The organism is Sphingobium sp. LMC3-1-1.1, from assembly GCF_040676285.1.
In the GTDB taxonomy this organism is placed as follows: Bacteria; Pseudomonadota; Alphaproteobacteria; order Sphingomonadales; family Sphingomonadaceae; genus Sphingobium.
Window position 1 is genome coordinate 1 of record NZ_JBEGHQ010000089.1, and the last position, 114631, is coordinate 114631.

At 64.6% G+C, this 114631-nt stretch carries 101 protein-coding genes and 1 rRNA gene (1 of these 102 cut by a window edge); 52 read left to right on the plus strand and 50 right to left on the minus strand.

The window, feature by feature from the left end; genetic code table 11:
* The 5 genes from MRBLMC3_RS22185 to MRBLMC3_RS22205 all read right to left on the minus strand — a co-directional run.
* Positions 1–297 (minus strand): 16S ribosomal RNA (locus MRBLMC3_RS22185); the annotation flags it as partial.
* A 455-nt stretch (positions 298–752) separates the two neighbouring features.
* Positions 753–3152, minus strand: a complete 2400-nt coding sequence (locus MRBLMC3_RS22190; protein ID WP_363832434.1) for a hypothetical protein — start codon at positions 3150–3152, stop codon at positions 753–755.
* Positions 3153–3292: 140 nt separating this feature from the next.
* On the minus strand, positions 3293–4009 hold the full coding sequence (locus tag MRBLMC3_RS22195) for an HAD family hydrolase (protein ID WP_363832437.1): 717 nt from the start codon (positions 4007–4009) through the stop codon (positions 3293–3295).
* 94 nt (positions 4010–4103) lie between these two features.
* Positions 4104–4760, minus strand: coding sequence for a glutathione S-transferase (locus tag MRBLMC3_RS22200; RefSeq protein WP_363832439.1), 657 nt, complete (start codon positions 4758–4760; stop codon positions 4104–4106).
* 12 nt (positions 4761–4772) lie between these two features.
* The gene (locus tag MRBLMC3_RS22205) at positions 4773–5069 is read right to left on the minus strand and encodes a putative quinol monooxygenase (protein ID WP_363832441.1); all 297 of its coding nucleotides are present in this window, start codon (positions 5067–5069) and stop codon (positions 4773–4775) included.
* Between the two features lie 161 nt (positions 5070–5230).
* Here MRBLMC3_RS22205 and MRBLMC3_RS22210 point away from each other — a divergent pair, with 161 nt between their 5' ends.
* Genes MRBLMC3_RS22210 through MRBLMC3_RS22235 form a run of 6 tightly spaced genes read left to right on the plus strand, consistent with a single transcriptional unit; the run spans position 5231 to position 12032 of the window.
* Positions 5231–5569, plus strand: a complete 339-nt coding sequence (locus tag MRBLMC3_RS22210; RefSeq protein ID WP_363736856.1) for a hypothetical protein — start codon at positions 5231–5233, stop codon at positions 5567–5569.
* A 59-nt stretch (positions 5570–5628) separates the two neighbouring features.
* A complete protein-coding gene (locus tag MRBLMC3_RS22215; RefSeq protein WP_363736854.1) occupies positions 5629–6897 on the plus strand; it encodes a TolC family protein in 1269 nt (422 codons plus the stop codon).
* Positions 6897–8018: an efflux RND transporter periplasmic adaptor subunit gene (locus MRBLMC3_RS22220; protein WP_363832444.1), complete on the plus strand. Its 1122-nt coding sequence runs from the start codon at positions 6897–6899 to the stop codon at positions 8016–8018. The genes MRBLMC3_RS22215 and MRBLMC3_RS22220 overlap by 1 nt, the downstream gene beginning before the upstream one ends.
* Positions 8019–8021: 3 nt before the next feature.
* Positions 8022–11234 carry an efflux RND transporter permease subunit gene (locus MRBLMC3_RS22225; protein ID WP_363832447.1) on the plus strand — a complete coding sequence of 1071 codons (3213 nt, stop codon included), beginning with the start codon at positions 8022–8024 and terminating at the stop codon, positions 11232–11234.
* A gap of 47 nt (positions 11235–11281) precedes the next feature.
* Entirely contained in the window at positions 11282–11503 is a 222-nt protein-coding gene (locus MRBLMC3_RS22230) for a hypothetical protein (RefSeq protein ID WP_363832449.1), read from the plus strand.
* A gap of 52 nt (positions 11504–11555) precedes the next feature.
* On the plus strand, positions 11556–12032 hold the full coding sequence (locus MRBLMC3_RS22235; protein WP_363832452.1) for a YaiI/YqxD family protein: 477 nt from the start codon (positions 11556–11558) through the stop codon (positions 12030–12032).
* A 104-nt stretch (positions 12033–12136) separates the two neighbouring features.
* Here MRBLMC3_RS22235 and MRBLMC3_RS22240 read toward each other — a convergent pair whose 3' ends face one another.
* Entirely contained in the window at positions 12137–13189 is a 1053-nt protein-coding gene (locus MRBLMC3_RS22240) for an aromatic ring-hydroxylating dioxygenase subunit alpha (RefSeq protein WP_363752615.1), read from the minus strand.
* A gap of 111 nt (positions 13190–13300) precedes the next feature.
* On the opposite strand from MRBLMC3_RS22240, the gene MRBLMC3_RS22245 reads away from it, so the two are divergent.
* Positions 13301–14233 carry a LysR family transcriptional regulator gene (locus MRBLMC3_RS22245; RefSeq protein ID WP_363832454.1) on the plus strand — a complete coding sequence of 311 codons (933 nt, stop codon included), beginning with the start codon at positions 13301–13303 and terminating at the stop codon, positions 14231–14233.
* Here MRBLMC3_RS22245 and MRBLMC3_RS22250 read toward each other — a convergent pair.
* The gene (locus MRBLMC3_RS22250; protein ID WP_363832456.1) at positions 14227–15807 is read right to left on the minus strand and encodes an ABC-F family ATP-binding cassette domain-containing protein; all 1581 of its coding nucleotides are present in this window, start codon (positions 15805–15807) and stop codon (positions 14227–14229) included. The two genes, MRBLMC3_RS22245 and MRBLMC3_RS22250, sit on opposite strands and share 7 nt — an antisense overlap.
* Before the next feature lie 246 nt (positions 15808–16053).
* On the minus strand, positions 16054–17142 hold the full coding sequence (locus MRBLMC3_RS22255) for a helix-turn-helix transcriptional regulator (protein WP_363736846.1): 1089 nt from the start codon (positions 17140–17142) through the stop codon (positions 16054–16056).
* A gap of 85 nt (positions 17143–17227) precedes the next feature.
* On the opposite strand from MRBLMC3_RS22255, the gene cysD reads away from it, so the two are divergent.
* From cysD to MRBLMC3_RS22270, 3 genes are read left to right on the plus strand one after another with little or no spacing between them, the layout of a single operon-like run.
* Positions 17228–18139 (plus strand): sulfate adenylyltransferase subunit CysD, encoded by a 912-nt coding sequence (gene cysD / locus MRBLMC3_RS22260; protein WP_363736908.1) that lies wholly within the window; start codon positions 17228–17230, stop codon positions 18137–18139.
* Positions 18139–20046, plus strand: a complete 1908-nt coding sequence (gene cysN, locus MRBLMC3_RS22265) for a sulfate adenylyltransferase subunit CysN (RefSeq protein ID WP_133654853.1) — start codon at positions 18139–18141, stop codon at positions 20044–20046. Before cysD ends, cysN begins: the two co-directional genes overlap by 1 nt.
* 2 nt (positions 20047–20048) lie before the next feature.
* Entirely contained in the window at positions 20049–20798 is a 750-nt protein-coding gene (locus MRBLMC3_RS22270) for a 3'(2'),5'-bisphosphate nucleotidase CysQ (protein WP_363832702.1), read from the plus strand.
* A 40-nt stretch (positions 20799–20838) separates the two neighbouring features.
* Here the strand turns inward: MRBLMC3_RS22270 and MRBLMC3_RS22275 are convergent, their stop codons facing one another.
* Both MRBLMC3_RS22275 and MRBLMC3_RS22280 read right to left on the minus strand, forming a co-directional pair.
* The gene (locus MRBLMC3_RS22275; RefSeq protein WP_363832459.1) at positions 20839–21483 is read right to left on the minus strand and encodes a class I SAM-dependent methyltransferase; all 645 of its coding nucleotides are present in this window, start codon (positions 21481–21483) and stop codon (positions 20839–20841) included.
* 187 nt (positions 21484–21670) lie between these two features.
* Entirely contained in the window at positions 21671–22591 is a 921-nt protein-coding gene (locus tag MRBLMC3_RS22280; protein WP_363736843.1) for a LysR family transcriptional regulator, read from the minus strand.
* A gap of 98 nt (positions 22592–22689) precedes the next feature.
* On the opposite strand from MRBLMC3_RS22280, the gene MRBLMC3_RS22285 reads away from it, so the two are divergent.
* Entirely contained in the window at positions 22690–24189 is a 1500-nt protein-coding gene (locus MRBLMC3_RS22285) for a CoA-acylating methylmalonate-semialdehyde dehydrogenase (protein WP_363832461.1), read from the plus strand.
* A gap of 214 nt (positions 24190–24403) precedes the next feature.
* Here MRBLMC3_RS22285 and MRBLMC3_RS22290 read toward each other — a convergent pair whose 3' ends face one another.
* The 3 genes from MRBLMC3_RS22290 to MRBLMC3_RS22300 form a co-directional block, all read right to left on the minus strand.
* Positions 24404–25486: a PepSY-associated TM helix domain-containing protein gene (locus tag MRBLMC3_RS22290; protein ID WP_363832464.1), complete on the minus strand. Its 1083-nt coding sequence runs from the start codon at positions 25484–25486 to the stop codon at positions 24404–24406.
* The gene (locus tag MRBLMC3_RS22295) at positions 25486–27636 is read right to left on the minus strand and encodes a TonB-dependent receptor (protein ID WP_363832467.1); all 2151 of its coding nucleotides are present in this window, start codon (positions 27634–27636) and stop codon (positions 25486–25488) included. The genes MRBLMC3_RS22290 and MRBLMC3_RS22295 overlap by 1 nt, the downstream gene beginning before the upstream one ends.
* A 115-nt stretch (positions 27637–27751) precedes the next feature.
* On the minus strand, positions 27752–28114 hold the full coding sequence (locus MRBLMC3_RS22300) for a hypothetical protein (protein WP_133654858.1): 363 nt from the start codon (positions 28112–28114) through the stop codon (positions 27752–27754).
* A 111-nt stretch (positions 28115–28225) separates the two neighbouring features.
* Here MRBLMC3_RS22300 and MRBLMC3_RS22305 point away from each other — a divergent pair, with 111 nt between their 5' ends.
* From MRBLMC3_RS22305 to fixJ, 3 genes are read left to right on the plus strand one after another with little or no spacing between them, the layout of a single operon-like run.
* Entirely contained in the window at positions 28226–29041 is an 816-nt protein-coding gene (locus MRBLMC3_RS22305) for a universal stress protein (protein ID WP_363832468.1), read from the plus strand.
* Between the two features lie 20 nt (positions 29042–29061).
* The gene (locus tag MRBLMC3_RS22310) at positions 29062–30219 is read left to right on the plus strand and encodes a sensor histidine kinase (RefSeq protein ID WP_363832470.1); all 1158 of its coding nucleotides are present in this window, start codon (positions 29062–29064) and stop codon (positions 30217–30219) included.
* Between the two features lie 3 nt (positions 30220–30222).
* Positions 30223–30846, plus strand: a complete 624-nt coding sequence (fixJ, locus tag MRBLMC3_RS22315; RefSeq protein ID WP_363736833.1) for a response regulator FixJ — start codon at positions 30223–30225, stop codon at positions 30844–30846.
* 41 nt (positions 30847–30887) lie between these two features.
* On the opposite strand, the gene MRBLMC3_RS22320 is transcribed toward fixJ, so the two are convergent.
* The 4 genes from MRBLMC3_RS22320 to MRBLMC3_RS22335 are packed head-to-tail and all read right to left on the minus strand — an operon-like array spanning position 30888 to position 34154.
* Positions 30888–31679, minus strand: coding sequence for a DUF2182 domain-containing protein (locus MRBLMC3_RS22320; protein WP_363832473.1), 792 nt, complete (start codon positions 31677–31679; stop codon positions 30888–30890).
* Positions 31680–31681: 2 nt separating this feature from the next.
* Positions 31682–32314 (minus strand): DUF1326 domain-containing protein, encoded by a 633-nt coding sequence (locus MRBLMC3_RS22325; protein WP_363736831.1) that lies wholly within the window; start codon positions 32312–32314, stop codon positions 31682–31684.
* A 39-nt stretch (positions 32315–32353) separates the two neighbouring features.
* Complete coding sequence (locus tag MRBLMC3_RS22330) at positions 32354–33502, minus strand: sterol desaturase family protein (protein WP_363832475.1); 1149 nt, start codon at positions 33500–33502, stop codon at positions 32354–32356.
* A 52-nt stretch (positions 33503–33554) separates the two neighbouring features.
* On the minus strand, positions 33555–34154 hold the full coding sequence (locus tag MRBLMC3_RS22335) for a TetR/AcrR family transcriptional regulator (RefSeq protein WP_363736829.1): 600 nt from the start codon (positions 34152–34154) through the stop codon (positions 33555–33557).
* 110 nt (positions 34155–34264) lie between these two features.
* Here MRBLMC3_RS22335 and MRBLMC3_RS22340 point away from each other — a divergent pair, with 110 nt between their 5' ends.
* From MRBLMC3_RS22340 to MRBLMC3_RS22410, 15 genes are all read left to right on the plus strand, one after another.
* Positions 34265–37291: a DUF2339 domain-containing protein gene (locus tag MRBLMC3_RS22340; protein ID WP_363832478.1), complete on the plus strand. Its 3027-nt coding sequence runs from the start codon at positions 34265–34267 to the stop codon at positions 37289–37291.
* Between the two features lie 24 nt (positions 37292–37315).
* On the plus strand, positions 37316–40711 hold the full coding sequence (locus MRBLMC3_RS22345; protein ID WP_363832481.1) for an acyl-[ACP]--phospholipid O-acyltransferase: 3396 nt from the start codon (positions 37316–37318) through the stop codon (positions 40709–40711).
* A 45-nt stretch (positions 40712–40756) separates the two neighbouring features.
* Complete coding sequence (locus MRBLMC3_RS22350; protein ID WP_363832704.1) at positions 40757–41602, plus strand: oxygenase MpaB family protein; 846 nt, start codon at positions 40757–40759, stop codon at positions 41600–41602.
* A 200-nt stretch (positions 41603–41802) separates the two neighbouring features.
* Entirely contained in the window at positions 41803–42984 is a 1182-nt protein-coding gene (locus MRBLMC3_RS22355) for an amino acid aminotransferase (RefSeq protein ID WP_363736821.1), read from the plus strand.
* Between the two features lie 271 nt (positions 42985–43255).
* Positions 43256–44161 carry a Flp pilus assembly protein CpaB gene (gene cpaB, locus MRBLMC3_RS22360; protein ID WP_363832483.1) on the plus strand — a complete coding sequence of 302 codons (906 nt, stop codon included), beginning with the start codon at positions 43256–43258 and terminating at the stop codon, positions 44159–44161.
* Positions 44162–44181: 20 nt separating this feature from the next.
* Positions 44182–45339 carry a type II and III secretion system protein family protein gene (locus tag MRBLMC3_RS22365; RefSeq protein WP_363736903.1) on the plus strand — a complete coding sequence of 386 codons (1158 nt, stop codon included), beginning with the start codon at positions 44182–44184 and terminating at the stop codon, positions 45337–45339.
* A gap of 1 nt (position 45340) precedes the next feature.
* Positions 45341–46492, plus strand: a complete 1152-nt coding sequence (locus MRBLMC3_RS22370) for an AAA family ATPase (protein WP_363736817.1) — start codon at positions 45341–45343, stop codon at positions 46490–46492.
* Positions 46489–47817 (plus strand): CpaF family protein, encoded by a 1329-nt coding sequence (locus tag MRBLMC3_RS22375; RefSeq protein WP_363832486.1) that lies wholly within the window; start codon positions 46489–46491, stop codon positions 47815–47817. The genes MRBLMC3_RS22370 and MRBLMC3_RS22375 overlap by 4 nt, the downstream gene beginning before the upstream one ends.
* Entirely contained in the window at positions 47811–48704 is an 894-nt protein-coding gene (locus MRBLMC3_RS22380) for a type II secretion system F family protein (protein ID WP_363832489.1), read from the plus strand. Before MRBLMC3_RS22375 ends, MRBLMC3_RS22380 begins: the two co-directional genes overlap by 7 nt.
* Positions 48704–49567 (plus strand): type II secretion system F family protein, encoded by an 864-nt coding sequence (locus MRBLMC3_RS22385; protein ID WP_363832492.1) that lies wholly within the window; start codon positions 48704–48706, stop codon positions 49565–49567. Before MRBLMC3_RS22380 ends, MRBLMC3_RS22385 begins: the two co-directional genes overlap by 1 nt.
* An 8-nt stretch (positions 49568–49575) precedes the next feature.
* Positions 49576–50184 carry a tetratricopeptide repeat protein gene (locus tag MRBLMC3_RS22390; protein ID WP_363832706.1) on the plus strand — a complete coding sequence of 203 codons (609 nt, stop codon included), beginning with the start codon at positions 49576–49578 and terminating at the stop codon, positions 50182–50184.
* Positions 50181–50396, plus strand: coding sequence for a hypothetical protein (locus MRBLMC3_RS22395; protein ID WP_363832494.1), 216 nt, complete (start codon positions 50181–50183; stop codon positions 50394–50396). The genes MRBLMC3_RS22390 and MRBLMC3_RS22395 overlap by 4 nt, the downstream gene beginning before the upstream one ends.
* Complete coding sequence (locus MRBLMC3_RS22400) at positions 50393–52258, plus strand: TadG family pilus assembly protein (RefSeq protein WP_363832497.1); 1866 nt, start codon at positions 50393–50395, stop codon at positions 52256–52258. Before MRBLMC3_RS22395 ends, MRBLMC3_RS22400 begins: the two co-directional genes overlap by 4 nt.
* Before the next feature lie 71 nt (positions 52259–52329).
* The gene (locus MRBLMC3_RS22405; RefSeq protein WP_066562160.1) at positions 52330–52512 is read left to right on the plus strand and encodes a Flp family type IVb pilin; all 183 of its coding nucleotides are present in this window, start codon (positions 52330–52332) and stop codon (positions 52510–52512) included.
* A 5-nt stretch (positions 52513–52517) separates the two neighbouring features.
* A complete protein-coding gene (locus MRBLMC3_RS22410; RefSeq protein ID WP_363832500.1) occupies positions 52518–52940 on the plus strand; it encodes a TadE/TadG family type IV pilus assembly protein in 423 nt (140 codons plus the stop codon).
* A gap of 322 nt (positions 52941–53262) precedes the next feature.
* On the opposite strand, the gene MRBLMC3_RS22415 is transcribed toward MRBLMC3_RS22410, so the two are convergent.
* From MRBLMC3_RS22415 to MRBLMC3_RS22440, 6 genes are all read right to left on the minus strand, one after another.
* Complete coding sequence (locus tag MRBLMC3_RS22415; protein ID WP_363832503.1) at positions 53263–53448, minus strand: hypothetical protein; 186 nt, start codon at positions 53446–53448, stop codon at positions 53263–53265.
* A 316-nt stretch (positions 53449–53764) separates the two neighbouring features.
* A complete protein-coding gene (locus MRBLMC3_RS22420) occupies positions 53765–54763 on the minus strand; it encodes a ParB/RepB/Spo0J family partition protein (protein ID WP_363832506.1) in 999 nt (332 codons plus the stop codon).
* Positions 54764–54941: 178 nt separating this feature from the next.
* Entirely contained in the window at positions 54942–56159 is a 1218-nt protein-coding gene (locus tag MRBLMC3_RS22425; RefSeq protein ID WP_363832509.1) for an autotransporter outer membrane beta-barrel domain-containing protein, read from the minus strand.
* Positions 56160–56354: 195 nt separating this feature from the next.
* Positions 56355–57371, minus strand: coding sequence for a hypothetical protein (locus MRBLMC3_RS22430; RefSeq protein WP_363832512.1), 1017 nt, complete (start codon positions 57369–57371; stop codon positions 56355–56357).
* Positions 57372–58288: 917 nt separating this feature from the next.
* Positions 58289–58849 (minus strand): 2OG-Fe(II) oxygenase, encoded by a 561-nt coding sequence (locus MRBLMC3_RS22435; protein ID WP_363832514.1) that lies wholly within the window; start codon positions 58847–58849, stop codon positions 58289–58291.
* A gap of 48 nt (positions 58850–58897) precedes the next feature.
* Positions 58898–60592: a ShlB/FhaC/HecB family hemolysin secretion/activation protein gene (locus MRBLMC3_RS22440; protein ID WP_363832517.1), complete on the minus strand. Its 1695-nt coding sequence runs from the start codon at positions 60590–60592 to the stop codon at positions 58898–58900.
* A 449-nt stretch (positions 60593–61041) separates the two neighbouring features.
* On the opposite strand from MRBLMC3_RS22440, the gene MRBLMC3_RS22445 reads away from it, so the two are divergent.
* The 3 genes from MRBLMC3_RS22445 (at position 61042) to MRBLMC3_RS22455 (ending at position 64878) form a co-directional block, all read left to right on the plus strand.
* Positions 61042–61317 (plus strand): HU family DNA-binding protein, encoded by a 276-nt coding sequence (locus MRBLMC3_RS22445; RefSeq protein WP_363736793.1) that lies wholly within the window; start codon positions 61042–61044, stop codon positions 61315–61317.
* A gap of 700 nt (positions 61318–62017) precedes the next feature.
* On the plus strand, positions 62018–62842 hold the full coding sequence (locus MRBLMC3_RS22450) for a MucR family transcriptional regulator (RefSeq protein ID WP_363832520.1): 825 nt from the start codon (positions 62018–62020) through the stop codon (positions 62840–62842).
* 1505 nt (positions 62843–64347) lie between these two features.
* Positions 64348–64878: a hypothetical protein gene (locus tag MRBLMC3_RS22455; protein ID WP_363832523.1), complete on the plus strand. Its 531-nt coding sequence runs from the start codon at positions 64348–64350 to the stop codon at positions 64876–64878.
* Between the two features lie 640 nt (positions 64879–65518).
* On the opposite strand, the gene MRBLMC3_RS22460 is transcribed toward MRBLMC3_RS22455, so the two are convergent.
* The 14 genes from MRBLMC3_RS22460 to MRBLMC3_RS22525 form a co-directional block, all read right to left on the minus strand.
* On the minus strand, positions 65519–66706 hold the full coding sequence (locus MRBLMC3_RS22460) for a replication initiator protein A (RefSeq protein WP_363832526.1): 1188 nt from the start codon (positions 66704–66706) through the stop codon (positions 65519–65521).
* A gap of 310 nt (positions 66707–67016) precedes the next feature.
* Positions 67017–68108 (minus strand): ParB/RepB/Spo0J family partition protein, encoded by a 1092-nt coding sequence (locus MRBLMC3_RS22465; protein ID WP_363832529.1) that lies wholly within the window; start codon positions 68106–68108, stop codon positions 67017–67019.
* Between the two features lie 53 nt (positions 68109–68161).
* On the minus strand, positions 68162–69358 hold the full coding sequence (locus tag MRBLMC3_RS22470) for an AAA family ATPase (RefSeq protein ID WP_013054122.1): 1197 nt from the start codon (positions 69356–69358) through the stop codon (positions 68162–68164).
* Between the two features lie 254 nt (positions 69359–69612).
* On the minus strand, positions 69613–70233 hold the full coding sequence (locus MRBLMC3_RS22475; protein ID WP_363832532.1) for a hypothetical protein: 621 nt from the start codon (positions 70231–70233) through the stop codon (positions 69613–69615).
* Between the two features lie 494 nt (positions 70234–70727).
* Positions 70728–71420, minus strand: coding sequence for an ABC transporter ATP-binding protein (locus MRBLMC3_RS22480; RefSeq protein WP_363832535.1), 693 nt, complete (start codon positions 71418–71420; stop codon positions 70728–70730).
* Positions 71417–72667, minus strand: coding sequence for an ABC transporter permease (locus tag MRBLMC3_RS22485; protein WP_363832537.1), 1251 nt, complete (start codon positions 72665–72667; stop codon positions 71417–71419). Before MRBLMC3_RS22485 ends, MRBLMC3_RS22480 begins: the two co-directional genes overlap by 4 nt.
* On the minus strand, positions 72664–73662 hold the full coding sequence (locus MRBLMC3_RS22490; RefSeq protein ID WP_363832540.1) for an efflux RND transporter periplasmic adaptor subunit: 999 nt from the start codon (positions 73660–73662) through the stop codon (positions 72664–72666). The genes MRBLMC3_RS22485 and MRBLMC3_RS22490 overlap by 4 nt, the downstream gene beginning before the upstream one ends.
* A gap of 58 nt (positions 73663–73720) precedes the next feature.
* Entirely contained in the window at positions 73721–74215 is a 495-nt protein-coding gene (locus MRBLMC3_RS22495; protein ID WP_363736781.1) for an Hsp20/alpha crystallin family protein, read from the minus strand.
* The gene (locus MRBLMC3_RS22500; protein ID WP_363832543.1) at positions 74212–74520 is read right to left on the minus strand and encodes a hypothetical protein; all 309 of its coding nucleotides are present in this window, start codon (positions 74518–74520) and stop codon (positions 74212–74214) included. Before MRBLMC3_RS22500 ends, MRBLMC3_RS22495 begins: the two co-directional genes overlap by 4 nt.
* Positions 74521–74589: 69 nt before the next feature.
* On the minus strand, positions 74590–75594 hold the full coding sequence (locus MRBLMC3_RS22505; RefSeq protein ID WP_363832545.1) for a zinc-dependent alcohol dehydrogenase family protein: 1005 nt from the start codon (positions 75592–75594) through the stop codon (positions 74590–74592).
* Positions 75591–75752, minus strand: coding sequence for a hypothetical protein (locus tag MRBLMC3_RS22510; protein WP_363832548.1), 162 nt, complete (start codon positions 75750–75752; stop codon positions 75591–75593). The genes MRBLMC3_RS22505 and MRBLMC3_RS22510 overlap by 4 nt, the downstream gene beginning before the upstream one ends.
* Complete coding sequence (locus MRBLMC3_RS22515; protein ID WP_363832550.1) at positions 75749–76216, minus strand: hypothetical protein; 468 nt, start codon at positions 76214–76216, stop codon at positions 75749–75751. The genes MRBLMC3_RS22510 and MRBLMC3_RS22515 overlap by 4 nt, the downstream gene beginning before the upstream one ends.
* Complete coding sequence (locus MRBLMC3_RS22520) at positions 76210–76440, minus strand: hypothetical protein (RefSeq protein WP_363832553.1); 231 nt, start codon at positions 76438–76440, stop codon at positions 76210–76212. The genes MRBLMC3_RS22515 and MRBLMC3_RS22520 overlap by 7 nt, the downstream gene beginning before the upstream one ends.
* Entirely contained in the window at positions 76430–79105 is a 2676-nt protein-coding gene (locus tag MRBLMC3_RS22525) for a bifunctional acetate--CoA ligase family protein/GNAT family N-acetyltransferase (RefSeq protein ID WP_363832554.1), read from the minus strand. Before MRBLMC3_RS22525 ends, MRBLMC3_RS22520 begins: the two co-directional genes overlap by 11 nt.
* A gap of 186 nt (positions 79106–79291) precedes the next feature.
* On the opposite strand from MRBLMC3_RS22525, the gene MRBLMC3_RS22530 reads away from it, so the two are divergent.
* The 10 genes from MRBLMC3_RS22530 (at position 79292) to MRBLMC3_RS22575 (ending at position 88033) form a co-directional block, all read left to right on the plus strand.
* Positions 79292–80044: a HAMP domain-containing sensor histidine kinase gene (locus MRBLMC3_RS22530; protein ID WP_363832557.1), complete on the plus strand. Its 753-nt coding sequence runs from the start codon at positions 79292–79294 to the stop codon at positions 80042–80044.
* Positions 80016–80672 carry a BON domain-containing protein gene (locus tag MRBLMC3_RS22535; protein ID WP_363736775.1) on the plus strand — a complete coding sequence of 219 codons (657 nt, stop codon included), beginning with the start codon at positions 80016–80018 and terminating at the stop codon, positions 80670–80672. The genes MRBLMC3_RS22530 and MRBLMC3_RS22535 overlap by 29 nt, the downstream gene beginning before the upstream one ends.
* A gap of 237 nt (positions 80673–80909) precedes the next feature.
* Entirely contained in the window at positions 80910–81710 is an 801-nt protein-coding gene (locus tag MRBLMC3_RS22540; RefSeq protein ID WP_363832560.1) for a universal stress protein, read from the plus strand.
* 259 nt (positions 81711–81969) lie between these two features.
* Entirely contained in the window at positions 81970–83868 is a 1899-nt protein-coding gene (locus MRBLMC3_RS22545) for a PAS domain S-box protein (RefSeq protein WP_363736773.1), read from the plus strand.
* Entirely contained in the window at positions 83834–84472 is a 639-nt protein-coding gene (locus MRBLMC3_RS22550) for a response regulator transcription factor (protein ID WP_363832562.1), read from the plus strand. The genes MRBLMC3_RS22545 and MRBLMC3_RS22550 overlap by 35 nt, the downstream gene beginning before the upstream one ends.
* Before the next feature lie 101 nt (positions 84473–84573).
* Positions 84574–84927: a response regulator transcription factor gene (locus tag MRBLMC3_RS22555; protein WP_414714681.1), complete on the plus strand. Its 354-nt coding sequence runs from the start codon at positions 84574–84576 to the stop codon at positions 84925–84927.
* Positions 84928–84938: 11 nt separating this feature from the next.
* Positions 84939–85208, plus strand: coding sequence for a response regulator transcription factor (locus tag MRBLMC3_RS22560; protein ID WP_363736767.1), 270 nt, complete (start codon positions 84939–84941; stop codon positions 85206–85208).
* A gap of 154 nt (positions 85209–85362) precedes the next feature.
* Entirely contained in the window at positions 85363–86709 is a 1347-nt protein-coding gene (locus MRBLMC3_RS22565) for an erythromycin esterase family protein (RefSeq protein WP_363832567.1), read from the plus strand.
* Positions 86710–86711: 2 nt separating this feature from the next.
* Entirely contained in the window at positions 86712–87368 is a 657-nt protein-coding gene (locus MRBLMC3_RS22570; protein WP_363832568.1) for a dienelactone hydrolase family protein, read from the plus strand.
* Positions 87365–88033, plus strand: coding sequence for a phosphoribosyltransferase (locus MRBLMC3_RS22575; RefSeq protein WP_363736762.1), 669 nt, complete (start codon positions 87365–87367; stop codon positions 88031–88033). Before MRBLMC3_RS22570 ends, MRBLMC3_RS22575 begins: the two co-directional genes overlap by 4 nt.
* Before the next feature lie 15 nt (positions 88034–88048).
* Here MRBLMC3_RS22575 and MRBLMC3_RS22580 read toward each other — a convergent pair whose 3' ends face one another.
* The 6 genes from MRBLMC3_RS22580 to MRBLMC3_RS22605 all read right to left on the minus strand — a co-directional run bounded on the left by MRBLMC3_RS22580 (position 88049) and on the right by MRBLMC3_RS22605 (position 93367).
* Positions 88049–88177, minus strand: coding sequence for a hypothetical protein (locus MRBLMC3_RS22580; RefSeq protein ID WP_363736761.1), 129 nt, complete (start codon positions 88175–88177; stop codon positions 88049–88051).
* A 13-nt stretch (positions 88178–88190) separates the two neighbouring features.
* On the minus strand, positions 88191–88547 hold the full coding sequence (locus tag MRBLMC3_RS22585; RefSeq protein WP_363832571.1) for a hypothetical protein: 357 nt from the start codon (positions 88545–88547) through the stop codon (positions 88191–88193).
* 167 nt (positions 88548–88714) lie between these two features.
* Positions 88715–89599 (minus strand): ribose-phosphate diphosphokinase, encoded by an 885-nt coding sequence (locus MRBLMC3_RS22590; RefSeq protein WP_363832573.1) that lies wholly within the window; start codon positions 89597–89599, stop codon positions 88715–88717.
* Positions 89596–91083: a thymidine phosphorylase family protein gene (locus MRBLMC3_RS22595; RefSeq protein WP_363736758.1), complete on the minus strand. Its 1488-nt coding sequence runs from the start codon at positions 91081–91083 to the stop codon at positions 89596–89598. The genes MRBLMC3_RS22590 and MRBLMC3_RS22595 overlap by 4 nt, the downstream gene beginning before the upstream one ends.
* Before the next feature lie 5 nt (positions 91084–91088).
* A complete protein-coding gene (locus MRBLMC3_RS22600) occupies positions 91089–91760 on the minus strand; it encodes an NAD(P)H-dependent oxidoreductase (RefSeq protein WP_363832576.1) in 672 nt (223 codons plus the stop codon).
* Positions 91761–91771: 11 nt separating this feature from the next.
* Positions 91772–93367 carry an MBL fold metallo-hydrolase gene (locus MRBLMC3_RS22605; protein WP_363832579.1) on the minus strand — a complete coding sequence of 532 codons (1596 nt, stop codon included), beginning with the start codon at positions 93365–93367 and terminating at the stop codon, positions 91772–91774.
* A 143-nt stretch (positions 93368–93510) separates the two neighbouring features.
* Here MRBLMC3_RS22605 and ppsA point away from each other — a divergent pair, with 143 nt between their 5' ends.
* The 5 genes from ppsA to MRBLMC3_RS22630 all read left to right on the plus strand — a co-directional run bounded on the left by ppsA (position 93511) and on the right by MRBLMC3_RS22630 (position 100535).
* Positions 93511–95946, plus strand: coding sequence for a phosphoenolpyruvate synthase (gene ppsA / locus MRBLMC3_RS22610; RefSeq protein WP_414714680.1), 2436 nt, complete (start codon positions 93511–93513; stop codon positions 95944–95946).
* A 1-nt stretch (position 95947) separates the two neighbouring features.
* Positions 95948–98476, plus strand: coding sequence for a cation-translocating P-type ATPase (locus MRBLMC3_RS22615; protein WP_363832585.1), 2529 nt, complete (start codon positions 95948–95950; stop codon positions 98474–98476).
* 364 nt (positions 98477–98840) lie between these two features.
* Positions 98841–99047, plus strand: coding sequence for a cold-shock protein (locus MRBLMC3_RS22620; protein ID WP_363736748.1), 207 nt, complete (start codon positions 98841–98843; stop codon positions 99045–99047).
* A gap of 459 nt (positions 99048–99506) precedes the next feature.
* A complete protein-coding gene (locus tag MRBLMC3_RS22625) occupies positions 99507–99716 on the plus strand; it encodes a hypothetical protein (RefSeq protein ID WP_133654887.1) in 210 nt (69 codons plus the stop codon).
* A gap of 123 nt (positions 99717–99839) precedes the next feature.
* The gene (locus MRBLMC3_RS22630) at positions 99840–100535 is read left to right on the plus strand and encodes a spermidine synthase (protein WP_363832588.1); all 696 of its coding nucleotides are present in this window, start codon (positions 99840–99842) and stop codon (positions 100533–100535) included.
* 384 nt (positions 100536–100919) lie between these two features.
* Here the strand turns inward: MRBLMC3_RS22630 and MRBLMC3_RS22635 are convergent, their stop codons facing one another.
* From MRBLMC3_RS22635 to rhmD, 7 genes are all read right to left on the minus strand, one after another.
* Entirely contained in the window at positions 100920–101111 is a 192-nt protein-coding gene (locus MRBLMC3_RS22635; protein WP_363832591.1) for a hypothetical protein, read from the minus strand.
* A gap of 125 nt (positions 101112–101236) precedes the next feature.
* Positions 101237–101605, minus strand: coding sequence for a DUF6481 family protein (locus MRBLMC3_RS22640; protein ID WP_363736740.1), 369 nt, complete (start codon positions 101603–101605; stop codon positions 101237–101239).
* Positions 101606–101795: 190 nt separating this feature from the next.
* On the minus strand, positions 101796–102884 hold the full coding sequence (gene rhaT, locus MRBLMC3_RS22645; protein WP_363832594.1) for an L-rhamnose/proton symporter RhaT: 1089 nt from the start codon (positions 102882–102884) through the stop codon (positions 101796–101798).
* Positions 102884–103792, minus strand: a complete 909-nt coding sequence (locus MRBLMC3_RS22650; protein WP_363832597.1) for an amidohydrolase family protein — start codon at positions 103790–103792, stop codon at positions 102884–102886. Before MRBLMC3_RS22650 ends, rhaT begins: the two co-directional genes overlap by 1 nt.
* Before the next feature lie 63 nt (positions 103793–103855).
* Positions 103856–104605 (minus strand): SDR family NAD(P)-dependent oxidoreductase, encoded by a 750-nt coding sequence (locus MRBLMC3_RS22655; RefSeq protein ID WP_363736734.1) that lies wholly within the window; start codon positions 104603–104605, stop codon positions 103856–103858.
* Complete coding sequence (locus MRBLMC3_RS22660) at positions 104602–105459, minus strand: fumarylacetoacetate hydrolase family protein (protein WP_363832600.1); 858 nt, start codon at positions 105457–105459, stop codon at positions 104602–104604. Before MRBLMC3_RS22660 ends, MRBLMC3_RS22655 begins: the two co-directional genes overlap by 4 nt.
* Positions 105460–105468: 9 nt before the next feature.
* A complete protein-coding gene (gene rhmD / locus MRBLMC3_RS22665; RefSeq protein ID WP_363832602.1) occupies positions 105469–106698 on the minus strand; it encodes an L-rhamnonate dehydratase in 1230 nt (409 codons plus the stop codon).
* A 51-nt stretch (positions 106699–106749) separates the two neighbouring features.
* Between rhmD and MRBLMC3_RS22670 the strand changes: the two genes are divergently transcribed.
* The 5 genes from MRBLMC3_RS22670 to MRBLMC3_RS22690 all read left to right on the plus strand — a co-directional run.
* A complete protein-coding gene (locus MRBLMC3_RS22670; RefSeq protein ID WP_363736728.1) occupies positions 106750–107544 on the plus strand; it encodes an IclR family transcriptional regulator in 795 nt (264 codons plus the stop codon).
* Positions 107544–108308 carry an SDR family NAD(P)-dependent oxidoreductase gene (locus MRBLMC3_RS22675; RefSeq protein ID WP_363832709.1) on the plus strand — a complete coding sequence of 255 codons (765 nt, stop codon included), beginning with the start codon at positions 107544–107546 and terminating at the stop codon, positions 108306–108308. The genes MRBLMC3_RS22670 and MRBLMC3_RS22675 overlap by 1 nt, the downstream gene beginning before the upstream one ends.
* Complete coding sequence (gene lldD / locus MRBLMC3_RS22680) at positions 108305–109489, plus strand: FMN-dependent L-lactate dehydrogenase LldD (protein ID WP_363736727.1); 1185 nt, start codon at positions 108305–108307, stop codon at positions 109487–109489. Before MRBLMC3_RS22675 ends, lldD begins: the two co-directional genes overlap by 4 nt.
* 240 nt (positions 109490–109729) lie before the next feature.
* Positions 109730–112471, plus strand: coding sequence for a TonB-dependent receptor plug domain-containing protein (locus tag MRBLMC3_RS22685; protein ID WP_363752706.1), 2742 nt, complete (start codon positions 109730–109732; stop codon positions 112469–112471).
* Between the two features lie 21 nt (positions 112472–112492).
* On the plus strand, positions 112493–114631 hold the 5' portion of the coding sequence (locus tag MRBLMC3_RS22690) for a glycosyl hydrolase (RefSeq protein ID WP_363832605.1). Its footprint extends 1197 nt past the window's final position; 2139 of the gene's 3336 nt are visible here — the first part of the coding sequence; it begins with the start codon at positions 112493–112495; its stop codon lies off the right edge, out of view.

Below are 114631 nucleotides of genomic sequence, written 5' to 3' on the forward strand. Positions count from 1 at the left end.
TGTCTCAGTCCCAGTGTGGCTGATCATCCTCTCAGACCAGCTAAGGATCGTCGCCTTGGTGAGCCTTTACCTCACCAACTAGCTAATCCTACGCGGGCTCATCCCTGGGCGATAAATCTTTGGACTTACGTCATCATCCGGTATTAGCGTCAGTTTCCCGACGTTATTCCGAACCCAAGGGCAGATTCCCACGCGTTACGCACCCGTGCGCCACTAGCCCCGAAAGGCTCGTTCGACTTGCATGTATTAGGCATGCCGCCAGCGTTCGTTCTGAGCCAGGATCAAACTCTCAAGTTTGATGTCCGATCCTATCCCAGGAGGAATAATCCCAAGATAGAACCGCTCATTTCTAGGAGCCATTCCTGCACAAATCTTACATGGTGTGTAAGGACATTGTGAGTAATGGCTTGCTTTAACCGAATTTCCGACGCCCAGAAGCCGTCAGAACCCGGAGCCGCCGCCCACATGTCCCTTCATCAATCTACAATGTCAAAGAACCGACAACCAAATATCAGAAGCGGACAACCATGGATCCTCGAAAAATCTTCCGAGGATTTGGCCATCCTTGATATTGGCGACCGTGCGCAGCGAAAACCGGAGGGCATCACCGCGTCGGTGGAGTGGCATCTAGGCGCGTCGAATGAGTCGGTCAACAGGAAAAATAGGATTTCCGAAAATTTCCTCCGGTCGCGGGAAAAGGCGGGTTTCCGCTCGACCGCCCTCCCGGAGGTTCGGCTTCCTTTGAGCGGAGATCAGCTCGCGTTGAGTATGACTGCCTGGTCCCGTGCATCGCGCAGCCGGATGTAGAACCTGCCGTCCCGCGTCGCCGGCACCTGCAGGCTGGATCCGGTGAAACCCTGCGCCACGACCGTGGGTTTCTGGAAGCCCGGCGTACCGTCCACCGCATCGATCAGGAACAGGTCGCGCCCCTTGATCGTGCAATAGCGCGCCTCGCAACTGACGCCGTCGATATGCGGCAGGCGGGCCAGCGTTACCAGGGGCTGCCAGTCGCTGGCCCCCTCGCCGCGCAGCAGACGGAACCGGAGCGGCCCCGCCGCGGGCGCCAGCGTCGCCGGATCGAGCGTCGCGACCATGACCTCCGGGCCGGAGAGCCTGAGGCCGTTGGGGCCACTCAGCCTGACGGCATTCGCGCCATCCGCCGATGCGATCTCCAGCACGTCATCCTGCCGAAAGGCCCCGCCCTCCTCAGCCCGTACCGAAAAGACCAGCCGTCCATCGTCGGGCAACAGGCCCTCGCCCTGAAGCTGCAGCCGGCGTCCCTCCACCGTCCCCGCCGAAACGGTCCGGCTGAGCAGGGTCAGTCGGGGCCGCGCCGCCTCTACCGCTGCGGCAAGATCCACGGTGCGGCCGTCCTTCAGCCGCACCCGCGCGGTGGCCTTGTCGCCGGCCTTGAGCGCAGCGCCATCCCCCTTCGCGACCAGCCGCAGCCGATCCACCGACCCATCCCGCGTCAGCCCATCGGGCACCAGCGCCATGCCCGCCAGATCGACGCCCGCGACCTGATCCAGCCGCTGACCGGAAAGGACCGCCTCATGGTCCCCCGCATGCAGGCTGAGCGCGTCCAGCCTGCTCGCCTGCGCATAGGCCTTCAGTGACAGCGCCGTTGGCGTGGCCATGCCCTGATATTTGACCTCCAGCCTGATGTCGCCGGGCCTGCGCTCGGCCAGGGGAAGCGTCAGCAGCAGGGTGTCGTTTCCCTGCACCTTCCACGCCAGCGACTGGGGTGCGCCGTCACCCTGCCGCAACGTCACGCCCTCGACGCAGGCAGGCGCCTCGCCGGTCAGGCCCAGCTCATTGTCGCGGCCGACCACCAGCGTCGGTTCCTCGCCAGCCACCTTCCAGGGTGCATCGCCGGGCAGTTGCAGCGAGAAATCCGGGCCGTCGAACCGCTCGAACCCCCAATAGCCGGAAAGATGCCCCTTCACCGTGCCCCGGAACGCGGCGGGAAGCGGGCCGTTGCCCTTGACGACATAGCCGCCCCGGTCCGCCCGCGCCTCCACCGGCAGGTCGATCGTCTCGCCGCTCGCCGCCGTCAGCTTCACGGTCATGTCGCGCGCATAGGCGGTCGAATAGATGAGCGGCGCGCCTTCGACAGGAAGCACCACGCCGGGGCGCGCGGCGCAGATCGGCCCGTTGGCCGCGCTCCGCAGGCGGGGCGGACTGTCCGCCTCTATCGCGGGCATGCCGACGACCAACACGGATTTGGGCTTCTGGAAGGAAGGCGCCTTGTTGAGCAGCAGCGCGGCGGCATCGTCCCGCCGGACGCTCAGCGTCGGCAGATAGTCGAACTCCGGATTGCTGAACGCGCCGAAAATCCGCGCCAGGTCGCGCACCACGCCGATATAGGGACTGTAGAAACCATAGCCCGCCTCCCGCGTGGAACTGAGTTGCAGCGCCAGATCGGTGGGCGCGCCGGTCAGCGTCTCCGCAATGGAACTGCTGTGCACGTCGGCCAGCACCAGTTGTTCGCGATTTTCCAGCAGGCAATTGGCCTGAAGCTCGACCACCTTGGACAGACATTCGTCATTGAGTTTCATCGACAGGCTGCGCGCCAGCGCTGGCGCGACCGATCGCAGAAATTCGGGATGGGTGTTTTCCTGCGCCCGGATCGCCGCCATGAAGGCGTCCAGCCGCGACCGGTCGAGCGATGCCTGGTTCAGTTCCTGCGTCGCCCGGACGAACTCCCCCGGCTTGCCGCGTACCGCATCTTCGATCGTGCCTAGCGCGCCGCCCGTTTCCGGAACCAGAAAGAGCGTCATCTGCCGCGCGCCCTTGGGCACGGTCAGGCTGAGGCTGTTGTCCTTCGCCTTCTTCTTCCAGGTTTCGGCGGACCTGATCCAATCCTTGGGTGGCGGGTTGGTGGCGCCCCGCAGGAAGGTCGAGAGCAGCAGGAATCTCGTGCCCTGATCCTCCGGCAGGTCGGCCCTGATCGACAGCTGGTCGCCTTCGGCCAGGCTGGGCACCTGCGCGATGGGCAGCACGTCCTTGCCCCGCATGACGGTGATGCGCAGACCCGGGCCGCCAAGCTCGAACGGCGCGGGATCGGCCGCCTGCACCGTTGCGGCCGACAGCGCGATGGCGGCGGCACCGCAGGTCCAGGACAGGATCTTCCATCGGTCGGGCAGCGGCATAGGGTTTCGACATCTTCCTGTCAGCGATCCGGACCCCGCTGTCCCACATCGGCTTTCCAATTCCAAGAGGGGCCAATTCCAAGAAGGCGGAGAGAGGCAACCGGTTTTGCGGCGAAGGGTCAGGATCGCGGGACGAACGGCTATTCCCTCGGTTCGTCCAGGATCAGCGCGGCCAGATCGTGCAGGCTGGGCAGCACCGCCGCGACCAATCCCCTCTCCGCATCGGTGGGCGGCAGCAGGTCGGGGACCATCACCGTCGCGATGCCGGCCGCCGCCGCCGAACGCACGCCGGCATAGCTGTCCTCCACCGCCACCGCATCGGTCACCGCCACGCCCAGGCGCCTGGCCGCCAGCAGATAGGGTTCCGGATGCGGCTTTGGCCGATCGACATCGTTGCGCGTCACGACAATGTCGAAATAGTCGAGCAAGCCCGCCTTCTCCAGCCGGCGGCAGGCATGGGGCGCCTCCGTGGAGGTCGCTATGGCCATGGGGATACCGGCGGAGGCCAGCCTGGCCAATGTCGGCTCGACACCGGGACGCATCGGCACGGCCGCCTCCAGCGCCGCCTCGAACAGCAGGTCGCTGTCGGCATAGAACTGCTCCAGCGGAAAGTCCGCGCCGAAATGCTCCGCCAGCATGACCTGGTTCGCATCGCGGTGAATGCCGACCATGGCAAGCTGCAACGCCTCGGAAAAGGGCCAGCCCAGGGCGGCGGCGGCCTCCGCCATCGTGCGACGATGTTCCGCCTCCGTATCCAGCAGCGTGCCGTCCATGTCGAAAATCACCGCGCGCACCGGATCGGGCAGGCGGCGATTGAGGATGGCGGGTTCACTGCTGGCAAGGGTCGACGCGGTCATGCCATCCATGTGGCGTTTCTGCCGCGCTTTTGCGAGTGCATAGGCCGCACCCGCAGATGCAGGGATTGCGGGCCCGGACGCTCCGGCGCAGTCGTCAGTCTGACTGGCCGCCGGTTTCGATCGCCTGGCGATCATCCTGGGGCGGCGACCACGGCGCCACGCGCAGCATGATCGCGTCGAACAGGTCCGAAGCCAGATAATCGGACAGCCATTTCTTCAGGCAGGGGAGCGGCTGCATCTCGAACCAGCCGGGATCGACGGCGGCGAACTGCCGCACGAACGGAATGACGGCAGCGTCGGCCAGCCCGCGCCGGGCGCCGCACAGATGCGGCGATCCGGTCAGCCTGTCGTCGAGGGCGTGTAGAAAGGCGAGCCCGCCGGCGCGGTGCGTTTCGGCAGCGCCCTCGGCATCGACTCCATGCCGCCCCGGATATTTGTAGCGGTCCAGATCCTGTTTGAACGGCCCGTCATTGGCGGCGATGAGCGCGGGATCATCGCGGTCGAGCCAGCCTTCCGGATCATGCCGCGCCAGCGCCCAGCGCATGATGTCGATGCTCTGGTCGATCACCTTGCCGTCGGCGGCGACCAATACGGGCACGGTTCCCTTGGGCGAGGCGGCGAGCATCGCCTCCGGCTTTGCCGACAGCCTGACCTCGCGCAGTTCGACCTGCGTGGCGCTGATCGCCAGCGCCAGCCTGGCCCGCATCGCATAGGGGCAGCGGCGGAAGCTGTAGAGGATGGGGACTGTCATGCCGCCTCCACTTCAGGCAATGGCGACGGCGTCGAGCACGAAGGCGCTGCGCTCCGCGAGATCGCCGATCTGGGCGAGATAGGCCTGGAAATGCGGGCTTGCGCGATGGGCGGCGATCGCGGCGTCATCGACATAGAGTTCATCGAGGATGAAGCGAGCGGGATCGGCCTGATCCTGCCACAGATCATAGCGCAGATTGCCCGGCTCCGCCCGACTGGGCGCCAGCATGGAATCGAGCAGGGCACGCACCGCCGCCTCCCTGCCGGCTCTGGCGGTCAGGACGGCGACGATCTTAACGGGTCCGGACATGGGCAGGATTCCTTTTGCTGATGAGCGGGCGCTGCGGGAGCGCGCCGCCGCCTTGCATGTCCTCATGCCTGATCGGGCGCGCCGATCAAGCGGGCTGCGATCGGGCAACAGGCATTTCTTTCCTTGCAACCAGCCGGAAAATCCGCGTTAAGGACGAGTCGATGAACCGGCTGTTCGCCCTGTTGGCATGTCTTGCCCTGACGCTGTCCTTTGCGACGGCATCGGTCGCGCACGCCATGGAGCCGATCGGCTGCATCGATGGGGTGTCGCCCTCGGCGGCCGAAAGCCCTGATGGCGACGATGAGGGGCAGGCGTCCGGCGACGCGGACCGTGCCTATCCCCACCATCATGGCGGCTGTCATGGCCATCATGTCGCGGCCGCTTTTGCCGCATCGGAAATCGCGCCCGCAATGGCCCAGCGGACGGCCAGGCTGCGCTGGACCTCTTCGCCCCATGGCGCCGCCCCCACGCGAGCCGAATTGCGGCCGCCTATCGCCTGACCCTGCCGCCCGGCCTGCGCATCGCGCAGGCGGTCAACAGTTGTCAGGAGTTACCGAACATGAACCCCTTGCTGGCGGCATGGCTTGCCGCCGCCTCATCCCTGTCCGCAGCGCAGGCACAAGTGCCGTCCGCGCCGGCGGCCAAGGCGCAACCAGGCCTGACGCTCAGCCAGGCCCTCGACCTGGCCGGCGCCGCATCGCCCGCACTGGACGCCGCCGCCGCCGGCGTCGACGCATCCAGGGCCGCACAGGCCGCGGCGGGCCTGCGGCCAAACCCGGTCGTCACGCTCGAAGCTGAAAATGTGGCCGGCACCGGGCCCTATTCCGGCACGCAGAGCCTGGAGGCGACATCCTCTGTGGCCATTCCGCTGGAACTGGGCGGCAAGCGGTCGGCGCGGCTCGCCGTCGCAGGCGCGCAGCGCGATCGCGCCCTGATCGAACAGGCGATGGCGGCGGCCGACCTTCGATGGGCGGTGACGCGCGCCTATGCGGAAGCGGTGGCATCCGAACGGCGCACGGGCAATGCGCGCGACCAGCTTCGGATTGCCGAAGAAGGCCTGCGCGCCGCGGATGCCCGCGTGCGCGCCGGGCGCGCCTCCCCCATCGAGGTGCAGCGCGCCGGGCTGACGCGGATCAATGCGCAGGCCGCGCTTGCCAGGGCGGAGCGATCCGCCGAAGTGGCGCGCTTCACCCTGGCCCAGCGGATCGGGCAGGCCATCCCCGGCCCGCTGGACGGAAGCTGGTTCGATCGCATCGATTCGATCCAGGGTCCGTTGGCGCCCATGGATCCGGCGCAGACGCTGGCGCTGGCAGCCGCAGACGCCGATCTGGCGGCCAGCAGCGCGCAGGTGCGGCTTGCCCGCAGCCAGCGCATTCCCGACCTGACGGTGGGCGCGGGCGCCCGCCGGCTGGAAGCGACCCATGACAATGCCGCGCTGTTCAGCCTGTCCCTCCCCCTCCCCGTCTTCAACGGCGGCAGGGCGGCCGTTGGCCAGGCCATGGCGGAACAGCGCCGCGCCGAAGCCAGGCGGCGCATCGCCGCGCAGGAGGTCGCCCAGGCGATAGCCAGCGCGCAGGCGGAGGCCGCGAACGCCGCCATCGGCGCGGCGACGGCGACCGGACCGGCGCTGGCAGCCGCCGAGGAAGCCGCCCGCATCGCGCGCATCGGCTATCGCGAGGGCAAGTTCGGCCAGCTCGACCTGCTCGATGCCGAACGCACGCTCACCGAAACCAGGGCAGCCGCCATAGCGGCGCTGCTCGCCTATCATGACGCACAGGCGCAGCTGGAGCGATTGACCGCTCGCGCGCCGGACCAGGGAGACAATTGATGAACATCCTCCAGCAGACCGTAGCGGCCGCCATCCTGCTGTCCTCCCTCGCCGCCTGCGAAGCGCCCGCGCCGGAGAGCCATGCCGAGGGGGAGGCGCATGCTGGCGAGGAAGGACTGATCCACCTCACCGCGCAGCAGATCGCCGCCGCGGGCATCGAGCTGGCCCGCCCGACGACTGGCGGCGGCGCGATCACCTTGCCCGCCACGATAGAGGGCGACCCCCAGGGAACGCAGGTCGTGTCCGCCGCCATCGGCGGACGCGTGGTGTCGCTCACGCGCAATCTGGGCGAGGAGGTGAAGAGGGGCGACACTCTGGCGGTGATCGAAAGCCGCGAGGCCGCATCGCTGAAGGCAGAGGTCGAGGCGGCGCAGGCGCGTCTGGCGCTCGCCCGGTCCAACCTGCAGCGGGAACAGCGCCTGTTCGCCGAACGGGTTTCGCCCGAACAGGATCTGATCGCGGCCCGCACCGCCGCGACGGAAGCGGGGATCGCGCTGCGCCTCGCGCGGCAGCAGGTCGCGGCGGCAGGGGGCGGAGGAGGCGGCCTCAACCGGCTGGGCATCGTCGCACCGATCAGCGGCCAGGTCATCGCCCGCACCGTCACCCTGGGGCAGATGGTGGCCGCCGATGCGGAGCTTTATCGCGTCGCCAATCTCTCGCGGCTGGCGGTTCGCCTGTCGCTTTCCCCTGCCGATGCGGGCCGCATCCGGCCGGGCGCGAGCGTGGACATCAGCGCGCCGGGACGCAGGACGGGCGCGCGCGTCAGCTTCGTTTCCCCAGTGCTCGACGAAACGACGCGCCTCGTCCCCGTTCTCGCCATCATCGACAATCGCGACGGCCAATGGCGCGTCGGCGAACCGGTTACCGCCGCCATCGCGGTGACGGGCGGCAGCGGCGGAATGACGATTCCCGCCAGTGCGATCCAGATGGTCGAGGGACGCTCGACGGTCTTCGTCCGCGTGGCGCAGGGATTCCGGGCGGTGCCGGTCACGGTCGGCCAGCCCAATGGCGATGCCGCCACCATCCTGTCGGGCCTCACCGGCCGCGAACAGATCGCCGTCGCCAACAGCTTCACTCTCAAGGCCGAGCTCGGAAAGAGCGAAGCCACGCACGAGGATTGATCCATGATCGGGCGTATCGTGACCTTTTCGGTCGAGCGGCGCTGGCTTGTGCTGCTCGTCACCCTCATCGCGGCCGTGATCGGCGCCTGGGCGCTCAGCCGCCTGCCCATCGACGCCGTCCCCGACATCACCAACAACCAGGTGCAGGTGAACATCCGCGCGCCCGCGCTGTCGCCCGAACAGGTCGAAAAGCAGGTCGCCTTTCCCATAGAGACCGCGCTGGCGGGCGTGCCGGGCCTTGAACATACCCGTTCGCTGAGCCGCAACGGCTTTGCTCAGGTGACGGCCGTCTTCACCGAATCCACCGATATCTATTTCGCCAGGGCCCAGGTCGCCGAACGGCTGCGCGGCGCGGAAGAGAGCCTGCCCGCTGGCGTCACGCCCGAAATGGGGCCGATCGCCACGGGGCTGGGCGAAGTCTATATGTGGACCGTCCATCTGGCCCACCGCAAGGACGACCGGCATGCGCCCGGCGAACCCGGCATCCAGCCCGACGGCAGCTATATCACGCCGGAGGGCGAGCGGCTGGTCGGCGCGTCCGATCAGGCGACCTATCTGCGCACGGTGCAGGACTGGATCGTCGCTCCCCTGCTCAAGAACACGCCGGGTCTTGCCGGCATCGACGCCATTGGCGGCCATGTGAAGCAATATCAGGTGGCGCCCGATGTCCAGCGGCTCGCGGCGCTCAAGCTCAGCCTCGGCGACCTGGCGACGGCGCTGGAGGAAAACAACAGCGCCGTCGGCGCGGGCGTCATCGACCGCAACGGGGAAGGCCTGACCGTCCGGTCCGATGCCCGCCTTCGCAATGCCGCCGATCTTGCCCGCACCGTCATCGCCACGCGGGAGGGTGTTCCCATCCTGCTCGATCAGGTCGCGACGGTGCGGACCGGCCAGGCGCTGCGCATGGGTTCCGCATCCGAAAATGGCCGGGAAGTCGTCGTCGGCACCGCGGTGATGCGGATCGGGGAGAACAGCCGCGCCGTCGCCTCCGCGGTCGCCCGGCGCCTTGAAGAGATCAACGCCTCACTGCCGACCGATGTCATCGTCCAGCCTGTCCTGGACCGCACGGCCCTGGTCCACGCAACGATCGGCACCGTGGCGAAGAACCTGTCCGAAGGGGCGCTGCTGGTCATCGTCGTGCTGTTTGCCCTGCTCGGAAACTTCCGCGCCGCGCTGATCGCCGCGCTCGTCATCCCCGTCACCATGCTGCTCACCAGCTTCGGCATGCTGCGCGGCGGCGTATCGGCCAACCTCATGAGCCTGGGCGCGCTCGACTTCGGGCTCATCGTCGACGGTGCCGTCATCATTGTGGAAAACGCCCTGCGACGGATCGCCGGGCATCAGCATGACAGGGGCCGGCCGCTCACCCCCGACGAACGGCTTTGCGCGGTGACCGCCGCCGCGCGCGAGATGATACGCCCCTCCGTCTATGGGCAGGCGATCATCATCCTCGTCTATATCCCGCTCCTCACCCTGGACGGGGTGGAGGGCAAGACGTTCACGCCGATGGCGATGACGGTCATCCTCGCGCTCGCCTTCGCCTTCATCCTCTCGCTGACCTTCGTCCCCGCGATGCTGGCCCTGCTGCTGTCGAAACCCGTGGAGGAGAAGGAGGGGCGGATCATGTCCTGGCTGAACGCCCGCTATCAGCCGGGGCTGGAGACGGCGATGCGCCGGCCGGGCCGGACGATCGGCATCGGGATTGCGGCATTCCTTGCCGCCATCGCCGGCTTCTCGATGCTGGGACAGGAATTCCTGCCCCAGCTCGACGAGGGCGACATCCTCGTCCAGGCGGTCCGCGTGCCGGGCACTTCGGTCGACCAGAGCCAGGCGATGCAGTTCGAGGTCGAACGCGCGATCGCGCGGGAGCCGGAGGTCCGCTTCGTCTTTTCCAAGACCGGCACGGCCGAGCTTGCCTCCGACCCCATGCCGCCCAATGCGACCGACACATTCGTCATCCTGAAGCCCCGCGCGCAATGGCCCGACCCGCGCCTTCCCAAGGCGGAGCTGGTCGAACGGCTGGAGCAGCGGCTGTCGATGCTGCCCGGCAACGCCTATGAGATCACCCAGCCGATCCAGATGCGCTTCAACGAACTGATCGCGGGCGTCCGGGGCGACATCGCCGTCAAGGTCTTCGGCGACGATGCCGACCAGATGAGCGGCACGGCCGACCGCATCGCCGCCGTGCTGCGCCGGACGAAGGGCGCCACCGACGTGCGGGTGGAACAGACCGAAGGGCTGCCCATCCTCGACGTGCAGCCCGATCGCGACGCCATGGCGCGACTGGGCATCAGCGCGCGGGCGTTGCAGGACATATTGGCCGCCGCCGTGGGCGGGCGCGACGCCGGCATGATCTTCGAGGGCGACCGACGCTTTGCCGTCACGATCCGGCTGGGGGAGGAGGCGCGCAGCAATGTCGAGACGCTGGGCCAGCTTCCGGTGCCGACGCCGTCGGGCGCTTTCGTGCCGCTGGCCAGCGTCGCCCGCATCGCCCTGGTCGACGGGCCAAACCAGATCAGCCGCGAAAACGGCAAGCGGCGGGTCGTCGTGCAGGCCAATGTGCGTGGCCGGGACGTGTCCAGCGTGGTCGCCGACGTGCGGGCGGGGATCGCAAGGGAGGTGCGGCTGCCGGCCGGCACCTATCTCCAATGGGGCGGCCAGTTCGAAAATCTGGCATCGGCGCGGGACCGGCTGCTGCTGGTCGTGCCGGCCTGCTTCGCGCTCATTGTCCTGCTGCTCTACGGCGCGCTCGGCAGCGTGCGGGACGCCGCGATCGTCTTCACCGGCATCCCCCTCGCCCTGGTCGGCGGCGTGCTGGCGCTGGCGCTGCGCGGCATGCCCTTTTCCATCTCGGCGGCCGCGGGCTTCATCGCCCTGTCGGGCATCGCCGTGCTCAACGGACTGGTGATGGTGACGTCGATCCAGGATCTGGTGGCGCGCGGCGTGGATCGCGCCAAGGCGGCTCAGGCGGGCGCGCTGGCGCGATTGAGGCCGGTGGTGATGACGGCATTGGTCGCATCGCTCGGCTTCATGCCGATGGCGCTTGCGACCGGCGCCGGGGCGGAAGTGCAGAAGCCGCTGGCCACGGTGGTCATAGGCGGCCTTGTTTCCGCGACCTTGCTGACCCTGTTCCTGCTGCCGACCCTCTATGCCCGCTTCGGCAGGCGCGGGTCGACCAGCGACGCTGGCGGGGCAGCGGGGACGGCCGTCCCCTGAGAGGATGGCGGGCCGCGGCGACAGATTTCATATCGCAGGCGGAATCCTTGGCACTTGCGAGCTCCCGCACCGTTCCCTGCCGCAAGGAGGATGCCGTGCCGGACGAGATTGTTTCCATCGGGCTGCTGACAGCCAGGGATCTTGAGATCCTCGGCCAGGGATTCCGGCGGCACTTTCCCGTGCGGGATGACGAGCTGTTCAAGGATCTGCTCGCCAGGCTGGACGAACTGCCTGCCCGGCCAGAGCCGCCCACCGATGACCGGCGATGACGGTGATCCGGCCTTGCACGATCGCCATGCGGCAGTGCATGGAGCGTCAGCCATGCGCCAGACCCCGACGCCCAACATCCTTGTCGATGCCGACGCCTGCCCGGTGAAGGAGGAAATCTACAAGGTCGCCTGGCGCCACGCCGTGCCGGTCGTGGTCGTCAGCAACAGTCTGATCCGGGTGCCCGCGCATCCCCTCGTCTCCCGCGTCATCGTCAGCGACGGGTTCGACGCGGCGGACGACTGGATCGTCGAGCATGGCGATGCGGGATCGATCATCATCACCGCCGACATCCTGCTGGCCGACCGATGCCTGAAGGCGGGATGTGGCGCCGTGATCGCGCCGACCGGCAAGCCCTTCACCCATGGGTCGATCGGCAATGCCGTGGCCGTGCGGGCGATAAAGGCCGATCTGCGCGCCGGCATGCTGACCGACGGCATCGGCGGCCCCGCGCCGTTCGCCAGGGCCGATCGGTCGCGCTTCCTGTCGGCCCTGGACGAAGCGATCGTGCGCCTGAAACGGCGATCCTGATAACGCGGGCGGGAGGGGAGCCCCGATCGCCTGGAAATCGCCAAGGATCTGCTGTTGCCGCGATTTCCTGACCGGCGATCGATTCCGATCGCCTGGAAATCGCTCTATGCCTCCGCCGCGATGGCGCGTTCGATCATCATGCGCGAACGAACGCCGCCGGCATCGATATTGAGCTTGAGCAGCTTGCGGTCCGGCCGGCGCAGCAGATTCTCCTGCTGCTGCTCCAGCATGGCCAGATCCTCGCTGAAGATCTTGCGCTGACCCTCGCGGATGGAGGCCGTGACGGCGGGATCGTCCACCGCGAACTGGCGGGCAAAGCCCCAGAAATACCAATGGCTATGTTCGGTCTCCGGCGTGATGAAATCGACCACCACGGCGGCGGCCTTGGCCGAAGGATCGGCGTCAGGTCCGCCGCGCCCCTCCAGGGCGACGCCGACCTTGATCATGACATGGCTGGGCAGGCTGAAGCGACAGATCTGCCAGCGGTCGACCAGCCCGTCGTCGGGAAGGCCTGCACTGCGCAGCGCCATGCGCCAGAAGGGCGGCGCCTGCACGGCGGACATGACGCGGGTGGTGACGACCTCATCCCCCTCGACGCGGGTGGTGACCGGCGCCTCGTCAATCTCGGGCTGGCCGATGCTGCCCGCATGGACATAATTTTCATGGGTCAGGTCCATGAGGTTGTCGATCATCAGCCGATAATCGCAGGCGACATGATAGAGGCCACCGCCAAAGGCCCAGCCCGCATCCTCCGCCCAGGGCAGCGGGTGCAGCTTCGCCTCGTCCGCCCGCTCCGCCTCACCGGGCCAGACCCAGATGAAACCGTGGCGCTCGATCGCCGGGTAGGAGCGGATGGGCGGGAAATTCTTCACGCGCTGTCCCGGCATCGACGCCGCATGACCCGTGCAGGCCATGGCCAGGCCGTGATAGCCGCAGACGAGATCCCCGTCCCGCACGAAGCCCAGCGACAGCGGAGCGCCGCGATGCGGGCAGAAATCCTCCAGCGCCGCCACCTTGCCGTCCTTGCCGCGATAAAGGACCATGGGTTCGCCGCAGATCGTCCGGCCAAGCGGCTTTTCCGCCAGTTCGTCGGGGGTGCAGGCAATGTACCAGGCGTCGCTCGGCCAGGGCTTCGGGGTGGGGGCGGATCGCGGCATGTCTCTCTCCAGGGATCGTCCGCCCTTTCGCGCGGCGGCGGCTTGCACTGTAGGGCGACGGCCGATTATAAGCATCCCGCATAATTCTTATAGAAACTATATCATTCCCTGATGGAAAAGCTCGATCTCAACCTGCTCCGCGTGCTGGAGGCGCTGTTCACCCAGCGCAGCGTGTCGGGCGCGGCGCGGGCGCTGGGCGTCACGCAACCGGGCGTCAGCCTGGCACTGCGAAGGCTGCGCGCGCATTTCGGGGACGAACTTTTCGTGCGGCAGGGCGCTGCGATGGAGCCGACATTGGTGGCCCAGCGGTTGATCGACCCCGTCATGACGGTGATGGCGTCGGTCCGGTCGGACATCGTGACCGCCGCCCCGTTCGACCCCGCCCGGTCGGAACGCTGCTTCACCATCGGCCTTTCCGATCTGGGCGAACTGACCTTCCTGCCCGACCTCATGACCGCCCTGCGGGAACGGGCGCCGGGGGTCACGGTGCGTTCGGTCACCCTGGCGCCGCCCGATCTGCGCCGCGCCCTGGCGGACGGGTCGGTCGATCTGGCGCTCGGCTTCTTCCTGGGGCTGGAGGGGGACAATCTCTTCACCCAGACGCTGTTCGAACAGGGCTTCGTCTGCCTGGTGCGCGCCGGGTGGCGGGACGGCGCGACCACCATGTCGCTGGAGGATTATCTGTCGGCCGACCACGCGATGATCGAACAGGAAGGCCGCAGCCAGGAAGTGCTGGAGCGGCGAATCCGCGCATTGGGGCTGCGCCGGCGGACGCTGTTGCGCTCGCCGCATTTCCTGACCGTGCCGCTGCTGATCGCCCGTTCCGACATGATCGCGACGGTGCCCTATGGCGTGGCCCGCATCTTCTCCCGCCTTGCCGGCCTGCGGTTCCTCCCCCTTCCCTTCGACGCGCCCCGCATTCCGATCCAGCAGCTATGGCATCGGCGCAGCCATCATGACCCCGGCACCATCTGGCTGCGGCGCCTGATCGCGGATCTGTTCGGCGGCCGCGATCCCATGCTGGACGACGACCCGGTTCACTGACGGCCAACATCCACCGTCCGCTGAATGCCGATCGCGTCGAGAAATCGGCGATCATGGCTGACGACCATCAGCGCGCCGTCGAAGCTTTCAAGCGCCCGCTCCAGCACCTCGATCGAGGCGATATCGAGATGATTGGTCGGCTCGTCCAGGATCAGCAACCAGGGCGGCTGGGGTCCCGAAAGAGCGACGGCCAAACCGGCGCGCAGGCGCTCGCCGCCCGACAGGCTGCCCACGATTCGCTGCGCCTCGCGGTTACGGAAGGCAAAACGGGCACAGGCCGCATGGATCGCCTCCTCGTCCAGCGTCGGGTGCCGGCGACGCATGTTGCCGATGATCGTGTCCCCTTCATCCAGCAGGTCGCCATGCTGATCCAGCATGGCGATCCGGTCGGATCGTCGCCGGACCATGCCGATGGCCGGCGCGAGCGCTCCGGTCACCAGGCGCAGCAGGGTCGATTTGCCCGTTCCGTTCGCACCCGCCAGGGCCACCCGCTCCGGCCCATGAATGGCCATCGTCCAGGGGCCGAGGCGACGTCCGCCCAGATCGACGCTGGCGCCCTCCATCGCCAGCAACTCAGCTTGCGAGGGGATGCCGGTGGCGGGCAGGTCGATGGCGAGCGGCGTCAATATTTCCACCCGGGCGCGAGCGGCATCGCTGGCATGAACCGCCTCGTCTATCTGCCGTTCGGCCAGGCGCCGCGCATGGCCGCCGCTATTCTCCGCCCGTTCCGCCCGCGCGCCCAGCAGGATCTTCGGTTCCGATCCCCTCTCGGCAAAGGCGCGGCCGGCCCTGTCGCGCCGGTCCTTCGCCTCCCGCGCGGCCTGCGCGGCGAGACGGGTGGCGCGCAGTGCGACGTCGGCGCGATCACGCTCGGCCTGCGCCCGCGCCTGATCGGCGTCGCGCGCGGCGGCAAAGGCGGACCAGCCGCCGCCGACGATGCGGATGCCGATGGGGCTGAGTTCGACGATGCGGTCCATGCGTTCCAGCAGCGCCCGGTCATGGCTCGCGACCAGCACGCCGCCCGGCCAGGTCGCGACCAGCCGCTCGATCGCGGCGCGGCCTTCCCGGTCGAGATTGTTGGTCGGCTCGTCGAGCAGCAGGAGATCGGGGCGCTCGATCGCGAGGCGCGCTATCCCGATGCGCGTCCGCTCGCCCCCCGACAGGCTGCCCATCGGCCGTTCGATGTCCACGCCGGCCAGCCCGATATCGGCAAGGGCAGCGTCGACCGCAGCGGGCAGCATCCAGTCGACCGCGTCGAAATCCGTTTCGGTCCCCTCGCCCCGCTCGATGCGCGCATGGATCGCCAGCGCCTCGGCAACGCCCAGCGCCTCGCCGATCAATTGGTCGCTGCGCCAGTTCTGGGCCAGCATGGCGGCCGTGCCGCCGCGATGAACGCTGCCGGACGAGGGCACCTGCACGCCCGCCGCAATGCGCAGCAATGTCGACTTGCCCGACCCGTTGCGCCCGACAAACCCGATGCGCTCGGCGCCGATCGACAGGGTCAGGTCATGGAAAAGCGTCCGCCCTTCAGGCGTGGCGGCGGACAGGCTGGATAATGTGAGAAAAGCGGACATGGACACCATGACGAACAGGGACAACAGGGCAAGGGGCGCTGGTCATCCGGTCATCCATGGTCGTAAGTCCTTCCTGTCGGGTCATCCGCTCGCTCGCCACTGCATCCCGGTCCATGGAGAGATCAGGCTCTGGCGGCCGCGGAAATCCTGGCCTGAACGAAGCACCATGTCCACCGCAATCTTCGCGCGCTTCTTCCCGGATGGCGGAATCTGCCAGCGGCCGCGCCGCGAATGGACCGGCCACCCTCAGGCCAGCGCCAGCACACCCGTCAGGATATTGCGCACCAGCTCCGCCTGCCCCCGCGCCCCGGTCTTGGCATAGATCTTCTTCGAATAGTTGCGCGCCGTCTCCACCGTCAGCCCCAGGTCGGCGGCGGCCTCGCTGATCGACATGCCCTGCGCGATCGCCCAGGCCAGCCGCGCCTCGCTGGGCGACAATCCGAACAGGTCGACCAGCTGGTCGCAACGGTCCGCCTGCGACCATCGGTCGCCGCTGATATAGGCGATGGCGACGGGTGCCGACGGCACGGACAGCGAGCGATCCTGGATCGGCCGGACCAGCATGTCCATCAACGGATCGCGGCTCAGGTTGATAGCCCTCGGCCGCGCCTCGCGATCGGCGGCAAAGGTCTTGACCAGCGCGGTCATTTCCCGGTCGATCGCCGGAGACGCCGGCATCAGCCGGTCGTAACGCCCCCTGCGCAGCAGTCGCGAACGCTGGAAAAGCTGCTCCAGATGCGGCGTCATGTCGACGATGCGGCACTGGGCGTCCAGCGTCAGCCAGCCGAAGTTCAGCCGCCCGAACGCCTCCGAATTCACCGAAGACCGGAATTTTTCCCGCTCCAGCGCGACGAAGCTGCGCAGCGCGATGCGCAGATGCGGCACCAGCGCGGTCATCAGCGCGCCCACGCCCGACCCCAGCTCCCTCCCCCCCGCGCAGCTCAGCCAGGCATCCATGCCGCTCGGCTCGGTCACGCGCACCGAACGCATGTTGGTGATGCCCAGCGGTTGCAGGAATTCCGCCCGATAGCCCTGCTGCACCGCGTCGCCGGGATCCAGCAGTTCGTCCAGCGTATAGACCCGCGCCTCCCGCATCCGGCGATAGGGCAGGGGATCGCGCCCATATTTCTGGTTGAACAGCCGGTCGAGGTGCAGCGGCGTCGGCGGCCCGGCATACAGCTCGACGATCCGCTCCTCATCTACCGGGCGGAAGGCGAGGCTGGCATAGGCCGCCCCAGATCGCGCCCGCAACCTGTCGAGGAACCCGTGCCAAAGGGGTTGCTCGAACATACCCTCATGGAGAGCCGCCAATAATCCGCCATCGTCCAGTCGCATGGCTAATATGTATATCCTCCCATATGGGAGGTCCAGTACCTCACCGCTTCTGCCATCAGGCTGTCACAACACAAGGCGGTGAATGATGATCGATTCGAAGAGGCTGACGCATCTGGAGCGTCTGGAGGCGGAAAGCATCCATATCCTGCGGGAAGTCGTGGCAGAGGCCGAGAAGCCGGTGATGCTCTATTCGGTGGGCAAGGATTCGGCCGTGATGCTGCATCTGGCGCGCAAGGCATTCTACCCCTCGCCGCCGCCCTTCCCGCTGCTGCACGTCGACACCACCTGGAAATTCAAGGCGATGTACGAACTGCGCGACCGCATGGCGCGGGAATCGGGCATGGAGTTGCTCGTCTATCACAATCCCGAAGCGCAGGAACGCGGCATAAACCCGTTCGACCATGGCCCGCTGCACACCGACATGTGGAAGACGGAGGGGCTGAAGCAGGCGCTCAACCTCTACGGCTTCGACGCGGCCTTCGGCGGCGCCCGCCGCGATGAGGAGAAGAGCCGGGCGAAGGAACGCATCTTCTCCTTCCGCACGTCGTCGCACGGCTGGGATCCGAAGAACCAGCGCCCGGAACTGTGGAACCTCTACAACGCCCGCAAGAACAAGGGCGAGAGCATCCGCGTCTTCCCGATCAGCAACTGGACCGAGCTGGACATCTGGCAATATATCCACCTGAACGACGTCCCCATCGTGCCGCTCTATTTCGCGGAGGAGCGCCCCACGGTGGAGCGCGACGGCATGCTGCTGATGGTGGATGACGAACGCTTCCCCCTGAAGCCCGGCGAGGAGCCGGTGATGCGGTCGATCCGCTTCCGCACCCTGGGCTGCTACCCGCTGACCGGCGCGGTCGAGAGCGAAGCGAAGACCCTGCCGGAGGTGATCCAGGAAACGCTGCTCACCACCACCTCCGAACGCCAGGGCCGCGCCATCGACAAGGATGCCGGCGGCGCGGGCATGGAAAAGAAGAAGCAGGAAGGGTATTTCTGATGTCGGACGCCGATGTGATCTACAAGACCGACGCCCTCATCGCGGAGGATATCGACCAGTATCTGGAGGTGCACCAGCACAAGACGATGCTGCGCTTCATCACCTGCGGGTCGGTGGACGACGGCAAGTCGACGCTGATCGGCCGCCTGCTCTATGACAGCAAGATGATCTTCGAGGATCAGCTCGCCGCGCTGGAGGCCGACAGCAAGCGCGTGGGCACCCAGGGGCAGGAGATCGACTTCGCCCTGCTGGTCGACGGCCTCGCCGCCGAACGCGAACAGGGCATCACCATCGACGTCGCCTATCGCTTCTTCGCGACGGAAAAGCGCAAGTTCATCGTCGCCGACACGCCCGGCCATGAACAATATACGCGCAACATGGTGACGGGCGCATCCACCGCCGACCTCGCCGTCATCCTGATCGACGCGCGCAAGGGCGTGCTGACGCAGACCCGCCGCCACAGCTATCTTGCCCATCTGATCGGCATCCGGAACATTGTGCTGGCGGTGAACAAGATGGATCTGGTCGACTATGACCAGGCGGTGTTCGACGGCATCGTCAAGGACTATACCGAATTTGCCCAGTCGATCGGCATCAAGGCCTTTACCGCCATGCCCATTTCCGGCTTCAGGGGCGACAATATCACCGGCCCTTCGGCCAACACGCCCTGGTACAAGGGACCGGCGCTGATCGAGCATCTGGAAACGGTGGAGGTCGACCAGGTCTCCGATCAGGAAAAGCCCTTCCGCATGGCGGTCCAGTGGGTCAACCGCCCCAATCTCGACTTCCGCGGCTTTTCCGGCCAGATCGCCACCGGCACGGTCAGGCCGGGCGACGCGATCCGCGTCCTGCCTTCGGGCAAGACCAGCACGATCAGCCGCATCGTCACGCTTGACGGCGACCTGGATGTCGCGGTCGCCGGGCAGTCGGTCACTCTGTGCTTTGCCGATGAAGTCGACTGCTCGCGCGGCGACGTGATCGCGGCGTCGGACAATCCGCCGCAGGCCGCCGACCAGTTCGAGGCGACGATCGTCTGGATGGCGGACGAGGAAATGCTGCCGGGCCGCCCCTATTGGCTGAAGCTCGGCACGCAGACCGTCACCGCCACGATCCAGCAACCCAAATATCAGGTCAACGTCAACACGATGGAGCATCTGGCGGCGAAGACGCTGGACCTCAACGCCATCGGCATCGCCAATCTGTCGACCGACAGGCAGATCGTGTTCGAACCCTATGAAACCAACCGCACGCTGGGCGGCTTCATCCTGATCGACAAGATCACCAATGCCACCGTGGCGGCGGGGATGCTGCACTTCTCGCTGCGGCGGGCGCAGAACGTCCACTGGCAGGCGACCGACGTCACCCGCGAATTCCACGCCAACCTCAAGAATCAGAAGCCGGCCGTGCTGTGGTTCACCGGGCTGTCGGGCGCGGGCAAGTCGACCATCGCCAACCTCGTCGAAAAGAAGCTGGCGCGCATGAACCGCCACACCTTCCTGCTGGACGGCGACAATGTGCGCCACGGCCTCAACAAGGATCTGGGCTTCACCGACGCCGACCGGGTGGAAAATATCCGCCGCGTGGGCGAGGTGGCGAAGCTCATGACCGATGCGGGCCTGATCGTCATCACCGCCTTCATCTCCCCCTTCCGGGCGGAGCGGGACATGGTGCGCCAGATGATGAAGCCCGGCGAGTTCATCGAGGTGCATATCGACACACCGCTGGCCGACGCGGAGGCGCGCGACGTCAAGGGCCTCTACAGGAAGGCGCGTTCGGGCGAACTCAAGAACTTCACGGGCATCGACAGCCCCTATGAAGCGCCGGAGGATCCGGAAATCCGGATCGACACCACGGCCATGACCGCAGAGGAAGCGGCCGAAGCCATCATCGCGAGGCTGATCCCATGAGCATGTCCGACGCTGATCTTGCCGCGCATCTGGCCGACATTGCGGGGCGCCTGCTGCTCACGGTGCGCGACAGCGGCCTGCTCGGCGCCAAGGCGCTGGGCAAGGCGGGCGACCAGACCGCCAACCAGTTCCTGGTCCACGCCCTGCGCGAACAGCGTCCCGATGACGGCCTGCTGTCGGAGGAGATGAAGTGCGACGGCTCCCGCCTCGAAAAGTCGCGCGTCTGGATCGTCGATCCGGTCGACGGCACGCGCGAATATGGGGAGGAACGCGCCGACTGGGCGGTGCATGTCGGCCTGTCGGTGGACGGCGTGGCGACGGTGGGCGCGGTCGCGCTGCCCGGACTGGACGGCGGCGTCGTGCTGCGCACCGACCAGCCCCGCCCCGTTCCGCCCGCGCCGGAAAAGCTGCGCATGGTGGTCAGCCGCACCCGCCCGGCCGCCGAAGCGGTCGCCGTCGCGGAAAGGCTGGGCGCGGAGCTCGTCCCCATGGGCAGCGCGGGCGCAAAGGCGATGGCGGTGATCCTGGGGCAGGCCGACATCTATCTGCATTCGGGCGGCCAATATGAATGGGACAGTTGCGCCCCGGTCGCCGTGGCGCTCGCCCACGGCCTGCATTGCAGCCGCATCGACGGATCGCCGCTGGTCTATAATCAGGAGGACGTCTATCTGCCCGACCTGCTGATCTGCCGGAAGGAGCATGCGCAGGGGGTGCTGGACCTCATCGCCGCTCTAACTCCCACCGGCGACTGAAGCCCCGGACGCGGAAAGAGCAAAATCGTCCCTTCCCCCTTCAAGGGGAGGGAAGGAGGGAGCGCGGCCGCGTCGCCCAATAGAGATGGCAGGGTGGCAGATTGCGCCATTCGAAACCCGTCTCGACCGTCTCGAAACGCCGCTCCAGCAGGGGGAGCACGGCCTTGCGCATCTGATAGGCCAGGAACCGCCCGTCAGGCGCCAAAGCCCCGGCGCTCGCCTTCATCAGCCGTTCCGCCCGATCCGGCGCCAGCGTGGAGAAGGGCAGGCCCGACAGGATGCAGTCCGCCCGGCCCAGCCCGTGACCGGTCATGATGCCGCGTACGGCATCGGCCGAACCGGCGACCGCGACCAGCCGCCCGTCCGGCGTCACCCTGCGCAGATGATCGATGAAGCCCGCGCTGGTATCGATCGCCAGCAGCCGCGCATGGGCGGGCAGGCGATCCAGCAGGGCACGGGTGAAGATGCCCGTACCCGGTCCATATTCGACGACGCATTCCATCCGGCTCCAGTCGATCGGGGCCAGCATCCTTTCAACAAGGCCATGCGAAGCGGGAAAGGCAGAGCCGACCGCCAGCGGATTTTTGAAGAACTCGCGAAAGGCGAGAGCCAGATGGTCCGTGCCGCGGCCCTGCGCTTCACCCCATGCGCCCCGCGCCATCCGATGTTCGAACGATATCGCCACGACTGCTCCACTCTCCCATGCCGTGATGCCGCAATCAGCGCGTTGCAGCCTGCCTGGAAAACCCGCGGGATCGGGACCGGGTTCCTGGAAAATCGCCTTAACTGGATCAGGATCTGCCACGCCCGGCACGCACCGGAAGCGCGAAAGGCCGCCATTTGCAGGCCGTCAGCGCTGATATCGATCCGTCCTACAGCCGGTCCCGCACTGTCCGCATGACCTCGTCCAGGAAATCGGCGGCCGCGCGCACGCGAGGCAGCCTCTGCAGATCGGCATGCATGACCAGCCAATAGCTGCGCCAGACCTCCATCGACCCCGGCATCGACCCCGGCATCGACTCCGGCGTCGACTCGGGGAAAAGCTGGACCAGCCGCTCATCCTCCGCCGCCGCGAAGCGGTGCAGCACGCCCAGCCCCATGCCCGCCGCCACCGCCGCATGCTGCGCCGCACTGGAACTGGCGCGAAAGACGATGGACGCGCCGGGCAGCAACTGGTCGAGGGCGATCATCTCGGCAAAGCCGGCCAGCTCCTCGATATAGGAAACGAAGACATGGCGGCTGAGGTCGGCGCGGGTCGCCGGGGCCCCTTCCCGCTCCAGATAGGCCTTGGACGCGTAAAGGCCGAGGCGATAATCGGCCAGCTTGCGCGTCACGAAGCGGCCCCGGGGCGGCGGCTTCAGCATCACGGCGATTTCCGCCTCGCGCCGCGACAGGCTCGCCACCTTGCTTTCGGATGCCAGCTCCAGCGTCAGGCGCGGGTGGCGCGCGCGCAGGGCCGCCACATTGGGGGCGATCAGATGGCTGGCAATGGCTTCCGGCGTGGCGAGCCGCACCGTCCCCTCCACTTCCCGGTCGCGCCCGGCGACGCTGCTCATCGCGGCGAGCAGCTCGCTCTCTATCCGCTCGGCATGGGAAACCAGTGCGAAGGCGGCGGGCGTAGGCGTCACCCCGCGCGGGCTGCGATCGAACAGCCGGGCGCCCAGCGTCGCCTCCATATTGGTCAGGCGCCGGGCAACCGTGCTATGGTCAACGCCGACCCTGCGGGCAGCGGCCAGCATGTTGCCCTCCCGCATCACGGCCAGGAACAGGCGCAGCTCATCGGAATTTAGCATGGGCAAATCCGCACAACAAATGTGTCGACATACCCGTATATCCGCAAAGCTGGCGGGTCTATAGCAAAGCCATCCACCCGCAGGAGAGGAACCGGAAAATGCGTTCGATTACTCATTTCATTCATGGACAATCCGCCCCGCTCCCCGGCGCCCGCTTGTCCGACGTGCTCGATCCCGCCACCGGTACCGTCCAGGCGCAGGTCGAACTCGCCACCGCCGCCCATCTCCAGAAGGCGGTGGATTCCGCCCTCGCCGCCCAGCCCGAATGGGCCGCCGTCAATCCCCAGCGCCGCGCCCGCGTGATGTTCCGCTTCAAGGAACTGATCGAACAGAATATGGACGAACTGGCCGTCCTCCTCTCCTCCGAACATGGCAAGGTGGTGGCCGACGCCAGGGGCGACATCCAGCGCGGCCTGGAAGTCGTCGAGTTCGCCTGCGGCATCCCCCATCTGCTCAAGGGCGAATATACCCAGGGCGCCGGCCCCGGCATCGACGTCTATTCCATGCGCCAGCCGCTGGGCATCGCAGCGGGCATCACGCCCTTCAACTTCCCCGCCATGATCCCCCTCTGGATGAGCGCCATGGCCATCGCCTGCGGCAACGCCTTCATCCTGAAGCCGTCGGAACGCGACCCTTCCGTCCCGGTGCGCCTTGCCGAACTCGCCATAGAGGCCGGCATGCCCGCCGGGATCCTGAACGTCGTCCATGGCGACAAGGAAATGGTCGACGCCATCCTCGACCATCCGGCGATCAAGGCGGTCAGCTTCGTCGGATCTTCCGACATCGCCAACTATGTCTATGCCCGCGGCGCGCAGAACGGCAAGCGGGTCCAGGCGATGGGCGGCGCCAAGAATCACGGCATCATCCTGCCCGACGCGGACATGGACCAGGCGGTCGCCGATATCGTCGGCGCGGCCTATGGTTCGGCGGGCGAACGCTGCATGGCGCTGCCCGTTGTGGTGCCGGTGGGCGAAGCCACGGCGGACGCCTTCCGCGCCAAGCTGCTGAACGCCATCGAAACACTGCGCCCCGGCATCCCGACCGATCCCGACGCGCAATATGGCCCCCTCGTCACCGGCGTGCACAAGGCCCGCGTCGAAAGCTATATCCAGATGGCCGCCGACGAAGGTGCGGAAATCGTGGTCGACGGGCGCGGCTTCTCGCTCCAGGGCTATGAGCAGGGCTTCTACCTCGCCCCGACGCTGATCGACCGGGTGACGCCGCAGATGAAGAGCTATCAGGACGAAATTTTCGGCCCTGTCCTTCAAATCCTGCGCGCCCACAGCTTCGAGGAGGCGCTCAGCTATCCCTCGCAGCATCAATATGGCAATGGCGTCGCCATCTTCACCCGCAACGGCGACTATGCCCGCAAGTTCGCCGCCGATGTGGAGGTCGGCATGGTCGGCATCAACGTGCCGATCCCGGTGCCGGTCGCCTATCACAGCTTCGGCGGCTGGAAACGTTCCGGGTTCGGTGACCTCGACCAATATGGCATGGACGGCGTGCGCTTCTACACCCGCACCAAGAAGATCACCCAACGCTGGCCCGACGGCGGTGCGGTGATCGACCAGAGCTTCGTCATCCCGACGATGAGATAGGCCTCCGCCCGGCCGGGGAACGGAAGCGACCGCTCGCCCGTTCCCCGTCACCTTCGCCCCGTCGCCGGACGCTGCCCAATTCTACGCGGAAAGCCTGGCGCATCTGGTGGGATCGGGCATCCCCTTCATGCGGCCGACCAGGGATCTGGACATCTTCTGCAAGCCCGGCGGTGTTCCGGTCTATAATTGTCCCTTCGGAACGGTTCGACCGTCCCTATGTCCTGATCGCGATCTGACGCGGCCGTGCAGGCCGGGCGGGACGCCTGAACCAGAACGTCCAGACAGTCAGCGAGCCGAGCAGCGTCAGCGCCAAACCCGACAGCGTCATGAGCAGCCGGAAGGGCAAGCCACCGACTTTCGCCGCATGGAGCGGGTAAAGCAGATTATAGCCCTTCACCGCTGTGGGCAGCGTCGAGGCGTCGCGCGCGGCAACCAGCATGCCGTTGTCGGCCGCGAACCAGAGGGTGGTGCGGCCATTGGGCAGCCATTCCTGCGGCCGCCGCATGCGAAGCGTGACGAGACCGCCCTTCTTGCGCGGCAGGCTGAGGCTGCGCACTTCCGCATCGGGGAAGCGCGCCTTGGCCGTCATGATCATGCCCGCCCAGTCCAGCCTTCCGGCAAGCCCGGCATTGCGGGGCGGGGGCGGAGCCAGCGCCTTGTCGATCTGCGCAGGCGCTCCCGGCCCGAACAGCAACGCCGCCATGGGACGGAACACCAGGACGGCACCCGTCACCAGCGACAGCAGCAACAAGGGCGCGACGATGATGCCCAGGTCGCGGTGATGCCGCACGATCGCGGGGCGGCTCATCCGTGCCGGCCATAGGCGCCATTCGAAGGTCCGCCGCGTCCGCCACCAGAGGATGAAGCCGGTCAACACGAAGAACAGCCCGCAAAGCGCGGCAATACCGATCACCCAATCGCCCGTTTCGCCGGAAAAGAGATGGTGGTGGAAATCGAACAGCCACAGTTCGGGCCGCTCCCACTGGCTGCTCCACCGCATCACCACGGCACCCTGCTGGTCCGCATAGGCGCCGCGACCATTGTCGAACAGCAGTTTGAGCAGCCCGAAATCGTCGGACGCATAGGTGATCGACTGCGGCCGCATCGCCGGATCGGCCATGAGGCGCTGCGTCACCTCGGCCAGTTGGCGCACGTCCTCCACCCGCGGATCGCCGGCATGGGGCGCCAGCGTCCAGGCATTTTTATGCACCAGCAACGCGCCGCTCAGGCCCAGAAGCGCGAGCAGCAACCCGATCAGCCCGCCGGTCCAGCGGTGGAGGGTGTCGATCAGTTTCACTAGAAGCGATAATCCCAGGACAGGGTGAAATTGCGGCCGCGGCCCGCGAAATAATGGGCATTGTCACTGGGACGGACGGTCTGGCTGTAATAATCGATGGTGAATGTGTCGAAGATATTCTGCGCCGCCAGCGTCAATGCCCCCAAACGCGTCTGATAGCGCAGCGACAGGTCGGTCACGTCATAGCCGTCGAACCTGTAGAGCGGCGGATAAGCGCCCGGCGTCCGTTCGAACTGGCGCGACAGGAAGAATTGCGTCTGGATGCGCGCCGAAACGGGTCCATGCACATAGCTGGCCGCCACGTTCAGGCGGTCGGGCGAGATGTTCGCCCCGTCCAGATCGCGGTCAACCTTGTCGATCCCGTCGTCCGAACCGTCGGTGCGGCCGATCAGATGGGCATAGCCGGTCGAGAGGGTCAGTCCCGGCAGCGGCGTCCGGGCCGAGAGGTTCAGTTCCAGCCCCTGTATCTCGACCCGCTGGCGCTGGACCTCGAACACGCCGCCGCTCTGCACCAGCAGCGACCCGTTCTTGCTGGTCGACCAGAAATAGGCCGCGCTGGCATCGATCGGGCCGCGCTTCACTTCAAAGCCGATCTCCCGGTTGTTCGACACGATCGGGCTGATGTTCACATAATCGTCTATGTCGACGCCGGGCGCGGCGACGGCACGGGCGATCCGGCCGACATCGGGCACGGTATAACCCTCGGCATAGCTGGCATAGGCGCGGATGCCGGTCCAGGGTTCCAGGATCACGCCACCATTGACCAGCGTATCGCTGAAGGTCGGCCTGCCCCCTGCGACATCGACGCCGCCGCCATAGGTCCAGAGGGTGTGATAGTCATCGATGCTGATGCGCACATCCTCATGACGGACGCCGCCCGCCACGCGCAGTTTCTTGTCGAACAATGCCAGGTTGAACTGCGCAAAGGGCGCGAGGCTGCGATAATCGGTCGGCGGCACCCAACTCCGGCCCGTCGCGATCAGCCGCTGCTCGGTCAGGTCATAGAGCGCGTCGAAGCCGATGGTCGCGGTCAGCGCCTCAAATCCCGGCATGGCGCGTTCATAGCTGATCTTGCCGCCATATTTGCGGCTGCGATTCTGCGACTGGTCGAACAGGGTGCCGACCGGCGCAATGCGCGGATCCTGAAAACTGGCGATCGGCGCAACCTCCCCGCCATAGGTGTCGCGCGAGCGGTTGAAGAAAAGTTGGGCGATGAAGTTGCCGTCCCACAGGGCGCTGTCGGTCAGCGTAAGCGCAGCGCTTTCCGTGCGGTTGGTGGCCGGAACGCCGGGCGGCGTGCCGCGCACCGAACTTGTCGGGCGGTCGATGCGATAATTGCCGTCCACCGCGACGTAATCGCCCTCCCCCTTCAACTGGAAGCGGCTCATGGTCAGGTCCAATCGCGCACTGTCGCTCAGCGCGTAGCCGAAGCGGCCGAACAGCGACCAGCTCCGGCTGTCCTGCGTCTCTCCCTGCGTCAGGTCGGTGCCGACGCGATTGCCATGCCCGTCATAGAATGCGCCGCGCTTCTCATAGGCTGCGCCCACCATCGCGTCCCATCGCCCGGAGCGCCAGCCGACCAGCCCCGCCACCTTGCCGCCGATGCCGTCACCGTGAAAGCCGGTGTCGGCATTGCCCTGCACCAGCACCCGGCCGGTCAATCCGTCGTTCCGGGGCGGCGCAACGGTCACCTGATTGACGATCCCGCCCGTGCCGCCGATCCCTTGCAGCGCGTTGGAACCATAGATCACCTCCACCCGATCAATGAAGAACGGGTCGATGGTGAAGCCATCGCGCGCGCCGTCCCGCAACGGCGCCGTCTGCGGTATGCCGTTGATCGCGTAGAGCGGCGATCGGCCGCGCAGCGTCTCACCCGCGCCAGACAGCTTTTGCCGCGTCGGCGAAAAGGAAGGGGTCAGCGCCGACACCGCATCGACAATGGACCCGCCGATCGCAACCTGCTGGTTGAGCGTTTCCTGGTCGATCACGTCGACGGTCAACGGCAGGGCGTTGGCCGGCAGGATCGTGCGCGCGGCGGTCACGATGATCGGGCCGCCATCCTCTGCGGCGGGTCGGGACTGGGCCAGCGCGGAGGGACTCAACAGAGCAAGCGTACTGGTCACAAGCAGGACAGACGAACGAATAGGCATGCATCACCCCTTAAAGCCGCCGTCCCGCTAGCCAAAAGAAGGGGATGTTGCAAGTCATTAGCAGTATTAACGAGCAAATGCTTTGCCGCCTTTGCACCGACGCGCCTTCCGATCATCAGGCCGGACAGAAACCCTTCACCACAAAGGGCAGGCTCTCCCCGTCTGGATCGGTCAGGGTCAGACAGGTCCCGAGTTGGATGGCCTGCGCTTCCAGCCGGTAGATCTTCTCGTCATCCGCCTCTCCCGGCTTGCAGGACAGCGCCCAGCCCTGCCGGGTGTGCAGCAGCGTGCCGTGCCGGTCCGGCTCATTGGGCCAGAAGCGCCGCGCCGTCGCCAGTTCGGGATTGACGCGATATTCCCGTTCATCGATCAGCCCGCCCGTGCTGAGCGGCAGGCGCAGCACATAGCTTCGCGCCGCCGATCCGTTGGGAAAACCCGCCGTCCGGGCAAGTTCGAGGCGTATGGTGGTCCAACTCATGGGAATGGCATCGGATTCCGCAGCGAAAAGAGATATAAGGATTATTCCTGATGGCGACCGCGCCACGGCAGCCCTAGCCAGATGGAAGATACGCTTGCCGGGAGACAGACGATGAAATCGGTCCTGCTGCACATTCATGAAGATCTTGGCGCGGAAAGCCGCCTCCAGGCGGCCTGCGATCTCGCCCGCGCATCCAATGCGCATATTCACTGCGTGCAGGTGACGGCCATGCCCAATTTCGTCGCGGCCGACATGTATGGCGGCGCCTCCATGGCCCCGGCGATGATGGCGGAACTGTACGACATCGACGAAAAGGCGCGAATGCGCGTGGAGGATCGGCTCCGGCGCGAGGATGTAAGCTGGGACTGGCGCCATGTGGAGGGCGATGTCGTCCATGGCCTGCTGTCCGCCGCAACGCTGACCGACGGCATCATCGTCACCCTGCCGTCGGGACCGCGCCGGGAATATGCCGACCCGCTGCACCTGGCGGCCGATCTGGCGCTCGCCGGAAGGGTTCCGGTGATCGCCGTGCCGCAGGAGGCGAAAAGCTTTCCCGTCACGGGCCGCGCGCTGATAGCGTGGGACGGTTCGCAGGAGGCCTCCACCGCGCTGCGCCTCTCCGTCCCGCTGCTGAAACTGGCGGAGGAAGTGCATGTCGTTACGGTGGAGGAAGCCGGCAAATATCCCTTCCCGGCCACGGACGCGCCCGAATATCTGGCGCGCCACGGCATCAAATGCCAATTGCACACATGGCCGCAGGACGGCCGCACCATAGAGGCGTCGTTGAAGGCGGCCATCGGCGTGCTGAAGCCTGAATGGATGGTGATGGGCGCCTTCGGTCACAGCCGGTTGCGCGAGATGGTGTTTGGCGGCGTCACCCGCGCCATGCTGCGCGAAGTCCATGTTCCGCTCTTGCTGGCGCATTGAATGCGCGGCATGGTGGGCGCATGGCGGTAGCGGACGATGAAACCGATGGCCTGACCCAGCGCGAGCACAGCCTCGAACAGGCGCTGCTCGGCTCCATATTGGCGACGGTGCCCGATGCGCTGATCGTCATCGACGTGCGCGGGCAGATCGTGTCGTTCAGCGCGGCGGCGCAACGCATGTTCCAATATGCCGAAAGCGACGTTCTGGGCGAGAATATCTCGATGCTCATGCCCTCCCCCGACCGGGAGAGGCATGACGGCTATATCGACCATTATCTGAAAACGGGGGAAAGGCGGATCATCGGCATCGGCCGGCTGACGAGCGCGCGGCGCCGGGACGGCTCGACCTTTCCCATCGAACTGTCCGTGGGAGAGGTCCAGGATGAGGGGCGACCGCTTTTCACCGGCTTCATCCGCGACCTCACCGAAAGCCAGCAGGCCGAGCGGCGGGTGGCGGACCTGCAGGCGGAACTGGCCCATGCCTCCCGCGTGACGGCGATGGGCACATTGGCGTCGGCGCTGGCGCATGAACTCAACCAGCCGCTGACCGCGATCGCCAATTATCTGGAGGCGGGACGCGACATGCTCGACGCCGACGCGCCTGTGGACCGGGAATTGCTGCGTGAGGCTATGGCCGAAAGCGCCAGCCAGGCCCTGCGCGCCGGAGAAATCATCCGGTCGCTGCGCGAATTCATCCGGCGCGGCGAAACCATCCGCCAGCCCGAAGCGCTGCGCGGGCTGCTGGCGGAGGGGGCGGCACTGGCCTTCATCGGCGTCGACAGCCGGGGCCTGGACATGGACATCAGCGTCGACCCGCGCGTCGACAAGGTGCTGGTCAACCGGGTGCAATTGCAGCAGGTCATCATCAACCTCACGAAGAATGCGGTGGAGGCGATGGCCGGCAGCCCTGCGCGCATCCTGCGCCTCTCCGCCATCCCGGCCCCTTCCCCGACCGATGCCGGCCGGGTCGAAGTGATCGTCGCCGACAGCGGACCGGGACTGGCGCCGGAAATGTCGCGCACGCTCTTCACCCCCTTCACCACCACCAAGCCGTCCGGCATGGGCGTCGGCCTTTCGATCAGCCAGACCATTGTCGAGGGCCATGGTGGCCGGATCTGGGCCGAACCGTCGCAATGGGGCGGCACGGCCTTTCACTTCACCCTGGACGCAGCGGACTAGAGCATGAACGAAGCATTCCCGATCTATGTGGTGGACGATGACGAGGCGATCCGGCGGTCACTGTCCTTCATGCTGAGGACGAGCGGCTTCGCCGTGAAGCTGTTCGAAGGGGGCTCGCACTTTCTGAAGGAGGCCGCCGCGCTGGAGCCGGGGTGCGTGCTGCTGGACGTGCGGATGCCGGATATTGACGGGCTGGCGGTGCAGCGCGAATTGCGGGCGCGGGGAATCATGCTGCCCGTGGTGATCATGACCGGTCATGGCGACGTCGACATGGCGGTGACGGCGATGAAGGCGGGCGCCAGCGACTTCATCGAAAAACCGTTCGAGAAGGCAGCGCTGCTGGCCTGCGTCGATGCAGCGCGCCGGACGGCCGTGGCGGACCGCGGCGCAAGCGCAAGGGCGGAAGATGCGCGGGCACGGCTCAACATCCTGACCGATCGCGAGCGCGAGGTGCTGGACGGGCTGGTCGAAGGGCTGCCGAACAAGACCATCGCTTATGATCTGGGCATCAGCCCGCGCACGGTGGAAATCCACCGCGCCAACCTGATGCAGAAGCTGGAGGTGAAGAGCCTGGCCGAAGCATTGAGGATCGCCTTCCATGCCGCCGCGGAGAAGGACGAGGCATAATCCGGTTGCGGATTGTCCGTCGCCTGCGCGACCGAGGGCACTCAACCCAGCAATATCGCCCAGCCCAACAGGATACAGCCCGCGCCCGCCAGGATCGACATCGCGCGACCCCATGGCAACAGCTTCTCCAGCGCGACCAGCAGCGTCAGCACGGCTATCCAGGCCAGATTCATGATTCCGCCGACAAACAGCAGCGCCATCAGCATCCAGCAGCATCCCACGCACCAGGCGCCATGACGCGCACCCAGGCGCAGCGCGCCGGTCCATCCCGGCCGATAGTGGCGGCTGAGGAATATCGCGGGATTGCGGCACTCGCGCAGGCAGGCGTCCTTCCATGGGCTGATCTGATAGACGCCAGCCGCGATCAGCAGAGCGGCGGCCAGCGAAGGGCTGGACGTCGCCATCGCCATGGAGGACAGCAGCGCCGCCGTGGCCAGACGCCATTGCGCCAGAGTGGCGACCAGGGAGAAAAAGCCCCAGATCAACAGATAGCCCAGGGTGAAACTTTCCGTGGCGGGCCGTGTCGCGGCGGGCACCGCGCGAGCATAGAGCAGGATCATGGGCGCGGCGGAAGGCAGCATCATCGCAACCATCATCACCCACCACATGGCGAAGGTCATGAGGAACTGCGCCGCCGTCCATGGCATATCGCCGGGCATCATCATTGCCAGCATGGGGTCTTCCGCCAGTCCAGCCGGAAGCCATGACGCGCCGGGGGCCATGCCCATGCCCGCACCCGAAAGCAGCCAGCCCCAGGCCAGCACGATCATCACCGCCAGGGCGGCAAGGGAAATCAGGTGATGCCGGGCGAGCACCGTACGGAATGCCGACACCGTCAGCCCCTGACCACGCCGTGACTGTCGAGGTGCAGATAGGCGAACTGTCCGTAGCTCGCCGCATGGTCCAGCCGCATTGGCGCAATGGCGCGGCTGGTCCCGGAGCCGACCTCCGCCACTTCATATTCGAAGCCGTCGGGCAATTGAATCCGCGCCCGGATTTCCGATCCGTCCACCGGGCTGCGGATCGGTTCGCCGTCCATCTCCAGATGGCCCGGAATCCGCAGGCGGCCCTTGCGTCCTTCCACATCGACCTCGAAGTCGACGGGGACGAAATTGGGTTCATGCATGGTCGTGATGGTGGAGGCGAAGACAGCGAAGACCGTCGCCATCGGTGCGGTGTCGCCGCCGGTCATGATCGTCAGCAGGGCATCGCGCTGCGCCTGCGTCGCCCGTTCATCGACGAAGGCGGCGCATTCGCCCTGGCCTTCATGGATCGGCCCAGGCCAGCGGAAGACGGCAGCGATGTTCAGGCCGGCCAGGTCGATATTGCCATGCCGGCCCTCATCGATGGCGAAGCCGAAGGCGGCCTGGCAATGCCCCTTGTCCGGCAGGCCGCCGAACTGACAGTTGCAGCCATATTCGCAGTTGCAATTGGCGAACTCGCGCCCCCTGAGCATCCAGTAGACCATGGTCCGACTCCCTCACAGCCCGCAACGATCATAGCAGATTCACGCAGCCGCGTCGCGTTTTCGGCGGAAGGGATAGAGGAATTGCGCGCGATATCCCTGGGGCACCTGTTCGGGCACGCCATAGCCCGTCGGCCATGCGCCGTCAGGCAGATGATGGGTGCCGAACAAACGGTCGAGAAAGGGGAAGTGGATCGCGAAATTCTTGTCGACCGCAACTTCTTCTATCGCATGGTGCCAATGGTGGAAGCGCGGGGTCGCGACGATCGCGCCCAGGCGATTGAAATCACCGCGCAGATTGGCGTGGAGGAGCGAGGAGTAGATATAGACGAAACCGATATAGGCCTGCATCACCAATGGCGAAAAACCGAAAGTGAGCAACGGCAGGGACGTCACGCCGCGCAGCGCGATGATCTCGAAGAAATGCATGCGCGCGCCCGCCAGCCAGTCCATGGATTTGGCCGAATGATGGACGGCGTGGAAACCCCAGAGAAAGGGGACGCGGTGGAAGGCGCGATGAAACCAATATTGGACGAAATCGGTCAGCAGCACCACTTCCAGGAACTGCAACGGCCAGGGCTGGCTGGCGATCATGCCGCGTATGCCTGCCAGGCCGGCCGTGTTGGCGTTGATAAGGCCGGATGGCGCCAGCGCAAGGAAGGTGATGAGCTGCACCATCATCGAACTGATCAGATAATAGAACAGGTCCTCCCGCCATTCCTGGCGAAACAGGCGCTGCTGGGCCCTGTGCGGAAAGAGGCGCTCGATCGGGGCGAACATCAGCCCGGTCGCCACCATGTTGACGGCGAAGAAATCCAGCCCGAAGAACACGCCCCAGTCATGGGTCTCCTGCGGCTGGACTTCCGCCCCTCCCAACAGGGTGGCGAACAGCGCGGCAAGGAGCGCGGTCGCGCCGATGGCTTTGCGTGTACGCAAAAGCAGGCTGAGCAACGCCAGCGCATAGCCGCCGATCAGAAGCGCGTGGACCAGAGGACGCAGCCCGCCCCACGCATGCAGCGCCGCCAGTTCGGGCGTCGAAAACCAGTCTGGCCAGCGTAGCGCCATAACCAGGCAAAGCCCGGTGAGGCTGAGCAGCAGCGCGAAGAAGCCCGAGAACCAACCGCTGCCAAGGCGCCGCACCGCGAGCGGCGATTGCAGGTCGCGTTCCAGGCTGTCGAACCAGTTTGCCACGATATGTCCCCTCTTGCCGCCCACCCGCCCATAGGGAGCGCCCACCGATATGTTAGAGCCTTGCCCCCGCCGCCCTCAAGCTTTCCTTGACGCGCGCCGTGGCCATTTCGAGGGGGGCAGTCTCACCCAACAGGGCAAAGCTGCCGTTGAGGGCGAAGGTGCAATGGCCGTGCACCGTGGCCACCAGCGATCGCGCGAGCCGCGGCGCGCCATCCCTGGCGCTCGGCGGCAGGACGGCGGCGACTTCGCGCACGACGACTTCCGTCAGCCCCGCCCGCTGCCGCGCATAATCCTCCGGCATGGCGACGCCAGGCGGCAGGCGATGGTCGTAGATCGCCATCCAGATATTCGTGTTTTCCGAGGCGAACTGGAAATAGCCCTCCACCAGCGCCGCGATCCGGTCCTGCGGCTGGCCGGCAAGGCGCTTTTCCAGGAAGGCGGCCCATTGGTCGAAGGTGCGCGTGTTGATGGCGACGACCAACCGGTCATAGCTGCCAAAGACGTTGTAGAGCGTGCCCACCGAATAGCCGATGCGCTTGGCCACCTCTCGCGAGGAAAAACGGGCGAAACCGGCCTCCGCCATGTGCCGGTGGCCTTCTTCAAGGATGAGCGCCTCCAGTTCCTCGCGGCTATGATCGGATCGTCTGCCCATGCGAACAACGGATAAGAGAACAATTAGACGCTGTCTAATTATTTTATTGAACAGTGTTGAATTTTTGGGTAGCCCTCATGCCATAGGCGGGGTTTACAGGGATTCGACTCATGCTCGTGACACTGGTTCTGCTGGTTTTCGGAATAGTGCTGTTCGACATGCGCGGACGGTTGAAGGCAACCGAGAAAAGGCTGGCACTATTGGAAGAGGTTATGGGAAATGCCTCTTCCCCCATGCGCCACGACCATCCCCGCGAGGATGAGGATGACGAGCCCGCGCAAGGGACGTCCGCACCCGCCCGCGTGGTGGAGCGGGATATCACGCCTCCTGCGCCAGCGGTCATATTGAGCCGTCGTTCCGGCGAAGACGGAACGCCCTCCACCCAAGCCGCCACCACGGATGCGATCGAGGAGACGGGTTCTCTCGCCCCGGAACATGATCGGATCGAAGCGCAAGCCATCGCCCCTGAACGCGCCCGGCCTGCCCGCGCCACCTTCAGTTTCGAGGAACTGTTCGGCCGCCAACTGCCGATATGGGCGGGCGGAGTGACGCTTGCCGTCGCGGGCGTGCTGCTCGTCAAATATTCCATCGATGCGGGATTGCTCTCACCGCTGGTGCGCGTGCTGTTGGGACTGTTGTTCGGCGGAGCGCTGATCGGCGGGGCCGAGGCAGCGTTGCGGCTGGAGGAACAGGTGCGCGACGCCCGGGTGCGGCAGGCGCTGGGGGGCGCAGGGCTGGCGACACTCTACGCAGCGATCCTGGCGGCGCACATGCTGTACGGTTTGGTGGGGCCAGGCGTCGCCTTTGCGGGGCTGGCGGGCGTCACCGGGCTGGCCATGGCGCTGTCGCTGCGCTTCGGCGCACCCAGCGCGCTTCTGGGACTGGTCGGCGGACTGGCGGCGCCCGCTTTGGTCAAGGCGGGGCAACCCAATATACCGTTGCTGAGCTGCTATCTCGCCCTGGCGGTAGGCGGTCTTTGCATGCTGTCGCGCACCCAGCGCTGGATGTGGTTGGGCATAAGTGCGCTGGTGGGCGGAGCCGGCTGGGGCGTTGTCATGCTAGCCATGGGCGCGCTGGATTGGGCATCATCGCTGTCGATCGGCTTGCTGGTGCTGATGCTGGGCGTGGCTTTGCCCGTCCTCGCCTTTCCCGGAACGCGGGCGGCGCTGCTGCGCACGGGCGCGGCATTGGCAGCGGCGGCGCAGATGGCGGCGCTGGTTGCGACGGGCGGCTTCGGCCTGTTGCAATGGGGACTGTTCGGACTCTTGTCGATCGCCCTGGTCTGGCTGGGACGGGAGGCGGCATTGCGGCCGCTGGCGGCGGTCGGGGTGAGCGTCGGGCTGCTTCTGACGGCGGTGTGGCCGGCGCCGGAAACAGGGCATTTCGCATTGGTGATGCTGGGCTTGACGGCGATTTACGGCGGTACGGCCCTGCTTCGGGTCTGGCGCAGTGGGCTTGTCGAGGCAGGGCAGATCGCAGGGTTGGCGCTGGGCGGCTTTGCCGTGGCGCTGGGACAGCTCTGGCGGGCCGGGCTGGATGGGGAATTTGCCCTGCTTGCGCTGGCCGCAGCCGGATTGCCGGGCGTGGCCATGGCAATGGGCTGGCGTTGCGAAACGCGACACAGGGACGCGCGCTTCGTAACGCTGGCGAGCGCGGCAGCGTTGCTGCTGGCTGTGGCGGGCGGACTGGGACTGCCGCAATGGATGCTGTCGATCGTGATCGCGGCCCTTGCCGTTGGCCTGCTGGCGCTGGCGGAGCTGGCGAAGGATAGACGGGTCGAATGGAGCGGCTGGAGCGGCTGGAGCTTCGCCTTCATCGCCCTGGTGGTTCTGGCCGGATCAGACGAGGTCGCCAGGCTGTGGGGCGATGGGGCGGATGTTCCGGGCTGGCAGGGCGTCCTCCGCTGGACGGCGGGCGCGGCGATGGCGACTCTCTTCGCCTGGCGCGCACGCTTTGCCGAGGGACGGATGGTGGCGCAGGGCGTGGCGGTGCTGCTCGCCTATGGGACGGTCGCGCAAGCCGTGCCGGCGCTCTGGCTGCCGGTGGCAGCTGCCCTGGGACTGGCTGTGTTGGCGCAAGGGGTGCGCAAGCTGTCGCTCCGGTCGACCATGCCCGCCCTGGGAGTCGCCTTGACGGTGGTGATGCTTTGGGCCGGCTGGCCTCTGGCCCTGTGGCTCGGCCGGGCTTTGCTGTCACTGGTGGGCGAACCCGTGCTGGTGAGCGATCTGCCTCCGATTGGCGAGGCGATGCGGCGGCTGGCCCTGCCTGCTGCGGCGACGGGATTTGCCCTATGGCGGAACGGTTCGATCATGGGTCCGATCGGGCAGCGGATCGGCTGTGCCGTCGTGGGAGCGCTGGGCGGCATTGCGGCGCATATCGCGTTCAAGCAGATCTTCGGCCTGGCGAGCCTTGGGGACGTGACGCGCCTCGCTCTGGCGGAGCGGACAGTTTGGGAGGGGATACTCATCATATCGGGGTTCGTCGCATGGCGAGGTGGGATCGCCCTGCCGCATTCCATGCCACCAAAGAACGACACGCGCCTTTCTGCGGCGCGGGCCAATGGGACGATTTCAGGGCGATTGGTAGGGACTATCCTCGTCGGCGCGGGATTGGGCCACTTGGTGGTTTATTCGCTGCTGCTGCACAATCCCCTCTGGTTTCCGCAGGTGGTGGGAAGCTGGCCCTTGTTCAATCTGCTGCCTGTCCTGCTGGCCCTTGCCTTCGTGGCGCTCGAGGTCGCCGACGACTGGTTGCCGCGCGTTGCGGATGGGGTCCGCATGGGTTTGATCTCGCTGGTCGGCCTGGCGATGCTGCGGCAGCTTTTCGTCGGGCCTCTGCTGACCGTGCCGGGAGTCAGCGCGACGGAGGATATTCTCCGGTCGGTGCTCGCCCTGGCGCTGGCGATCGGCTTCCTGCTCTGGGGCATCCGCAGGCAGGCGCGAGACTGGCGGATCGCTTCGCTGCTGCTGATGCTGCTTGCCGTGGCCAAGGTGTTCCTGTTCGATGCTTCGGGATTGACGGGGCTGCTGCGGATCGCATCGTTCCTGGCCCTTGGCTTCAGCCTGATCGGCATAGGGTGGCTCTATAATCGCCTGTTGCGCGAGCCGGTTAACAACTCCGCGACTATTGCTGCATAATGCGTGAAGGACGGGGGTAAGAAAATGTCCGCACCTGATCTGTCATTGCTGGGTAAGCGCCGTTTCGCGCCATTGTTCGTGGTTCAGTTCCTGGGCGCCTTCAACGATAATCTGTTGAAGTTCGCGCTGTTGTTCCTCGCCAATTTCGGCCTGTACCGGGCCGAGCCGGACAAGGCGGAGATGCTGGCGACCATCGCCACGGGCCTGTTCATCCTGCCCTATTTCCTCTTTTCCGCGCTGGCCGGCCAATTGGCCGACGCCTGGGACAAGGCGAAACTGGTGCGAGCGGTGAAGGCGGCGGAAATCATCATCATGACCCTCGCCGTCACGGGCTTCTGGCTGGAATCGGTGCCGCTGCTGCTGTCCTGCCTGTTCCTGATGGGACTGCATTCGACCATCTTCGGGCCCGTCAAATTCTCCATCCTGCCACAGCATCTGCATACCGATGAGATCATGGGCGGCACCGGCCTGATCGAGGCGGGAACATTCCTCGCGATATTGAGCGGACAGTTGCTGGCCGGCGTGATCCCGCCCTGGGAAGCGGGATTGGTGGCGGTGGGGCTGGCGACGCTGGGCTTCCTGGCCAGCCTTGCGATTCCCTCGGCACCGACCGTGGTGCCTGGCCTGCGGATCGAGCGGAACATCTTCAAGAGCACCTGGCATATATTGAAGGCGGCGCGGCACGGGCGCGGCGTGTGGCTGTCGATCCTGGGCATCAGCTGGTTCTTCGCCGTGGGCGCGGTGTTGCTAGCCGAGTTCGCTCCGCTGGTGAGCGGCGTGCTGAAGGCGAAGCAGGAGGTCGCGACCTTTTTCCTGCTGATCTTCTCGATCAGCGTGGCGCTGGGGTCGATGCTGGTGAACCGGCTGCTCGGCGGGCAGGTGTCTGCGCGCTTCGTGCCGGTGTCCGCGCTGACGCTGGCCGGATTCATGATCGACCTGTGGCTGTCGACCAGTTCCTATGCGCCCGCGCATTCGGGCGCGGGCATCACGCAATTCGTGGCATCGCCGGGAAGCTGGCGGATCATGGCCGACCTCACCGGCATCGCCTTTTCAGGCGGCATGTTCATCGTGCCGCTCTATGCGATCCTTCAGACGCATAGCCCGCGCGAAGAACGATCGCGCACCATTGCGGCCAACAATATCGTCAATGCGGCGGTCACGGTGGCGGTCGTCACGGCGGTGACGGCGATGCTGGCGCGGGGCGAGAGCGTGCCCGGCGTGATCGGGGTGATGGGCTTTGCAACCCTGGCAGTGGCGCTGATCAGCTGCTGGCTGCTGCCGGAAACGGTGATCAAGGCCATAGTGCGCGGGATGCTGCGGCTATGCTATCGGGTGCAGGTGGTGGGAGCCGAGAATATGCCCGGCGCGGGCGAACCGGCCGTCGTCGTGGTCAACCATGTGTCCTTCCTCGACGGCCTGCTGCTGGCCGCCTTCCTGCCGGGCAAGCCGACCTTTGCGGTGCACACGCGGATTGCCAGGGCGTGGTGGGTAAAGCCGTTCCTCTCGCTGTTCGACGCCTTTCCAGTCGATCCGACCAATCCGCTGTCGGCCAAGGCGATGGTGAAGGCTGTGCGCGAAGGACGGACGCTGGTGATCTTTCCGGAGGGGAGGATCACCGTCACCGGGGCCTTGATGAAAGTGTTCGACGGCCCCGGCATGGTCGCGGACAAGGCCGATGCGCCGATCATTCCAGTGCGGATCGACGGCGCGCAATTCACGCCCTTCTCGCGCCTCAGAGGCAAGGTCCGGCTGCGGCGCTTTCCCAGGATCACGCTTACCGTTCTGCCGCCGCGCCGTTTCGCCATAGAGGGCGAAATGACGGCGCGGGCACGGCGCGCGATCGCCGGTCGGCGGCTCTATGACGAGATGAGCCAGATGATGTTCGCGACGTCCGACACGGACAGGACCTTGTTCGAAGCGCTGCTGGAGGCGAGCCACGTGCATGGGCGCGGATCCCCCATCGTCGAGGATGTGAAGCGCGATCCGCTGACCTACGGGCGGCTCATGACCGGATCGCTTGTGCTGGGCCGTATCCTGGCACGATCGACGCGACAGGGCGAGGCGGTCGGCGTGCTGTTGCCCAATGTGGCGGGGGTAGCCGTGGCCTTCTTCGCCTTGCAGGCCGGCGGACGGGTGCCGGCGATGCTGAACTTCACCGCCGGGCTGGCCAATCTGAAAGCCGCCTGCATGGCGGCCGGCATTCGGACGGTGATGACGGCACGAACATTTGTCGAGCAGGGCAAGCTGGGCGACATCGTCGCGGGGCTGGAGGCTGAAGGGATCACCTTCCTCTGGCTGGAGGATGTGGCGGCAGGCATCGGCCCCGGCGCAAAGCTGCGCGGCCTGATCGCCAGCCGTTTCGCCGGGCGGGCGCACAGGCGGCTCAAGGTTTCGCCGGACGATGCGGCGGTGATCCTCTTCACCAGCGGATCGGAGGGCCTGCCCAAGGGCGTCGTGCTGACGCATCGCAATCTTTTGTCCAACTGCCGGCAATTGGCGGCCAGGATCGACTTCAACTCCGCCGATGTGGTGTTGAATGCCCTGCCGGTGTTCCACAGTTTCGGCCTGACCGGGGGCACTTTGCTGCCGATCTTCCACGGGGTTAAGACGCTGCTTTATCCCAGCCCGCTGCATTACCGGATCGTCCCGGCGCTCGCCTATGACGCCAATGCGACCATCCTGTTCGGCACTGACACCTTCCTGTCGGGCTATGCGCGAATGGCGCATGGCTATGACTTCTATTCGCTGCGCTACATCTTTGCCGGCGCCGAACGGGTGCGGGACGAGACGCGCAAAATCTATGCCGAGAAATTCGGATTGCGCATCCTGGAGGGCTATGGCGCGACGGAGGCGGGGCCGGTGATCGCCGTCAACACGCCGATGCATTTCCGCGCCGGGTCTGTCGGCCGGCTGCTGCCGGGGATCGAAGCGCAGCTGGACGATGTGCCGGGGATCGAGGAAGGCGGCCGGCTTTCGATCCGGGGGCCGAACATCATGGCGGGCTATATGAAGGCGGATGCGCCGGGCGTGCTGCAACCGCCGGAGGAGGGCTGGCACGATACCGGCGACATCGTGACCATCGACGACCAGGGATTCGTGACGATCCGGGGACGAGCGAAGCGCTTTGCCAAGATCGGGGGCGAGATGATCTCCCTGCCTGCTGTGGAGGGCTATGCCTCGGCCATATGGCCGGACGCGGATCATGCGGTGGTGACGCGGCCCGATGCGCGCAAGGGGGAGCAACTGGTGCTGTTCACCACTGCGCAGGACGCGAAGGCGGCGGCATTGCAGGCGTGGGGCAAGGCGAATGGTGTGGCGGAGCTGGCGTTGCCGCGCGATATCAGGGTGCTGGACGCGCTGCCACTGCTCGGAACCGGGAAGACGGACTATGCGTCCATGACGCAGATGGCGGCCGGGTAGGAAGAGATCCATCCCTGTCGACGACGCGTGGGGAGAAATCGGATGGTGGAACGGCCTTCGCGATTGATGCGGCGCCTGCTGGTCGGGAAGGTGCGGGGCGTGTTTCACGACAGCGCGGCGGGTCAGGCCCCGGTAGTCGCGTCGGACCAGGCGCTCTATCCCCCGGGCGCTGTGATCCGGCGGGTGCATGGCGATGTCACCAGCATGATGATCGGCGGCGTCAGCGCATTGCTGCTCCAGATGCTGCATCCCGCGGCGCTCGCGGGCATATGGGACCACAGCCGGTTTCGCGATGACATGCTGGGCCGATTGAGGCGGACGGCGCGCTTCATTGCCGTGACCACCTATGCCGAACGGGCGGAAGCGGAGGCAGAGATCCTGCGGGTGCGCAGGGTGCATGAGCATGTGCGCGGAACGCTCCCCGACGGGACGGCTTATGCCGCAGGCGATCCGTGGCTGCTTGCCTGGGTGCATGTTTGCGAGGCGACGAGCTTTCTCGACGCTTGGATGGCCTATGGCGAACCGTTCATGCCGCTGGCGGAACAGGATCGCTATTTCGCGGAGGCCGCGCTCGTGGCGCGGGCTTTGGGCGCCGATCCGGTGCCAGAGAGCCGGGCGGAGGCCAGAGCATTGATGACGCGCTTCCGCAGCGAACTTGCCGTGACGCCGCGCACGCGGGAGGTGGCCCGGATCGTGCTGCGGCAGCCGGCACCCTCCCTGGGGTTGATGCCGGCGCAGGCGATGATGATGCAGGCGGCCGTGACGCTGCTCCCCGGATGGGCGAGGCGGATGCATGGTTTTTCCATGCCTGCTCTTGCACGGCCGCTGGTTCGGGCCAGCGCCTTCGCGCTGGCGGGGACGATGCGATGGGCGTTCAAAGCGGAGAGGTAACGTTTCAGATTTTCGCGCCTGGTGATCAAGATATTTCATTTTGAAGGAATAATGGCGACAAACTGAAACCCGTTTTCTCTTCGAAGCTGCGATAAGATGCGCATGGCATATGTGATGGACCGCTCCGCAGACCTTCTGCACCGGACAATCCAGGGTTGTGGCCAGGGTTGTGGCCAGGATTATGCAGGGGCTGAAATAGCATGTTGATGCAGGAATCGGTGGCGGACCGCGAAATTTTCAGCCGTCTGGCGATCCAGCCTCCTGACGCGCTGCTGGGCCTGATCGGCCTGTATCGCGCGGACAGGCGGCCGGGGAAGATTGATCTGGGCGTCGGCGTGTTCCGGGATGATGCCGGTCGGACGCCGGTAATGCGTGCGGTGAAGGCGGGTGAGGCGAAGCTGCTGCGGGACCAGGAGAGTAAATCCTATCTGGGCGCCGAGGGTGACATCCGCTTTGTCGAATTGCTCGCGGAGGTGGCTTTCGGAGCCGGCGCGGATCGGCCGGTCGGGATCCAGACGCCCGGCGGCACCGGGGCTTTGCGGCTGGGCGCGGAACTGATCGCGCGCAGCAGACCCGACGCGACGGTATGGATCGGGACGCCGACCTGGCCCAATCATGCGCCGATCTTTCGGGAGGCGGGGATGATGACCCGCACGCACCGTTTCTACGACGTGGCGAGCGCCGCGATCGATTTCGACGGCATGATAGAGGATCTGCGCGAAGCCAAGGCGGGCGACGTGCTGTTGCTGCACGGCTGCTGCCATAACCCGACCGGAGCGGACCTCAACAGCGCGCAATGGCAGGAAATTGGCCTGCTTTGCGCGCGCCGGGCGCTGGTGCCGTTCATCGACCTCGCCTATCAGGGACTGGGCGATGGGCTGGAGGCCGATGCGGCGGGAATGCGCGGCCTGCTCGACATGTTGCCGGAGGCGCTGGTCGCCTATAGCTGCGACAAGAATTTCGGGCTGTATCGGGAGCGTGTAGGCGCGCTGTGGGTGCAATCCGGTGCGGCGGAACTGGTGCGCAGCAACATGCTGGCGCTGGCGCGGTCGCTCTGGTCGATGCCGCCGGATCATGGCGCGGCGGTGACGAGACTGGTGCTGGAGGATGACGCGCTGCGCGCCGATTGGGTGTCGGAACTCGATGCAATGCGGGCGCGCATCAACGAACTGCGCTCGGTGCTGGCGGCAAGTCATCCCCGGTTGGCGGCCATAGGCGATCAGCGTGGCATGTTTGCGCTATTGCCCCTGACGCCAGAGGCCGTTGATGCACTGCGCCGTGACCATGGCATCTACATGGCCGGCAATGGACGCATCAATATTGCCGGCCTCACGCTGGAAACCGTTCCTGCTTTCGTTGCGGCCCTTGCATCCTATCTGTAATCGACGGCCAGAGCGGATCGAGGAGTTCGTCAGTCGATAGCAGTTGAGGATATAGTTTAGCCCGTTTTGGACTTAATATATCCCCATCGGCTACCTCTTGCGTGATCCAAGCCCGCAAAACGCTGATTTGCAATCCGCCGACCGCATATCCCCGCGCCAATACTTTTCACCGTAACGGTTGCTTCTTTCATGCCCTGACAACAGCACTAGGGCTATGAATTTTCCAGTTGAAGCGTTTTGCGTTCACGCAAGGTGCTGCTGGGGGAAAGCAATGCGTCTGGGTTCCAAGGCCAAGCTGACGATCGCCGTCGGGCTGACTGCCGCTGCGGCTTTTCTGGCGCTGGGCGTTCGGGAATTGCGCAATAGCTCCGCCGCAGCGGCGCAGGGTCCGGCCGCGCCCATCAGGGCGGCTGCGCCTGTCCTGATGGTGCAGGCGGCCCGCCCGATCCGGACCGGTGAAACGATCACGGCGGCGATGATCCGCAACGCGGCGGGCGATCCGGCGCGCTATCCCTATGCGGCGACATCGACTGAGGTGGTGGGCAAGGTCGCGACGCGGGACATAGGCTTGCATGCGCTGATCGCCCGCGATGCGGTCGGGATGGAGAGCAAGCTTGCCACCCGCGTACCGATGGGGATGCGCGCCGTCAGCATCGACACCACGGCGGAGATTGCCGTGGCCGGTCTGATCCGGCCTGGCGATCGGGTCGATGTGCAGGTCGTCTATCCCGGTGCCGACGCGATCAGCGGGGCGCGCGGATCGGGACGCAGCCGGGCGCAGGCCTTGCTCCAGATGGTGCAGATACTGGCCGTTGGCGAGGTGGTGGTGGGAACGCAGCAGTCATCGGGGGCCGATGGTGCCGAGGGCGCTCTCTCCTCCCCTCCCCCACCCGCGCGGACCGTGACGCTCGCCCTGACGCCGGAACAGGTGTCCCTCCTTTCGCTGGCGAAGAATACGGGGGCGCTGACGCTGTCGCTGCGCAATCCGGCGGACAGCGCGCAGGTCGCGGTTGCCGTGGCGGCTTCGAGGGGTCCCGATCCAACAGCGGTGCAGGCGCCCCCGCCCATAGTGGCTGCACCCGCGCCCCGCGCGACAGCGCGTCCGGCGCCTCACGCCATCGAACTCGTCATGGGCAACCGGCGCGAGACCATCTATTCCGGGAGCGCCGCCAAGTGAGGATTTTGGGCTGTTGCGGGTTGGCGGCGATCGCGCTAGGCCTGCCCATGCAGGGCGCCGCGCAGACGGCGTTGCAAGTGAAGGAGCAGCGCACCCTCTCCTACCCCCGCGCCATCGGGCGGGTCGAGGTCGACCGGGAGGGTGTCTTATCGATCACCGCGCCCTCTTCGCGCTCGCTGCGGCTCACGGCGATCGGCGAAGGCGCGGCGACCGTCAGCGTCTATGGCGGCGATGGCGGGTTGATGGCGCGGGAGCCGGTCAGCGTCACGCCCGATGCGGCGGCGAGTGCGCCGATTGTCCGGGCGGGCGAGCAGGTGGTGGCGGTGGACGTACAGTTCGCGGCCGTCTCTGCGACGACGCTCAAGGCGCTCGGCTTCAACTTCTCCAAGCTTTCAGGCGATATCCAGGGGGCTATCGTTTCGCCCAGCAGTCTGGGGAGCGCTTCGTTCAATCCCGATGGGCTGGCGCTGGAGGCGAGCGCGCCGATCCAGAACGCCTTCAACCTGTTCCTTTCGGCGCCCAATCGAGGGATCGGGGCGGTGTTGAGTGCCCTGTCCTCCAATGGACTGTCGCAACTATTGGCGCAGCCGACCTTGCTCGTACGCTCCGGCGAGCAGGCGAGTTTCCTGGCGGGCGGTGAATTTCCGGTGCCGGTTCCGCAGGTTTCGGGATCGGGCAATAGTTTGTCCATCCAGTATAAGGAATTTGGCGTGCGGTTGTCGGTGACGCCCTTCGTGTTGTCGAAGGACCATATCGTGCTGAAGATCGCGCCGGAAGTCAGCGAACTCGACTATAATAATGGCGTGCAGTTGCAGGGCTATGTCGTGCCGGGACTGCGGCGGCGGTCGGCCGAGACGACGGTCGAACTGGGCAGCGGGCAGAGCTTCGTGATCGCGGGGCTCAGCTATTCCAGCCAGACGGTGACGACGGAAAAGACGCCCTTCCTGGGCGATATCCCCGTGCTCGGGGCCTTCTTCAAGCGGCAACAGAACCAGAAGGAGAAGCAGGAGCTGATCATCGTCGCCACGCCCCGGCTGGTGGGGCCGGTGAAGCCGGAGGAGTTGCCGCCCCTGCCCGGCGCGGCAACAGCAGGGATCGACCCCGGCATAGGCGACATGATCCTGGCGACGGACGGGCTGGACCAGACCAATATGCCCTTCGGCGTCGTGAGGCGCTGAGATGGCCAGGATCCTTCTGCTGTCGGTCGACCGCATGCTGGCACAGCGCATCGAGGACGCTGCGGGCGGGCGCGTACCAGTCGAACTGGTGCAATCGGTGGAACGAGAGGCGCTGGATGGGCCGGGGCTGATCATTATCGACCGTGCCGCCATCCCGCCCGATCGCGCCCTGTCGGTTGCGATCGGCGCCGTGGTGTCGAGCGCGGAGGGTCGGCCCGTGCTGCTCGCCACCGACGAGATGGAGGCCGAGCCCTTGCTGCGCGCCATTCGGGCCGGCGTGCATGATGTTGTTCCGCGCAACGGAGAAAAAGGGGAGATCGCCCCCATATTGGCGCGTCTTTTGAATGAGGCGGCGGTGGATCAGGGTAGCCGGGGGCGGTTGACGCTGCTGCTGGGTGCGGATCGCGATGCGTGCGCGATGGTGGCGACGGACATGGCCATTGCCATGGCGGGACAGGGATCGACGCTGCTGATCGACTGCACCCTGCCGACGAGCGCGGCGGCGACCTATCTGGACCTGGGCGTCGACTATGGGCTGGCTTCCGCGATCAGCGATATGGACCGGCTGGACGCCAGCCTGCTCGCCAGCACGGTGGCGCGGCATGGACCCAGCGGATTGATGCTGTTGACCTTCGACGGGGGGACTGGCGCCGAACCTGCGGGACTGACACCGGGCGACCTGGCGGCGCTCATCCGGCTGCTGCGGGGCTGTTGCAGCCATGTCGTGCTGAATGCGGGAAGCCTGCGCCATGGCGGGCTGCTGCGCGAGGTGGTGGCGGAGGCGAGCCAGGTGGAACTGCTGTGCGGCCAGTCGATCCGGGAGATCGAGGCGTGTCGCCGATTGCTGGACAGGATTGGGACGGAACGCGAGCGGATAGAGGCAATGCGGCTGCTGGTGTGGGATCATCTGCCCGGCGTGCTGCTCGACGCGCGGCGCATGGCGGATGCGCTGGGCGTCGGCGCGGCGATGGCGCTGCCCATCGACCGGGCGCGGATCCGCAATGCGCTGAACGCGGGCCGGCCATTGGCGATGGAGGCGGATGGCGGGACCTATATGGCGACGATCCGACGGGTTTGCGGGGTGACGTCGAAGGCCGGCGGGATCGACCGGCTGCGGGGGGCGATGCTGCGTATCGTCCAGCGTGCATCATGAGCCTGCTGACCGGCGAAGAGGCCTTCATTCCTGCGCGGGAGGTGCGGATCATGCCCGTCGCGCAGCCCGCGGCACAGCGGATGAGCGACATCTATCAGCTTGCCAAGGCGCAGACCTGCGCCCAGTTGATCGAGCAACTGGAAGCGCGCGGGGACACGGCTGAGACCTTGGGTCCGAGAGCGCTGCGCGAGGAGATCGAGCAGATCATCGCCAGCCGCAGCCGCCGGGGGCAAATGGCGCTCAACAGCGCGGAGCGGCTGCTGCTGATCGAGGATGTGGAGGACGAGGTGGCGGGCATGGGTCCGCTTGCGCCGCTGCTGCGCGATGCGGGCGTGGACGACATCATCGTCAACGGCCCGGGACATATCTATGCCGAGCGGGGCGGGTTGCTGGAGAAGGTCGAGACGCGGTTTCGCGACGACGCCCACCTCATGAACGTCATCCAGCGGATCGTCGGACCGATCGGCCGCCGGGTAGATGAGGCCAGTCCCTATGTCGACGCGCGCCTGGCTGACGGGTCGCGGGTGAATATCGTCATTCCGCCGGTGGCGCTGGACGGGCCGACGCTGTCGATCCGCAAGTTCCGGTTGCAGAGCATGACGATCGAGGACTGCGTCGCCAATCAGGTGATGAGTGCGGACATGGCGGAATATCTGAGCGCGGCGGTACGGTCCCGGCTGAATATCCTGATCTGTGGCGGGACCGGCGCGGGCAAGACGACTTTGCTGAACATGCTGTCGTCCTTCATCGGGGATCGCGAGCGACTGATCACCATCGAGGACGCCGCCGAACTGCAGTTGCGGCAGAGCCATGTGGTGCGGCTGGAGACACGGCCGCCGACAGTCGACGGCAGCCGGGAAGTGAGCAGCCGCGAACTGGTACGCAATGCGCTGCGGATGCGGCCCGACCGGATCATCCTGGGCGAGGTGCGCGGGGTCGAGGCGGTCGAGATGTTGCAGGCCATGTCGACCGGGCATGACGGGTCGATGGCAACGCTGCACGGCAATAGCCCCAGGGACGCCTTTGCCCGGCTGGAGATGCTGCTGGGCTTTGCCGGGGTACAGAGCGATGTGCGGGCGATCCGGCGCTTCATCGCCAACAGCGTGCATGTGGTGGTGCAGCTGCAGCGGCTTTCCAACGGCAGCCGACGGGTCATGTCGGTCAGCGAGGTGACGGGGCTGGAGGGCGACGCCTATTCGCTCAACGAACTTTTCGCCTTTCAGGAGCAGCCGGCCCTGTCGGGACTGGGCGAGTTCCGGACATTGTCGCTGCGGCCCCATTTCCTGCCAAGGCTGCGTGATTACAGGAGCGGCCGATCGTGCTGAGCGGGGCCGCCTACCTTCTGCTGTCGCTGCTGATCATAGCCGGGATTGGCTGGCAACTGCTGGCCGAACAAGCGCGGCAGCGGGCAGTGATCGACCGCCGGTTGGGACCGGCCTTGTCCGCCGCGCCGCCACGCGCCGCGGCGCTGACGGTGCCCGACCGGATAGCGCCCCTGCTGGCGCGGGCCCAGATCGAGTTCACGACGCGGGCGGTGGGGATGGCGGGCGGCCTGCTGCTTCTGATCGCGCTGTCCGCGCTGCTTGCGGCGGGGCCGGTGGCTGCGCTGGCGGTGATGGCGGGCGTGCCGACGGCGCTGCTCGGTTGGGTGCGCCGGCGGGCGCAGCGGCGCGTCGAAGCACTGATCGAGGCGCTGCCCTATTATATCGACGCCGTGCGACAGATGCAGGCGGTCGGCAATTCCCTGGCGCAGGCGCTGGAACGGGCGCTGGCCGATGCGCCCGCCGTGGTGCAAAGCTATATCGCGCCGGTCGCAAGACGGCTGGAACTGGGCGCATCGGTGGCCGACGCCATGCAGATGCTCGCGGAGCGGCTGCGCGTTCCTGAAATATCGATGCTCGCCGCCGCGATCCGCACGAACATGCGTTATGGCGGGTCGATTTCCACGGTACTGCTGAACCTGGCCAACATCCTGCGCGAGCGCATCCGCATCAAGCGCGAGCTGAAAGCCGCCATCTCCGAGGCGAAGATCAGCGGACGGGTGCTGATCGTCATGCCGCTGGTGGCAATGGCCGCGCTGGTGGCGATGAACCCGGATTATATCGACTTCTTCCTGCGCGATCCGCGCGGGCATCGGCTGGCCATCGTCGCCATGGTCCTGCAGGGGCTGGGCATGCTGGTGATGCGGCGGGTGATGAGGCTCACCTTCTGATGGGCGCGCTGTTGCTTTTCTGCGCGGCACTGGGCGTCCTGTGCGCCGTAATGGGCATGCGGATGCTGCTGGCCGACCAGCGGCTGGAAGCGCGGCTGGGCATGGCAGGGGATCGGCCCGGCTTTCGCCTCCCCGCGGCCTTCACCGCGCGCGGACGGGACCGATCGGAGATCGCTGACAAGCTGATGCTGGCAGGGTTTCAGGATGCAAGGGCTGCGGACCGTTTCGTCTGGGCGCGCATGGCGACGACCGTCGGCGCGGGGCTGGCAGCGATGCTGGCTTCGCGGATTGGCTGGGGCGGCTTGTTTGCCCAACCCCTGCTGATCGTCATTGCCACCGGCCTCGCCTATGTCGGGGCAAAGCAGGCGATCCACCTGCTCGCGGCGCGGCGAGCGCGGGCGATCATGGCGGAATTTCCCTTCCTGCTCGACCTGATGCTGATGATGCTGGAAAGCGGCATTTCGCTCGACCAGTGCTTTCGCTCCATCGCCCGCGACGAAGCCATTGCGGTGCCGCACCATGCACGGCTGGTGGCGATGCTGGTGGCCGATCTCGACCGGGGCATGCGCTATGATCAGGCGCTGGATCGCTGGGCAGCGCGGGTGGCGGTGAATGGGGCAAGGGAACTGGCCGCCCTCTTCCGTCAGGCTCTGTTCCAGGGGGTCGAACTGGCCCCTGCCCTGCGCGAATTCGTGCGGGAATTTACCCAGCGCCGCGTCGCCCGCGCGCGGGAGGCGATGGGCGGCATCACCGTGCGCATGGTGGTGCTGATGATCCTGTTCTTCATGCCCGCCCTGTTCGTGGTGCTGGGCGGGCCGCCGGTGGTGGCGATCTTCGATACTTTGCGTGGAGTGTCGCAATGAGGCGTTTCATGCTGGCCGCAATGCTGATGGCGGCGGTGCCCGTGCAGGCGCAGGAAACGCCAGACACGCGGGGACTTTATCTGCAACTCATCCATCAGGCGCGGGCGGACGGTCGGCCGCGGGCGGCACTGGCCTATCTCGACGATTTCGAGCGCCGCTATCCCGGCGATACGGAGGCCCGGCTGCTGCGGGTCAACAGCCTGATCGACCTGGGACAGATCGATGCGGCGGAGGCGGTGTCCTTGCCGCCTGAAACCACCGGCGGCGACGTCAGCGCGGTGCGCGGACATCTGCTGGCGGCGCGGAGTCGATGGGGCGAAGCGGCGGCCTGCTATGAACAGGCGAGCCGGTCGAGCCCGGCCGATCCGCTGCTGCGCAACGCACTGGGCTATGCGCTGTTGCGGTCCGGGCGGGTCGGCGCGGCGATAGAGGCGTTGCGTGGGGCAAGTGATCTGGCGCCGCAAATGGCGGTGGTCCGCAACAATCTGCTGCTGGCGCTGATGGTGGGCGGGCGACGCGATGAGGCGGAGGCTGCATTGCGTCGGTCCGGCGACGGCGCGCTGCGGCAAGAACTGGCAGCGGAAGCGGCACGGATCGGCAAGGGGGTTGAGAAATGATGGCGCTGTTACTGATGATGTCCACGACAACGCCAACATCCGCGACAACGCCGGTGCCGGCTGGCGAAGCACGGCAGGTCGTCGAGGCGCAGCTGAAGGCACCGGCACGCGAGGATGCCCTGCTGTCGGCGGAGGAGGCCGCGCTCATCCGGCAGCGATATCTGGAGTCGATTGGGCGGCAACTCGATCGGGCGGCGGATGCGGCGCGATGATCCCGTGGAGTTGGTCGATCAGAGCCACCATCCGATCCGAGTTATCGCGATTTTCTGGTCTCTTTCCGACGCCTTTGTGGGAGCAGCTATCCTGTTGGGCGCAGGTTCGCTCGCTGCTTGGCGACCAATCCGCCGCCGTCGCGCCAATGGTCGCTGCGCTGGGGGCGGTGTTGATCGGCGCGGTCGGATTCGCGCTGGATGCAGGGCTTTATTATGTGAGCGAGCGCGATCTGCGCGCCGCGACCGATGCGGCCGCGTTGGCTGCGGCGCAGAACCCGGCTCAGGCAGCGGCACGCGCGCGGGATAGCCTCAGCCGCAACGGATATGACCCCGCCATTCTCCGCTCGGTCGAATTGGGCCGCTATTGCGCCGATGCCGCGCTTGGTGCCGCGCAACGCTTCGACGCCAGCATGGCGCTTTGCCCCGGCAATGGGCGGGTCAACGCCGTGCGCATCCGCACCGGCAAGCCGGCGCGACAGTTCCTGATGCGCGTGCTGGGTCCGGCCAATCCCCTGCCCGACCTGTCCGCCACTGCCACGGCAGCGCGCATCGACGAGGCCGGCATCGGCATCAGCTCCGGCGTACTGACCGTCACCAATGCGCTGGTGAACAGCGTCAATGACCTGCTGGGCGCGCTGCTGGGCCTCAAGCTGCGCCTCTCCACAGCCGATGTGGAGGCGCTGATGGCGAGCGATATCGATGCCGGCCTTTTCTTCGACGCGCTGGCGCGGCGGGTCGGGGAAAGCGGCACCTATGGCGCGCTCACGGCCCGCACCGTGGGGCTTGGCGACCTGCTGGCCGCCGCGGCCAGTGCCGCAGACGACAGCGCCACCGCCGCCGCCCTCACCCTGCTCGCCGGGCAGGTCGGCAATGGCTATGCGGTACCGCTTAACGGCTTGTTCGGCCTTGGCGTGTGGAAGAACATGCCGGTCGGCGGCGCAGACGAAAAACCCGCTCTGCGCGCCGGCATCAATGCCTATCAACTCTTTTCCTACGCCGTTCAGGCGGGCAACGGCGCGGTGGACCTGTCGGACGCGGTCGGCACCGTCGCGCCGGGCAGCAGCGTCCTGCTGGCGGCAATGGCGACAGGGCCGATGGACCGGCCACGCTTTTCCTTTGGCCCAGTGGGCGAAACCCATGTTTCCACCTCCGCATTACGGCTGCAACTGGATGTCGGGATCAGGAATGTCAGCCTGCTCGGCGCTTCGTTGATCTCCGTCAACCTGCCGGTCACCATCGACATCGCGGCGGCCCAAGGGCAGGTCAGCGCCATCGATTGCCCCGATACGGCCGAACAGGCGCGCGACACGCGGGTGACGGTCCAGGCCAACAGCGGCCTCGTCAACGCCTATATCGGCGCGTTGCCGGCCGGTGCCATGACGCGGCCGATGCCGCCCCTTTCGGTCGCCGATCTGCGCCCGGTCCGGATCGTCAATGTCCTGGGTCTCATCACGGTGGACAGCCGCGCCGTGGCGCAGCCGGTCATGGGCGCGAGCGGCGCGATCATCTTCGGTCCCGGCGGACAGGGCAGCATAGGCCGCCCCGGATCGCCCGGTACGCCTGCCAGCATCGGCAATGAGGCGCAGGTCGGGCCGCTGCTGACCTCACTGGTGGGCAGCCTTGGCGGACAGGACGGATTGCAGATCAATCTGTTGGGCGCATGTCTGCCGCTTGTCTGCGACACGACCAGGGCGCTGGCACGATCACAATTGTTGAGCGCGGTAGTTAATCCGGTCGCCGGGCTGGTCGGCACCACCATCGATCCTCTGGTCACCAACCTGCTTGCAGCGCTGGGCATCCAGCTTGGCCATGCCACGCTCTGGGCGACCGGCGCGCGCTGCGGAGTGCCGGTGCTGGTGTGAGTCTTACGGCGGCGCGCGGTTCCCCCCGTCGCGCGCAGCCGGTCATTTGCCGAGGGGATAGGAGGACTAGGATGAACAAGTTTCTGGGTTCGCTGATCGCGAAACTGGCGCGGGATGAAAAGGGCCTGACGGCGGTCGAATATGCCGTTCTGGGCGCCGTGGTGGTCGCGGCCATCGTTGCGGTGGGCACCAATTTCCGCACGCAGCTCGGCGCCGCCTTCACGACGATGTTCAACAGCATCCCATCAAGCTGATCGCCATGCGAAAACGACAGCTGCGGACATGCGAGCAGGGGCTGGCGGCGCTGGAATTTGCACTGCTGGCTCCTGCCTTGCTCATGCTAGTCTTCGCGGTCGTGCTTTATTCCTTTTATTTCGCCGCCCTGATGGGCGTGCGCCATGCAGCGATCGAGGGCGCCCGCGCCGCTGTTGCCGGCCTTTCCACAGCGGAGCGTACGGCGCTGGCGCAGGATCGGGCACAGGCGATGATCAGCGGATACGGCACCTTGCTCGCGGCAGGGGGCGGGCCGGTCGTCACGGCCGTGCCGGATGCGACCGGCACCTTCCGGGTGCGTGTGAGCTACAATATGAGCGGCAGTCCGATGATGCGCTATGCAGCCTTTGTGCCCATGCCCTCTCCCACTGTCAGCGCCAGCGTCATCGTCACGAACGGAAGCTATTGAAGGGCGGGCTCTAACCTGTGTTAGCGGCCTTGCTCTTTGGCCCGCCGATCAGGAACCAGCGCTGCCGCGCGACGATTGCATGGGGTCACGCTCACGAACAAAGGAGTCTCCCATGCCCGTCATCGACAGGATCGTCGCCGCCGTCACTCCGCCGGAATCGGAAGAGGACCGCGCCCGTGGAAGAGAGAAAGCGCGGGCGGCCGCGACGGCGGGAGACTGGCTCGCTACGACAGCAGCCTTTAGGCGCAGGTCGGACCGGCTTGGGGCAGGTCCGGCAGAACCGGCCTGCCCCACAACATCCGTCACAAAGATTACCGGGCGTTCAGTCCGCCGGCGGCCGGGGCGGCGCCGCGCTCTTGAAGTGCACGGGCGGGCCAGGGACATTGGGATTTCCCTCGACGGCGTTCGCGTCCGAAGCCCAGGATGCAAGGATCGCGCGTTTCACCTCAGGCTCCATCTGGGGGTGATCGACCTTTTCAAAGGGTCCATGAAAATGGGAGAGGGACATGGGCTTGCCTCCTTTCTTCCAATCCTCTCTACCTTTCGGCGGTAGCCGCCAAACGACAAATTAAAGAAGGAAAAGCACTGTTCAAGAGCGCGGCACGCCTTCAGCTTTCTTGGCGCTGCCAAAAGAAGAAGGCGGGAATAGCGGGCTGCGTCGGCCGCGACATGCCCCGTTGGCCTGGCGCCGGATGACGGCGCAGAAGCTGACAAAGGCCGTCTGCCCAAGTCCAAGTGATCATCCCACCAGGAGGCAGGAAAGCGCACCTGGGGGACAGATATTGCGTATACGCAACGCCGGTCATCGTGCCGAAAGCGGATCGCTATACTATGGCGGAACCGCCGCGGGCCGCGACGATTGTCTCGCGCAGCCGTGCCAATAGTTCGTCCAGATCCGCATCATGAGCGATGCTGAGGTCGATTGTCAGGCACCCACTTCGACCGGGCCTGGCGCAGCCGATGCGCGATCCACCCGCGACAATCGTCATGTCGCGCGCTTCCTCCACGGGTTGCGGCATGGCCGCCTTGCGCAAGCGGGCAAGAACCGTCGCGGGCGAAATCATGCGGCCGCCTTCACGCGCCAGCGCCCCTTGCTGCCCTCCAATATACTGGGCTTCGGCAATCATGCGTGCCCGCTGGTCAGGACGGCGCAACAGCGGCGTCAGTATTTCCGAATAACGCACCCGAAGTTCATCCTTGGTGGCGAATGCGTCAACCACTTCCACGGGCAATTGCGCCAGGGCAAGCAGCCGGCTCAGCTGGCTGTTGGACAGGCTGAGCGCTTCGGCCATACGGGACTGCACCCCGCCGTAGAAGCGCTCGACCGCATGCTGATAGCTGCGCGCCCGGTCCAGTTCGCTGATATCCGACCGCTCGCGATTTTCGATGTCGGCCAGGCGGAAGGCTTCCTCGTCCGACAGGTCGACCACCAGAGCCGACAGCCGAATTTCCGGCCGCCCATTATGGTTGAGCCAGTCCACCGCGAAACGGCGGCGGCTGCCGACCAGAAGCTGATAGGTCCGGTCCGAACCCGGTGGATTGAGACGCACGAGGACGGGGATGCGATTACCCCCCTCGCTGGCGATGGAATCGATGAGCGACCGGCAGCCGTCCGCCGTCAGTCCCGGCTGGTCGCGCGGATTGCCGTCCCAGACTGAACATTCGTCCGGCTGGATCAAAATCGTGCCCCGCGATCCCGGCGCCCTGTCCGCGAACGGAGCAAGCCGCTGGTCGAGGCGGCTGAGCTCCTCCTCATCGGCCGCGCCCTTGTCGGCTGGTTCTTGGGCCAGGGTCGCCAGAATGTCGCGTATGAAGCGTGCCATGATTCACTTCCTTTGCGTGAGCTGGCCTACGCAATAGCGATATAGGCACGGTTGTGGGCCGGAATCGGGTTCGTTTCGGATCAATCACGCATTGCGTTGAAACGGATGCAGATCACGCGCTCCAAGCTTTTCCTGCCACATCATGACCAGTGGAAAGCCCGTTCCCACTTGTTCCGCTCTAGAAGCGCCGCCCCACGGTCAGCGTCGCCGCGTGGACATGGCGGTCGGAACTGAACTCGCCCGCATAGCCGAGACGGATCGTGGTGCGATTATTCCATGTTGCGCTGACCCCGGCATTCACCAATCCTGCATCTCGCGCCAGCCGCGTGGGAAGCAGCGTAAAAATCGGCAGGTCACGAGTGGCGAAACGCGCCTCGATCCGACTGTCGGGATGGCTGCGCAGCTCGCGCTGCCATTGTGCCTCGACCGAGGGCCTGAGCGTCCAGCCGCCTTGCATCACCGTGGCGGAGATGCGCCCGCCCAACCCGCTACGAAGCGATTTCGTGCGGAAGGCAGCAACCTCCAGAGCGGCGGGTCCGCCATTTTCGACGAAGCCACTGACATCCGCATAACGATAGTGCAAACCGGCAAAGGGCTGTATCCGGACAGCGCCGGATCGCAGCATCACCCCGGCCTCGCCCGAAGCGCCCCAGCCGTCGCCATCGACCGGCGCCACCATTTGTCCGGTGAAACCCGCCCAGCCGACTTGGCGCCTGAGCTTGTATTCCGAGAGCGTATAAACAGCCGTCGCATCGGCATAGAAGTGGCCGTCACTATAGCTGGCATAAGAGCCGATCTGGCTGTTGAACTGGCTGATGCGCGGGCGCTGCGCCGGACCAAGTCGTGCGTCGATGCCGTCGATGCCCAGGGTTGCGCCGACGATCAGGCCGGCGACGGGCTTCACATCGACGGCGAAGCGCAGCGACCGACTGTCGGACTCCGCTACGGGGCGATCGATACGCGCCTTATAGCTCGCCTGCTTTATCCCGCCGCTCAACATCATGGTAATGGTTCGGTCGCCGCGCACCGGAATATCGGCCGGCGCGTCGATGGCGACGCTGCGCCGCTCGGCCAGCCAGGAGCGGATATCCCGGTCGGCGGCGTCCATGGACTGGATCGACAGGCGGGGCAGCAGGGAATAGCTGCGCGGCGAAAGCTGACCCAGCGCATCGGCCCGCGCCGCAGCCGTGGGCAGGGCATCGATCGACGCAAGCATGGCTGAGCGGTCGCTGCCGGGCGCGACCGTCGCGGCGTCCAGCGTCATCCCGACTGCGGCTTCGCCTGGCGTTACGGCATAGGGCGTATAGGGACCGGCCATGGCGGGTTGGCCATAAAGCATCAGTAATGCCGCAGCGCCTTCGATAAGGCGCCGAACGGAGAAGAGGCGGGTGAGCAAGATGAGATTTCCCTTTTTGACGAAGTCATTTTTTGCGTGAACGCAAAGTCCACCGAGCTGCGTTCGAATGGGTTTGAGGAGGCAGTGCGCCCACTGCCTCCTCGCCCCCGCCCTACCCCGGGGGCTATTTGGGGGAGAGCATCGTCGGCGCGCGGTCCGTCATGCATGAGGACCATGGCGGACCGCGACGCCGCATCAGTTACTGCCCCCGAGCAACCCACCGAGCAGGCCGGTCACCGGCGCCGTGGCAGAACCCGATCCTGTCACCGGCGCGACGACGCCGTTCAACAGGCCGGTGACGGGTGCCAGGGCATTGCCGGCAGTTCCCTCCCCTGCCCCCAGCAAGCCGTTGACCACGCCGGTCACGGGAGCGAGCGGGGTAGCGCTTCCTGTTCCGGGCAGCGCGGGAGCCAGGCTGTTGACAGTGTCGAGCAACGGCGCGGCGACGCTATCGGCTGTGCTGGTGACGGTTGCGACCACTGGGGCAACGCCACCGACAACTTGATCGACCGTGCTTTGCGCCTGCGGCCCCAGAAGCCCCCCCGCCAGATTGCCGACCGGTTGCAATCCCGCCTGCACCCCGGCTGCAGTAGTGGGGACAGCGACGTCGACCAGATTGCCTTGGGTGAGGACATCGACCGTCGCCAGCTGCCCGGCAACCGCGCCGCCATCCGACGGCAGGAGATTGACACCAACCAACGTGCCTGCAGTGGAAGCACCCGTCAGCACATTGCCACCGACATTCGCGCCGACCAGCGGTGCGTTCAGCCCAGTAGCGGGGTCGCCGCCGACACCGCCCAGAGCGCCGGTCAGGCCGCCCACCGCGGTTTCCACCAGCCCCGTCACCGGGGAGAGGACGCCATTACCGCCCACCAGCGGGCCGGCAATGGGCGAGAGCGCCCCGTTGACCGTGTCCAGCACGGGCGTGGTGAGCTGGCTGACGGTCGAGGTGACAGCCGCAACCGTCGGGGAAAGGCCATCGGTAAGCTGAGTCACGGCCTCCCCGGCTGGCGCGCCAAGCAGGCTTCCGGCGAGCGTGCCCACCGGCGCAAGCCCCTGCTGAACGCCCTGGGACGTGGTCGGCAGGGTGACTTGCGCAACGGTGCCGTCGCCCGTCAGCAGATCGACCGTGGCCAGGTTGCCAGTCGCCGGAGTCTCGCCGGGAAGGACATTGACGCCGATCAGCGACCCCGGGCCGGTTGGGCCAACCACCGGCAGATTGCCGATGGATGCCCCGATGATTGATCCACTGCCGGTCGGGCTGGTGGGACCAGAAGATCCCGTTGGACCACCAGGTCCAGTGGGCCCACCAGGGCCGCTCGGTCCGGTCGGACCGGACGGGCCGGTGGGGCCTTCTGGACCTGTGGGACTGGTGGGACCTGTGGGACCGCCAGGGCCAGAGGGTCCGCCGGGACCGGTTGGTCCGCTTGGGCCAGATGGATTGGTCGGACCTGTCGGGCCGCTGGGACCAGTGGGAGACGGACCGCCGCCCGCCCCCACGTCGAAGCCCACGCCGTCGGCGCAGGCGCTGAGCAAAAGAAGAGGTATCGCCGTGGCGCACAGCAAATAATGCCGTCCCGAACGGACCGATCCATAACGTGGCATTGCAAGACTCCCTGTTTTCCTGCGAGCAGATCGCAACGGGAGCAAGTTAAGCGGGGCAGTCCTTATCGCCGCGTCAAGAAGAAACCAGTCTGGTTATAACAGTTCACACTGCCCGAATGCGCCCCGATCCACCGCGCAAAAGCATGCTGCCGCATGCGCAAAGCCTTCGTAAACATGAGTCAATCGCTGAATTTTAGCGCTTTTATGGGCTTCCAAAAAAGCCCTTCGCCCGCAAGGGTGGGGTTGAGGCAAGCAAATCTCCTTCCCTGGCTTTTCTTCCGATATGGTTCATTCTTCCTGCAGGGCGAGGATCGATCATAGAGCGGGTTTCGATCTGATTGAATCAGTTCGCCGCTCTGGTTTCCTTGTTTGCCGCGATTTCTTGACCAGCGATCGGTTCCGATCGTTTGGAAATCGCTCTAGGGGTCGTAAATGCGTCGGTCGCACGCATCCCGCCCGCGCCAGATCATCGCCTACGGTTCTTCGCTTGGGGACAAAATGCTGATCGAACCGTCAGCGACGACTCATCGCCATCTGCGCCCTTCGATCCAACTCACCAGGCTGCGACGCACGCCCTTGGTTACGGGCAGGACGCGATGCTGGAGGAAGGATGGAAAGATCAGCATGCTGCCGCGTGGCGCAAAATTGACGCCGGGCTGCTGAAGGCCGAAAAATTCGAAGGCGCCACCCTCATACTGCTCCGGGTCGGACAACTGCACCACGACCGAAAGCTTACGGTCAAAGGGACGGGAGGATTCCAGCCATACATCCTGATGCCAGTCATATTTGCCCTGAGCCCGCCCATGATATTCCGTATACTGCAGCTCATAGGGCCCCATGATGTCGACCCCGAAATTGGTGCGGTTGGAAGATTGAACGAACTGCATCAGCCGATCGACAATGTCCTTGTCGCGATGAATATCCAGCCAGCTTATGGTCGACGACCGATAGCCATGGTCGCTGCGCACCGCCTGCGCAAAGCCAACAGTCGCACTTTCCGGCTGGTAAAGTGCCGCGCGCTTGATGATCGCATCGCATTCCGCCCCGGTCAGGGCCGAGGGCCATAGCTCCCACACATTGTTCATTGTCCTGCTTCCCGCTTTTTGTTTTTGCGTATTCGCAAAAAGAACGGATCAAAAAGCCCGCCCTATCCCGAAGAAAAAACGCGCCTTGTCGCTATAGGCCGGATCGGGCCGCTTGACCGGCACGGCCATTTCCGCGCTGACCCGCCATTTCGGTCCCAGGCCCAGCCGCACCCCGCCGCCGGCAGATGCAAGGCTGTAGTCGCGTGCCGCAAGGCGGTAGGCCGGCCGCGCCGTCCCATGTGCCAGCGCACCGTCGACCGCGATGAACAACGCGCTGGCCTTCAGCAAGGGCGACCGGGCGGGCAGCGACCATGAGAGTTCCGCGCTGCCGGCAAGGGCCTGTTCCGCCGTCAGCGTTCCAGTGCGGAAAGCCATGCCGGCGCCACGGCCGCCCAGCGGAAAGCGCTCCGTTACCGGAAGACGATCTTTCGAATATTGGCCCTTGATCGAAGTTCTGAGACTGAGTTTGCCGCTGATCCCCTTCACCGCGACGGCCTGAACATTGACCTTGGTGAAGCCGGTTTCGGAAAAGCCGGCAAAGGGTCTGGCGCCCAATGCGTCGATACCCTGGCTGATGACTGAGGAAATCGCATAGCCGTTCGTCGCGTCGGCGCGGGACCAGGAAGCACCCAGGCGCAGCGCCCGCGATCGATAATCCCCGAAGCGGATATCGAGGAAATAATTGTCGCTATCGATGCCGTCGATGGATGCGGTGAGGGAAAGTTGGGTCTTCGTCGATCGAACAACGGGATAGTTGAGCGTAAGGCCCGCCAGTGTCGCCTTGCCGCTAATCATGCTTCCGCGTGACCGGCTCTCGACATGAGCGGCCTGCGCAGCCAGGGTCAGGCCGTCGCTGCCGATCGGCGTGCTGTGACTAAGCGAATAATATTGGTAGCGGTCGGGGTAGAATGGCAGATAGCCGGCAATGCGCGTGCTGTCGCCTTCGCGGACAAGGCCGTTGATCGTGACAGACATCTGCGCCTGCACGCCCTGCACGACGTTGCTGACCCCACTATTGTCGATCGTCAGCCCGATCTGCACCTGCTTGCGCTTGACGATAAGGTCGATCAGAAGGTCGCCGGGCGCGCCCGACTGCCGCAGCCGCGCATCGACCGTCTGCCCCGGAATGTCGCGCAGCAAAGCCAATGTTCGCTCCAGAAGGCTCTTGCGCAGCGGCGCGTCGCGCATCAGCCGACGCATATGTGCGGCGATAAGCCGGGCGGGCGCGCTGGGCGACATGCCCGCGAGACGATAATCCTTCACCCGTCCCTCGACCAGACGAACGGTCAATATGCCGCCGCCCGGCACCTGGGGTGGTATGGAGACGGAATAGAAAGCAATGTCGCTCTTCGCATAAGTCGCACTGATCGCATTGGCGATGCCCTGCAGGGTCTCGCCGGTCAGCGGCCGTCCGATATAGGATGAGGTGGCGGCATCGAGACGGGCCGTGGGCAGCGTCGTTCCGCTGTAGCGCAGGCGCGTCAACAGGATCTGGGAAGCGGAGGAAGCTCCGGGCGCCACCTGGACCGAGGGCGCAGGTTGCGGCGTGGCGACAGGCGTGGGGACGACCTGGGGTTCGAGCCGGTCTGTGCGGTCGCGATCAATAATCGGGGCTGCGCTCTGCTGACCCGGCGCGGTATCCTGCGCGACCGCGGGAACCGCCAGCATCAGCCCCAGGCCCCACGCGACCGCGCGTGCCGTGCGTCTGCGCCACCCTATCCCCGCCATCATCCGCCGCCACATCGTTCCGCACCATTTCCGCCACCAAGGGGCGGCCGCACAGCAGGATGGGCGAAAACGACCTGCCGTTCATCCGCAACAGGGACCGGATCGGTTGTATCGGCAAGTCTTTGTAAAAGACCCTCTGGGAACGAAGGCCGCGCCTTGGGCGATCCCCACCCGACGCGGCGCTGAACGGGCGCGCGGCAATTGCGACCATTTTGGCGGAACGGCCGTCTGTAGCCCTCTTTCCCAAGCGAAATGCCCGTTCCGGCATCCACATTGTAACAAGCCGGAGGAGTCGCCACGGACGGATAAATGCGGCCCAACCGCTCGCGCCGGCATGATTTTGACGTCTGAAAGCGTCAATAACGCGATTTTACTGCCGATTTTCGCCGGTTACCGATCGCAAAGGGGCTAGTTGAGCGCGCAGAGACAGGTTAAGACCAGCCGTCCACGAAAGGGAGATCATCATGAACAATACTGAACTCGCCGAAGCACTGGCCGCCGACCATGGACTGACCAAGGCCGACGCGCGCAAATATGTCGATGGCATATTTTCCACCATCGCCGGTGCTGCTGCTAAGGGCGAGGAAGTTTCGCTGAACGGATTTGGCAAGTTCAAGGTCAAGGACCAGCCAGCTCGCGAAGGTCGCAATCCGTCGACCGGCGCCGCTATCCAGATTGCCGCTTCCAAGAAGCTGACCTTCACCCCGGCCAAGGCCGTGAAGGACCAGTTGAACGGCTGAAGACGATCCTGGCGGCCGCATCCGGTCGCCGATCAAGTCTCCGTCGAAACATGATCGGAAGTTTTTGGTCCCAGATGGCGGACCGCATCTTCCTTTTATGAAATGGCGCGCACTGCCTTATTGGCGGGCGCGCCATTTTCACAGGAGCCTGCCTTTCCTCGTGAACTGACGAGCTGTCCAGCACATGATATGAGACCCGGACATGCCGGCCGTCACGACGCTGTTTCTGCAATTCCCGAGGCCCCTCTCAGCACTCCGTCCCACCGTGTCGCGACGGGTTGCTGCCCGCGGCTTCGTATTTGCCGTTGCAGACGTAGCGCCTTTGGGCGTCGTTCGGGCATCCTCTCTCAAAGTCCGCGGGCGGGTCGAAAGCTTGCATTTTATACAGGAAACAGCTTTCATACTATGGGATCTTATCTTGCATTGATCGAGCATTGATAGCCGGCACGCGAATATAGAATCTTGTCCGTCATCCTTGTACCAACATCTTATTTGCGAGACGTGGCCGCCAAAGGACCGATGAAGACAGCGGTTCATTGATGGAAACCCCTTCATCAAGTGTGCCATGTCGAGACAAATTGGAGTTGTTTAGCCGCGCTCGATAGCCCGTGTCTGTGCTGTCAAGTCGATTCGGATTTACATTTCACGCAAAACCGCGCAAAAGGCCGCTTCTATTACTCAAAGATGGGAAGCGGGGCCAATGTCTGAAAACAACCAGCCTGACATCACGACGCTCACTGTTCAGCTGGTGAGTGCCTTTGTCTCGAACAATAATGTCGCGAGCGAAGGTCTTGCCGACCTCATCCGGACCACCCGCCTTGCCTTGACTGATGATCCGGCCGCAAAGCCTGAAGAGGCGGCAGTGCCGACTTATACTCCAGCCGTATCGGTACGCAAAAGCCTGTCTTCGCCCGAACATATTCTCAGCATGATTGACGGCAAGCCATACAAGACGTTGAAGCGGCACCTGGCCAGCCATGGTCTGTCGCCCAATGAATATCGCGAACGCTATGGCTTGCCGAAATCCTATCCGCTGGTTGCGCCCAATTATTCGGAAGCACGGCGGGCGGTCGCCACGAAGCTTGGCCTTGGCCGCAAGCCCGTAACCGCGAAGAAGCCGGCGGAAGCGGCGCCTGCTCCAGCAGCCAGCGCAGCAGCAGCTCCGAAGAGTGCGCCCGCAAAGGCCAGCCCTGCCAAGCCGGCAGCGGCGAAGTCCCCGGCCAAGCCTTCGGCTTCCAAAACTGCGGAAGCAAAGACTGCCCCTGCCAAGTCGACAGACGCCAAGGTACTCGCAGTGAAGCCTGTGGAAGCAAAGCCGGTCGCAGCCAAGAAGCCTGCTGAAAAGCCCGCCGCTTCGCGCAAGCGTCTATCCATAGCAACGCCGGCCCCGAAGAAGAAGGCGGCTTCGGCCAGCGACAAACCGTCTGAAAAGCCCGGCGCAGGAACAGCATCGACGAAGGCGCCCGCCAAGGCTGCGGCCAAGAAGAAGCCCGCAGCCAAGGCACCTACAGCCGAAAAGGCCTGATTGGCACGCCGGCATGTCTTTGCCATGAGCAACGACATGCCGGCGCTTTACCTCCGCGAGCTTTGCGGAAGCTCGTTCGAAGATGGGCGGCTGAAAATGCCCGGCTCCGCGAAATATGAACTGCTGATCACGATATCACCCTGACTAATGTGACAGTTTTTGGGTAGAGTGGCGGAAGTGCTGTTCGCTTCAAGGGCATGTTCAGCAGATCACCCAAATCAATCCCGCCAGTTTAACTCATCATAATATCGCAATCCAATCACGCTGCTGCGAGATTTGGATCAGTGCAAGCCGTTACAAGACCCAAAATATCGCTTGGGAAATTTGAAACAGAGTGTCGAAAGAAGATTTGGAGCATTTTCCAATTGGGCGGTATCATCGGACGGCCAGGAAATCGCGGCAAGACAAACCACGCCGTGCATCAGATCGCGATCCGAAAATTGGCGCGCAAAAATTGCCCATGGCTGCGACGCGCCATGGCATCTGCCGATTGAATTTGCGTCCATCTTCAACTTGTAGAAGTTACCGGCGCCCGGTCGACTGCCTCAATCAAGCAAGACATTCATTGCAGCTATCAGAAGCGCAATGCTGGCAGTCATAAACTTTCACCGTCATTCAGCAAGGCATCGGGAAGCTTCCGCCCATCACTTCACATTCTGGGTGCTGCGTGATGAACTATCAGTGATCGATATTTTCCCCTGCGGATCGATAGGACGGCTTCTCAGGTCCGGCACCCCAGCGCCGTTTGAGCGAGAATGCCTAAAATTCGTGCAGCCTGGGGCGCTCACTGAGCGCGAAAAATCGCCTCCCCTATGCCCGATCATGCAGGCCGACCAAAAGCTCTCCAGAGGGCCCTGAAGGCAAATTATGGCCGTTTCCTGTTTTGTTCCACATTTGCCCCATTTGAGAGGATTTCCTCGGCTTGTACACGGCCATCGGGCAGCACGGCTCAAGGTGAAATGTCGCTGGCGGCGAGTGCTTCATTATGGCATGAGAATGATCGGTAGCAGATTGTTACGGCGGCTTGCTCCAGCCTTTCCTCCATCATAGCTGATACAACCAACAGGCATCTTTGGTTGTACACCATGCTGCGCTATGCTTAGGTAATGCGCGACTTTCCAGCCTCGTCGGACCATGCCCTTCTTCTCCTCGGTCGGCTTGATGGGCGCCTCTGCAATAGTCCTGCGGCCGACATCTGGCTCGCCAGGGCAAGGTTGAAGGGCGCCTCTGTCTTGTCGCGCTTTGCTGGTGTGCCTGTATCGGTCACGGATCTGCAGGACTGGATTTGCGGGCGCACGCCTCCCCCACGCCATAATGAAGGCCTCAACGATCCGCTCTCCGTCGCGGCCCTTTTTCATTTCGCACTCTCAGCGAGCGACAGCCATGATCCGGTCGCCCGAGCGACACTCAAAGTCTCCCGCACGCTGTTGGACGACCGAAAGGAGGCAGCGTTGTGGGCGCCTGAAGATCTTGTTCGCTTCGGTCCCGCATGGCGGACGGCTCAGATGCTGCTTGAGGCCCCCTATTCCGCACCGTCCTTCCTCGGGATCGCGCAGCGTCTGATCGACGCGAGGGGGAGCCTCGACACACCGGTTGGCGAAGGTCATCTGGTCACGACAGCCGATGGGCGCCAATGGCGCATAGATCCCCGGCGTTTCGATGTGGGCTGGATACTCGCCTGCCATCTTCCCGGCGCCATGTTCGCGGCAGGGCTGAGCTTACGTGCGTTACCGGCCTTCGTCGAACTGCCACGCTTTCTGCCAGATGATGCCAGTTTGCTGGCGGAGCAGATTGCGGCCATGGTTGCGCGCGAAGCGAAACGGGGACTGGCCGAACTGGGACGGCTGGAGGCAAAGCTCGCGCAACTCCCAACGGATGCGCGCGTGACACGGCGCAGCAAGGCTCCACTGTTGATGCGGCTTGAGCTTGCTTATCCGGGCCTCAGCAAGGTTGCGGTCGCCCACTTGCTGGGCATTTCCCATCAAGGCGCAACGAAATTGATCGCACAGGTGGAGAGGCTGACGGGGCGCCTTTGAACCTGGGCGAGCCAGTCCTTATCCAAATTTCTTCAACCAATAATATCATGGCCTGGTTATAAGGTTTCTAAGGAAGTTAAAGAGTTAATCGGTTCGGCTTGCGGTACGAATCGCAGGAAAAGCACGAGTCGGTTGTTCTGTCCTGTTCCCATAAGATCGATAGTTCGTTCCCGTAATGTCGATACTGTCGTTCCTGAAATGTCGGGTAAGCGTTCCCGAAGGGGCGAAGACCGTTCCTGTAATGTCGAAGCTCGCCTGGCGGTGGGGATTGGTGGGAGGAGATTGAATCATATTCGTGCGGGGTGTTGGAGAGGACGTTCAAATTCTTTGAGTAGGTGGAAGGAATGGAGCCGCCTGCAGCTTGGTTGTTGGGTGCCGTTCGAGTAACCCGACACTTCGGGAACGCACCTTGCGTTGAAAGAGGGATATGTCGAGGCATCCGCTGAAAATCGCTGCTTCCGCATGGAAATCGGTGATGTCGGCTGAACGGAAGGCGGAGAGCATCGGCGGACTTCGTCCGTTCCACCTGTGATGCTGATCTTCGGATGAGCGGTGCTGGAGCGGTCTGATCCATGATCAGGAAATCGCGATATCGGGGAAATCCAGAGCAGCGACCCGGTGCGGTCGGGTTCGGCGTGTCCTAGAGACGGTGCCGGTTCTTCTCGTGGAAGCGGCGGACGAAGCCGATAAATGCCTTTTGATAATTGACCGGCGTGCGTGCGGGATCGGCTTCGAGCCAGTCGCGAAATTCCCGATGGAGCGTCTGATAATCCCAGCCCGGATATTCCGCGCGAAGGGTCGCCATGGTTGCGTCCGTGATTTCGCCGGCGGTCGCCTTGGCGGACATTCCGGCCAAGGTCTTGCGGATCATGCTGCCGGCATCGATCAGCATGTCTTCGTCGGCGGACGCAGGCGTGGGGCTGGTGATACGGCCGGACTGGGGTGCCGCCCCTACTGTCGGGGTGGGTGCTACCGAGCGAGGCAGATCGTTGGAGCGACGACGGCGCATGCGAAGCGAGGGTTCGCGCTTGCCGTCGGGCTGTTCCAGTTCCACCGCATAGCCCGGCAGAGGATCGCGCTCTGCAATCTTGGCGATCTCGAATTTGAAGCGGCGATAGGGCCCTTCGGCGCCCGACTTTTCGAAAAGTGTCGGCAGGGAGATGGAGAAGCCCCCCTCCCCTGCCCCACCGGCATGTTTGCGTGCAACCTTGTAGAGCCAGCGTTCGCGCCCGCCGGTCAGGTCGAAATAGGCGCGGTCGATGCTGAGCACTCCACCCTGCATCAGCACGCCCTCATAGAACCAGTTGCTGAGTTCGATGGTCATGCCGCGGGATCGTTCGGTGCGTTCATCGACGAGCTGGGTCCAGCCGTCGAGCCAGCTGAAAGTGGCTTCCCGGCGGTTTTCGGCGCGAATGTTGGTCTTGATGGTGGTGGAGACGAGCCGGTCGAGCGACTGGCCGAGCAGTTCATAGGCGCGGCCGGTGGTAGGGCGGTGGATGGCGCGCAGCAGGTCATAGGGCATGAGATGCAGCTTGCGCGGAATGTCGTTGAGCCCGCGGCGCGCCATGTCGGCCAGCACCGAGGCGCAGTAGATCAATATGTCGGCGTCCCAGATGGTGGCCATGCCATAGTCGGGATTGGCGGAGACATGGACCCAGGCCTTGCCATCGGGGGAGGTGTAGTCGATCGGCTTGACCCGTTTTGTCTTGGCGAGACTGAAAAAGGGGCGCTCCATCATCTCGCGCTGATCGCGCAAGGGCATGTCCGCAATATAGGGGAGGAAGAGCTCGAACTGGTCGGTGATCTCTGTCCTGGCGGTGCGGGTCATGGGCGGATCCTGAAGATGAACGGCGGCGCATGGCGGGTGAGGCGGAGCCTCGGCAGGGCTGGACCGCGGCAATTCCATGAACGAGACGGCGACTGGGCGCGGGTTTTGAAATGATGGTGGGAGCGTGCGGTGGGCCGGATGGTGGAGTTGGGGTGTGGGTGGGTGTGGTTGTTTCCCCGGGGAAACGAGGAGCCGGAAGGGGAGGGGGAGAGAGAGACTGTTTCCCCGGGGAAACAGCTGGCAGGCGCGAGGAGGCTGGCGGCGCCTGCCTTCCTGCTTCCTGGATCAGATTGTGCCCCCCCAGCCTCCATCAGCGTTGAAGTCCCATGCCCTGGCGTTCGAGATGTTCGAGCGTGTCGCGCAGCGCGGTGGCGAGCGTTTCCATGTCGGCGCCCGACCCGGCGTGGAGGCGGATGGTGATGCCCTGCCGATTGACCGATTGCACGGTCAGCGCGGGGCGGCCGTAGCGGGTGGTCCAGGTGAAGGGTTCCTCCCTGGGCGCGGACTGCGCAATGCGCGGGGCGTCAAGCAGGCGCTTGAGCGCTTCCGCCGCGGGGATGGGGGCAGCGCCCGCCGCGCGCAGGGCACGCTGTTCGGAGGAGAGGCGGCCAGCCTCCGCCCGGATGGCCGGTGCCGCCTTCGGATTGTCCAGCGCCTGGGCCAGCGCATAGGCAGGCTTCAGCTGGACGTCGGCCGGAGAGGCGAAGGCGTGGATCACCGCGTCCTCGATTCCCGCGACCTTGATCATCTTGCTGAGCCACCCCTTGGAAAGCTTCAGCCGTTCGGCCATTCGGGTGAGGTGGCTGCCATAATGGGCCTTGAGCGCTTCCGCATAGTTGCGCGCGCGTTCGAGGTCCGACACGTCCTTGCGCGCGCGGTTTTCGAGGTCGGCGAGGCGGAAGGCGGCCTCATCGTCGAGCTGGGCGACCTGCGCCACGAACATCATGTCGGAATAGCTGTTGGCGCGCAGCCAACTGATCGACCAGTGGCGGCGGGTGCCCGCGATCACTTCATAATCATGGTCGGGATCGCCTTCGATCCGGCGGACCACCGCAGGCACCTTCTGCCCGCCTTCCGCGATGATCGAGTCGATCAGTTCACGGCAATTTTCCGCATCGAGATGCGCGTAGAGGCGGGCATTGCCGCTCCAGATCCGGACCTTTGCCGGGTCCAGCAGCAATTGCGTGACCTGCCGCACCTCTCCGGAAGCAAGGCGGGCGAGGGCGGATTCGCGGCCGAGCAGGGTGGTGCCCCGCGCGCGATCCTGGCGTGGCGCGACCGGCGAGGGGTCGGGAGGCGAGGGGGTCGGGCTCACTTCCTCCGGCTCGACCGATGGCGCCGCTGTCGCCTCCGGCTCGTCGGCGAGAAGGGCGGCCAGATAGTCGGATTGCTTACGCGCCATGACATTCCCCTTCGACCATATGGGAACATATCGTGAACATATGGATGAGGCCTTCACGCCGCATTGACGATGTCCTCTTCCCGCGCCGGGGCCACGCGGCCCCAGCCCTGGCGCACCAGCGCCTCGATCTGGCCCATGGCCTCGTCCAGATTGGCGCGGCACCGCTTGTGGGTGCGCGGCGTGCCGATCGGCTTCTCCAGCTCATAGACGGTCATCATGCGCAGCGCCGCATGGCTGATCTCCGCGCTGTCGAGAATGGGAATGGGCAGGAGGGCCGGGCCGAAGCTCTGTTCCATGATCGCGCGGACCATCGAATGGCTGGGATCATTGCTGTCGAATTTCGAGCAGAGCAGGCGGACGAACTGATAGTCGACCTCTATCCCGGCCTGCTGGAGCTGGCCGATCACCTGGTCCATCATCGAAAGGAACTGGACCGTGGAGCAGAAGTCGGGCGTGGTCGCGGCCAGCGGCACCAGCAGGGCATTGGCCGCCTGCATCACGGCGAGGCTGATCGTGCCGAGCGCTGGCGGCGGATCGAGCAGCACCACGTCATAATGGCGGGCGAGATCCATCAGGCCCTGTTTCAGCTTGCGGAACCGCGCCGCGAGGACGGAGCCGCCATCGCTGCCTGCGGCCGCCAGCTCATATTCGACGTCGAACAGTTCCAGATTGGACGGGATCAGGTCGACATTGGGCCAGGCCGTGTGCTTGACCGCATAGAGCAGGTCGACCTGCGTCGGGTCGATCGACAGATAGGGGTAGAGCGTCTCTTCCCGCTGGATGTTGAAATGCGGGTTGAAGCCGAACAAGGTGGTGGTAGTGGCCTGGCTGTCGCAGTCGACCACCAGCACGCGATAGCCCTGCACCGCGAAATAATGGGCGAGATGGGTGGTGACGGTCGACTTGCCGACGCCGCCCTTGAAATTCTGCACCGCGATGATGGCGGGAATGTCCAGCGGGGCGCGTTCGGGCGAGGCGCCCAGCACCTGCCGCATGTTCAGCAGCTCCTCCACCTTGTAGCCGGGGCGGCGTCCATTTTCGGTCGGCGGGGCAGGGGGGAGGCGTCCGTCCTCCTCCGCCATGCGAATACGATTCGTGGAGCAGCCGAGCAGTTGCGCCGCCTCCGCAATGCCGAAGCGGATGTTGAGTTCCTTCCGGCTATCCGGCAGAAACGCCTTGCGGCGCAGGCGTTCGACCATCTTTTCGCCGGCCTCCGCCAGATCCCCGATCTGGGTCACCACTGCGTTCATTCCTGCCCTCTTGCGCGAAGTTGAAGCTTGTTCAGGGTATATGTGGCATAAATAGTTCAAATTGGCAAATGAATGGGGATTGAGATGTGGTAGCGGGAAAGGGGCGGGTTGGAAGCTGTGTTAGGGTGGCGAGGTTGAGAGGTCAGGATGGGTGGAAGGCGGAATGTCAGCTTTCCGGCACAAAAGTTCAAAAACGGCCGTTTATTGCTCGGCCATAACCGCCCACGTAAGGCAGACAATCTTACCGATCAAAATCAAATCACTCGGCATGTTTTAAGACGAAATGCATGGGCAATGCCCGCATCGGACAAGGCTTGTCCAAGTTGGCCACTTAGAAAGACGGCTCGCATTAATGTCGGATCCATCCAAACATCCGGACCATCAAGTGAAAATTTTGAAACCGCAATGTCGCCATCTTGAACAACAAAGGGCATATTCCAGCGCGTTCCAGCGACACCAAACGGTCTTTTTGCAAGCGTTTCATCTGGCAAAAAGGCCGTCTTCACATTCCCAAATATCCAAGTGAAACAATCCCCCGGAATGCGCGTAAGATTGTCATTCTGATAAACACCCTCGCTTACCGAATACAGCGCGCCTCCCCCTAGATCGAACTGACGCAATATTTTGGCAGCCTTTTCAGAAACGATGTATTGGCCATTGGCGCAAAAGAGATCAGGAACAGAAGAAAGCGCAGGCGCATCTTCTTCCTGACTGCCCCATATCCGTTTTGGGCAAGCGCCTTCCTGCACAGGGGCGCCCTTTTTTAAAAGATTGATGCCTTCAAGAAAGATGTCCGAATGCCGAAGGTCATTTGTCACAAACAGGCTGACCTCTGAATCCGCCAGCATGTCACTAACCCAAACAATGTCGTTCATGGCCCCCTCTTTCAGACCTCGCGCCAATTTCGCGCACGCGCAATCATTCCGTCAATACGCGCGCGGTGCCATCTGCAAAACGCTAATTTTCCAGACTAAGCGGCTCGCAGTCCCCGAAAGCCGCTCTTCCCGCTTCCGCCTCTGTAACCCTGTCTCAAAATCTACGTCCGGAAATGGGTGGCTGATCCCCCGCCTAAACGGCGAGAAATGGTCGCTAGCCGCCCTGCTCCGGTAAATTTAACATAACGCAATGCCGTGGTGTTTGGATCAATCAGCGCTCGCCCGGTCAATAGACCAATCATTCTGGTGGATTGATATCCGTCCGAAGGCGACCGTGCGGGCGCGTGCGGAGTATGATGTGGGCGAGGGCGGCGGCAACCATGTCCGGCGCCGGACCACCGATACCGCCGATCAAACCGAAGGTGCGAAATCTGGCGACGCGGCGGCCAACAGCGGCAGATAAGGCTGTATGATGGAGGAACTGATGCCAGCAGTCATCGCGGTCTGACGCTTGTTTCCTTGATACGGCCGTCCAGCATGGAGATCTGCACGTCGGCTGCCGCCGCGACATCGGGATCATGGGTGACGCACACCACCGCGCGACCCTGATCATGAGCAAGATTGCGAAACATCTCGACCACGCGGGCGCTGTTTTGGCTGTCGAGATTGCCTGTGGGTTCGTCGCCCAGCACCAGTGCGGGATCATTGGCGATGGCGCGGGCGATGGCGACGCGCTGGCGCTCGCCGCCGGAGAGGCGATCAGGCGTCTTCGCGCTTTTCTCTCCAAGACCCATGCCTTCAAGCAACGCCTGCGCCTTTGCCTGTATTTCCGCCAGCGGGAGCTTGCCGAGTCTGCGCATGGGCAGCATGACATTTTCCAGCGCCGTGAACTCCGGCAGAAGGAAGTGGAACTGGAAGACAAAGCCGAAGCTCGCCAACCGGATCCGGGCGCGCGCGTCGCCGCGCAGCGAGTTCATGTCCTGCCCATTGAACAGCACCCGTCCGGATGTCGGCCGATCGAGCAGGCCGAGCAGATAGAGCAGCGAGGATTTGCCGCAGCCCGACGGCCCGACGATGGCGACGAAGGTGGCTGGCTGGATCGACAGGGACACGTCGGAGACCAGCGTCACCGGCGGCGTGCCGGGCAGGCTGCGGGACAGGTCCTGAACCTCTATGATCGCGCTCATACCGCGCCCCGCAATATGTCGACCGGATCGACGCGCGCCGCCTTTCGCGCGGGGAGCCATGCGGCAACCACCCCCGAGATCAGGGACGCTGCCGCTGCGATCGCATATTGACGCGCGGAGCGGTCCAGCGGCAGGCGTTGGTCTTCGCCCGCGATGGGGAATTTGAGCGAGCCGAGGATTGCCATCAGCCCGTAGCCCAGCAGCCATCCGGCGACGATGCCGATCAATGCCAGGGCGAGACCTTCGAATACGAAGATCAGTTGTAGATCGCGCTCTGAAAAGCCCATCGAGCGCATGATAGCGATGTCGCGCCTTTTGTCGGACACGCTGTTGGATACGACCGTGTAGATGCCGAAGCTGGCGACCAGCAGGATAGCCGACACGACGCTGTACATGATGACGTTGCGGGTCACGAGCAGGGAGAGGAAGTCGGCGGAACGCTCCTGCCAGCTTTCCGCCTTATAGGCATAGCGCGCCTCCAGGCGGCGGCTGATCGGCTCGGCCTCATAGGGATCGGCAAGGCGGACGCCGATGCGGTTGATGATGAAGGGACGGCCGAGCAGTGATTGTGCTTCCCGCAGCAGGACATAGCCCAGGCCGGACGAAATCTGCGTCTGGCCGCGCTTGAACAGGCCGACGATGCGGAGCGACCGGCTCTTTCCCGAAGCGGAGGTCGCGCCAACCACATCGCCCACGCCAAGGCCAAGCCGTCGGGCCATTTCCTCGCCTATGATAATGCCGCCCTGCGTGCTTTCGAGGTCGCGCAGGCGTCCGATGCGCAACTGGTCCTGGATCGTGCTGACCTTTTCCTCGATCGCCGGATCGACGCCCACGACGGTCAATGCTTCCTCGCGTCCGCCGCTGCGCAGGGTGATCGCGCCGCTGAGGCTGGGCGAACCGATGGCGCCGGGCACCGCGTCGACGGCACGCAATATCTCCGGCCAGCCTTTAAGCCCACGCACTTCGTTGCGGACCTTGTAGTGGCGAAGGTCCACAGCCGCGCCCTTGTAGTGGCTGATGCCGGGTTGAGGCGGCGGGCTGCGCAGCTCGTCGGAAATGATGATGTGCGGGGCGGCGTCGATCAGTGTCTTGATGAAGTCATTCTGGCTGCCGATCATCATGGCCGACACGGCGAGGAAGAATCCGACGCCGACGGCCACCCCGCTTACCGCGACGACGGTCTGGCGGCGACGGCCGACAAGATGACGGGCGGCGACGCTGGCCAGCAGCCGCAACTGGCCGGTCATCGTCGCACCCGAACGCGCATATCGTCCTTGAGCTTCCCTTCCGGCGTCTTCACCACCATGTCGCCACGCGACAGGCCGGAGAGGATCTGCACGTCGTTGGTCCCGGCAATGCCGGTGCGGACAGGTTTCGCATGAACGCGATTGTCGCGAACGATCCACACTTTGCCGTCTTCAATCGCGGTTGCGGGCACCAGCAGCGCTTGTTGCGCCCTGCGCGTGACGATGTTCACCTCCAACGTCAGGCCCAGCGGCAGCGCCACCGCGCCGTCGGTCACGATGCGGGCGCGAAAGGCGCGTTGTTCGGGATCGCCGCCCGGCGTCACCTCGCGCACATGACCATGCAGCACCCGGCCGGGCCAGGCGTCGCTCGACATCAATGCTTCCTGACCGGCACGAACGCGGGAAACGTCGCGTTCATCTACGGTGGCCGTGATCCATATGCGGGAAGGATCGCCCAGCGTCATGAGGATGCGGCCGGGGCTGGCGAGATCGCCGGGCTCCACATCCCGGCGCAGCACGACGCCGTCGATGCCCGACCGCACGATCATCTGGTCGAGCCGCGCGCGGGCGCTGTCTTCCGCCGCTCTCCCGCTTTGGGCGGCGGCTACGGCCGAGTCCCGTGCAGCGCGGGTGACCCAGCCCTTGGCGAAAAGCGTGAGCACGCGCCGCTCATCCTGCTGCGCAAGGCGGCGTTGCGCAGCCGCCTGTTGCAGCGCGTGGCGCTGCTCCTCGTCATCGAGAAGGATCAGCGGCTGACCGCGCACGACAGTTTGCGCTTCCTCAGCCAATACCTGGCGAACCGGAGCGGTGAGACGGGCCGAGACCGAAACGGGCTGCTGCGCCTCCACGAAGCCGGTGGCATAGACCAGTTCGACGGCCTGGCCGATACGGACGGGCGCGAGTTCGACCTTGTGCGCTTGGCTCGCGAGCAACCACCATGCCGCAGCCACCGCGACCAGCGCGAGCGGCAACAGCCAGAGCGCGATGCGTTTCATAAGAGGGTATATAGCATCACGCCAAGACCATTGCCTGCCCGTATCGATTTTTGTCCTGCTATTTCGATCCGACCGGAATCTGACGCGGCTTGCTTGCTTCCGTGGCGAGACGGGGGACGATGACTTTCAGCAGGCCCTTTTCCAAATGGGCGCTGGCCTTGTCCGCATCGGCTTCGAACGGAAGTGCAACGCGGCGCAGATAGCTGCCCCGACTGCGCTCGATCAGATGATAATTCTTCTTTTCATCCTTTTCCTCGCGGTCTTCCTTATGCTCGGCCTTTATGGTCAGGATATCGTCCTGCACGTCGAGAGACACGTCCTTTTCGTCAAAGCCTGGCAGTTCGGCGGTCAGTTCCAAGCCCTTGTCCGTTTCCGCAATGTCGACGCGGGGGAGGTTGAAGCCCCTGTTCCCGCCATCGCCGTTGGTGAGCCAGCCACGGCCGAGATCGTCGCTCAGGCGATCCATTTCCTTGCGCATCTCGGCAAAGGGATCAAAGCCGGTGCGGAAGAGATTGCTGCGCCCAAAGGGGATGAGTGAACGAAAATCAGTCATTTGTCCTTCTCCTGCTTTTGTGAAACTGGCGGTTCGCCGGGATGGTGCATCATCTGATGCTGTTGCCGGCGTTCGGCTGGATCATGCATCGCGCGGCAATGCTCCATCGCTCCGGGCATGGGACGCCCCTGCTGCATCGGCATGGCGCCCGATTGCATCATGTGCCCGCCTGCCCGGTCATGCATTGGGCAGTCCATCTTAGGCGCGGCCGGGGGTGACGGCGCGCGGGGCGGAGCGGTCTGCGCCGACGCTCCGACTATGAGCGAAAGGTTGAGCAGCGCGGCACTGGCGACATGGCGGCGCATGGGTCATTCTCCATTATAGAGTCCATGCTGAATTGTCGTCCGGAGCAGGATGCCGCGCCATAAGTAGAGTCACGCAGTCGGCATCGGCGGGACAAGGACGGCCGCGCCCTTGACCCTGCCTTCGCGCAGGCTTTGCAATGCCTGATTGGCTTGATCGAGGGGAAAGCTTTGGGTGACGATGTGCAGTTCCATGCCGCCGATCAGTTCGAAAAAGGAGGTGCCGTCTTCCCGCGTCAGGTTGGCCACCGACAGGATCTGTCTTTCCTCCCACAGGTCGGCATAAGGGAAGGAGGGGATGTCGCTCATGTGGATGCCTGCGCATATTACGCGGCCACCTTTCTTGACCGATCGCAGGGCACGGGGAACGAGTTCGCCGGCCGGGGCGAAGATCAGCGCGGCGTCGAGAAGCGCAGGCGGTTTTTCGGAGGAGCCGCCCGCCCAGGCACAGCCAAGCGAACGGGCAAAGTCCTGCCCCGCTGTGTCGCCGTCTCGGGTGAACGCGTAGACGGTACGCTGCTGATGCCGGGCGACCTGCGCCAATATGTGCGCGGCGGCGCCGAAGCCGTAGAGGCCGATGACGTTTGCCGGGCCGGCCAACCGCAATGCTCTCCACCCGATCAGGCCAGCACAGAGGAGGGGGGCGGCCTCCACGTCGGAAAAGCAATCGGGCAGGTCGAAGCAATATCGCGCGTCGGCGATCGCATGGCTCGCATAGCCCCCGTCGCGGGTGGCTCCGGTGAAGAGCGGAGCGTCGCAGAGATTTTCTCGCCCTGCCCGGCAATAGGGGCAGATGTCGCATGTGTGCCCGAGCCAGGGGACGCCCACGCGCTGGCCTATGGTGAAGCCCTCAACGTCGGTTCCCCGTGCCGCGACGCGGCCGACAATCTCATGGCCTGGTATGATGGGATAGTGGGCGGAGATTTCGCCGTCGAGGACATGCAGATCGGTCCGGCAGACACCACAGGCAGCGACTTCGATCAGAAGTTCGCCGGGTCCGGGATCGGGGATGGGGCGTTCGATCCGCCGGAGGGCAGCGCCCGGCGCGGGGATCTGCATCGCCACCATCTGCTTCATTGCACGTTGTCCGCCGAACGCAGGGAAAAACCGAACAGCATAAGCATCACGCCTTGCGATATGAGGTCTATGGCGAGCACCATGCCCAGCAGCCAGAGGCAGCTCCACGGCCACGAAACCGCCACCAGCACGGCTCTGGTGGCATAATACACGATCACGCCCTGATTCGCCGCAGAGACCTTATCGCATCGCCACCCGCTTGAGCGCTTCGGCACAGAGGAGGTAGGCGGCGACCAGTGCTGCCGTCACCATGAGGATGCCCGGCGGAGGCGCGGAGAAACCCAACGTAGGCGCGAACGGGAGGAAAGGCAGGGCGATCGCCGTGCCGAGGCAGAGGCTGGCGCTCATTACGAGCAGGCGGTGCGGCCGTTGCCGCCACAAGGGCGATGAGTGCCGCAAAGGTCGCGATGTCGAACAGTGACGACAAGGGCCCCATGATGAGGGTGAAGTGAACGAGGCCGCGCATGTCCCATCCACGCGACGTGGCAAGATCGCCGCCTTCTGCCCGGTCAAACGCTATGCCTGTCTGCGACAAATCATAGAGCATGTTGTTGAGCAGGATCTGGACCGGCGTCAGCGGCAGGAAGGGCAGGAACAGCGACGCGAGCGCCATCGTCAACATGCGGCATTGTCATCGTGCAGCTTGATGAGGCTTGCCTTGAGCGTAGCGTCGAGCGGCATGATCGTTCCGTCTGGCACTTGCGCCTGATCGCACAGGTCCAGGATCGTTTCTGGCGCCCCTTTGACGATCTCGATCCTGTCTCCTTCCTGCTCAGCCAACACCGATACGCGCCGTCTTTCGAAATCAAAGGGCCGTTCGTCGCCGCACATGCTGTCAGCTGGCATGAGCCGCCAGGCTTTTCCTGGCGATCCGGACGGTGGGATCGTCGGGATCCGCGATGGTGACGAAGCCAAGTTCCCGTTCCATGCGCAGGGCCGCCTCGTGATCTGCGGACTCGATAGACTCGATCGTCTCGATTCCCTCCGCCTTCGCATAGCGCAGGACATGTTCGAACAAGGTCCAGCTGAGGCCCTTGCCCTTCATGTCGGTGCGCGTGCTGAGTGCGATCTCCGCGCGGGTGCGATCAGGATCGGTCGCGAGCATGGCGATGGCGAGGAGGTCGCCCTCCTCTCCGAAGGCGACGAAGCTGATGGTGCGGACATAATCCACGCGGGTCATCATCGCGATCTGCTCGCGGCTGACCTTGGCTACGCCCGACATGAAGCGGAAGCGCAGGTCTTCGGGCGAGACATGGTCGAAAAGGGCCGCCACGGCGGGCCCGTCGTCAGGGCGCACCGGCCGCACATGGAAGCGAAGGCCCTGCTCCGTGACGAGGTCGGACGTCCATCCTTCCGGCGGCGCGCGCAGGACAAGGCGGGATGCCGTTGCCGCCCCGGCGGTGATACGCGCCCGTGCATCAAGGGCGATGACGCCGGCCGCGCTCACGATCAGGGGGTTGATGTCCAGTTCCATCAGGTCGGGAAGGTCGACCGCCATGGCCGACACGGCGTCCAGCACATCGGCGACGCTTTCCACATCGGCTGCCGGGACGTTGCGATATCCGGCGAGCATCCGGGAGACATGCGTCCGCGCAATGAGGGCGTCAGCCTGCGCATGGTCGATCGGGAGGAGGTCGATGGCCTTGTCGTCGAGAAGTTCAGTCGCGACCCCGCCCGCGCCAGCCATGATGATGGGGCCGAAAGCCGGATCGGTGCTGAGGCCCACGATCATCTCCCTCCCGTCTTCCACATTTATCATGTCCTCGACGGCGAACCCCTGGATGCGGGCCTCGGGCAAGTCGTGGCGGATGCGCCGTTCCATCTCTCGCGCGGCGGCCACGGCAGCCCCGGCGTCTGGCAGGTCGAGCGCGACCCCGCCCACATCCGATTTGTGCGGCAGGTCGCGCGAGACGATCTTCACCGCATAGGGCGCGCTCAGCCAGCAGCAGGCCTCTTCCACGGCGTCCGCCGAAGCGGCAAAGCGCGTGGGGGCGACAGGGATGCCATAGGCTTCCAGCAGCTTCTTCACCTTGATTTCGGAGAGCGTCGTGCATCCGTCCGCCTGCGCACCGGAGATGATGGCGCGGGCGGCGGCACGGTCGGCCTGCACATCGCGCGACCGGGCGGGCGCTTCCGTCAGGCTCTCGCGCAGGCGGCGAGCCTGGGCCAGATAGCCAAAGGCGCGGACGGCGTCATCGGGTGTCGAAAAGACCGGGATGCCCGCCGCCGCGAAGACGGGCCTTACCCTGTCGCTGTTGGCGTCACCGAGCCAGCAAGCCAGGACAGGCTTGCGGATGCGATCCTGCGCCGCCGCCGCGACTTCGCGGCAGATAGCCAGCGCCGTTTCCCTCGCTTCGCTGCGTGCGGTCGGGCAGTTCATGAGCAGCACCGCGTCGCTCCCGCTGTCGCGCAGGATGGCTCGTACAGCAGCGGCATAGCGGCCTGGGTCCGCGTCGCCCAATATATCGACGGGATTGGCGCGCGGCGAACCTGCGGGCGTGACCTCCGCAAGGGAGGCGATCGTTTCCGGCGCCAATGACGCGAGCTGCCCATCCGCCTGCGCCAAGGCATCAACCGCCAATATGCCGGCGCCGCCGCCATTGGTCAGGATCGCCAGGCGATTGCCGGGAATTGGCTCACAGGCGCAGAGGATCTCGGCGGCGTCGAACAGTTCCGTCAGGCTGTCCACCAGCAGGATCCCGGCGCGTTCGAAGGCGGCTTTATACACATCATAGGAGCCGATCATGGCCCCTGTGTGCGAAAGGGTCGCTTGCGCGGCGAGCTGGCTTTTGCCGGCCTTGATCGCAATGATCGGCTTATGGAGCGCAGCCGCGCGAGCAGCTGCCATGAACTCGGCCGCCTCGGTGACGCCCTCCACATAGAGCAGAATGGCGTGGGTGTGCGCATCGGCCGCGAGCAGGTCGATCAGGTCGCCAAGATTTGCATCGGTCATGTCGCCTGCGGAAATGATGCCGGAAAAGCCCACCCGGCGGGTTTGCGCCCAATCAAGTACTGCGGTGATGAGCGCGCCGCTCTGCGAGATGAGGCCAAGATTGCCCGGCAGCGCCGGGGTGCAGGCGAAGGTAGCGTTGATCCGCGCATGGGGCGCCATGATGCCCAGGCAATTGGGTCCGACGATCCGCATGTCGTGCCGCTGGGCCGCGGCCCTGATCGCGTGGTGAAATGCGCTGGCATCGTGAAGACCCGCCGAGAGGATGACGGCGCAGCGGGAGCCGAGGGTTCCAAGCTCGTCGATGATGCCCGCCACGGTCGGTTCGGGCGTCATGATGACGGCAAGTTCGGGTGCGGCGGGCAGGTCGGCGAGGCTGGCGACCCATGTCGCGCCTTGTCGCGTCACCGGGTGAGGATTGACCACATGGATGCTACCTTCGAACCCGCCCGCGAGCAGATTGTCGAGGACGAGCGTGCCGATGGCGCCTTCCTCCTGCGATCCTCCGATCAGGGCGATGGTCCTGGCGTGAAGAAGCGGCGACAGATTGCGGATGGTCATGGCTGATTTCGTCCTTGGCTGGGATCGCGCGGGTACGCAGCGATCCTAGGAAGGGCGATGTCCATGGAGATATCCGTAAATGCCACAGGGCGTCCGGCACGGTTAATGAAAAGCTACTTACGGGAAGTTGCGAATAGGGCGGCGATGCGCAGTTCGTAAAATGGCCTCATCAGCGAGGAGGCGAACATGCAGCGTTCAGGCGACATGGAAGGCGGTGCTCCACGGCACGATCCTGTCCGGGAAACGGTTCACGATCTGCGCAACCTGTTCGCTGTCATTGCTTCAATCAGGCATCTGCTGGACAAGCATCAAGACGGCCCCGAGCGGCAAACCATGCTGCGCGGGCTGGAGGAGGCGGCTGTGCGGGGCAACGAGCTCACGTCCCGGCTGCTTGCCAGGCAGAAGGCGGGACAGTGCTGCCCGGTGGATGTGGGCGCGCAGGTCGCACACGCCGCGCCCTTGCTCCACGCCATGGTGAACCACCCGGCGTCATTGGAGATCGACACGCAGATGGCCTTGCCCGATGCTCGGGTAAGCGCCGACCCGGCCGAACTGGAAGCGGTGATGCTGGAACTGGTCGCCAATGCGGTCAGGGCGGGTGCGCGGCATATCTGGCTCCGTTGCCGCAGGATCAACGACTGGATCTGGCTGGTGATTGCGGACGATGGTCCGGGCTTGCAGGCGAACGGCGCTGCGCGACCGCGACTAACCACAGTGGACGGATGCCGTGGGAACGGCTTGCAGCGGGTCCGTAGAGCAATCCGGGACATGAGAGGCAAATTATTCATTCGCGGCGGTGCCCGAGCAGGCTCGGGCACAGTGGTCGTCATGCTTTTGCCGGTGGCGCCTTCCGTCGCCAGCAAATCACGCGCCCGGCATTGGAGCGCACCCATCAACAAGGAGAGTTGCGATGAAGACCGATGGACAGTTGCAGCATGACGTGATGGACGAACTTGAGTGGGATCCCAGCGTCGATCATGCGGATATCGGCGTGGCGGTGAATGACGGGGTGGTGACCCTGTCCGGCTATGTTTCCAACTATCTGGAGAAGATGGCAGCGGAAAAGGCGACTCGACGTGTCAGCGGGGTCAAGGCGATCGCCGAGGAGATCCAGGTGCGCTTCAAGTCCGAACCCAAGACGGCGGACCATGAAATTGCCAAGCGCATCCTCGACATGTTTTCGTGGAACGTCTCCATCCCGCACGAGAAGATCAATGTGAAGGTGGAGAAGGGCTGGGTCACGCTGTCGGGCGTTGTCGATGCCTATTATCAGAGCGATGAGGCGAGACGGGCAGCCGCCGGGGTTTCCGGCGTGACCGGCGTCAGCAACCTTGTCGAGGTGAAGAAGCTGCCCGTCAGCGCTGACATTCGGGAACGGATCGCCGCCGCCTTCAAGCGTCAGGCGGATCTCGACGCTGCCGGCGTTACGATCGCGACGGTTGGGAACACGGTACGCCTCGGCGGACGGGTGAAGGCCTGGCACGAACGCGGCGTCGCGGAGCGGGCGGCCTGGGCAGCGCCCGGCGTGACCAAGGTCGAGGACAATATCGTCGTATCAACATTCTGACCCGGTCCCCCGGCGGGCGCCATTGCCTGCCGGGGTGCTCCATTGCGGGTCGGTCCCTGACGCTATTTCATTGGAGGAGCATATGTCCGTCATAGATCGCGTGCGCCAATCCGCAGACGCCATGTTTCAGGCAGCCATGACCATCGGACTGATGATCGCCATCGCGGCGATGATCCTGGCCCGAATGCCGGGATGACATCCGTTGGATAGCGAACATCTTATCATGAGGAAATCGACATGAAGAACGTGCTCTTGCTCGTCCATGATGATGCCGGTCAGGAGGCGCGCCTTCAGGCGGCGCTGGACCTGACCAGATGCCTTTCCGGCCATCTGACCTGCCTCGACGTCGTGCAGGTCCCGGTGCTGGCGGGCAGCGAATATTATCCGGACGCCGAACTGATGCTGCTTCAGGATGCGCGACAACGGGAAGAGGTCAATGCCGGACGTATCCGGGCGCGGCTACAGGCGGAAGACGTGGCCTGGAACTGGGTTGATCAAACGGGCTTCATCACGCCGCCGATACAGGACAGCGCGATGCTGGCGGACATCATCGTCCTCAATACGTCGCTCGCGGATCGCATGATGCCCGACATGATCCCAATCGTGTCAGATGCGGTGCTGAAATCAGGAAAGCCCGTATTGGCGGTTCCTGACGATAGCCGGGGCATCGACTTTGGCGGCCATGTGCTGGCCGCGTGGGATGGATCGTGCCCGGCTGCCGAAGCGTTGCGGGCGGCGGTGCCACTGCTGGCGAGCGCCGAGGGCGTGACGATCATCGAGATGGGCGAAGTCAGTGGCGAGCTTGCGGAAGATGCGGCGGCCTATCTTTCCCGACATGGCGTCAGGCCGCGGGTTGAGCACGTGGACGAGCCGGAAGGCGGCGTCGCGGCGGGACTGCTGGCCGAGATGAACAGGCGGCGGCCGGCTTTCTGCATCATGGGAGCATATGGACATTCGCGGTTGCGCGAGAGTCTGTTCGGCGGAATCACCCGGACAATGCTGGGGGAAGCGAATGTTCCGTTATTCCTGGCTCACTGAAATCCCATAATGAAAGCATCAATTGAAATGGCTTTGGGTGGAAGGCGGGGAGGCTGTCCAACCTAAAGGCGTAGATCATGGAGTCGTTTAGGTAGTGTAATGACCATCCGGGATTACACGGACATGGCCGAAATATCATCTGTGCCATATCAAAGACTTACGAGGGAATGGATAAGTCGTGTGTTGGAATACGGCCAATGATGTTAGGGTGCGCAGGGCCTTGCCAGGCTGACGTCAAAATCCCGCATAGGGTGAGGCCATGCCGTCATGGAAAACAGCGCGTCCGCAATATTACGCCCTCGCCATTCTAGGGGTTGCTTTAGTAGCGGCGGTCCGGCTGCTTCTTGATCCATGGCTGAGCGACCGGTCGGCCTATCTGCCCTATGTCATCGCAATCCTGGGCATCGCGCTCTGGCTGGGCAAGGGACCGGCGATCCTCGCTACCCTGCTGAGCGTTGCGGCAGGGGTGGCGATTACCTATCGGTCGACGCTACAGAACCGCGACCTGATCGAGATCGCGCTGTTCGTCGTGACCGCTGCCGGCATCATCCTGATGAGCCGCCTTGTCCGCCAGTCGAACCAGCGGCTGGAGGTGGCTGAAGTCGCCGTCGAACATGGCGGCGCGGCGAACGAGCAGCTGGCGGTCGAGCTCAACCTGTTGATCGATGGCGCGCACGGGTTGGCGATCTACATGTTGGATCCGGCTGGCCGGGTGATGATCTGGAACCGGGGCGCCGAGCGGTTGAAGGGCTGGACCGAGCAGGAGGTGCTGGGCAAGCCATCTTCCCTATTCTATCCCCGCGAAGCCGTTGCGGCGGGCAAGCCCGAGGCCGATATCGAGCGTGCCTGCGCAGAAGGGCGATTCGAAGAAGAGGATTGGCGCGTCCGCAAGGACGGGTCGGAATTCCTGGCGGCGGTTAGCTGGACCGCGCTTCATGACAAAGATGGCGCGCTGCGCGGCTTTGCGAAGATCGTGTCCGACATCACCGAAAAACGGTCGGCCGAAGGCCAGCTGCGCGCCCATGAAAGCCAGCTGCGCGCGATCCTGTCCACCGTGCCGGACGCAATGGTGGTGATCGACGAGGCTGGCACGATGCTGTCGTTCAGCGCGGCGGCAGAGGCGCTGTTCGGCTATGCCGAGCTAGAGGTGCTGGGCAAGAATGTGCGCATGTTGATGCCGTCCCCTGATCGTGAACGGCATGACAGTTATATCCAGCGCTATCTGGAAACCGGTGAAAAGCGCATCATCGGCAAGGGCCGGGTCGTTTCGGGCCGGCGGGCCGACGGGTCCATATTCCCCATGGAACTATATATCGGCGAGGCGGTGCGCGGGAATGAGCGCATCTTCACCGGCTTCATCCGCGACCTTACCGAAAGGCGGGCGGTCGAAGATCATATGGCGACATTGCAGGCCGAATTGATCCATGTGACGCGGGTGAGCGCGATGGGAACGATGGCGTCGACGCTGGCCCATGAACTCAACCAGCCGATCGCCGCCGTCGCCAATTATGTCGAGGCCGTGCGCGACCAGATGGCGCAGCCACAGCAAAGCGAGTGGCCGATGATGCGAGAGGCATTGCAAGAGGCGGCGAGCGAGGCGCTGCGGGCAGGCCAGATCGTTCGCAGACTGCGGGAGTTCGTGTCGCGCGGCGAGGTGGAAAAGACGATCGAAAGCCTGCCCGAACTGGTGCAGGAAGCATCTGCACTGGGCCTCGCCGGCGCGCGCGAAATGGGGATCGACGTACAGTTCGACATCGATCCGCTGGCGTCGCCCGTGCTGGTCGACAGGGTCCAGATCCAGCAAGTGCTGATCAACCTCGTTCGCAATGCGTGCGAGGCGATGGCGGACAGCGCGGTCAAGCAGCTGACCATCGCCACGCGCGCGGCCAAGGACGATCTGGTCGAAGTCATCGTGTCGGACACTGGCTGCGGCATTGCACCGGGGGTGGCGCGACAGCTTTTCACCGCATTCGTCAGCACCAAGCCCAACGGTATGGGCCTTGGCCTTTCCATATGCCGCACCATCGTCGAGGTGAATGGCGGCAAGATCTGGATGGAAAGCCGCAAGGGAAAAGGCACTGATTTCCACTTCACTCTCATTCGAGCGCAAGCCGAGGAGGCATATGACCGTGAAGAAGTTCGTTCACATCATCGATGACGAGGATGCCGTCCGGCGGTCGGCGGGCTATATGCTCAAGACGTCGGGCTATAGCGTGGAGACATGGGTGTCGGGGGTCTCCTTCCTGAAGGAAGCCAGATCGGCCGAGGAAGGCTGCATCCTGCTCGACGTTCGCATGCCCGACATGGATGGGTTGGAGGTGCAACGCGTCCTGGTGGAGCGGGGGATCGCGATGCCGGTCATCATCATGACCGGACATGGCGACATATCGATAGCGGTGCAGGCGATGAAGGCAGGCGCAATCGACTTTCTGGAGAAGCCGTTTGAAAAAGTGGTCCTGATCGATGCGATCGAGCGCGCGTTGGACCGGGTGCGCTCTGCCAAGGGGGCGACGGCCGATGCTGCGCGCGCGGAGCTGATCATCGGGGCGTTGACGGTGCGGGAGCGGGAGGTGCTGGAGGGGCTGGCGCAAGGGCTTCCCAACAAGACTATCGCCTATGACCTTGGCATTTCATCCCGGACGGTCGAGGTGCATCGCGCCAATCTGATGGCGAAGCTGCATGTCCATAGCCTGTCGGACGCCCTGCGCATCGCCTTTGCCGCAGGCATGGGCCGCAAGGACCTGACTGCGATCAATACGTAAAGACTTGGGCGCGCGCGCCATGGCACCATTTTCTCATGTTGCTCACACCAGCGGCGCAAGGCGCGCCGAAATTATCCAGCCCCCCGATTTTCGTCGCCCTGTTGGATGACGATGCCGGAGCGAGGCGTTCGATGCAGCTGCTGTTGCAGGGGCGGGGTTTTCAGGTGCGTTCCTTTGCCGACCCCGAGGCGCTGGTCGCCGATGTGAAGGCGAACAACCCGGCCTGTCTGGTGACGGATTACCGGATGGCGGGATGCAATGGCCTGGAGGTGCTGGACAGGTTGCGCGCGGCGGGATGGAGCGGGCCCGCGATACTGGTCACAGCCTATGGTTCGGCCGAATTGCTGCAAAAGGCGATGGCGCATGGCTTTGGCGCCGTGATCGACAAGCCGTGCAAGGATTCGGCGCTGATAAACGCCATCAGGGACGCGACGATGGGTCAAGTAGGGAATTGACAGGTGCCGTCATGACGAACGCTGGGAAAAAGCAGGCAGCCGCGCGGCCTTTCGCCGTCATGGACCTGCTGTCGCCCCGCGAACGCGAAGTGCTGGCCGCGGTGGCAAGCGGCCATACCAACCGGGAGACCGGCAAGCTGTTGGGCATCAGCCACAGGACGGTCGAGGTCCATCGCGCCCGGTTGATGCGAAAGCTGGGCGTGCAGTCGGTGGCCCAGCTCGTTGCCCTGTATGTGCTTCACGGCCAGTCGCACGCCGGCCAAGGCAGGCCGTCGCATTGAGGCCGATCGCCTGCCCGTCTCGCCGGGCGCAACCGGTCCCGGCGCTGGAGCACCTCGTATAATCCCCAATGTCGCCGGGCATGGATTGTGGGATCATGGCGGTGGGACCCCGGAATAGTGGCCCCTCTATCTTCAGCGATTGCATGCGAGGAAGATGATGACCGAGGCAAGAACCGCCCGCCATTCGACCATGGAAGCGTCCGACGAGCTGGTGCAGATGCTGCGCCGCCATGCCGAGCTGCTGCCTTCGCCCGACGAGGTGGAGGCGTTCGGAAGTTTCTTCGACCGTTTCGGGGATGCGCGCGTCGTCCTGCTGGGCGAGGCGAGCCATGGCACGTCGGAATTCTACCGCGCGCGGGCGGCGATCACGCGGCGGCTGATCGAGCGGCATGGCTTTACGCTGGTGGCGGTGGAGGCGGATTGGCCCGACGCGGCGCGCATCGACGATTATGTCCGGCATCAGGCACCGCGCCCCAGAAAAGGCGATGTGTTCGTCCGCTTTCCGACATGGATGTGGCGCAACCAGGAAGTGCTGGCCTTTGCCGACTGGCTGCGTGGCCATAATCAGGGACTGGAGGCACAGCGGCAGGCGTCCTTTCACGGGCTGGACGTCTATTCCCTCAGCGAATCCATCCATGCCGTGCTGGCCTATCTGGACAAGGTCGATCCGCGGGAAGCGGAGCAGGCTCGCCGCCGATATGGATGTCTGACGCCATGGCAGGACGAACCGGCCCAATATGGCCGCACCGTCATGATGTCGGGCGGCAATGGGTGCGAGGACGGCGTCGTGGCGCAGCTTCGCGAGTTGCTCGACCAGCGGCTGGACCTGTTGAAACACGATGGCGATGCGTGGTTCGACGCCTATCAGAATGCGCGCATCGTGCGGGCGGCCGAACGCTATTACCGGGCCATGTATCGCAGCTCTACCGAGAGCTGGAATCTGCGCGACCGGCATATGTTCGAAACGCTGCAAAACCTGATCGCGCATCGCGGCAGTGGCACGAAGGCGGTCATCTGGGCGCATAACAGCCATATCGGCAACGCCGCCGCCACGGCCATGGGATGGCAGGGGGAATTCAACATCGGCCAGCTTTGCCGCCTTGCTTATGGCGACGATGCGGTGTCGATCGGGTTCGGCACCGATACGGGCCTGGTCGCGGCGGCGAGCGATTGGGGCAGCGCGATGGAAATCAAGACGGTGCGGCCGGCGCGGCCCGACAGCTATGAGCATGCCTTTCGTCGAACGGGCGTGGCGCGCTGCCTGACCGACTGGCGCGGGCGGGACAAGGCGGCATTGCGCGATGCGCTGAGCCAGCCGCTGCTGGAGCGCGCCATAGGTGTCGTTTACCGGCCCGAGACCGAGCGGCTCAGCCATTATTTCGAGGCCGTGATGGCGGAGCAGTTCGACGCGTGGGTGTGGTTCGCTCAGACGACAGCGGTGGTGCCGCTGGGCGCCGAACGGCCGCATGGCGCGCCAGAAACCTGGCCTTTTGGATTATGATCATGACAGAGCTTATCGCGAACAGACATGATGTGGTCATTGGCGCGCATCGCCTGTCGGGCTTCCTGGACGTTCCGGAAAACGCAACCGGGCTGGTGATATTTGCCCATGGCAGCGGCAGCGGGCGGCACTCGCCACGCAACCAGCATGTGGCGGCGGGCCTGAACCGTGTGGGCATGGCGACGTTGCTGGTCGACCTGCTGACGCCGGAGGAGGAACGGGACCGACGCAATGTGTTCGACGTGGGGTTGCTCGCACGGCGACTGCGCGAGGCGGCGGAATGGGCGGAGAAGGTGCCGCAGCTTGGGCCGTTGCCGCTCGGCTATTTCGGCGCGAGCACGGGCGCGGCGGCGGCGATCATCGCGGCGTCCATGCCGGGGGATCGGGCCGCGGCCATCGTGTCGCGCGGCGGGCGGCCGGACCTGGCGGGCGCGGCTGCATTGGGGGGCGTGAAGGCGCCCACGCTGCTGATCGTCGGTAGCCTGGACCAGGATGTGCTGGCGCTCAACCATGATGCCAAGACGTTGATGAAGGCGCCCGCGGAACTGGTGGTGGTTCCGGGTGCCAGCCACTTGTTCGACGAGCCGGGGACGCTCGACCAGGTGATCAAGCTTGCGGCGCGCTGGTTCACCTCTCACCTGAAAGGAGCGGCGCGATGAAGCTGCCATCGATGCTGTTCCACGATCGCCGCGATGCGGGTGTACGTCTGGCAAAGGTGCTGTCCCATCTGGCCGAGGACAATCCCCTGGTGCTGGCGTTGCCGCGCGGCGGCGTGCCGGTCGCTTTCGAGGTGGCGAAGGCGCTGAGGGCGGACCTTGACCTGCTGTTCGTGCGCAAGCTGGGCGCGCAGGGATATGAAGAACTGGGCATCGGCGCGGTGGTCGACGGCGCGAACCCGCAGCTTGTGCTTAACGAGGATGTGGTGCGGCAATTGGGGCCGACGCCCGAATATGTCCGGGCCGAAATGCGCAAGCAACTGGCCGAGATCGACCGGCGGCGGCGGGCCTATCTGGGCGACCGGGAGCCGATTGCGGTGGCCGGCCGCACGGTGATCATCGTCGATGACGGGATCGCCACCGGCGGCACGGTGAAGGCGGCGCTCAAGGGACTGAGCAAGGCGCATCCCGCGCGGCTGATATTGGCGGTGCCGGTTGCGCCCGCCCATGTTGTCGCGGGGCTGCGGGAGGAGTGCGACGATGTGATATGCCTCTATGAACCCTATCCCTTTTATGCGGTGGGAGCGCATTACGTCGTCTTTGATCAGACGACTGACGAGGAAGTGGTGAGCCTGCTCAGCGAGGCGCGGGCTTTGCGGAGCGGGTAGTCGGCCTGAGGGCTGTCAGCGCAGTTCGTGCTGCATGATGCCGTTCAGGATGACCCAGAGCCACTCCATGCCGATCAGTTGGAGGACGAGGACGGCAAGGATCAGCGCTACGGCAAGGGTGGCGAGGATGAGCCGGTAGCGCATGGTACGCAACCCGTCAGGGCGTGGTGCGGCTGGTGACGACCGCCGATCCGTTGGGCTGGATCTGGATCAGGTGATAGGCCTTGTCCTCGCACTGGGCGCGCCAGACGACGGCGGGCGAGGGCGCGCCCGGCATGGGGTTGCTGCTCACGATAGTTTGGCACGGCAGGCCCGCATCGCGGATGGCGCGGAAGAAGACGGCGTCGCGGGCCTGCTTGGGCAGCACGGCGACCTCCGTAGCGTAGTTCGTCGCCGACGCATTGGGGTCGGGGGCGGGAGCCTCTGCCTTCTGGGCGGGCTTGCATGCGACCGCCAGCAGAGCCGTCGCCAGTACGGCCATCGTCCGCATCGCACCTTGTCCTTTACTGGTCATCAGCATCCCCCTTTTCCCACGCCCGCCACGCGGGACCAATGGGGACATATACTTATGCTGGCGTGGGCAGCGCGGCGCGCGAGCTGGCCGGCGGCGCGTGGCCGAGATCATGACGGAGTGGAGGGCTTCGGCAAGCACCGCCCGAGCGGGATTGGTGCTTCTATGATCTAAGCCAGCCCGTTGTCCCTCATCGCGTGGGCGATGAGGGGGGCGAGCGCGGCCTTGCTTGTTGGTCCGTCGATGCTGTCGCTGCTGGCGATGCGCGCGATCCCGTGGGCAGCCATGAAGGCGAGGTCGTCAGGGTGAGCGAGGCAGTGAGTGGCGATGGCTTCGATGGAGGTTGCGCCTGCCTGACGCAGCAATTTCGCCGCTTCCACCAGCGTGCGGCCGCTGGAGATCATGTCGTCCACGATGATGGCGCGGCGGCCCCTTGCGTGCTCCACGTCCGGGATGGTCAGGCTCACCTGACGGTCGCTGAGGCGCTGTTTGGTTGCGACCAGGGTTTCGAGGCCGAGTGGTCTGGCGATCGCTTCGGTCCATTGGCGGGATTCACTGTCCGGGCCGATGATGATCGGATTATCCCCGGCGTCGATCAGCGCCGTGAGCAGGGGGGCTGCGGACAGGCTGATGGCGGAGATGCCGGGGATGGCTTCGGATAGCGTGGCGACGCGGTGGAGGTGGGGATCGACCGTCAGGAGCGCATCGAAATGGCTGGCGAGCAGGCCGCCAATGACCTTCTGGCTGACCGCTTCGCCGGGGTGAAAGGCTTTGTCCTGCCGCATATAGGCAAGATAGGGCGCGACGAGGATGACGCGCTCCGCCCCGCTGTCCCGCGCGGCGGAGGCGGCGAGCAGGAGTTCGATGAGCTTGCGGTCGGGATCGTCGAGCGAACGATACAGGATGACGCTCTGCGCTGATGCGGGAATGCGGACGAGCGCTTCCTTGTCAGGGAAGCGGTGGACGGCGACGTCACGAACCGGCAGGTCGAGCGATGCGCCCAGCCTATCCGCCGCCGCCATGCTGTCCGCGAAGGCGAGGATCACCGCGCTCACCGTGCCACCATATAGCCCGAATCTTCCGCCGCGAGGTCGCGCGCGAAGCCAAGGCCAGTGGGCGACTGGGCGTGGATGCGATAGAGCGCCTGCCCCTTTCGCACCTGCGCGCCGACCTTGTGCAGTAAGTCGATGCCCGCGCCCTTGTCCATCGGCGCACCGGCGAGGCGGGCGATGCGCGCGATGCGATGGCAATCAATCGCGCTCACCCGCCCTTCATGCGGCGCGACCACTTCATGGACATGGTCGCCGAGGGCGAACTTCACCGGCTGCCGTCCCTGCGCGTCGATCAGCCTTTCCATGGCGGCGAGCGCCTTGCCAGAGGCGAGCAGGTCCATCGCCCGCGCATAGCCCCGGCCGCCGCGCAGGGCGGGATCGAAGTCGAGGACGCGGCCCGCGAGGAACAGTGCATGCTCGCGCAAGTCCTGCGGCGCGTCGGCATCGTTGCGCAGCACCGCCATGACATCGCGCGCCTCCAGCACCGGGCCGACGCCCCGGCCAACGGGCTGCGAACCGTCCGTGATCACGATGTCGATGACGAGGCCGATCTCGTCTGCGATATGTTCGAACAGCTTGCGCAGGCGAACGGCGTCATCCTGCGTGCGGACCTTTGCGGTGGGTCCGAACGGTATGTCGAGCACCAGATGGGTGGACCCGGCGGCGAGCTTTTTCGACAGGATGGAAGCCACCATCTGCTCGAACGTGTCGATGCGCAGCGGGCGTTCGACGGAGATCAGCACATCGTCGGCGGGCGACAGGTTCACCTTGCCGCCCCAGGCGAGCACGGCCTTTTCCCTGGCGACGATGGCGCGCATCGCGTCTTCGCTGAGGTCGACGCTCGCCAGCACTTCCATCGTGTCGGCGGTGCCGGACGGGGAGGTGATCGCGCGCGACGATGTCTTGGGCATGATGAGGCCGTGCGCCGCCACGATCGGCACTACGATCATCGACGTGCGGTTGCCGGGGATGCCGCCGATGCAATGTTTGTCGACGACCAGCGGGGCCTTCCAGTCGAAGCGGTTGCCGACATCGGCCATGGCGCGGGTGACGGCAAGGGTTTCCTGCGTGCTCATGAACCCGGCGCAGGCGACCAGGAATGCGCCGATTTCCATCGGTGAATAGCGGTGGGCGGCGATGTCGCGGATGATCGCGGATATCTCGTCATCCTGAAGCGTATCGCCGTCGATCTTGCGCCCGACAAATTCCAGGCTGCGGGGCGGCATCGCCTGTTCGATTGCAACGGCCGCGCCTTCGGGCAGGGCGAGGCGCCGGAATGCCTGCTCGCCAAGGCCGATTTCGCCCGGCTTCAGCATCGCGGGTTCATCGACCAGCGCGAGGGTGGCGAGGATTTCGGCGCTTCCGTCACTGATGCGGATCTTGCGCAGCGCCTGGAATTGCTCGGCGGAATAGCCATTGCTTTCACGCAACAGAAAGGCGGTGTTTTCAGGGTAGGTGTCGATGGCGAGGCGCTTGATCGTCAGCATGAGGATCAGCTGCCGTCGCCAAGTTGCGGCGGGACGGGTGTGCCATGCAGTTCCTGCGCGACACGGGCGCAGATACTGGCCGCCCGCTGGCGCACGCGGGCAAGATTGTCCTTGAAGAAGTCGGCGGGTGCGCTGTCCACGACATTGCCGATATACAGCGCCTCGCTCGATTGCATGGCGAAGGCGCGGAACAGATAGGTGCCGGCGAGATTGCGGAGCGCTTGGGCCTGGCCTTGCGATTGCAGCCAGTCCTCCGGCGCGCCGGAGGTGGTGATGGCGCACAGATGGCCGTTGCCGAGCAGGCCCGCGCCCGCGCCATGCTGGACCTGGCCTATGGTTGTTCCCGCACCCAGCACCCGGTCGATATAGCCGACGAGGATGGCAGGCGGCATGCCGAACCAGACGGGAAAGATGAAGGTGATGACATTGGCGCCGCATAGCAGGGCGAGTTCGGCCTGCACGTCCGGGGAGAGGCGGAAGTCGCTGCGGCCCGGGCGTTCATGTGCCTTCAGCACCGGATCGAAGTTCATGGCGTAGAGGTCGCGCAGGATCGCCTGCTGACCCGCCGCCTCCACCGCCTCGCAATAGGTTTGCGCGATGCCGGCGTTGAAGCTGCGGGGATCGGGGTGGGCGAGCACCACCGCGTGGCGGATGGGAGATGGGGACGCGCTGGGCATGGCCGAGTTCCTCATTTGGCGTGCTGGCGCTGCTTCGCCTCTTGATAGGCGTCGAGCACGCGCCGCATCCGCGCCAGCGCATCGCGGCGGGCGCGTTCGCTGCGGATGCGGCCGAGATGCTGTTTCAGGTGGGTGATGAAGTCGGCATAATCATTCTGCCAGTCGGGGCCGCTCAGCTCCTCCATGTCGACCCGGCCGGTCTGGATGCGGCGGGCCGGCTTGCCGGGTTCCAGCGCATAGACTTCGCCGATCTGCGGGGCAATGATGCTGGCTGCGGGATTGTCCGCCTGCGTCAGGATGCGCAGGGCGGCGACGGCTTCGGGTTCGCCATGGTCGAGGAACAGGCTGCCGCTGATCGGCCTGCGCGCGCTGATCCAGCCGTGCAGTTCATCGCGGTCGGCATGGGCGGAATAGCTGTCGATGCGGCGGATGCGGGCGCGGACATTGATGTCCTCGCCAGAAATGCGGACGCGCTGGGCTCCGTCAAGGATGACGCGGCCGAGCGATCCCTTCGCCTGAAAGCCGACGAACAGGACGGTGGAGTCCCGCCGGAACAGATTATGCTTCAGGTGATGGCGGATGCGGCCCGCTTCGCACATGCCCGATGCGGCCATGATGATAGCGCCGGTCATGGTGTTGAGGCGGATCGATTCCGCGACATCCTCGACATAATGAATGGACGGGTGACGAAAGACGTCTTCCCCGCCGGTGTCCTCCAGTTCCGACGCATGGGCGGCGAACACCTTGGTGGCGCGGCTGGCGAGGGGGGAGTCGACGAAGATCGGGACGTTGGGGATGCGGTTGGCGTCGGCCAGCTTGGCGAGGTCGAGCAGCAGTTCCTGCGTGCGTTCGAGCGCGAAGCTGGGAATGATGAGGTTGCCGCCGCGTGACAGGGCGTCCTTGATCTCTGTCTCCAGCTGGGTGCGGCGTTGTTCGATGGTGAACTTTTCCCGCGCGCGGTCGCCATAGGTAGCTTCGCAGACCACATGGTCGAGACCGGCGGGGGCCTGTGGGTCAGGGTGGAAGGCCTTGTTGATGGGGCCAAGGTCGCCCGAAAAGAGGAGGTGCATGCCTGCGGTTTCTATCTCGACCGAGGCTGCGCCCAATATATGGCCCGCGTTCCAGAAGCGCGCGCGGAAGCCGGGGGCTGGGTCGAACCAGTCGCACAGCGGCGTCGGGCGGGTGAGGCGCCAGGCATTGAGCGCATCCTGCTCGGTGTAGAGCGGCTCGAACAGGCTTTCGCCCGCGCGGTCGCGGCGGCGGTTGCGGCGATCCGCTTCGCTTTCCTGAATGCGCCCCGCGTCGGCGAGCATATATTCGAGCAGGTCGGAGGTGGCGGGCGTGCACCAGATGGGCTTGTCGAAACCCTGCGCCGCGAGCTTGGGGAGCAGGCCGCAATGGTCGATATGGGCGTGGGTGAGGACGACCGCGTCGATCTTGCCTGGCTCGAAGCTGAATGCGCCATGGTTCAGCGTTTCGAGCGTGCGCGATCCCTGGAAGAGGCCGCAGTCCACGAGGATGGCCCGATCGCCCAGCCGCAATTCCATGCAGGAGCCGGTGACGGTGCCTGCCGCGCCATGGAATGTGAGGGTTAAGGCAGGGCTCAAGCCGTTTCTCCCGATCCTTGTTTTCCGGCCATCATCATGGGGCCAACGGGCGGGGGAGGCAGTCCGTAGTTATACTGATGGGCGGGGGCGCATCCGTATCTTTCCTAATGTCGCGGGACGGGGCGCGTCCGCACAGTGACGCGATGAGCAGCCAAGTGCCAACGAAGCCGCCATTGCCCGTCAAGGACGAGGTGATCCTCTGGTTCGATGCGATCGGGCGCGGCGATGTCGGCCGGGTAGGCGGCAAGAATGCCTCCCTTGGCGAGATGGTCTCCATGCTGGGCGGGGCGGGCATCGCGGTGCCGCCGGGCTTTGCGACCACGGCGGCGGCCTATCGCGCGCTGGTGGAGCATAACCGGATTGGGGATCGGCTGGCGGGCATCGTGGCGCAGTATCGCAGCGGTGCGATGCCGCTGCATGAGGCAGGCGAGGGCGCGCGGCGGCTGTTTCTGGACGCGGAATTGCCGCCGTCGGTCGCTGATCCGATAGTGTCGGCTTATCGGGATCTGTCGCGGAAGGCTGGCAAGCGCGAGGTCGCGGTCGCGGTGCGGTCGAGCGCTACGGCGGAAGATTTGCCGGACGCGAGTTTCGCGGGGCAGCAGGAAAGCTTCCTGAATGTCGTGGGCGAGCGGGCGCTGCTGGACGCGTGCCGCCGCTGCTTCGCCTCGCTGTTTACCGATCGGGCGATTTCCTATCGCGAGGCGAAGGGTTTCGACCACTTGCAGATCGCGCTGTCGATCGGGATACAAGTCATGGTGCGGTCGGACCTTGCGGGATCTGGGGTCATATTCTCGATCGACACGGAGACGGGCTTCCCGCGCGTCGCCGTCATCAGCGCGGCCTGGGGGCTGGGCGAGACGGTGGTGCAGGGGCGGGTCGATCCGGACAGCTATATGGTGTTCAAGCCCTTCCTGTCGGACGGACGGCTCAAGCCGATCGTCGAGAAGCGGGTCGGCGCGAAGGCGCAGAAGCTGATCTATGCCACCGGCGGCAGCGCGCGGACGGAACTGGTCGAATGCAGCCGCCATGAGCGCGACCATCCTGTGCTGGAGGACGAGGAGATATTGGAGCTGGCCCGCTGGGCCGTGCTGATCGAGCGGCATTATGGCTGCGCGATGGACCTGGAATGGGCCAAGGATGGCGAGAGCGACAAGCTGTTCCTCGTGCAGGCGCGGCCTGAAACGGTGCATGGAACGCGATCTGCGACGGCGCTCAAGACCTGGCGGCTGACGGGCAAGGCGCCTGCGCCGGTCGTCACGGGCGCGGCGGTGGGCGATGCCATCGCGTCCGGCGCGGCCTGCATCATCCGCAGCACCGATGACATTGCGCAATTCGTCGATGGCGCGATCCTGGTGACCGACAATACCGATCCCGACTGGGTGCCGGTGATGCGGCGCGCGGCGGGGATCGTCACCGATCATGGCGGGCCGACCAGTCATGCGGCGATCGTCAGTCGGGAGCTTGGCGTACCCGCCATCGTGGGGGCGGGAGACGCGACCAGTCGCTTGACCGCAGGGCAGGACCTTACCTTGTCCTGCGCGGAAGGGGACCGGGGACATGTCTATCCTGGCCGCCTGCCCTTTGTCTCGGAAGAGGTCGATACGGCCAGCCTGCCGCTCACGCACACGGACTTGATGCTGAACGTCGCGAGCCCGGCGAGCGCCTTCCGCTGGTGGCGGCTGCCCTCGCGCGGCGTGGGTCTGGCGCGAATGGAGTTCATCATCAGCAACCTCATCCGGGTCCATCCGATGGCACTAGCCCATCCCGATCAGGTGAGCGATGCGGCTGAGCGGCGGGAAATCGAGCTGCTGACGCGTGGCTATGATCATCCGCGCGACTATTTCATCGAGACGCTGGGCCGGGGCATCGCGAAGATCGCCGCCGCGCACCATCCTCATCCGGTGATCATGCGCTTGTCTGACTTCAAGACCAATGAATATGCGCACTTGCTGGGCGGCGCGGCGTTCGAGCCGCATGAGGAAAATCCGATGCTCGGCTTCCGGGGGGCATCGCGCTATTATCATGAGCGCTATCGCGACGGCTTCGCGCTGGAGTGCCGGGCGATCCGGTTTGTGCGGGAGGTGATTGGCTTTGAAAATGTGATCGTGATGGTCCCCTTCTGCCGGACGCTTGGCGAAGCGGACAGGGTGATCACCGAAATGTCGCGCCATGGGCTGATGCGGGGAGAGCGAGGGTTGCAACTCTACATGATGGCGGAGATTCCCGCGAATGTGGTGCTGGCGGAGCAGTTCGCGGCGCGGTTCGATGGTTTTTCGATTGGCTCCAATGATCTGACGCAACTGGTGCTTGGCGTAGATCGCGATTCAGACTTGCTCGCACCGCTGTTCGATGAGCGCGATCCTGCGGTGATGAAGATGATCGCGGACCTGATCGCCCGTGCGCGCAAGGCGGGGGTGAAGGTCGGGATATGCGGGCAGGCGCCGAGCAATTATCCGGAGTTCGCCGAATTCCTGGTGCGCGAAGGGATCGACAGCATATCCCTGAACCCCGACAGCTTCGTCGCGACCCTGAAATGCGTGGCCGCGGCGGAAGCCGGGCGAGTTGTTCCTGCGGCCTGAGATGGCCGGTGCTGGCGCTGAACTGACGGGCCTTTCCGCTTCGCAAGCGCGGGAGAGGCTGGCGGCGGAAGGGCCGAACGAACTGCCACGGCCAGCGCGGCGCACGCCGTTCAGGATCGCGATGGAGGTGCTGCGCGAACCCATGTTCGCTATGCTGTTGGCAGCGGGTGGCCTCTATCTGCTGCTGGGCGACAAGGCCGAGGCGTTGATCCTGCTGGGTTTTGCGGGCCTCTCCATCCTCATCACCATCGTTCAGGAGGCGCGCACGGAACGCACGCTGGAAGCGCTGCGCGACCTGTCCGCGCCGCGCGCACTGGTGATACGTGATGGGGAAGCGCTGCGCATAGCGGGGCGCGAGGTAGTGACCGGTGATATATTGGTGTTGGATGCCGGGGACCGGATTGCGGCCGACGCTCTGCTGCTGGAGACGCAGGCACTGGAGGCGGACGAATCGCTGCTGACCGGCGAAGCGGTACCTGTCCGGAAACGGGCGGCGGGGCCAAGCGATCAGGAACAGGCCGAGCCGGGCGGGGATGATACGCCCCATCTTTTTTCAGGCGCCATCGTGACGCGCGGCAGCGGCGTTGCGCGCGTGACGGCGACAGGCCTTCGCAGCCGCGTCGGTCAGATCGGGCGGTTCCTGGAGACTTTGGAGACGCAGGTTCCGCACCTTCAGAAGGAAACGGCGCGGACGGTGAGCCTGTGCGCCGTCGGCGGTGTCAGCGTAGCGCTCCTGGTCGTGCTGCTTTATGGCGCTTTGCGTGGCGATTGGATGGCGGCGCTGCTGGCAGGGATCGCCACCGCCATGTCGTTGTTGCCGGAAGAATTTCCGGTGGTGCTGACCATCTTTCTGGCGATGGGCGCTTGGCGCATCGCGCAGGTGGGGGTACTGACCCGGCGCGCGTCGGCTATAGAGGCTTTGGGCGCTGCGACGGTCCTCTGCACTGACAAGACCGGCACCCTGACACAGAACCGGATGACCGTGACCGAACTTTGGTTGCCGTCCGGCGCTGCGACGGGTCTCGGCGAAGGTTTGCCGCATCCCGACTTCCACAACTTGATCGGGGCGGCAGCGCTGGCCAGCGCGCCGGTGCCGGTCGATCCCATGGAGGTCGCGTTTCATGGCATTGCCAGGGATGCCCGGCTTCCTGCCCGCGGCGATTGGGAGTTAGTACATACTTATGGCCTGCGACCGGACCTGCTGGCGATGTCCAATGTCTGGCGGCCGGCGGGCGAAGGCGAGCCGCTGACCGTGGCGGCCAAGGGCGCGCCGGAAGCGATTGCGCGCTTGTGCCGTCTGGATGGGGACGCGCGCCGGGCGCTGGAACAGGCGGCGCAGGCGATGGCGGCGCGGGGGATACGCGTTCTCGGCGTCGCATCGGCGCAGGCGTCGGGCGATGATCTGTCGAAGGGGCATGAAGTGCACGACTTCACGCTGCTGGGGTTGATTGGCTTGTCCGATCCGCTGCGGGCTGGCGTGACCGAGGCCGTCGCGCAATGCCTGGCGGCGGGTATCCGGGTCGTGATGATAACCGGCGATTTTCCAATAACCGCGCAGGCGATCGCCGCGCAGGCGGGGATCGGGGCGGGCGTGGTGATGACGGGCGACGAGGTGAGGGCGCTTTCCGACGCTGACCTTTGCGTGCGGGTGAAGGATGTCACGATATTCGCCCGCACCATGCCGGAACAGAAGCTGCGGATCGTGTCGGCGCTGAAGGCCGCAGGCGAAGTGGTGGCGATGACGGGCGACGGGGTCAATGATGCGCCGGCGCTGAAGGCCGCCGATATCGGCATCGCGATGGGCAAGCGCGGCACAGATGTTGCGCGGGAGGCGTCGGCCATCGTGCTGGTGGAGGATGATTTCGGCGCGATCGTCATCGCCATTCGCCTTGGCCGCCGCATCTACGACAATATCCGCAAGGCCATCGGCTTCATCTTCGCGGTGCATGTGCCGATTGCGGGGCTTGCCGTTTCTCCGCTGTTGCTGGGCCTGCCATTGGTGTTGGGGCCGATTCAGATCGCGCTCCTGGAAATGATCATCGATCCCGTCTGCGCTCTCGTTTTTGAGGCGGAGCGGGACGAAAGCCGCATCATGCAGCGGCCGCCTCGCGACCCGGCCGAGCGTCTTTTTTCGAAGGGCTTGATCCTGCGCAGCATCGTATATGGCGGGATTGCTTTCGCGCTGCTGCTCGGGCTTCAGCTGGGAGTGACGTATTGGGGATTTGCTCCGGATCGCGTTAGGACGATCCTTTTCTTCGCGCTGGTCGGATCCATCATGGCGCTCATACTGGTGAGCCGATCCTTCAGCACCTCGCTCATCCGCGCCCTATGGCGAAACAATGCGTCATTGCGGTACACCGCGGCTGCTGTGCTGCTAGCATCCGCGTCGATCGTCCTGCTGGCGCCGTTACGACGGATTCTCGATTTCTCCCCCCTCAGGCCAGCGGATTTCCCTTTTTTGATCACACCGCCCACGATCGTTCTGTTTCTGTGCGAGATCGTCAAGGAACGGCGTGGCAGGCGCGCTTGACCGCCCTTCAAGTGCAGTTGCTTCGATAAAAGCGAATTGCGGCGTGCTGCTCCTTTGGAAGTCGTGATGACGCCATATGTGAACACCGGTATGGCCCGGATCCACCACAGTTGCGTCGTCTGTGCGCGCTGAGGCGGATCAGGTTGTGCAGGGTTGAGTGATTGCTGCAAGCGACGTCGCCGCGACCGATCCGATCACCTGGATTTTGCATTTCGTTCCACCTGTGCTATCGACGCTTCGCTGAACGTCGCGTTTTGACGGATATCGGGCCGCTTCGGTTCACCTTTGTCCCCACATTGCCTCTTTTAAGCCGGAATGCGCGAATGGTCGCGCGTTCGCAGGACATGCAACAAGGAGACCGAGCATGATCACCGGAACAGTCAAATTCTTCAACGCCGACAAGGGCTATGGCTTCATCGCTCCCGAAGGCGGAGGCGATGACGCGTTCGTGCATATTTCCACCGTGGAACGCGCAGGTATGCACACCCTCGAAAAGGAGCAGCGCGTGACATATGAACTGGAGAAGGACAAGCGCGGCAAGATGTCCGCGGTCAATCTCCAATCAGCGTAAACGGTGCGGGGGCAGGCCAGGAGGCCGCTCCCGGCACATGCCTGTGGACATTGGTTCGCATTGCGAGGCCTCACGGGGGACGAAACCGCCCGTGAACAGGTCAGGCGTCCGGAACATACGGATTTCCACCGAAGCCAAACCGCGAAGCATCCCCTGGTCAAACGGATAGCGGGCATCAATCCGCCGGAAGACGGACGCAGGGACAACCCACCAATGAATTTGAAAATGGAATGCGGCAAGAGCCGCAAGGACTTACGATGAATATTGTTACACAGATCAGAAAACGTGCGATTATCCACCTGCCTTTTGGCAAGCAGGGCAAAAGACCCTTTTCTCCCACTCGATCGACGACGCTCTCTACCAATGAATTGAAGCGGATCGTTGCAGCGATGATTGGTTGAACATCATGCGCCGGCAGTATCCCACGCTGTCGGCCTTTCTCCAGAATTAGGAACAGTAATGAGCCGAGAAGCAATCCGCCCCTTTTTGATTACAAAGGATGAGGATGGTCATTTCCGGCTCACTGTGCGTGAAACACGCTATAATTCACAGGGTTATCCGCTTGTGACCTCCCAGATGCAGGAGGAGACGTTCAAGACGGCAACTGCTGTGCGGAACTTTGCGCGAGATATGTTCAAGGCCGGACCCGGACAGTTTGCAACCAAGTAAATTGTTGCCGGCTCACACGATTGGTTGAGCCTGGCCTCGGAAAATTCTCATCTCGGTATCGTGGCTACAAGTGGCGCTTCATGGCGTCCATGCGAGCGACATCAGCAAAGGGAAAATAGCTCAATGTTATCCATGCCCGATGATGCCGTCGAACTGATCGGCAAGGCAGAGCTTCCTGATGGAGGACGGCTGCACTTATGGCGACGCGGCGATGATTATTCCATCAGGTTCGGGGACAATGAACTGATGGGTAATCAGGTCCGTCATTCCGAAGAAGCTCTTGCCACCCTGGCCTGTAGCCGCCTGCAGCATCGGGACAGCCGCATCCTTATCGGCGGTTTGGGCATGGGCTTCACCCTCGGCGCTGCCCTGCAATCCTTGCCATCCACAGCCATCATAAGCGTAGCAGAACTCATTCCGGAGATTGTGACGTGGGCAAATGGGCCTTTGTCACACCTCTTCCATGATTATCTCTCAGATCCCCGCGTCAAGGTTGAGATAGCCGACGTGCATGACGTGATCGCCAGAGAGAAGTCGGCGTTCGATGCCATCCTGCTGGATGTCGACAACGGACCCGATGGGCTGATCCACCTGGCAAATGAACGCCTATACTGCAATTGGGGACTGCGCGCTGCTCACGCGGCCTTAAGGCCCAATGGAATATTGGCTGTCTGGTCAGCCTATGGGGATGAAGGCTTCGTTGCACGCCTTGAAAACGCGCATTTCGATGTAGAAGAGGTCAGTGTGGCAGCCCTCGTTGATGGTGAGGACGTGATTCATACAATCTGGCTGGCGTCGAAGCAGGATGACTGCCGGTAGTTCGTCGTGATTTGACCCTCAGTGCGAGGGGCTTTCAGAAAACGGCCCCCTCTGCAGCGGGAGACTGGAACTGAACGCCTGAACGGCCGGGAAGGTCGACCTTGGCGAACTATGCTTTGGCGAGCGCGTCCATTACTGCCTCAAGGTCGCGCTTAACGACGACGTAGTGGCCCTTTTCAAAATTAACGGCGCTCGAGCATTTTCAAGTTGACCGTTTACGGTCAACGGCTCGGAAAATGCGGCATCAAAAGATCAGAGCGTTTTCGTTCATAGTGAAAACGGCGCCAGCTTGATCAGTTCCTCTGTAACGCCGAACGAAGCTGACACTGTCTGCATTGATTGCCAGGATGTCACCGTCGGGCGTCTCGAATTTGACGTACCCGTTCAAGGATTTTTCGCCTCAGGACTGGATGGAGTAGATCCGCCGCCTTTCTTCGCTTTATGCTTTGCAAGCAATCCGTCCAGTTCCGCTATACGGATGCGCTCCGGAGTATCCTTTGCAAGACCTTTCAGCCTGCATTCGGCCCACAGGCTTCGGCGTTCGGACTCCAATGCTTTCTGATACAAGTCGGCCATATTCTGCTCCGCAATTCGGTTGGATGCTCAGCGTCGATACGCTACCCCGAGCGAGTCGTTTCAGGTGATGGGCGTGGGGCTTGCCCCACGCCATCGGCCATCCTGTATGAACCAGCCTCAGCTATTTATTTTCGAGCTTTGCGCGCAGCGTAACGCGCATCGCGCGCAGCCTTCATTTCAGCGGCGCTGGCGGGCTTCAGCCTGGCGGCCTTGAGTGCTGCCGCGGCCTCTGCGGCGGCTTGTTTTTCGGCTTCGGCCGCCAGTTCGGCCGCTTTGCGTTCTGCCTTCTGAGCTTTGGCCAAAGCAGCAGCCTCAGCCTTGGCAGCCCGCTCGACTGCAAGTGCTTGATCCTTGGCTTCGCGCGCGCGGCGCCGCTCCGCCATAATTGCCTCGTCAACGGGCGGCTTGGCTCTCAGCGCATCCAGGGCTTTCTGTTTGGCCAATCCTGCTGCGGCAATACGGTCTTGAAACGAGGGAGCTTTATAAGAGGGCAAAGTTTATCCTTGAACGTTTATATCGACGGCGGACCTCGCGTTGCAGACGCAAGACCGGTTTAGCGGTGAAGGGGGAGCCACTAGCAAAAAATACCCCTGGTCTCAAGATCGTCAGATTGTGGGTAGAGGCACTGTCCGAAATTTCAGTCTGAAGAACGAAACGGCTAAAAACGATCTTTTGGGAGCTTTGTCAGGTCGCCAGCATGTTGCCATAGCCGATGATGATGGTTGCGATGACGAGAAGGCCGACACCGCTCCACACCATCGCGCGCACGCGCGGCGCGGCGTCCTTCCACTCGCGGAAGGCAAAGCCCCAGAGCGTGCCGAAGATGATGATCGAGGCCATGTGCAGCGTCCACGACGAGAAGCCGAAGCGCCCCATCTGGCTTTCGCCCATGGTGTAGAAGAAGAACTGGAAGTACCAGGCGGTACCGCCCAACCCGGCGAGCAGGAAGTTGCGGCCGAGAGGAGGGCGCCCCTCGCCGCGACCGGCGTCCGCGTCCATGTGCATGGCAGTGCCGCCCAGCCACTGGCTTGCCGAGCCGTTGCGGACGATCAGGATCGCGCACCAGATCGCGTTGGTGGCGAGGCCGCCCGCCATGACGAGGCAGAGCGTCGGCAGACCAGTCCAGAGCGGGCCAGTGCCGGCAGCGGCGGAGAGTGCCTTGATCGGCTCGCCCGCGCTCAGCCCGAAAGCGAAGCAGGAGGACATGACGCCGGAGAAGATCGCGACCGCGATACCCTTGCGGAAATTGAACTCGGCCACAGCCTTTGTCTTCTGCGCATCGGAGAGCGCACGGTCCTTGACGGCGCCCGCCATCGCCACCACGACGATGCCGGCCAACGTGACGAGCAGCCCGAGCAGGATCATGTGGCCCGATGTGCTGCCGAGCAGCTTCGCCGCGAAATCGCCTTGAAAGATTGGCGGGATCAGCGTGCCGAACACCGTGCATAGCCCCAGGACCACCGCCATGCCGAGCGACAGGCCGAGATAGCGCATGGTCAGCCCGTAGGTGAGGCCGCCAAAGCCCCACAACATGCCGAAGAACACGCACCAGCCGACGATCCGGCCGGGAACCTGCGCCATCACGCCAATCAGATCATGCGTCTGGACGGAGGCGAAAAACCACGGGGCGACCGCCCAGGAAAAGATCCCGCCGGTGAGCCAGAATATCTCCCAGTTCCATCGCCTGATGCCGCGATAGGGCACGTAGAAGCTCGCCGAGGCAAGGCCGCCCAGCCAGTGGAAAAGAACGCCGAGAAGGGGGTTGGCTGGCATCAGAGGTCAAGCCCCAAGCGATAGATGCGGTTGGCATTGCGGCCGAAGAGATCCCGCCGCTCCTCTTCGGAAAAACCTGCGGCGAAGGCGTGATATGCTTCCAGGTAGCGGTCGAGCGGGGCGAAGAGCTTGTCCGTGGGGCTGTCGCTGGCGAACATGGCACGCGCGGTGCCGAACACGTCTATTGCCTCGCGCAGCAGCGGCGCCACGGCATCCAGCGTCCAGTTCCGATCGATGAAGCCCAGCCCCGAAATCTTGATGGAGACATTGGGGCATGCGGCGAGCGCGCGGATGCCGTGGCGCCAGCGCGCCAGCCCCTCCCGCTCGGACGGGATCGGCATGCCGAGATGGTTGATGATCACCGGCACGTCGGGGTGACGCTGGATCAGCGGCGTGAGGCCCGCCATCTGCGGGGCATAGCATTGCAGGTCGAACGACAGGCCGTGGCGGCCGAGCCGGCCAAAACCGCGCCACCAGTCGTCGTCGAGCGTGACGTCGCTCGGGTTATAGGTGCGCATCGGGTTGACGTGCCAGTTGACGATCTGGCGGATGCCGCGGACGTGGGGATGTGCGGCATGCGCCTCCAGCACGGCATCGATCCCGTCGTCCTGCAAGGCCGCGAAGGCGACGATGCCGTTCGGCATACCCTGCGCCGCAGCGAGGCCTTCGAGCCAGCGCGTCTCGTCGAGCGCCTGATCGGGCACCGCGCCGGCGTCGATATGGACGCAACCGACGACGTTCCAGCGGCCGGCGTCGGCCAGATAGTCGTCGATCAGATAATTCTTCGCGATCGCCTCGGTGCTGCCGTTGGGGCCGGCATCGTCGAACGGCGGCAACAGCCACGGATAGCGAATGTGCGCCAGATCCCAGAGATGGACGTGGGCATCGACGAAGGGAATGGCGTCCAAGCGGCTTCTCCGGTCAGTGGGGGATGCGCCGCCTCTCGGGCGGGCGGTCGGATCCCGCAAAAGTCAGAAGGTCGTGCGTCCACCCGATGTGTCGAAGGTGGCGGCGGTGGTGAAGCTGCACTCCTCCGATGCCATGAAGCAGACCATGGCGGCCGATTCTTCGACTTTGCCCAGCCGGCCCATGGGAATCCTGGAGCGCATGTAATCGACCTGGCTCTGCGGCAGCTGATCGAGGATCGGGCTTTCGAAGGTTGCAGGCGTCAGCGCGTTGGCGATCACGCCCTTGCCGGCCAGTTCCTTGCCCAGCGACTTGGTGAAGCCGATCACGCCCGCCTTCGATGCCGAATAGGCCGAGGCATTGGGATTGCCTTCCTTGCCCGCCACCGAGGCGACGTTGACGATGCGGCCATAGCCGTTCGCCAGCATGTGCGGCACCACCTCGCGGCAGCAGTAGAACAGGCCGTTGAGGTTGATATCGACCACGCGTTGGAAGCTGTCGATGGGGAACTCCCAGACGGGCTGTGTTGCCCCGGTGATGCCCGCCGAGCAGACCAGAATGTCGATATTGCCGAACAGGTCTGCGGTTTCACGCGCGGCGGCCGAAACCGCCTGCGGATCGGCGACGTCGAGCGCGACGGTGTGCGCGGCGCCGACCTCGTCCTTCGCGGCGGCCAGCGTTTCGGCATTGAGATCCCAGAGGGCGACGGTGCCGCCTTCCGCCACGATCCGCTTCGCCACTTCCCTGCCCAGCCCGGAAGCGCCACCGGTCACGATGGCGGTCCGGCCGGCATAGCGCCCCGAGAACAGGGTCATGTCAGCACCTCGTCACCGAGATGGCGCCACGCTGCGACCGTCTGGGTCTGGGTGCCGAGCTTCGCGATCGAAAGCGTCATTTCGTCGCCGGGCTTGAGGAAGATCGCGTCCGGTTTCTTGCCCTCGCCCACGCCCGGCGGCGTGCCGGTGATGATCAGGTCGCCGGGGAACAGCGTCACATATTGGCTGAGATATGCGATGATCTGCTTCACGGTGAAGATCATTGTCTTCGTGTTGCCGGTCTGCATGCGCTGGCCGTTGACGTCGAGGCTCATGTCGAGATCCTGCGGATCGCCGACCTCGTCGGGCGTCACCAGCCAGGGGCCGACCGGGCAGAAGGTGTCGTGGCCCTTGCCCTTGCTCCACTGGGTACCGCGCTGCTTCTGGTTGAACCGTTCCGACACGTCGTTGGCCAGCACGTAGCCCGCGACATGATCAAGCGCGTCCCCCTCCTCCACGTAGCGGCAGGTCTTGCCGATGATCACGCCCAGTTCGACCTCCCAGTCCCCGTGGGTCGAATCCTTCGGCAGCATCACCTCGTCATTGGGGCCGGTGAGCGCCGACAGCGCCTTCATGAAGACGACCGGCTCGGTCGGGATCGGCAGGTTCGATTCGATCGCGTGATCCTCGTAATTGAGGCCGATCGCGACGATCTTGCCGATGCCCTTCAGCGGCACGCCGTAGCGGGGCGTGCCCTGGACCACGGGCAGCTGGTCCGGATGGACCGCCCTGGCGATGGCGAGCGTCGCCGGCGTGATGTCCTCGACGACGTCGGACAGATCGCGGATGTGGCCTTCGGCATCGACGATGCCGGGTTTTTCGGACCCGCGCGGGCCGTAGCGGCAGAGCTTCATGGGAAATCCTCAGTGGGTATAGGGGCGATGAAGGGGGATGTCGCGGTTGAGCTCGACGCCGAAGCCCGGCTTGTCGAGCGCGCCAACCTTGATGCGGCCATTGACCGGGACCGGTTCGCCGAGCAGCTGCGGCGCGAACATCGGCACCACTTCGGTCGGTCCGGGGTGCATCATCAGGAACTCGGCGAAGGGCGAGTTGTGGCGGGTGATGACGAAATGATAGCTGTAGACCGACGATCCGTGCGGGATCATCAGCACACCCTTGCTCTCGGCATAATTGGCGATCTTGATCAGTTCGGTAACGCCGCCGCACCAGCCGACGTCGGGCTGGATGATGTCGCAGCAATCCATGTCCATCAGCATGCGGCAGCCCCAGCGGGTCGCCTCATGCTCTCCGGTGGTGACGAGCAGGCCCCTGGGCGCGTTCTGCTTCAGCGCGGCATAGCCCCAGTAATCGTCGGGTGAGAGCGCCTCCTCGATCCATTTGAGCCCACATTCCTCGTAGGCGCGGTGGGAGAGCCGGGTGGCGTAATCGAGATCGAGGCTCATCCAGCAATCGAGCATCAGCCAGAAATCGTCGCCAACCCGCGCGCGCATCTCGGCCAGTTCGGCGATGTTCTTGTGCAGGCCCTCAATGCCTTCGGCGGGACCGTGGTGGAGTGGGAGCTTGCCGCCGATGAAGCCCATCTCCTTGGCGAGATCGGGCCGCGCTCCGGTGGCGTAGAATTGCAGTTCTTCGCGGACGTTGCCGCCGAGCAGCTTGTAGACCGGCTCGCCGCGCAGTTTGCCGAGCAGATCCCACAAAGCGAGATCGACGCCGGAGATTGCGTTGATCACCAGTCCCTTGCGCCCGTAATATTGGGTCGAGAAGTACATCTGGTCCCAGATCTTCTCATAGTCGGCCGGGTCGCGACCTTCGAGGAAGCGGGCAAGATGCTTTTCGACGATGTAGCAGGCCGGTTCTCCGCCGGTCGTCACCGCGAAGCCGACCGTGCCGTCAGCCGCCTCGATTTCAACCACAAGCGTGCCCAGCACATTGATCCCGAAGCTCTGCCGGCTCTGCCGATATTCGGGATAGCGCGCCATCGGCGTCGCGATGTGATCGTCGATCCAGTGCCCCTTGCCCTGGTCGTGATAGTCGGCCCCGCCGCCGCGCACCACAAAGGCGCGGACATACTTGATCAACGGTAGCGCCACGGAGATCCTCACCCCTATATAGTCAGGCCGCTGCACGACCATGTTGCCAATATATGGAAACGTGTTTTATAGAATGGATATGAGGGCGTCAACATGACCGAAAACAAAAACGAGGAGAGCGGCAGCAGCGTGGGCGCGGGCAGCCAGACGCTTATGCGCGGGCTCGATATTCTGGAGGCGGTGAGCGAGGAGGGTTTGGCGCTGGCCGAACTGTCCGAGCGGATCGGCCTCGCCAAGAGCACGACGTACCGGCTGGCTACGGCTTTGGCCGATCGCGGCTACCTCGCCTACACGCCGCGCGCCGGCTACCGCCTGGGCGCCAAGCTGCTGCAACTGGGCGCAATGGCGCAGGCGCAGATCGACCTCATCCAGGTTGCGCGCGATCATCTCGAGCGCCTCTCGTCCTCGACCGGCGACACCGTGCATATGGGCGTATTGGTCGACGATCAGGCGCTCTACCTCGACAAGGTTCCGGGGCGCCGGCGGATCACCATTTCCAGCCGGGTCGGTGATCGCCAACCGCTCAGCTCCACGGGCCTCGGCAAGGCGCTCATGCTCGATCACCCGCCCGCTTACTGGGCCGAGCGCTTCGATGCCGACCAGAAAAGCGGCTCCCACCCGGTCGATCCCGCGCTGTGGCGCGAGCGGATGGCGGGCTATGTCGAGGCAGGCCGCGCCTTCGACCTCGAGGAGAATGAGGACCAGATACGCTGCGTGGCGGCGCCAATCCGGGACGTCGCCGGCAAGATCGTCGGCGCGATCAGCGTATCCAGCGCCGCGCAATATATGGACGACCAGCGGATGGTGGACCTCGCCACCGAGGTGGTCGACACCGCGAAGGCGATCAGCACCGAACTCGGCTGGTCGCCCCCCAAGACCAGAGGATGATGATGCTTTTGCAGAACAAGGTGCTGCTCGTCACCGGTGGCTCCGCCGGCATCGGGCGGGCGACGGCGATCGAGGCGGCGCGCCACGGCGCCGATGTCGCGATCAACTATCTGGGGCATGACGAAGGCGCCGCGAGCGCGGTGGCGCAGATCGAGGCGCTGGGACGCCGCGCGATTGCCATCGAAGGCGACGTCGCCGATGCGCGCACCGCAACCGATTTCGTCAGCCGAGCGGTGGACGCGCTCGGGCGGGTCGACATATTCGTGTCGAACGCCGGCATCTGCCCGTTCCACGCCTTTCTCGACATGCCTGCCAAGACCTTCGAGCGGACGATGGGCGTCAACCTCCACGGCGCCTTCTACATGGTGCAGGCGGCCGCCAACCAGATGGTGCGACAGGGAGACGGCGGGGCGATCGTCGCGGTCTCGTCGATCTCGGCGCTGGTCGGCGGGGAGATGCAGACCCACTATACCCCCACCAAGGCGGGCATCCACTCGCTGATGCAATCGACCGCGATCGCGCTCGGCAGATATGGCATCCGCTGCAATTCGGTGCTGCCCGGCACGATCCTAACCGACATCAACAAGGACGACCTTGCCGACGCGGAAAAGCGGACGCGCATGGAGGCGCGCATCCCGCTCGGGCGGCTTGGGGCGCCCGAGGATCTCGCCGGTCCGATCGTCTTCCTTGCTTCCGACATGGCGCGCTATGTCACCGGCGCGGCGCTGCTGGTCGATGGCGGCGCGTTCGTGAACCTGCAATGAGCCGCAAGATCCGCACGGCAGCCTCCGCGATCGACTATCGCGAGCTGGCCCGGCGCCGTCTGCCGCCCTTCCTGTTCGAATATATCGACGGCGGTTCCTATGCCGAGGTGACGCTGAAGCGCAACGTCGCGGACCTGGAGGCGATCGCGCTTCGCCAGCGGGTGCTTAACGATGTATCGACGATCGATCTGGCGACCACTCTCTTCGGGCAGAGGCTGGCGCTGCCGGTGGGCCTCGCCCCGATCGGCCTTGCGGGGATGAACGCGCGACGCGGCGAGGTGCAGGCAGCGCGCGCGGCGGAGGCGGCGGGCGTGCCCTTCTGCCTTTCGACCGTCTCGGCCTGCCCGCTGGACGAGGTTGCGGCAGGAACCACGAAGCCCTTCTGGTTCCAGCTCTACATGATCCGCGATCGCGGCTTCATGCGCGAATTGCTGGAGAAGGCGCGAGCGCTCGGTTGCTCGGCGCTGGTCTTCACGGTCGACATGCCGGTGCCGGGATCGCGCTATCGTGACTATCACTCGGGTCTGGCTGGCGCGCCGGGCCTCGGCGGCGCACTGCGGCGCGCGTGGCAGGGCGCGACGCATCCGCGCTGGGCGTGGGACGTCGGCCTCAACGGCCGCCCGCACCAGCTTGGCAACGTCGCGCCGGTGCTCGGCCCCAACACCGGGCTGGAGGATTTCTTCGCCTGGATGCGCAACAATTTCGATCCCTCGGTATCGTGGCGCGATCTCGACTTCATCCGCCAGACCTGGGACGGACCGCTGATCATCAAGGGCATCCTCGACGTCGAGGATGCGAAGGCCGCCGCCGCGATCGGCGCCGACGGGATCGTGGTCTCCAACCATGGCGGCCGCCAGCTTGATGGCGTGCTGTCGAGTGCCCGCGCGCTTCCGCCGATCGCCGATGCGGTGCGCGACCGGCTGGCCGTGCTGGCGGACGGCGGTATCCGATCCGGCCTCGATGTCGTGCGGATGCTCGCGCTCGGCGCCGATGCGGTGCTGTTGGGGCGAGCCTGGGTCTACGCGCTTTCCGCCGCCGGGCAGGCGGGCGTTGCCCACGTCCTGCGCCAGGTCGAGGCCGAGATGCGGGTGGCGATGGCGCTGACGGGGTGCACGGACATCTCCTCCATCGATCGGTCACGCCTGGCAAATCAATTCTCACATAATGGAATGATAGAATAATTTTTGAGAATTATGTTGACATCTGCCGTCAATCCCCGCATCCCGAGGCTCAGGCAGCAATGCGACTGTCATCGAGTCTCAGGTGAGGCCGGGGAGGATTGAAGGCTATGATCCGCTGACCTGATTGCTGGCGCCTCGAAATGCGCCGCCCGATTTTCAACAGATAACGAGGTTCGTCTCGCCGGGATGCGGCCACCGCCGTCGCCGGCCGGCGTGGCGTGCCCGCAAGAGGGGAATGATATGAAGACGATCCAGGGACTCGCCCTGCTGCTGGCGGGATCCGCCTTGTGCTCGACCCAGGCTGTTTTTGCACAGACCGCGCCAGATACGCCCGCGCCCGTCGCGGACACTGCCGGCGCGGATGCGGCCGGATCGACGCTCGCGCCTGCGGCGGACGATGGCCAGACACAAGCGTCTTCGCAGGATATTGTCGTCACCGGCACCTTGATACGCGGCGTGGCGAAACCCACCGGCTCCAACCTTCTCACCGTGAGCAGTGCCGCAATTCGGTCGACCGGCAGCAGTGCGGCAATCGACGTCCTCAACCAGACGGTGCCACAGCTTCCGACGCTGAACAGCGTCTCTTCCGGTTCGGCGAGCTTCGCCACACCCGTGGCCAAGATTGCGCTGCGCGGCTTCGGAAACACAAATGGCAATTCTTCCGGCCAGACAGCGACCCTGGTTCTTTTCAACGGCCATCGGATCGTGCCTGTCGGCGTTCTTTCCACCGACCCCGATCCCAATCTGATTCCGGCCGACGCACTCGAAACCGTCCAGGTCCTGCCGGACGGCGGGTCGGCGACATACGGTTCTGATGCGATTGGCGGTGTGGTCAACTTCGTCGCGAAGAAGCGCTTCGACGGCCTTCAGATGCACTACCAGCATCAGTTCGGTCAGGATTATCACGAGAACGACGTAACGCTGACTGCTGGCACCCACTGGTCGACAGGCTCTGTTCTGATCAGTGCCGCCTATGCGGCTCACGACGCGATCTTCGGCAAGGACCGCGACTACATCACGTCTGACTTCACGAGCCACGGAGGTTCGGATCTGCGCACCACGTCGTGCGGCTACGGCAATTTCACCGTCAACGGCACGGTGTACACTGCTCCGAATTTCCAAAGTGTCCCGTCCGTTCCGCGTTGCGATCAGACCGACTATACGAGCCTCACTCCGGTCGAGCGTCGTGTCAATGTCTTCGCCTACCTCGAACAGGAAATCACCCCTTCGCTCAAGTTTTCTGTCGACGGCATCTACGGTCTCAGAACTGACAAGGTCTATACCGATATCGCGTCTATTCCTTCGTCAATCACCATCGACGCAAGCAATTCCTACTTCAGGCCAGTGAACGGCGAGACGTCGCAGACGGTTAGCTACAACTACTCTAGAGGGCTGGGAAATGCCCGCGTTTCGCCCCAGCGATTTGAACAGTATCAGGTCGATCCAAGTCTGACCTGGACGATCAATGATCGTTGGCAACTGCGCGGTGATTTCCTGTACGGCCATAGCACGGCTACCATCCACGACCGGACCGGCTTGAACGGATCGGCCATCACGGCAACGAATTTCAATCCTTACGACACGTCGCAGACCCCGTCTGATGTGCTGGCAAATCTGGCGGATCACGAGATTTACACGCGCGGCGTGAACAAGATTGTCAGTGGCCAGATCGTTGCCAACGGAACGTTGTTCTCCCTCCCGGGCGGTGATGTGAAGCTGGCTGTTGGCGGCGAAGTTCGCCGGCAATCGCTGTTCAACTCTACCGTGACCGGTTCGATCGGCGATCGGTCCGGCCTGGCGAGCTACGACGCCACGCGGACTGTCAAGGCTGGCTTTGCGGAGCTGTTTGTGCCTGTTGTCGGACGCGAGAATGCGGTGCCGTTTATCAACGCGCTGTCGCTCGACGCCGCCGTCCGATATGACCACTATAGCGACTTTGGCGGAACGACGAACCCCCGCTTCGGTATCGACTATAAGCCGTTCGAGGATCTGACGCTTCGTGGCGTCTACCAGACGACGTTCGTTGCACCCAGCCTTGCCGACTCAGGAAACAAGATCGATACGCGCCTGCAGGTCCTGACTTTGGCGCCCCAAACCTATCTGGCCTTTATCGCCGGCGCGGGCCAGGGTTTGAAGCCGCAGACCGGTCGAAATTACTCGATCGGTGGCGATTATAGCCCGCATGCGATCCGTGGGCTGAAGCTGGGCCTGACATATTGGAACACGAAGATCGACAATCTCGTTTCACTTTCGCTCGGGGCATATGGATTCCCGGGGGCCCTCAGCACCGCCTATAATCTATGCGGCGCCGCTTCGCCCGTCCAGCAGTGCAGCGAGGCCTATATAAGCAGCATTCAGCCGCTCTGGCTGAGACTCGACAATGGCGGTGCTCCGAACATCCAGTCTGTCGCTGACCTGTTCAAGCCGGGAAGCAACATCATCGGCGTGGTGGACGCACGACGGGCTAATTTCGGCAGCGAAAAGCTGGACGGATTTGATTTCAATGTTTCCTACAATACCGATGTTTCCTTCGGCACGATTTATGGACAAATCGCCGGAACTTATATCCTGAACAAGAAGATCTCGGCCACCGCCGGCGGGGCGTATCAGGATTATCTCGCAAGCACGGTCGTGAATGGCCAGACTCCCAAATATAACATTGTCGGTTCGCTCGGCGCCACCAGCGGCCCGGTGACCACAAACCTGACTATTCGGCGCAACGGTGGGTATCATGTGCTCGACGGCATCTCGCCCGGCCAAAGCCATGTTCGCGGCTATACTGTGACGGACGTGTTCGTCGGTTATAATCTCAATGCGATCGGCTTCATGAAAGGAGCGGATATCGGGGTCACGGTGCAGAACCTGTTTGACGCCGATCCGCCTTATTATGGTGCGTCCGTCTCGGCGGGTGCCCTTTCCGGTTATACAAACGGAGGTACGCTCGGTCGGATTGTCAGCCTGTCCCTTCGCGGACGGTTCTGACGGTCGAATAGGGAGGAGAGGATGGGGCGGCGGGTCACTCAAGGCGCTTTTGCAGCGGCCTGCGGCCTCTTTGCAATGGCATCGGCAAACGGCCAAAGCCAGCCGGCGCCATCGGACAAGCTTAGGGCGGGCTTCGAAGACCCGCCACATGAGGCGCGCCCGCAGGTCTGGTGGCACTGGATGAGCGGGAACGTCACGCAAGAGGGCGCGCTCCTCGATCTACAGTGGCTGCACGACGTGGGCATCGGCGGAGTCCACGCTTTTGCCGGTGGCCGGCTGGAGCCCACTGTCGTCGATCATCCTGCTCCCTTCATGAGCGTTACGTGGAGGACAGCTTTTCGCGCCGCCGTGGATAGGGCGCATGCGGATGGGATGGACGTGACGATAGCCGGTTCGCCTGGTTGGAGTGAGACGGGCGGGCCCTGGGTGCAACCCGCTGACGGCATGAAGAAATATGTTTGGGCGACGAAGATCGTCGAGGGTGGCCATCGCATAAAAACCGACTTGCCGTCCCTCCCGACCGCGACCGGACCATTTGCTTCCGTGCCTCGAGACCCAGGCTTTTCCTTACCCGGCGATCCGAAAACACCGGATCCGATTGCATCGGGGCCCGGTCCCGTCATCGCCTTTCCTCTGCCGGCGGAGGAGGCTGCGGCTCCTTCCTATACGTCGAGCGCCGGCTCCGCCGAGGCCCTGGCGACTGCAGCGGCCGACTTATCGTCAGACTTTGCGTTACCTATGTCGACGGACGGCAGCGCCTACGTCGATGTGCGTTACGCCAAACCCGTGGAAATGCGGGCGCTCACGCTGGCCATGAGCACGCGGCCTGCGATCGACATCCTGGTCAGCCGCGATGGCAAGACCTTCGATCTGGTGCGGCACGTTCCCCAAGACGAGGCCGAGCATCCGTCGCGACAGCAGACATTTGCCTTCAAACCTGCGACAGGCCTGGTGTTCAGGATCCGCTTCGGCGCGCCCAAGCCCTGGCGCGTGCTTTCGGGTCTGCCAAGAGGTCTGGTCCCTCCTCCTGGACCGGTCATCTTCCACCTTCAGCGCGTGACGTATAGTGCCGCGCCGCGGATCGATGGCTTCGAAGCCAAGGCCGGATTTCAATCCATAGTCGACCAGGCGACCCTGGAACCCGCCGCAAAATCGGCGGGATTGTCACCGACATCGGTCATCGATCTTGAACGCTATGTCACCGGCGAAGGGGCTCTGGACTGGACGCCGCCTCCAGGGCGTTGGATGATCCTCCGCTTCGGCTGGTCGTTGACGGGACAGACCAACGGACCCGCCGAACCGGTCGCGACCGGGCTGGAAGTCGACAAGCTCGATGCAAAAGCTGTCGACCGCTATGTCGATGGGCTCTTCAGCCTGTACAGCGATCGTATCGGCGTCAATCTCGGTCCTGCGGCGGTCAATGGCCTGCTTACCGATAGCTGGGAGGCGGGAGTCCAGAACTGGACACCCGCCTTGTTGCAGGAGTTCCGCAAACGGCGAGGCTATGATCCCTTGCCGTGGCTTCCTGCTCTGGCGGGTTACGTAGTGGGCAGTTCCGAACGTAGCGACGCATTTCTTGCTGACTTCCGCCAGACGCTGAAAGATCTTCTGATCTCCAGTCACTATGATGTCCTGGCCGATGCTGCTCACAAACGCGGCATGACCTACTATACGGAGGTCCAGGGCGACACGCCCCGCGCCATCGTCGATGCCATGACGGCGAAATCCCGATCCGACATACCGACGGGTGAGTTTTGGTATCGGCCGTTCGCGACGGTTGCCGGGCAGCCTTCGCTCGTAGCCGATCTCCAGGAGGCGGCGTCGGCTGCGCACGTCTACGGAAAGCCCCTGGTGGCCGCGGAAGCGCTGACGGTTGCGGCAGGCAACGATCCATGGGCTTTCTCTCCGGCGATGATGAAGCCCGTCGCCGACCAAATCTTCGCGCGAGGCGTCAATCGCATTCTCCTTCACGAGTCACACCTCCAACCGTTCCCGGATCGCAAGCCGGGCCTCGCGCTTGGCTTTTTCGGACAATATTTCAATCGGAACGAAACATGGGCGGGAATGGCCCGCCCGTTCGTCGATTATCTGGCGCGAACGTCGCACCTGCTACAGCAGGGTCGCTTCGTGGCGGACGTCGCTTATTTCTACGGGGAGGAG

What these genes read in the sequence shown, in the direction of transcription:
- MRBLMC3_RS22190 (WP_363832434.1), bottom strand. Translation starts at nt 3,152, where the DNA reads ATGCCGCTGCCCGACCGATGGAAGATCCTGTCCTGGACCTGCGGTGCC.
- MRBLMC3_RS22195 (WP_363832437.1), bottom strand. Translation starts at nt 4,009, where the DNA reads ATGACCGCGTCGACCCTTGCCAGCAGTGAACCCGCCATCCTCAATCGC.
- MRBLMC3_RS22200 (WP_363832439.1), bottom strand. Translation starts at nt 4,760, where the DNA reads ATGACAGTCCCCATCCTCTACAGCTTCCGCCGCTGCCCCTATGCGATG.
- MRBLMC3_RS22205 (WP_363832441.1), bottom strand. Translation starts at nt 5,069, where the DNA reads ATGTCCGGACCCGTTAAGATCGTCGCCGTCCTGACCGCCAGAGCCGGC.
- MRBLMC3_RS22210 (WP_363736856.1), top strand. Translation starts at nt 5,231, where the DNA reads ATGAACCGGCTGTTCGCCCTGTTGGCATGTCTTGCCCTGACGCTGTCC.
- MRBLMC3_RS22215 (WP_363736854.1), top strand. Translation starts at nt 5,629, where the DNA reads ATGAACCCCTTGCTGGCGGCATGGCTTGCCGCCGCCTCATCCCTGTCC.
- MRBLMC3_RS22220 (WP_363832444.1), top strand. Translation starts at nt 6,897, where the DNA reads ATGAACATCCTCCAGCAGACCGTAGCGGCCGCCATCCTGCTGTCCTCC.
- MRBLMC3_RS22225 (WP_363832447.1), top strand. Translation starts at nt 8,022, where the DNA reads ATGATCGGGCGTATCGTGACCTTTTCGGTCGAGCGGCGCTGGCTTGTG.
- MRBLMC3_RS22235 (WP_363832452.1), top strand. Translation starts at nt 11,556, where the DNA reads ATGCGCCAGACCCCGACGCCCAACATCCTTGTCGATGCCGACGCCTGC.
- MRBLMC3_RS22240 (WP_363752615.1), bottom strand. Translation starts at nt 13,189, where the DNA reads ATGCCGCGATCCGCCCCCACCCCGAAGCCCTGGCCGAGCGACGCCTGG.
- MRBLMC3_RS22245 (WP_363832454.1), top strand. Translation starts at nt 13,301, where the DNA reads ATGGAAAAGCTCGATCTCAACCTGCTCCGCGTGCTGGAGGCGCTGTTC.
- MRBLMC3_RS22250 (WP_363832456.1), bottom strand. Translation starts at nt 15,807, where the DNA reads ATGTCCGCTTTTCTCACATTATCCAGCCTGTCCGCCGCCACGCCTGAA.
- MRBLMC3_RS22255 (WP_363736846.1), bottom strand. Translation starts at nt 17,142, where the DNA reads ATGCGACTGGACGATGGCGGATTATTGGCGGCTCTCCATGAGGGTATG.
- cysD (WP_363736908.1), top strand. Translation starts at nt 17,228, where the DNA reads ATGATCGATTCGAAGAGGCTGACGCATCTGGAGCGTCTGGAGGCGGAA.
- cysN (WP_133654853.1), top strand. Translation starts at nt 18,139, where the DNA reads ATGTCGGACGCCGATGTGATCTACAAGACCGACGCCCTCATCGCGGAG.
- MRBLMC3_RS22270 (WP_363832702.1), top strand. Translation starts at nt 20,049, where the DNA reads ATGTCCGACGCTGATCTTGCCGCGCATCTGGCCGACATTGCGGGGCGC.
- MRBLMC3_RS22280 (WP_363736843.1), bottom strand. Translation starts at nt 22,591, where the DNA reads ATGCTAAATTCCGATGAGCTGCGCCTGTTCCTGGCCGTGATGCGGGAG.
- MRBLMC3_RS22285 (WP_363832461.1), top strand. Translation starts at nt 22,690, where the DNA reads ATGCGTTCGATTACTCATTTCATTCATGGACAATCCGCCCCGCTCCCC.
- MRBLMC3_RS22295 (WP_363832467.1), bottom strand. Translation starts at nt 27,636, where the DNA reads ATGCCTATTCGTTCGTCTGTCCTGCTTGTGACCAGTACGCTTGCTCTG.
- MRBLMC3_RS22300 (WP_133654858.1), bottom strand. Translation starts at nt 28,114, where the DNA reads ATGAGTTGGACCACCATACGCCTCGAACTTGCCCGGACGGCGGGTTTT.
- MRBLMC3_RS22305 (WP_363832468.1), top strand. Translation starts at nt 28,226, where the DNA reads ATGAAATCGGTCCTGCTGCACATTCATGAAGATCTTGGCGCGGAAAGC.
- MRBLMC3_RS22310 (WP_363832470.1), top strand. Translation starts at nt 29,062, where the DNA reads ATGGCGGTAGCGGACGATGAAACCGATGGCCTGACCCAGCGCGAGCAC.
- fixJ (WP_363736833.1), top strand. Translation starts at nt 30,223, where the DNA reads ATGAACGAAGCATTCCCGATCTATGTGGTGGACGATGACGAGGCGATC.
- MRBLMC3_RS22325 (WP_363736831.1), bottom strand. Translation starts at nt 32,314, where the DNA reads ATGGTCTACTGGATGCTCAGGGGGCGCGAGTTCGCCAATTGCAACTGC.
- MRBLMC3_RS22335 (WP_363736829.1), bottom strand. Translation starts at nt 34,154, where the DNA reads ATGGGCAGACGATCCGATCATAGCCGCGAGGAACTGGAGGCGCTCATC.
- MRBLMC3_RS22340 (WP_363832478.1), top strand. Translation starts at nt 34,265, where the DNA reads ATGCTCGTGACACTGGTTCTGCTGGTTTTCGGAATAGTGCTGTTCGAC.
- MRBLMC3_RS22345 (WP_363832481.1), top strand. Translation starts at nt 37,316, where the DNA reads ATGTCCGCACCTGATCTGTCATTGCTGGGTAAGCGCCGTTTCGCGCCA.
- MRBLMC3_RS22355 (WP_363736821.1), top strand. Translation starts at nt 41,803, where the DNA reads ATGTTGATGCAGGAATCGGTGGCGGACCGCGAAATTTTCAGCCGTCTG.
- cpaB (WP_363832483.1), top strand. Translation starts at nt 43,256, where the DNA reads ATGCGTCTGGGTTCCAAGGCCAAGCTGACGATCGCCGTCGGGCTGACT.
- MRBLMC3_RS22370 (WP_363736817.1), top strand. Translation starts at nt 45,341, where the DNA reads ATGGCCAGGATCCTTCTGCTGTCGGTCGACCGCATGCTGGCACAGCGC.
- MRBLMC3_RS22375 (WP_363832486.1), top strand. Translation starts at nt 46,489, where the DNA reads ATGAGCCTGCTGACCGGCGAAGAGGCCTTCATTCCTGCGCGGGAGGTG.
- MRBLMC3_RS22385 (WP_363832492.1), top strand. Translation starts at nt 48,704, where the DNA reads ATGGGCGCGCTGTTGCTTTTCTGCGCGGCACTGGGCGTCCTGTGCGCC.
- MRBLMC3_RS22390 (WP_363832706.1), top strand. Translation starts at nt 49,576, where the DNA reads ATGCTGGCCGCAATGCTGATGGCGGCGGTGCCCGTGCAGGCGCAGGAA.
- MRBLMC3_RS22395 (WP_363832494.1), top strand. Translation starts at nt 50,181, where the DNA reads ATGATGGCGCTGTTACTGATGATGTCCACGACAACGCCAACATCCGCG.
- MRBLMC3_RS22400 (WP_363832497.1), top strand. Translation starts at nt 50,393, where the DNA reads ATGATCCCGTGGAGTTGGTCGATCAGAGCCACCATCCGATCCGAGTTA.
- MRBLMC3_RS22405 (WP_066562160.1), top strand. Translation starts at nt 52,330, where the DNA reads ATGAACAAGTTTCTGGGTTCGCTGATCGCGAAACTGGCGCGGGATGAA.
- MRBLMC3_RS22410 (WP_363832500.1), top strand. Translation starts at nt 52,518, where the DNA reads ATGCGAAAACGACAGCTGCGGACATGCGAGCAGGGGCTGGCGGCGCTG.
- MRBLMC3_RS22415 (WP_363832503.1), bottom strand. Translation starts at nt 53,448, where the DNA reads ATGTCCCTCTCCCATTTTCATGGACCCTTTGAAAAGGTCGATCACCCC.
- MRBLMC3_RS22420 (WP_363832506.1), bottom strand. Translation starts at nt 54,763, where the DNA reads ATGGCACGCTTCATACGCGACATTCTGGCGACCCTGGCCCAAGAACCA.
- MRBLMC3_RS22435 (WP_363832514.1), bottom strand. Translation starts at nt 58,849, where the DNA reads ATGAACAATGTGTGGGAGCTATGGCCCTCGGCCCTGACCGGGGCGGAA.
- MRBLMC3_RS22440 (WP_363832517.1), bottom strand. Translation starts at nt 60,592, where the DNA reads ATGTGGCGGCGGATGATGGCGGGGATAGGGTGGCGCAGACGCACGGCA.
- MRBLMC3_RS22445 (WP_363736793.1), top strand. Translation starts at nt 61,042, where the DNA reads ATGAACAATACTGAACTCGCCGAAGCACTGGCCGCCGACCATGGACTG.
- MRBLMC3_RS22450 (WP_363832520.1), top strand. Translation starts at nt 62,018, where the DNA reads ATGTCTGAAAACAACCAGCCTGACATCACGACGCTCACTGTTCAGCTG.
- MRBLMC3_RS22455 (WP_363832523.1), top strand. Translation starts at nt 64,348, where the DNA reads ATGCTGCTTGAGGCCCCCTATTCCGCACCGTCCTTCCTCGGGATCGCG.
- MRBLMC3_RS22460 (WP_363832526.1), bottom strand. Translation starts at nt 66,706, where the DNA reads ATGACCCGCACCGCCAGGACAGAGATCACCGACCAGTTCGAGCTCTTC.
- MRBLMC3_RS22465 (WP_363832529.1), bottom strand. Translation starts at nt 68,108, where the DNA reads ATGGCGCGTAAGCAATCCGACTATCTGGCCGCCCTTCTCGCCGACGAG.
- MRBLMC3_RS22470 (WP_013054122.1), bottom strand. Translation starts at nt 69,358, where the DNA reads ATGAACGCAGTGGTGACCCAGATCGGGGATCTGGCGGAGGCCGGCGAA.
- MRBLMC3_RS22475 (WP_363832532.1), bottom strand. Translation starts at nt 70,233, where the DNA reads ATGAACGACATTGTTTGGGTTAGTGACATGCTGGCGGATTCAGAGGTC.
- MRBLMC3_RS22480 (WP_363832535.1), bottom strand. Translation starts at nt 71,420, where the DNA reads ATGAGCGCGATCATAGAGGTTCAGGACCTGTCCCGCAGCCTGCCCGGC.
- MRBLMC3_RS22485 (WP_363832537.1), bottom strand. Translation starts at nt 72,667, where the DNA reads ATGACCGGCCAGTTGCGGCTGCTGGCCAGCGTCGCCGCCCGTCATCTT.
- MRBLMC3_RS22490 (WP_363832540.1), bottom strand. Translation starts at nt 73,662, where the DNA reads ATGAAACGCATCGCGCTCTGGCTGTTGCCGCTCGCGCTGGTCGCGGTG.
- MRBLMC3_RS22495 (WP_363736781.1), bottom strand. Translation starts at nt 74,215, where the DNA reads ATGACTGATTTTCGTTCACTCATCCCCTTTGGGCGCAGCAATCTCTTC.
- MRBLMC3_RS22500 (WP_363832543.1), bottom strand. Translation starts at nt 74,520, where the DNA reads ATGCGCCGCCATGTCGCCAGTGCCGCGCTGCTCAACCTTTCGCTCATA.
- MRBLMC3_RS22505 (WP_363832545.1), bottom strand. Translation starts at nt 75,594, where the DNA reads ATGAAGCAGATGGTGGCGATGCAGATCCCCGCGCCGGGCGCTGCCCTC.
- MRBLMC3_RS22515 (WP_363832550.1), bottom strand. Translation starts at nt 76,216, where the DNA reads ATGTTGACGATGGCGCTCGCGTCGCTGTTCCTGCCCTTCCTGCCGCTG.
- MRBLMC3_RS22520 (WP_363832553.1), bottom strand. Translation starts at nt 76,440, where the DNA reads ATGCCAGCTGACAGCATGTGCGGCGACGAACGGCCCTTTGATTTCGAA.
- MRBLMC3_RS22525 (WP_363832554.1), bottom strand. Translation starts at nt 79,105, where the DNA reads ATGACCATCCGCAATCTGTCGCCGCTTCTTCACGCCAGGACCATCGCC.
- MRBLMC3_RS22530 (WP_363832557.1), top strand. Translation starts at nt 79,292, where the DNA reads ATGCAGCGTTCAGGCGACATGGAAGGCGGTGCTCCACGGCACGATCCT.
- MRBLMC3_RS22535 (WP_363736775.1), top strand. Translation starts at nt 80,016, where the DNA reads ATGAAGACCGATGGACAGTTGCAGCATGACGTGATGGACGAACTTGAG.
- MRBLMC3_RS22540 (WP_363832560.1), top strand. Translation starts at nt 80,910, where the DNA reads ATGAAGAACGTGCTCTTGCTCGTCCATGATGATGCCGGTCAGGAGGCG.
- MRBLMC3_RS22545 (WP_363736773.1), top strand. Translation starts at nt 81,970, where the DNA reads ATGCCGTCATGGAAAACAGCGCGTCCGCAATATTACGCCCTCGCCATT.
- MRBLMC3_RS22550 (WP_363832562.1), top strand. Translation starts at nt 83,834, where the DNA reads ATGACCGTGAAGAAGTTCGTTCACATCATCGATGACGAGGATGCCGTC.
- MRBLMC3_RS22560 (WP_363736767.1), top strand. Translation starts at nt 84,939, where the DNA reads ATGACGAACGCTGGGAAAAAGCAGGCAGCCGCGCGGCCTTTCGCCGTC.
- MRBLMC3_RS22565 (WP_363832567.1), top strand. Translation starts at nt 85,363, where the DNA reads ATGATGACCGAGGCAAGAACCGCCCGCCATTCGACCATGGAAGCGTCC.
- MRBLMC3_RS22570 (WP_363832568.1), top strand. Translation starts at nt 86,712, where the DNA reads ATGACAGAGCTTATCGCGAACAGACATGATGTGGTCATTGGCGCGCAT.
- MRBLMC3_RS22575 (WP_363736762.1), top strand. Translation starts at nt 87,365, where the DNA reads ATGAAGCTGCCATCGATGCTGTTCCACGATCGCCGCGATGCGGGTGTA.
- MRBLMC3_RS22580 (WP_363736761.1), bottom strand. Translation starts at nt 88,177, where the DNA reads ATGCGCTACCGGCTCATCCTCGCCACCCTTGCCGTAGCGCTGATCCTT.
- MRBLMC3_RS22585 (WP_363832571.1), bottom strand. Translation starts at nt 88,547, where the DNA reads ATGACCAGTAAAGGACAAGGTGCGATGCGGACGATGGCCGTACTGGCG.
- MRBLMC3_RS22595 (WP_363736758.1), bottom strand. Translation starts at nt 91,083, where the DNA reads ATGCTGACGATCAAGCGCCTCGCCATCGACACCTACCCTGAAAACACC.
- MRBLMC3_RS22600 (WP_363832576.1), bottom strand. Translation starts at nt 91,760, where the DNA reads ATGCCCAGCGCGTCCCCATCTCCCATCCGCCACGCGGTGGTGCTCGCC.
- ppsA (WP_414714680.1), top strand. Translation starts at nt 93,511, where the DNA reads ATGAGCAGCCAAGTGCCAACGAAGCCGCCATTGCCCGTCAAGGACGAG.
- MRBLMC3_RS22615 (WP_363832585.1), top strand. Translation starts at nt 95,948, where the DNA reads ATGGCCGGTGCTGGCGCTGAACTGACGGGCCTTTCCGCTTCGCAAGCG.
- MRBLMC3_RS22620 (WP_363736748.1), top strand. Translation starts at nt 98,841, where the DNA reads ATGATCACCGGAACAGTCAAATTCTTCAACGCCGACAAGGGCTATGGC.
- MRBLMC3_RS22625 (WP_133654887.1), top strand. Translation starts at nt 99,507, where the DNA reads ATGAGCCGAGAAGCAATCCGCCCCTTTTTGATTACAAAGGATGAGGAT.
- MRBLMC3_RS22630 (WP_363832588.1), top strand. Translation starts at nt 99,840, where the DNA reads ATGTTATCCATGCCCGATGATGCCGTCGAACTGATCGGCAAGGCAGAG.
- MRBLMC3_RS22635 (WP_363832591.1), bottom strand. Translation starts at nt 101,111, where the DNA reads ATGGCCGACTTGTATCAGAAAGCATTGGAGTCCGAACGCCGAAGCCTG.
- rhaT (WP_363832594.1), bottom strand. Translation starts at nt 102,884, where the DNA reads ATGCCAGCCAACCCCCTTCTCGGCGTTCTTTTCCACTGGCTGGGCGGC.
- MRBLMC3_RS22655 (WP_363736734.1), bottom strand. Translation starts at nt 104,605, where the DNA reads ATGACCCTGTTCTCGGGGCGCTATGCCGGCCGGACCGCCATCGTGACC.
- MRBLMC3_RS22660 (WP_363832600.1), bottom strand. Translation starts at nt 105,459, where the DNA reads ATGAAGCTCTGCCGCTACGGCCCGCGCGGGTCCGAAAAACCCGGCATC.
- rhmD (WP_363832602.1), bottom strand. Translation starts at nt 106,698, where the DNA reads ATGGTCGTGCAGCGGCCTGACTATATAGGGGTGAGGATCTCCGTGGCG.
- MRBLMC3_RS22670 (WP_363736728.1), top strand. Translation starts at nt 106,750, where the DNA reads ATGACCGAAAACAAAAACGAGGAGAGCGGCAGCAGCGTGGGCGCGGGC.
- MRBLMC3_RS22675 (WP_363832709.1), top strand. Translation starts at nt 107,544, where the DNA reads ATGATGCTTTTGCAGAACAAGGTGCTGCTCGTCACCGGTGGCTCCGCC.
- lldD (WP_363736727.1), top strand. Translation starts at nt 108,305, where the DNA reads ATGAGCCGCAAGATCCGCACGGCAGCCTCCGCGATCGACTATCGCGAG.
- MRBLMC3_RS22685 (WP_363752706.1), top strand. Translation starts at nt 109,730, where the DNA reads ATGAAGACGATCCAGGGACTCGCCCTGCTGCTGGCGGGATCCGCCTTG.